Source organism: Kiloniella antarctica, assembly GCF_042682825.1.
Taxonomy (GTDB): Bacteria; Pseudomonadota; Alphaproteobacteria; order Kiloniellales; family Kiloniellaceae; genus Kiloniella; species Kiloniella antarctica.
In genome coordinates this window covers 57,672-173,014 of the sequence record NZ_JBHUII010000004.1, presented here as the reverse complement: position 1 = coordinate 173,014, position 115,343 = coordinate 57,672, and the positions used below count along the sequence as shown (strand labels likewise).

The following is a 115,343-nucleotide window of genomic DNA, read 5'->3' as shown; positions in this document are numbered from 1 at the left end:
GAAGTTAATGAGCTCAATAAACTTCAAGAGAAAACAAGTACAACTATATCGCTTGAATCGTTAAGTGGGGATAATTCTAGCAGTAATAAGAGCAAAGAAATAATTGTCGTGCAGGAACCTGAAGAAATTTTCTCTAGTGATGAAAATATGCAAAATCGGATATCAGATGACACTCAACAGATGAGGCAGTTAATAAAAACTAACGATGTTGAAGCAGAAGGCTTTGATGACGATATTGACAAAAACACGAACCCTCCAAGTTTTTTGAATAACTATGCACACAATGCTTTGTTACATGCTTAAATTCGTTAATCTGTTCGCGATAGCTAACGATTAAATCTGATTTAAAGTTTAAAAAATACGACCTTATAAATAAAAGACCATCAAAGGCCCATGCAAAATTGCAGGGCCTATTTTTATGTCCTGAGCTTTGCTGCTCGATTTTTCAAGGTAACCTCAAAATGCCAAATATTCCTGATAGTCGTGCGCCAGCCAGCGCAGGTTTTTCTTTGCCTGATGAAAAGATAGATGCGGTTTCGGACGGACTAAATTCTCTGTCAAAAACGCTAGGGAAGAAAAGTGTTCAGAAGAAAATAAAGAAACTTTTCTTAGGTGAACCAGAAGACGTTATTGACAGTGATGAAATCAATGAAAGCCATTTATTGGAAGCGCTTGAAGAGAAAAGACAGCGGCGTGTGTGGAGGAGGATGGAACGGAAAAGTCAGGCTGACCGCCAGAAAAATAGTTCCTCTGGTTTATTAAATGGTCGTGCAGGAAATACTATACTGCAGGCAAAAACATATCGATCACGCAGGGATTAAATTCTGTCGAAGTTATTGCTTTTTGAAATATTGATTTATTGAAAACTACAGAACAACAAAATGCTCAAGCATGATTGCGGGGGCTTTTTTTGTTGCTCGTTCCCTTGAGGAAATAAAATGCCAAATATTCCTGACAGCCGCGCGCCATCAAGCGCAGGCTTTTCGCTGCCTGAGGAAAACATTAATTCTGTTGCCAATGGATTAGGTGCTTTGTCTGATACGTTATCCGATGAAGATGTCCAGAAGAAGCTCGAAGGTCTTGGCGGTGAGCTGAAATCTGGCCTCGATGATACATCGAAATATCTACAAGAAAAATTGCGTGATGTGGATGTTTATGAGGAATTGTCAGAGTTTACTTCGGGTATTTATCAAGCCGTTCGTGATCAATTGGGTTTTGCAGGAAAATCGCCAGATAAGATAAGTCAGGAAGTTAGTACTGCCTATGCGGAAAAGAAGAGCGAAATCTTGGCACGGCAAGAGTTTGATAATCCGGAAACGGCAACAATGTTCAATAGGAAGCTTGATGAGAAAATTGGGTATGACCAAGAAGCCTTGGGGGCTTTTCAAAAGCAGGCATTAGCTGAAAAAATTCACGCGACCGTTGATCGCCATATTGAAAAATACAATTCGGGTGTTGAGGCTGATCCCAGTACACTGACAGATGCAATCGTTGTTATTGATAGCTCGATTAACGACCTCGCACCCGGTATAGGTCGAGATGCAGCCGTTGAAAAAAGCGCGCAAGCACGGAAAAGTCTTTTGTCTTTTGCATTGCAAGGACATGCCAAACAAGGAAATTACGGTGCACTACAAACCTTGTTGGACGGTATAGATCCTGCAACCGGTGCCCGGATCAATATAGATCGTTATGTAGATGGTGTGGATAAAGCCTACTTTCAGGATCTTACGACCAAGGGGTTGCGACAAGAAGGTGCGGTTAGATTTCTTGACGATATGGCGGCGGCTGGTTTGTCTGCCGAAGAACAGTTTCAGGAAATGTCTCTTCATCCTGATTCTGATCTGGCAAATGAAGCGCTATCTTTGTTCAAGAGCCAAGAACGAGCTAGAGCGCGTGCGCAAAGAGAAGCCATACGTGAAAGCCGCTATGCGGCTTGGGGTAATATTCTCGAAACTGGTGAAAATGCAGAGGTTACAGATATTCCACTGGATGCGGATGAGAATCTCCGCCGTGAAATTGAGACACATATAGAGCGAGGGCCTGCACGGGACGATTTTACCCGCAGAAAGGGAACTCAGGCTCTTTATGAAATCAAGTCGTTACGTGTTTCCGATCCTGAAGCATTTCAGAGGTTGGATCTGTCCCACTATTTTAAAGATCTAAGCCGAAAGCAAATTGGCCAGGTCATGGCCATGCAACAAGCCGAGCCAGATCCATACGAAACCGCTCATTTCAAGTTACGCGACAGGTTGGCTTTGCGTACGTGGAAAGAAATTACTGGTCGTAACGGACGCGATGAGCTTGAAACTGCCAACTTTGCAGACTTTCGAACGCGACTTGATGAGCGCATTGAAGAGTATGAACAGCTTAATAAAAAGCAGGCTGGTCCTTTTGAAGTCGAAGAGATTGTCAATACGATGCGCGATGGTGGTGAAGTCGTTGATCTCGAAAATGAGGGCTTCGTAACTCAACCAAATACTCCGTTTGGAGTTCCTGTACCTCCCGCATTTAGTGGCGATGATTACGGGATTGGGTCTGGTTCACTTATTCCTGTTACAGGAGTTAAAAATTATAGCAGTAACCTTGATGATGAAATTTCGGAAAGTAATGATTCTGTTATCGAGGAGAAAAACCGTGAAGACGAATTTAAAAGATTAGTTGAAAAAGAGTTAGACCTTCCAGAGGGGAGTACTGTTTCGTTTGTTGCAGATGAACAAACATCTATGGACGAAGAAGAAACAGGCAAGCCGAGCTATAAAGTTGTGGTGACTGATAAAGATGGAAATATTGTTGAAGGCCCTGTCAGTAAAAAACGCCTTCCGGGCGAACCAAATGAGCAGAGTTATCTGAGGTATGATCCTGATGTTGGATTTGTTGAGGATTCATTCAAATCAACCAGGATCGTTAGTGGTAGTCCGGGCCAAGGATTTGTCGATGCATCTGGAAGAGTGACAAGATCTGTAACGAATATTCCCGGGGTAGGGCTAGTTAACACCGAGAATTATGTTTCCGTACTTCCCACTGATGAGAGGCATGCTCAGTCAATGGTTGCAAATCTTGAGATGTGGATGACTGCTCCAGATCTTCTTAAAAAAGGCAATCCTTCTTTGGGTACGAATAAGTATTACGAAGATGATATTACCAGAATAGAAGAAATGCGGTCTAGGCCTCCCAGCGCCGAGGAAAAGATAAATTATTCGATTATCAAAGACGTTATTTCTAGCGGATATGACGTAAATTCTGAAGGTAATTACGCACAAACCTTTTTGGCTGTTTATGAAGCAGTTGAACAGCAAGTAAACAAAAGAAAGCAACATAGCACTCGGTTCAATGGTCCTAGACCTTTAGAACATTACGAAGTTGCAACAGTACTGGGTAAACTCATTGCGAAGGGAACAATCAGTCCTCCAGATTTATCTCAGCAAGACTTTCCCGGGCTTGTTGATATTGTCAACGCAGGGGCCGCGGGAGGACTTAACACTATAGGCTCTTCTATTAGCGGACTAGGTGATATCATAGAAGCAATTGATGAGTTGTCTCCCGGAGCAATAGAGGCCTCTTTATTTCCTGCTTTGTGGCCCAGTGTACTTCTACGTCGTTCAGGCCAAATTTCTGAAACACAATTTCAGGAGATAGTGCCTGAAGTATTCTCGACCTTTTTAGAAGAAAACCGTCTTGGGTGGATGCTTGATCCTTCAAAAGCTATAAGTAACGGGTTCCATACTGTTGGAGATGGAGTTGTTGACATCTCAGAAAAACTTAAACCAGATCAACAACATTGGATAACTGATTTTGCCTATGATACTGGCGAAGTATTAACCAAAATTGGAATTTCAGCGATTAATCCTGTTATGGCTGGTGTCATGGCAGCAGGAGATGGGGCTCACAAGCAAAAGATTCGAGCAGAAAATAGTCAAGCTAACGCAAAAGAAAAATCTCTAGCTGTTCTTGGTGGAGCTGTTATCGGTGTTACAATTGAAAAAGTAGACAAGCTCGTCAAAATTTTGCCAGAACCTGCCAAGAAGTGGTTTGCCAATCGTGTTATTGGAAGTGTCTTCGCGATCTCTAAGAAAACGGGAATACCTGTCGATAAAATTCTAAAAAATCAGGGAACTCAACTTTTAAAAGATGCAGTGGAAGGAGGAGTGAATGCGTTGATTGCTCGTCTCGCCTATGATCCTGATGCTGACATTTGGGACGGTATAACTGGTAATATTACTCCAAAGACATTGATTTCAAGCTTACTGTCTCCAGCTTTACAGGAAAAATGATGAGAGCATGATGAATTGTAGCTCTTCTTCTCACCATCTATAATCGTTCTTGGATAAACAGGTCTCAACCTCTGCTTTTTAGCGGAGGTTTTTTTATTGGGAAAATCTGATATGACAATTTCTGCGACACCGCGGAGAGCCTCCTATAGCGGAGATGGCTCTACGGCGGTTTTTGCCGTGCCTTTCAAATTTTTGGCCGACAGTCACCTGAAAGTTGTGGTTACGTCTCTGGCTGGAATTGAGAACGTTGTTGTTCCCTCTGCCGTCAGTGGGGCCGGGACAGCCAATGGAGGGGCAATTACCTTTTCAACGGCCCCGTTGGTTGGGGAAATCATCACCATTTTGGGGGCAACGCCGCTGGAGCAGCAGACGGACCTTGCCATATCGGATGGAATGCCTGCGGATGTTATTGAAACCGCTGTTGATCTTCTGACCATTCAGAACCAGGAACAAGCCGATCAAATTGGTTTGGCGATCAAGCTTCCTGTCTCCTATAGCGGGGATGAATTACAATTCCCGGCCCCGGTGCCGAACGAGGTTCCCTATTACGACGCTGATGGCAAGCTGGTGACATCATCCGTTGGTTTTAGCACGCTGTTAAATACCGTGCAGGGGCTTATTACGCTCGCGGCAGATACGGGGCAGGCGCACACCCATCCCTTTTCCGGTTTGACCGGGACAGAGAAGGTTTTGCTATCGGATATATCGAAGGCTCTGAGTGCCGGCTTTACGACGGAAGTAAATTCGTACGGAAATACCACCGATAACCCGATTATTGATCTGACGAAGACCTTTCTGACATCCATGACTAATAATGGTGCAGGGGTGATTACCGCGGATAAAGTCAACAATAACTCGGTTGATATCTGGATGACCAATGGCCCGACCGCTGGGGTGCTTGATATCTCAAGCTTTGATTATATCAAAGGTACATTCGGTGTAGGCGATGGCGTGATCACGATCATGCATATGTCGACCGTAAACGGCGTCGCTCGTGTCGCCCTGGAGGTGCTGGAATGAGAGCACTTTATAGCGGTGATGGCGGCGGTTGGAAGAACGACCTTACCAATTCCCTCGCCTTGTCTGCTGGTAAAAAACTAACCATCACGCCTTCTGTCACGGGTAATCGTCGTCAGTTTACGATTATGTGTAATGTGCGTCGGGTCAGGCTTGGTGCCGCCCAGTACATCCTCAACGCCAGCAACCAAAGTCAGTGGTATTTCGACAGCAGCGACAGGCTTGTTTACAACGGCACAGCGTCAGGCGGTAATTTTGTCTCTACTAAGAAGTTCCGTGATTCTGAGTGGTTTTTTATAGGGATTGCTTTTGATAGTGTGTCCAGAACCATAAAGATGGTTCACAACGATCAGGAGATTGATCAATGGGATGGGAACGCAGTTCCGAATGAAAATTGGCTTTCGCACCTTAATTGGGCGGGACAATCGATTTCAATCGGGGCTTACAACGGTGGAGTCGGCACACTTGAGGCCAACATCTCTGACTTTGTAATTCTCGATGGTGAAGTTCTAACACCACAAGAGATGATTGACTACCGCACCCAAAATGTTCCACATGGTAATAACGTCATCACGACGACCAAGAAGTTCACGACTGAGGGAACGCAAGAGCGGTTTATTGGATTACATCGTAACGATCCCGCGAGTAGTTCCGTAATTAAAGACGAAGGACCGCATGTTGAACGTGCGGCTGCCTCTTGGGATAGTATTCATTCTGACATTCTGCCAAAGACGGGTAAATTTCTCGTCGAGTTGATTACAACTGATGCTGAGGATGCTCAGGCAGGTGTTGCCCCTGCCTCTAATCATTCCCAAGGGGTCGGTCAATACATCGGGTTACCATGGGCTGGTTCAGCGGGAATATACTTCGCCAGGTTATCGGGAATGATTTCTTATATTGGTGGGGTGACTCAAAATCCTACAGTTGGTGCGCCTACAACACCGAAAGTCGGCGGCGTGTCTTCTTATTATATCGATATGGACGCCAAAAAACTCTACTTCGCTTACGATGGGGTGTTTATCACGGGGCAAGATCCTGTTGCCGGTACTGGTGGTTATGGCTTCTCAGGCGAAGAAGACTTCAGGTTCTATATCTCTCTTTACAATATGCAGGGAGTTCTGATTAATTTTGGACAGACTGACTACACTCATTCTGTTCCAGGTTACGGTCCCCTCAAAGAACCCGCTAAGTCGGACCTTAAGCGTTGTAAGCTTAACCCTGGCGATAACTCTCCCGCATTAAAGGATGGACAATTAACGTCGACTAATACGGCTAATAATTGGGGTGTTGCCTATAGTAATTTCGTTATTAAAGACAAAGCATATGCGGAGCTACGGTTAAACAACAGTTTAATGAATACTGATTTAGGCGTGGTCCTAGATAGTGAAAAGCTTTCTAGTATAGCCACAATTGGTTCATCGAATAAGCTTGCGTATGCAAATGGCTCGACCACGATGCAAACCCTCACTAATGGTACACAAGTTGCTACGGGACCAACTATATCTGCAACGTCTGTATTCGGTGTTGCTGTCGATACTACGACAAACGAAATCTGGCTAAGTGTTGATGGTACATGGGTTGGAAGTGATCCAAGTGGGGCAGCATGGAATGTATTACCTGCAGGTGATGTTAGATTTTTCTCTGCGGCTTATGGTAATTCTATTGGGGGGAAATGGAACTTTGGCGATAGTCCTTGGAAGTATACGGCCCCGATAGGATTTGTTGGTCCTGCAAGCCTCGATTTTGATACCCTTAAAACATCAGGTGATTTGAATGATGTTGAGTACGGTCCCAACGGTTGCCAATTGATCTTTGAGGATAGCTCAAACCTTGGTTTAGTTACGGCTGGCAATAAGGTCCATTGGTCTCTCACAGGGATTACCTCTGACGATCAATTAGTAGATACGCCAAGTGATCCTTATCCGGTTTGGAACCCTTTAGATATTGATCAAACAAGTAGCATCCCTACTTTTTCGGATGGTGGGCGTTTAGCTACCCTTGGTAGCTATGGTACTATTTTTTGGACTTACGCACGTTCGTCAATGTATCAAAATTCTGGTCAAATTTATGTTGAAATGGATGTTATCACTAACGGTGGCACAACCTATATTGGTGTTCATGAAAATAATAAACCTGAAACAAGTAACGGTTTTGGAACTCCTATCGGGGCTTATTTGTGGCATGATGTAGGTGATTACTGGATCGGTGGGGCTTTAGCCTCTGGCAAGCCCACGTTCAATCTTGAAAATTTAAAAATAGCTATTAATTTTGATGTTGGTAAAGGCTGGTTTGGTGTCGTTGGGGGTGCTTGGAATGAGGGAGACCCTGCCCTTGAGACCGCGCCGTCGTTTACGTTTACCCCAAATACACCTCTGGCATTTATGTGCGGACGTAGCTCGTTTTCGGGGGAGTCGTCTATCAAATTATTGAGAAATTCAGGGGAATGGATTGATACACCTCCTACAGGCTTTAAAGAACTCAAGTCCTCTAACAGGCCAACTCCTAAATATCATGGTCGAGATAAGTTTGATATCAATCTCTCGATAGGTACAAGCTCTGCTCGTGATATTCCAACGGCTTTTGAAAAGACAGGCCTCTTTTGGGGGAAGGCGCGTTCCAGTGCTTATAGCCACCGCCTTGAGGATCGTCTGAGGGGGGCGGGGAAAGGCTTATTCTCAGATACGACCAGCACTGAGGGAGTGCGAATGGATAGTATCGTAAGTTTTGGTGATGACGTCATTTCTCTGGGTGCGGATGCTGGGTCCGGTTACAATGAGAACGGCGTAAATTACGGCTATTGGATGTTTGGCAACGATGGTACAGAAACAACCAATAACGATGGAACTGTTCCTTCTCAAGTAATAGTAGATAGCTCTGGTTATATGTCCATAGCACGAGCGACAACACTTGCAGCCGGTGATACATTTGGCATCGGTCTTCAAGATCATGAGTTAACAATTCTCAAGGACTTAGGCCAAGCTGGCTCGTCATGGCCTGTATGGTGTCAATACATGAGCGACAGGAGTGGAAGCACTCAACGGTATATGGCCCTAGATGCGTCCACGGGGCAATCAGCTTTGGGAGATACTTTCAGAAGTATGGCAAGTGGTCTCGTAACTTCCGGGTCTGGTAGTTGGACCATTGGGGATGTTATCACGTACAATTTCAAGTCGGTGCCAGGGCTTTGCCATGTCTTCGGGTATGAAGGTAATGCTGACGTAAACAACGGACCTTTTATTCCGTTAAATTTCAAAGCTCGTTGGCTGCTTATAAAAGGGCTCAACGGATCTTCTTGGTATATTGTCGATACCGAACGTAGTCCAATGAATGAGAGGAATGGCTATTTGAATGCAGATACATCTGCGACAGAGAGCATACTCACTTATGGAATAGATATTACGTCTCAAGGTATTAAAATTAGACAGCCAACAGGATGGGGTTTGAACAATTCAGGTGTGGCGTACATCGGGTTGGCTATCGCTGACGTCGCAGGAGGTGGGAACCTTCCTGCTGTATTAGGGAATTAACTCATGAAATATGTAATTGAGAAAAATGGTTCAGTTGTCTCTCCTATTAGTGTTTGGATACCGGGTCTGGCTAAGAGATGTGGGCTTTCTGGGAGTGTTTTGGCACCTAAAAACTTACCATATAGTTTGAGTAATGGCGGGAATCTTCGGGCAGTTCGATTGGAGCGAGTGCCTCAGACTAAATTTCAAACGGTAGCCGAAAACCCAGGTAGCGTTATCGGTGATGAGTGGGTGATTACGCAGACGGTTACAGATAAACCAGCAGAACAGGCTCGGCAAATACAGATCATGGACATTAAAGCAGAAGCCACTAGACGGATAGAGGAGATAACGCCTTTGTGGAAACAGGTTGCGGGCGGTGAAAGAGCTATTGAACTGATTGAGATAAAACTCGAACGCCCCTGGTCTTTGGAAGAAAAAATAGAAGCTGATTACCTTAAAGCCAAACGGGATAAAATCTCAAAAATTCGAGTGAAATCCAACGAACTTGAAATGCTATCAAACGCTGAGTTATTGGCGCTTAACGTGTCTGAAGATGCGAACTGGATTTGACAATGATCGACTACATTAAGGGGGACAGCATGGATAAGGTTATTGGTGTGACTGCCGTATCCACACCTCTTTGGCTTCATCATTTCAACATGGGAGTTGCTGTTATCCTTGGGATTGGTGGTATTGCGCTGCTTGCTCTTAGAATCGCCAAGGCTAGACAGGAGTATCTGAAATCGAAAGAGGAAAGGGTTACAAATGAAACCGCTTAATTGGTCACTGTATCCCAATTTCTCCGCTTCGGAATTTGAATGCCGTTGTGGTTGTGGCCTCGTTGACATGGCGCCTGAGTTTATGGAAAAATTACAAACTCTTCGCAATAAGGTTGGCCCCCTTAAGATCACAAGCGGGTACCGCTGTGAAAATCATCCTGTTGAACGTAAGAAGTCCCGTTCCGGGGCGCACTCTTTAGGTTTGGCCGCTGATATTGTTCCGCACAAAGTCCAGCGTTACGAATTACTCACCAGCATTAGCGACATGCGATTTAAAGGTATTGGGGTTGCTAAGAGTTTTATTCATATAGACGAGGGGCACCCTTATGCGTATCGCCCTGCGTCATGGAGTTATTAAACATGAGAAGATATCTAACGGCAGTCGCTCTTGGAGCGGCTTTTTTTACGTCTGCTTGCACCACGCCAGAAGGAAATAGGCTCTCGAGCGAACAACAACTACAACTGACCTGTGATGGAATCTCCTCCACAATCAAAGTGCTGGCTGAATATCGTGCAACAGGCGATTTATCCACAAGATCTATTAAGCTGGTTGATGAACTCCGCCCCTCAACGGCCGCGCTCTGTGAAGGCTCTGTAACTGATTTTCAGAGCGCATTAGCAATCCTTTCTAACACCGCATTTACTTTGTTGACTATACGAAAAGGAGCTGAAACATGAACGTATCTGCACTTGCAACATTAAACGCTTTGTACGAAGTCGGCATGTTTGCCTTTAGCGCGTACCATGCTGTTCAGAACGGCGATAAAACCTCTGAAGAGATTCGTGCTGAATGGGATATTGTCACAGGTAAGATGACTGACGCATGGTCAACTTGGGATGCAGCGGGTAAATCCAATGATTAATGGGTACGAGTTCACACCCAAATACAATATTAGTCAGATTCGAGCATCGCGTCCAAAAGACGGGGTGCTGGTCTGGATCTCGCCAGAAGATCCGGCCAATCCTTTTACTGCGGCCTGTCGCCATGAGGTTAAAGGTCCTCGAAATATGAGGGTCGATGTCCCCGCAGGCTTTAACTATGACGGCGCGTCTGTCCCACGCCTTCTTTGGTGGTTTATTCCACGCGCTGATGCGCGGTTCTTTAGGGCGGCAACTTTACATGATCTTTTATACGCTCAACAAGATGGTTCACGCGCTGTCGCCGATGCTATCTTGAGGGTCGTGGCGAAACAAGACAGCATGCCCTGGTTAAAACGTTGGGCGGCTTATATCGCTGTACGGTTTGGAGGGAAGGGATCTTGGAATTTATGAACTGGCCTTATCGAGAATGCTTTACCATCCAGTCTTCAGCTAAATGAATGGCTTTTTCTATCTGAGAATATGTCATAAAAGGTGTGATTTTTTTGATCATATTGTTGGGATTCGGCCATAAATATATAGTATCTACAGGATAATCTGGTTCGTAATATACGGCAACATACAGCCATTTGTGGCTATTCATGATATCGATTGTTGGGACTTTTTCTTCAAAGAAAATCAAACTGATAAACATGTGAGAAGCAACAATCATTTCAAAATTCAGTTCAGAAGATTTTTCTGCCTGTATTGCCGATCTTTCAAACCATTTAACCGCTTCAGAGTAGTTTTCTCCTAAAGAGTATTCTGAGCGACCCAGATAGAATGAGCTAATCATATTTCCTTGATTGGCTCATTTTTCGAACCCAAATTTCCCATCGAAATATGCAATACCAAGAGTAAGTTGGGCCTCTTGGTCACCCTGTTGAGCCGATTTCTTTAAAAGGTTGAGTGCTGTTTTTAAATCTCCGTTTTAGTAAGAAGTTTCAAATGTCACCTTTGCGGCCTGTGCTGGAAAATACAATAATAACAGTAATATGATGATTAATTTTGTATTTAACTTGAACACCTTAAGTTTTCATCGCCAGTAAAGCTGTTGAGCTAAATTCTCGTCTATAGAGGACCAATACCACAACGAGTGATGCAAAGAGCATCGCTAAAGGATGAAAAAGCCAGGCAAGTGCAGCAGAACCAAAGAAAAAGGCGCGAAGACCGCGATTGAAGTGGTGGCCAGCGCGACAACTCAGTTTTGACGCGCATTTTGCATGGAGTTCCAATTCTGATTTATCAGATTCTTTAACAGGTGCAGATCCAACCATGATATTGCAATAGTTGGTCAGGCGAAAAGCCCAGGCAAACTTAAAAAATGCATAGACAAAAATGAGTGCGAGCACGAGCACCTTAAACTCCCAAAGGGCGGGGCTGCTATCTATCGCATAAGGCAGATGCTTAATCGATTGGGATACAGTTGTCCCATTACTCAACAGAGCGACGATACCACCCAGTATAAGCATGGCAGTGGAAGCAAAAAAGGCAATTCCGGTCATAAGGTTACCAAGGATTGTGGTATCGATCATACGCATATCGCGCGATACCATTTCTTGCATCCAACGTTCTCTGTATTGGTTCATTTTGTGGGTCAGACTCTGATTTGCCCAAGGACTATGGTCGGCAAAAGCCGTATAAAGAACCCATGCTGAAATAAATACACCAAAACTAATAAAATCAACAATTGTAAGTGTCTGAAAATTCATTGAGTGAAAAAATCCGTGTTATTTATCTACAAATGCCAAAGAAATCGGGTTCATTGGCATTTGTGTTCATAGGAGAGGATAATCTTGCTCTGTTAGCAAAAGCATAGTTACACGCATTTTTATTCAAAACTCAAATGATATCCTAATTTTTTTGATATCTGTGGTGGCTTTCTTTCTCCCATACAAGAGAAAAGCCATTAGTAAATGTGGGCCCTGATGATTATGGGATACTAATGGCTTTCACTTGTCGATCTTTTGGGTGTTAGAATTGTCAAATGTCCACTTGATCAAAATACTTGATGGTGGGGGGGAGGGTTAAGAAGGCTGCTAACTGCTCCATGATTCCGTTATTACTGATGAATTCCATGTACCTTTGATGATGTTCAGGAGAAGACCAGTCTTCGTCGATAAGCATTTCATTGTTCGCTTTATCAATAAATATATTTACTCTCTTATTTCCGTCGAAAGCCCTTACGTTAGGCAGGTTTTCTGCTAGGAAAGGTAAGAGATCTACAATGCTGGATTGTTTTAATGGGCAGTTCAGCGTTACTCTGACAGTCATTGATCATTCCCTTTAAGTGTTTGAATGATCTGACTGTATGCCTAACTTTTGAATGCGGCTACCATTGGAATTCCAGCAATGCCGTTTTCCAGTTATATTTTTATATCTTATTACAGTTTGTGTTTTTGAATTCTTTTGGCGTAAGGCCAAAGCGTTCCTTGAATGTTTTTATAAAGTGAGAAATGTTTTCGTAACCAACTTCCAATGCGACCTCTGTTACAGATAAATCCTTTTCCATTAATAATTTTTGAGCACAGATTAATCGTTTATCCCGGAGCCATTTTTGTGGTGGCATATTATAGCTCTCTCGAAAGTCACGGTTAAAGCTGGATAAGCTGCGGTCTGATAGCTTCGCGAGATCGGTGACCGTAAGCCGAAGTGTTTCTGGATTGCTAATCAAACGTTTGATGTTTCGCTTTGGTGACGCAGGCTTAATATTCAACAATAGATTATCCAAATTCGAAACTGGGTTTGTTAGTGCAAGAATGTTTAAAAATTCCAATAATTTCAATTTTAAGAGCTGTGTAGAGAAGAGATTGATTTCTTTCAAATTTGTAATGCTATCAAAATATCCAGCTAGAACGCTACTACCTTTAAATTGATGTAGATCCTGATGGGAGGGTGAAGTGTTCGCGTGTTTTCTCTTTCCGTTATGGGGCTGGGAACTTAGGAATTCTCGAATAAGGTCGTCATCAAAAAATAACAGATATGCCTGCAAATTTTGATAGCTTTTGACGTAATCAGAATGGAGGTTCGTCCCACGCGGAAGAAATGTGACTGTGCCCTCTGACATTTCTATAGATGTATTATCCAAAGAGGTAATTCTTTCACGGCCATTTTTTATATAGACGAAACACGGATTATTACAAAAAAACTCAACATCAACCAAGTCCTGAGCGAGATCTTTATAGAATATGGCAGAGGCTCCATTTTCCACCAGGCATGTAGCATCTTTCATTTCTTTAAGTGCCTGAGGCAATATCAAAATATTGGATTTACAGTATTCCATAGTACTTTTTGAGACGGCCATTTAACGATAAATTTCTAAATATGAACTTTGAGGGATTAAGTATGTCTTTTAATGTAACAAACTTCACGTCGTTATTGTACTTTTCTAGAATCGAGAACATACAAAATTATTCTTAAAAAGCTGAATTTCGATTTTGATTACCTTGAAAAATATTCCTAAAACCCGCCAGTTCTGGTGCTGATTCTAATAAAGTGAATTTAAATGATCTTTTTCACTTTACAGCGTAGGCGTAAAACCTTAGAAATTCGCTTGTTCACGGAATGTGGAGAGTTGGCCGAGTGGCTGAAGGCGCTCCCCTGCTAAGGGAGTATACGTTAATCGCGTATCGAGGGTTCGAATCCCTCACTCTCCGCCATTTTTATAAACGTGTATCGCCGTAAAATATCTCTTTCAGAGCTATTCGCTTTGGCATTTTGTATTATCAATTGAAAAATTGATTGCGCGGCGGTTACTGGCGTTTGTACCTTTATGATAGTGATTTCAGTAAGTCAGCCTAATGATCAACGAAGCAGACATTCAATTCTGGAATGCGAATTTCTGTATTATGATTTTAGGAGATATATTATTTCTTTCGCAAATTTGGTATTTTAAGCCCTGCTGCAGATGAGGTAATCAATATGCCAAGCCTTTTTAAACGTGTTTCTTCTTTCTTGGCGTTCATTACCCACCAGATTGAATCTCGTTTATAGGACGGGGTTAAATTAGTTAAGAATAGCCAGGCTGGTTGATTAGCCTTGATTTTCTCTTCATATTTTCTAGTTAGTTGCACATTTCTTTGTTCCGCGGAGTAGCCCTCTGCATCGGTTCTGTTGTTAAAGGCGTACATTCCTGCTGGTTTCATCTTGCCAGATTGTATAAGTGACTTAACCTTCTTTACGTTCACGGCACTCCAAACGCTTGTTATTTTTCGTGGGGTAAAGCGGATCTTGTAGCTTTGTTCATCAATGGTTTTCCGTATGCCGTCAATCCACCCAAAGCAAAGAGCGATATCTACTGATCCAGACCATGTAAGGCTTGCACGCTTTGTGCTCTTTCTGAAATAACCCACCCAAAGCTCGCTAGCTTCATGATGTTCTTCTAACCAATTGCTAAACTCTTCTTGGTTGGTGAAAAAGAATATATTTTTCAATCTTTAGTCTCTTCCAGACGTTGAACCTTACGTTGCTCTCCCTCTCCCTCGGGTCTTGTTGGAGAGGGAGAGGTTAATCTTAAAGCGCTTATATGAACCTAGGAGGTAGCCTGATGCTCCAACCATTTTAAAATCGTTTGATTAGTTTCTTCCGGTTTTTCTTGTTGGATCCAGTGACCGCAGTCCAGGCTGACCTCTTCCGCATTAGGTACGAATTCTTTCAAATTTTCGGATTTCGCGACTGTATCCCGATCGCCATAGATCATGAGTGCGGGCTGCTGGATGATTGGGTGCACATTCGCCAGTAAATGCCAATTTCGATCAAGGTTCCTGTACCAGTTGATGCTGCTCGTGAATCCTGATGCTTCGAAGGCCGAGACGAAAACAGCCAGATCACTGTCGCTCATGATAGGCTCCCCAAGAGGGGCTTTGGCTTTGGCGAGATTGATCATCATCATACCAGGTTCAGGCTCAACGGGGGGCTGGTTCTTACGGTACATGTTGCGAAGGAACTGGAATGTATTATCGTTCAATACGGCATCTGCGACGCCTGGTTGTCGATTGAAGTGGACAAAATAGAAGTCGTCGCCAAAGAATTGTTCCATCAACTCAATCCAGGGTTTTTCCCAACGCTTCTGGTAGGGCACGCTCAGATTTATTACTCTATTAACACGACTTGGATACAATAAGGTCAGTCCCCAAACGACCATTGCCCCCCAATCATGACCGACAAAGGTAGCCTCTTTGTATCCGTAATGATCGAGAAGTCCGATGAGGTCACCTGATAGGTGTTCAACGTCATAGCTTGTTACCTCTATTGGACGGGATGAGTTGCCATAACCCCGCTGATTTGGGGCGATGACATGATAGCCCGCTGTAACAAGAGCGGGTATCTGGTGGCGCCAGGAAAAGGCATGCTCTGGCCAGCCGTGACAGAGTACAATAGGTTTTCCTATATTTTCTTGGCCTGCTTCAAAGACTTCGAGTTCTACACCGTTGACTGAAATAAAGATAGGCTTGGGGAAATCGGTTGGATTAGACATTGTTTTTCCTTTTTGTGATCCCGGGTTAATTTGGTGACGCGGACAGCCATTGACTAAAACGTAATGGTGACAAATACTGGCACTATTAAATGGGAAGTCTTACAAATGAATATACGTCTCCGACATGACGCCATCGTGCGCAGCCTTCGTCGAAACGGTACTTCGACAATCTCTGATTTGGCGGAGGAGGTTGGCACATCCAGACGTACCGTGTTGCGTGACATTAGTGCCTTGCGTGATGAGGGCTTTGTTATTCATTCTGAACCTGGTCGTGGAGGAGGTTTACAACTTGATCCACAATCAGTTCAAACCACACCCCGGCTCTCGGTTGCCGAAGTCTTTGCGCTTCTTATCAGCGTTGCATCAATGCGTGCCGCCGGGAGTTTGCCCTTTTCGGGCCTCGCAGATTCTGGACTTGCCAAAATTGAAAAAGCCTTACCGTCAGACAAGGTCCGAGATTTACGCCGCTTCCTGGATTGCTTGTATGTCGGGCGACTTTCCCCGCAAGTTGACATATCAGACATGGGAACTATGGCCCCCACGCTACTGCCCGCATTCGAGACAGCTTTTCTGCAACGGTTATATCTGCGTTTCCAGTACCGTGACGCAAAAGGGGCCGTGACCTGTAGAAATGTTGAGCCGCAAGCAATGCTGATCTTGCCGCCACTATGGTATTTGGTGGCCTGGGATCCTGCACGTAAAGATTTCCGTCATTTTCGAATGGACCGAATTAGCAGACCGAGCTGCGTCCAAGGCGCAACATTTCGGCGACGACATGTACCATTCGAGGACGACGTTTCCCCAATTCGCGATTTACCTTGCTGAGCTTTGTAACATTACAGAAAACCTGAAATTTGAGCTATGCATCGAAAGATGGCGGATCGCTTAGATTGCGCTTATCAATATTACTGCTGCGCAAAGCATTATCCCGCAACTGGGGATACGATTAAACCCACCTGACATGAATTTTTAAAGGAATGTGAGTGGCGATTTAACAACAGTGACCCTGCTTTCCAATTAAAGCAGTTAAAACAATTTGTTAAGCAAAAAATGGGCTAGTTAACTGGTACAACCCCATAATATATTTATGCCTTAAAAGAGCGTTCCCAAAACATAGAAATCAAACACGCTATTTGGTGTGTCTTTCGGAATAAACATGGGGAAGAAGGCGACAAAAAACAGGATTGGCTTGGGATTTGTTAACGTCAAAAATAGTCCTTTGATAAAGCCTTGCTGGATATCCTTTTTCTGAACGGCCTTTTCATAGACAGTTGTTTCGGCCCGCCACATTTTCCAACCAACATAGGCAAGGTAGGTCGCATCCATAAATTTGATAAATATGAGAGCGGCAGGATACCCTTTTAAAATCGTGGCGACCCCCAATCCGGCGACGATTATGAGGATGATGTCTCCGGCCATAATACCAAGAGCGGACCATAACCCTGTTTTTATGTTTCGGCTTGCCTGCCCTGCGACATAGAATGAAGCAGGGCCTGGCGAAAAGATGACAAGGGAAGAGGCCAAGATAAAGGTTATGGAGTTTTCCAAATTTAAAATCACTTATGCCTCCACCACTAAATCATCAAGAAGCTCCTGTACTAGGCGGGGAAGACTTTCGAGTATGGGGGAGAATTTAAAGCCAAGGTCTTTGGCTCGTCCCGTATCCATGACGTGAGGAGATAAGTAATCATAAGGTGTGCGCTGGGATTGGGCATTTGATGATAGGTGCGTTTTTATAGGCTTTTGACATATCTCCTGTACGGATTTCAGTATGTCGTCTAAGGCCAGGGCTGGCTCACAAGCTGCGTTAATTGGACCGATAAAGTTTTGCTCACCGAGCCATATTAAAAAGGCCACGATGTCTCTAACTGTAATAAAGGAACTGGGTTGAGGTGCTGGTGAAGTTGGTATGGATGTTCCTTCAATTGCGGCCAATACATACGACTGGAGCCGCTTCGTGAAATCTTCCCGTCCTGCAATCACATGCCCTATACGAACCGTTACTGCGGGGAGAATGGAAGTATTATATAGATGGGCTTCAGCCTGTCTTTTGCCGTCGGCGTAACGGCTTTGCATGTAACTGGCTTCGTGCCAGGGAAAGGTTTGTTCGACATCAACTGCTGAGAGATTAAAATCGTTTTCCTTATAGGGATTTGATTGTAGCCCCATCAGGTGGTTGTATGTCTCAATTGTTGAAGACATGATGTAGCGGCCAACATTGCCATCAAAGACGTCGTTCGCGATGTCAATATCGAGGAGGTTGTAACACATCTGATCATAAATCAGATCAAAGTAGTCTGTATTGGCAAAGGCTTTGATCATTGCCTCTCGATCTCGTCTGTTGACCTTTATTCTTTGGACGCGATCACCAAAGGTGTCTGGTGTTTGCCCCCGTGTTGCGATGGTTACTTTGTGCCCGCGACCAAGCAATTGATTGACAAGGTGGCGGCCAAAAAAACGTGTTCCGCCAATGACTAATATATTTTTCATCAAATAAACTCCTAAAAATTACGTTATTCAATAATTATGGAGTATTTATAAAAGAACAAATCTGTTATTTTTATTCAATGAACAAATATATCTTAGCCTTATGATGCAATTTCCCCGCCTTCATAACCTGTCAGCTCTTCGTGATTTTGAATGTGCTGCCCGTTGGTCGAGCTTTAAGCTGGCGGGCCAAGAACTCAATAAAACAGCAGCCGCGGTAAGCCAGCAAATAAAACAGCTCGAGCGCCAGTTGGGCTTTGAACTCTTTACCCGTTTCCCCCGGCATATTGCCCTGACAGGCAAGGGGGAAGAGTTTTCTAATCATGTGCAAAATCAGCTGACTAAGTTAGATCGGGAAATTACCCGACTAAGAGAACTTGGCGATGAGAATATATTGCGCATCACGGCGACACATTCTTTTAGTCTAAAATGGCTCGCACCACGGATCGGCGGCTTTACAAAGGAGAACTCCGATATTGATGTCAGGCTTTATGCATCTGACAAGATTGAAAACCTTGAATCTGAGGATTATGACCTCGCTATCCGGTATAGAGAAAAACCGCAGAACCCTGATGAACAAATAGACTGGTTGATGGATGAGAAATTGATCGCAGTTCACAGCCCTTCCTTGTCTAAGGTGGTAAACCATGCGTTAAGGTCCGATGAAATTATGGATTTTCAGCTTCTTCACGAGGGCAGCCCAAGGCATTGGTTATCGTGGATCCGGGAACACGATCTTTCATTTCCCAATCCCAAGTTTAACAGCAGTTACAGTCATTCTGGTATTTTGGTGCAAGCTGCTGTCGCGGGGCAGGGAATAGCTCTTGTCCCAAGTTGCATTGCCAAATCAGATTTGAGTTCAAATCAATTACTACAAGTACCTGGGCCTTCGATTTACCATGGTTATGGTTATTGCATTCTCCATTCTTCGGAGCGTAAAGATCTTGCCCGTGTTCAGGCTTTTTCTTCTTGGCTAAAAGAGCAGTTCGAAAGGGATTTGTCTTGATTAAGAGGGTGGAAAATTCTGTGTTCAGGCTGTCTAATTAAGGTGTGGAATAAATGTGATTGACAATAACTGAACGGTTGTTCAGTATCTGAATTGATATTCAATTTCTATTCCTGAATTTAAGGAAGACTGACCATGACCGTTCATTTTGATACGCTGCTGGGTACACTGCGAACAGCCGATAAATATTTAGAAGTTCAATGGAAGGATGGGACAGGTGTTTCTCGATATCCGTATCTATGGCTTCGGGATCATTGCCACGCAGCGCACAGCATGAACCTGGAAACCAATCAACGTCAGGTCGATACTTTTTCCATACCGACTGATTTGAAAGCAAAAGCGGCGATACTTGCTGAAGATGGTCAGACAGTTTCTGTTCGTTGGGAAAATGAAGAACGAGACAGTATTTATCCTATCTCCTTTTTGAAGGAAATGGCGGCCACCGGATTGCCAAAGTCTGACGATAAAAAGAGCCTCTGGACAGAGGATGAGATCACGGATTGCCTTCCAAAGGTATCTTATGAAGAAGTCATGGCAGGAGACGAAGGTCTCAAAACGTGGGTGGAATTGATCCATAACTATGGCTTTGGTCTGGTTGAAGGCACACCCGCAACACCAGAAGCAACAGAGGCTCTTGCCCGTCGTATTACTTATATTCGTGAAACAATATTTGGCGGATTTTGGGACTTTACCGCAAACCAGGCGTTTGCTGACTCTGCTTATAGTACGGTAGAGATCGGCCCTCATACGGATGGGACCTACAGCGTTGATTCACCTGGATATCAGATGTTCCATTGCCTTGAGTTCGATGGCACTGGTGGCGAAAGCGTTTTTGTTGATGGATTTAGAGTAGCCGAGGAAATTCGCGCTTTGGATCCAAAGGCCTTTGAAACTCTGACATCTGTGCATGTTCCCGCACAATACTTAGGTGATGGGGTCCACTTGCGTGCAGAACACCCGATCATCGGCTTGGATCGCGATGGGGAACTTAAGCAAATTGCCTATAATAATTATGACAGGGCGCCATTCCGGCTGGAGGATGAGCTTCAGGAGGATTTTTACCGTGGACTTAACCTGTTTAACGCATTGATCAATGATCGTCGTTTTCAGCTGCGCTTTGGATTGCGGCCGGGAAGGGTGGTCTTGTTCGATAATTGGCGGGTTATGCATGCCCGCGATGCCTATCAAGGACATCGCCGTCTATGTGGTGCTTACTTAAATAAAGAAGATTTCTTGAGCAAGTTACGGGTTTTGCGTAAATAACATGCCCCAAATAACGGCCATTTAGGATGAAGTGGCCGTTATCGTAACTGTTATTTTATGAGGTTTCTTTAGTAGATAGACCTGATTGTATCAAGTTAACCAAGTCGATTATGCCAAAAACGGGGATATTTAAAGAGGTGCGAAGCGCTTTTGCATAAGGCTGTAAATTTGTGCATTCAAGTACGATGGCGCCAATATCAGGATGAGCGTGCTGTAGTTCTTTAGAGAGAGCCCGAAGATCTTTTTCTATTGCTATAGGGTCTAACGGACGGGTGGGTAACGTGGGTGGTTTGAGGATACTTTCTGAAAAAGCTTTGGAGGTTTCCATTCCTTTTATGTGAAGCGGTATTTTATCGTCTATTCCTGCCCCGTTAAGGTGTTCTTGTGAGAGCGAGCCAGCATCAGCTGTTATTATTCCAATGGATTTTGATGGCCCAATTATATTGGAGACCATTGGTATGAGTAATAGACTGGATGTTGCTACTGGAATGGAAACGGCAGCAGCAAGTTCTTCTTGTATGACAGCCAAAAACCCACAGCTGGTAACGATGGCACGGACGCCCTCCCGCTCTAATTCTTGAGCAGCTTTAATAAAGAGGGGGAGCAAGGCACGTGCCTTTGATCCTTTTGTCACGATTTGATCGGTTGTCGCTGATTTTACGACTTTATACTTTACGGGATAATTAAAAGAGTGTGCATTGCCTATGTCACCCGGAATTCGTTGGAATGATGTATCAAGGACAAGTATGCCAATATCCTGTCCGTAGGTAGGATGGCTTCCGGGTAAGTGCATTATTATTTATTCTTTCTTTCCTGAGTTGTCTTAAGCTGCCCCTAAGCACTAACTGCGTGTAAATAGGGGGGCACATTTCTTTTTTGAACGTGGCTGGTCCTATCGAATTTGTTGGCCAAAATCACGTTAGATTCTGTTCTTATAACATGTGGCAGTATAGATATTTCTTCGAGCAAAGCATCTAGATCTTCAAGTAAGGGAGCCTCAACCGTGCAAAAGAGATTAAATTCACCTGTCAACGCACTACAGCTTTTAATCTCAGGAAAGTTTTGTAGATGCTGGATGACTATCCGCGAGTGATTTCTTTCAAGTTCGATATAGAGCAGGGCTTGTACAGTTTGTTCATTTGGATCTGCTTTTATAACCGCGGTATAGCCTTGGATAATTCCTTCGCGCTCTAATCGACTTATACGCTCATGTACTGTAGAGCGGGCAACCTTGAGGCTTTTGGCAATCACACTGGTTGATAATCGTGCATTTTCTTGCAGACTAAAGATGATCCCACGATCCAAATCATCCCTGTTATGTGATGTTAACATGTTCAATCTCCCTTGTTCGTGCTCCCCTTTTTATGGGGTGTTTCTTTTATTTATAGAGAAAATGACACGCTGGTTTCTACGCTTCTATCAAATATTTGATTGAAAACCATCAAATAGCTGATTAAATTCCATCAAGTATATTGTTAAGTATTGTGAGAATATTACTGATGCATCGTCGATCGAAAGCTACATTATCCGAAGTTGCTTCTCTTTCAGGGGTAAGTTCAGCCACAGTCGATCGTGTTTTGAATGGTCGAGGCGGCGTACGAGAAGAACTTGAGACCAAGGTGTTAGAAGCAGCACGGAAATTAAGAGTTAATAGAAACTTGGATCAAATTCCTAGGCAATTACTTCGATTTTCGATTTTGATGAACAGGCCGGATCGCGATGTTTATGCCCGTATTCAAAAGGCAATTCTCGATCATCAATCATTGCATGATACAAAAGGTTTTACCTGTAGCTTTCATTACTTCTCATCTCAGGAGCCACAGGATATCGCTTCACGGATAGCATCAATACAACGTGGATTTGATGGTGTTATCCTTTTGGCATATGACCACCCCATAATAAGTGATGCGTTGGACCCCATATGCAAGGAAGTTCCTGTTATTACTCTGATCTCGGACCTTCCTAATTCAGGTCGAAGTCATTACGCGGGCAGCGGAAATTTACAAGCAGGGAAACTCGCCGGTGATCTTCTTGGTCGTTTTATTCATCAATCACAAGGTAAGACTTTAATTCTTACGCGGTTGCAACGTTACACAGCTCATCTTGATCGTGAAATAGGCCTTAGACAGGTTATATCAGAGCGGTATCCCTATCTCGAGGCGAGCCACGTTTTAGAGTGTAATAAAGGAGACAGTTCTGATTATAAAAAAGTATGTGATTATATTGAAAAGCACGGCCCTTTTGCCGGGCTCTATAATATTTCATCCTGGAATATTCATCTTGTTCAAGAGTTAAAGGAACGAGGGTTATTGGATGATACGGTGATAGTTGCTCATGGCGTTAATAGGAGAACAAGGCCGTTGTTACGCGATGGTATTATTGATGCAGTTATCGAATACAGTCCTGAAGATTATGCCCGTCATGCTGTTGATGCGCTGTTGAACCACTTCGGTCGATGTGAAGGGTTTGATCCCAACTATCGCCATCGGCTCGAAGTCTTTACCAGAGAATATCTGCCTCCGCACTTGAGCGCCGATTAGATCTCTTTAAAAGCTGAGTTATCGTGTTTGGCTTAAGGTCTCGGGGAGCCAAGTTGCAAGCTCTGGAATAAGAAATAGAACGACGATAAAGGCACACATGACAAAGAACATGGGCATCGAAGCGCGTGCAATATAGCCAATATCTTTCCCCGTCATACCTTGTAAGACAAAAAGATTAAATCCAACGGGGGGAGTAATCTGTGCCATTTCTACGACAATCATCAAATATACCCCAAACCAAAGCATATCTATGCCTGCTGCGCGTACCATGGGCTCAATCACGGCCATGGTTAAAACGATCGACGAGATGCCATCGAGGAACATTCCAAGGAATATATAGAAGATAGTCAGAATGATAATGAGAGAGAAGGGAGAAAGCTCCCAATGAACGATGGTTGTCGCAAGGGCTTTGGGAATACCAGTGAATCCCATTGCTAGAGATAGAAACCCTGATCCCATTAGAATGAACATTATCATGGCTGAAGTACGAACAGCGCCGAGAACAGAATCAATAAAGCTGTCTTTGTCCAAAGTCTTTTGTAATAAAGAAAGAATGATTGAGCCTAAGACCCCAAGGGCGGCGGCCTCTGTTGCAGTGGCAATGCCGGAATAGATAGAACCAATAACCCCTGAAATTAAGATCAGTACAGGTAACAAATCGCGTAGAGCGGTGATTTTTTCCCTAAAAGCCATTGTCGGATTTTTGTATGAAATGTCTTTGTTTAACAGGCCCCAAACTGCAATATAGGTCATAAAGCAGAGTGCAAGTACAAGGCCGGGGATCATACTGGCCATGAAAAGTTTGGCTATGGACTCATTGACGGTAACGCCATATATGATCATTGAAATTGATGGCGGGATCAAAAGACCAAGTGTTCCAGCACCAGAAAGAGTTCCAATGATGAGTTTTTCTGGGTAGTTCCGTTTTTTTAATTCAGGAATAGACATTTTGCCGACTGTGGCAACGGTTGCAGCAGATGATCCTGAAATGGCTGCAAAGATGGCCGAGGCTCCAACGTTCACATGAAGAAGCCCACCTGGTAACTTGCCCATAAAGGGCGTAAGCCCTCTAAATAAAGTTTCAGAAAGTTTGGTCCGATAAAGGATCTCTCCCATCCAGATAAACAGAGGAAGGGCTGTTAGCGTCCAGGATGATTGCGATCCCCAAATGGTGATGGCCATGGCATCGCCAACGGGCGTTGAGGTGAATATAAGCATACCGACAATGGCAGTGGCGAGTAGAGAGGCCCCAATCCAAACACCTGAGCCGAGAAAAAAGAACAAAACACCTAGAAAGACGACAATGGAGACTGCTTCACTCATATTTCGTTTTGAACCTCTAGGTCTAATTTTTCTGAATTTATTTTTTCAGGAGAAAAAATGCTCTCAGTAAAGGTATGAATGACTGAGAGCGCAAAGACGGCTGAGCCCAGTGCGACGGGAACTTGCGGTATCCATAAAAGTATGGCGTCAGCGCCTTCACTTCTTTCTCCGTATTCCCATGAGTCCACAGCTAAGCGTGTTGTGTAATAGGTGAGGTAACAGGTAATGAAGCTCATGAAACCAAGCGTTGCACGCTCAATTGCCAGACGTAATGATCCATGTGTATTTTGAATAAGTAGAAGAATACGAATATGACCGTTGGATCTAAATGTATAAGCGAGAGCAAAAAAGGTGCTCGTTGCCATTGCATAGCCAGCAAAATCAGTAGCACCCCCTGCAAAAAGCCCAAGCATGCGTGCAAGGATGCTATAGAGAATTAATCCACAAAGAAGTAAAAGAAACCCGCCAGAAAGCCATGCACCCACCAAGTAAGTCTTGTCGAGCGTTTGTGATAATTTCTTCAAAGGCTACTCCTGAATTTCTCTCGTATACTTTGGGATAGAGACCTGCAAGCTGGTTGAGTTTACAGGTCTCTCAAATGTTCTTACTCGTTTTTATTACTGAGCTTTGTAACTAGAAAGAATTTCGTTTCCACTGTCACCAATTTTAGCTAACCACTCATCGCGCAGTTTCGCTCCGACTTTTTCGAAAGCAGCACGCATTTCTGGTGACATTGGTTTTACGGACATTCCGTTCTTTTTAAATTCTTCAAGATACCAGTCAGCTAATCTTTCTGCTTCACTCCAGCCTTTGTCTTCGGCAGTAGCAGCAGCAGTGCGGATTACATCTTGAACTTTTTTATCTAATCTATTCCAGGCTTTTTTGTTTACGATAACCATATTCCGTGGCAACCAGGCGCGAACATCATAAAAGAAGCCAACATGTTCCCAAAGCTTACGGTCATATCCTGTTGATCCTGAAGAAATCATGGATTGTGCGACACCAGTTGCAAAAGCTTGAGATAGTTCTGCGGCTTCAATCTTGGTTGGCACCATACCGAGCATATCGGCAACTTTAGATGTTGTCGCATTATAGGCTCTAAATTTAAGCCCTTTTACATCATCAGGTGTATTGGCTTCTTTGATAGAATAAAAACCTTGTGGTGGCCAAGGTGCAGAGTAAAGAAAAACCAGGCCAGCTTCGTCGAGTTTTTTAATTAAAGCAGGTTTGGAGGCTTCGTATAGTTTATGAGCATCACCAAATGATGTTGCTAAAAAGGGAACGGAATCAATTTCATACAGTGGATCGTCGTTGCTTAGTGCTGATATCAGGCGCTCACCGATCGGTGTTAAACCACGACGAACGGCACCAAAAATTTCAGAGCCTCCAAATAAAGATCCGCCAGGATGTGTAACGATCTCTAAATCGCCAGAAGTCTTCGTTGTAACTTCTGCAGCAAATTCAGTGGCAATTTTTGAGTGATAATTTGTGGCAGAATAGGCCAGAGCCATATCCCATTTTTCTGCCGCGATTACAATCTGTGCAGATAGCAGAAGACTTGCTGATAAAGTCGCGACCCCAATAGTTTTACGAAGTATATTCATGTTGTTACTCCCTGTTTTGATATTACGTTTTTATTTGTACTTGGTCGTTTTGAATGGTTGATAGGTATAGAGGGCTTTTCTCTTGGTATTGTTTTGTTGCATGGATTTTTGAAATATCATGTGATGAACCTTTCTGCTCGAAAAGGTTCTGCATTTATTGGGGAGGCTTCCTCTGAAATCAGAGATCCCAAAATAGATGCGGTTCCAGGTCCTGTACTAAACCCAATATGTTGATGTCCGATTGCAAGCCAAAGACCATTGTGCCGTGGTGCCTGCCCAATTATTGGTCTGCAATCTGGTAAAGTTGGGCGACTGCCGAGCCATGGTTCAGAGTCCATCGGCTTGTTTAATGGGAAAGCATCTCTTGCTCCGGCTTCTGCTGCAGCTAATTGGCTATAATTAGGGGAGGAATTTTGTTGGGCGAGTTCTACTCCGGTGGTTAGTCTAACCCCATTAGACATCGGTGCGAGAACATACCCGCCATCAATGTCATATACAGGGCGATTTAATTTCCGTTCTTTGTCGTGGCTAAAATTCATGTGATAGCCACGCTCAAAGACAAGAGGAACTCGATATCCAAATTTCTTGAGAAATGTTTTTGCCCAAGGCCCAAGGGCAACAACGACTTGGTCAACAATAATTGTATTTTTGCTATGGGTTGTTTTATCTAGGGTTAATTTGTAACCATCCCCAGATTTTTCGAGGTTTTGTATTTTTGCCTTTGTCAGAATTCCTCCATGCGATGTAAAATATGCTGCATAGGCTTTGACGAGATCACCAGGATTTTGAAAACTCATGGTGTCTTGTATCCAAAGGCCTTTCGCAAAAATTGGGGCAAGATCCGGTTCTAAGTTACTGATTTGATCGCTGTTTAGCTCTTTGGTCGCGACGTTAAACTTGTCAAACGTGTTTCTTATGAGCTTGGATTTATCAAAAGTAGCTTTTTGCCGATATAAGTGGAGCCACCCTTTACGATTTAATTTGTCCGCAATACCTAATATTGAAGCCATCTCTTCGTGTTTACGTGTTGATAACTGAATGAGATCATCAAGGGCTTGGGTCGTATAGTTAAAGTCTTTCAGATTTGCACGTTTTAGAAAACCTGCTGTCCAATTCATATTTGCCGCGACAAAAGTGGGATCATATCGAAATGAAGTTGATTTGTTTCCCATTAACTTTGGAAGTGATTTCCAAAGACCAGGATGGTTAAAAGGAATAATCGAACTACGTGCGATAACACCAGCATTCCCATAAGAGGTTTCTTCTCCGGGGGCATTTTTATCGATTAAGGTCACATCGTACCCACGTCGCTGTAACTCAACGGCGCAACAAACCCCAATAATACCAGCCCCGAGTACCGCAATCTTCCCTGACATCAATTCCTGTCTCCCATGGTTAAACATAGACGAAGAATGAAGCCGAGATAAACGACCAGAGTGTCGGGTAACTTAGGAAAATCCAGCAAATTGCCGGATGGATATGATTTCATCACTCATTTGATGATTTAAGAGGGGAATCAGTTGAGACAAATATTCTAAAGACGGCCCATTGCATAAAATTCGTCATTTGGACGCATTGAGGTGACGTTGGCCATGCGATTACTCAGTCCGAAAAAGGCCGTAATTGCGGCAATGTCCCAAATATCTTCGTCTGTAAAACCGTGATTTCTTAAGGTCTCGAAATCTTCATCAGATGTCGATTGAGCGTTGTTGGATACTTTCAGTGCGAAATCTAGCATCGCTTTTTGTTTATCTGTAATATCTGCTTTTCGGTAATTCACTGCCACTTGATCCGCAATCAGGGAGTTTTTAGCGCGGATCCTTAATACGGCCCCGTGCGCAATCACACAATAGAGACAGCCATTATCATTAGATGTTGTAACAATGATCATCTCAATCTCTGCCTGACTCAGATTACTTTCTTTTGTCATCAAAGCATCATGATACGCAAAAAAGGCCCTGAATTCAGCTGGGCGATGAGCCAATGTCAAGAAGACGTTGGGGATGAATCCGGCTTTTTCTTGTACGGTAAGAATTTGTTGCCTGATATCATCAGGGAGATCTTTAAGCTCTGGAACGGGATAACGGCTGATGGGAAAAGAAGACATTTTGGCAACCTTGGATTTTTTAAATACAGGTGAGTAGTGATTTTTAAAAGCTATTAAGTCAGAGTATTCAAAAGTAATCAACGCGACGACTGTACTTTATTCGTTGGACTTGATAGACAGATTTTATGCTTTTGGTTTTCCTTTAAGCCGTTTTATGTCTTGTTTTATGGCTTTTGAAATACGCTTTTTCTTCTGCCAAGTGGGGGGGAGAGCATCCGGCGTTTCAGAGAGCTTATTGCTGTCTTGGTAAAGTTTTTCCCACCGTTGATATCTTGACTGATCGAGGCTTTGGTCTGAGAGCGCAGCTTTGAGAGCACAACCAGGTTCACTCTTGTGGGTACAGTCTTGAAAGTGACATTTCTCTGTGAGTTCGGTTATTTCAGGAAAGAGGCGATTGATACCTTCTGCGGCATTGTACAGGTGTAGCACCCGTATGCCTGGAGTATCGACCAGCCATCCGCCGGCGTTTGTTTGATGAAGAGATCGCGCCGTCGTTGTATGTCGGCCTTGCGCGTCGCTTTCGCGTATTCCTCCTGTTGCAGTATCCAGTTCGCATAAGGTATTTAGCAACGTAGATTTCCCAACTCCGGATGAGCCAACCATAGCAACGCTTTGCCCCGGTTGGCACCACCTTTCCAGTCGCTTAATCTGAATAAGGTCGTGTGCATCAACGGCCTCAACAATTAAATCTGGAGATAGTTCTTTTACCTGTTTGACCCAAGAAGAGGGGCTTTCCACCTTATCTGCTTTGGTTAAAATAACCACTGGTGTAATTCCTGATTCACATGCCATTGCAAGAAATTGATCGATCCACCCGACCTTAAAATCAGCATTACAGGAACTCACTATGAAAAGGGTATCTATATTTGCGGCAATAAGTTGAGGTTGATTGCCTGTACGTGGACTTTGTCGCTGGAGAACACTTTTCCGGTTCAAGGACTTTAGGATATTACCGGTTATTAAATCAGTGAGGACCCAATCACCAACCGCAAATCCAGCCGTACTTTGGTCTTTAAGTGGGACGAGTACATGACTATCAGTTTGCCCGCGTGCGTGAAGCCTGATGCGATGTACATTGGTTATTCGCAAAGCGGCCAGTGTCAACGCTTGTTGTTGTTCTATTTCATCTGCATTGAGTTGAGATTGAAAAAAATCTGACCATCCCAGGTCTTCAAGATTGAGTGTATGCGCGGGGGTTGGTTTATGAATTGTCTATCACCTTAAAGTTTGTGTCATAAAATTTGTACCAGAATACTTAACCAGAATTACTCCATAAGCAGTACTTCATCCAAAGTGTGCTCAAATTGACCAACTGAAATAGAGCCGATAATACACTCGTAATTACTTAATATGATTTTTGACTGCTATAAAAGACATCAGGTGATTTATGGCAATGGAAAAAGGTATACCTTTTTGAAGGCAACAAGGAGAAAATCGTTTTTTAAAGAGGTGTAATTGATGAAAGGCGCAAGCGGATCGTCCTTTCTGCAAGTGAGAAAAGAACACATTACTTGACGGTTTATTCAAAAAATAAATAGAGTGGCTATATTCAATCATATTTAAAAATAAAAAATAACAGGGAAATGATCATGTTACGCACACTAAAGCTGACTGCTTTTACTGTCCTCGTGGGAGGAACGTTAGCAGGTTGTATTTCTACCCCCCAAAACGATCTTTTGAATGCGACGCTCTGGACCCAAAAGTCGGTTGAGTTTAAAGCCAACAGCATGGCCATGTATGAGTTGGCCAAAATTAAACTTGATGAATCTCTGGTCGATAAAAACTGGACCGGCGCGCCTGACGAGCAGGGCGAAAATTACAGTGGAAAGCCACCAGCAGTTATGCTGGATGTTGATGAAACGGTTCTTGATAACTCCGCATATGAAGCTTGGCTTGTGGCGAATAATGAAAGTTATAGCTCAAAAACGTGGGTACCATTTGTGCGTTCTGAAACATCCACACCTGTCGCTGGTTCTCTTGATTTTATCAAGTATGCAGAATCAAAAGGCGTGAAGGTGTTTTATGTTTCCAATCGCAAAGGACCACAAGAAGAAGCGACCAGAAATAATTTAAAAACTTTGGGCTATCCGATTGATACATCTGAGGATACGGTCCTTCTTCGTAAAGAAAAAGAAGCATGGAACTCTTCAAAAAAATCTCCTCGTCGCGCTCACATTACCGAAAACTACCGTTTGGTCATGGTTGTTGGCGATAACTTCAGCGATTTCGTTGATGATTACAAAGGAAGCATTGATGAGCGGAAGGCTGTGCTCGATAAATACGATGACATGTGGGGCAGTAAGTGGATCATGATTTCTAATCCTATGTATGGATCTTGGGAGTCAGCGGCTTTTGGTCATAACTGGGGCTTGACGTCTGCAGAACGTCGCAAGCTTAAGCATCAGTCTTTGGATGTTTGGGTGCCTACTGAAGAATAATTGAAGTTTAAATGTCTGACTTATCAGATTAAAATTATATAAGGGGGGGCTTTTATGGCCTCCCTTTTTTGTGTAAAAAGATTTGAATTAACCCCAGAAAGATAGCGATCTGTTTGGCAAATTAAATTTGGAATTCCATAATTTAGATATATTTTGTTAATAGTGATTGAACCAGAGAGGGTAAGCCCTTAGATATGATGCTGGTTAAAAAAACTAGGAATTCACTTTTTATGCTGTTTACGTTGATTCTCTCTATTTTTCGCCGTTTCTCAAACATCTTCGAGCCGGCACCTGTTCTTGAGCCTATTCGTATTAAACAGAGAGATCGTAAATTTTTAGGCAAGAACAGGGATCATCGGTGAAATCTTTCGACATTCTGAAACAGGCTAAAAGATATTGGTCTTCAGAGCACGAAAGTCTCAAGTGGTGGCATCTCCTTTTTACCCTTAAACGCGCAGAACATTCGCTTGCGCGAAGGGCTACTGGTTTATCGAAACTTATCCCCTTATTGTTACTCGGCGCAGTTATTAGCCTGATTGCCGGGTTGACGATCCCCATCCTCAAAGTTGAGAAATTTTTTCTTTTTGAAGACCTGATATCAATCGTTGGTGCGATTGAGCAGTTGGCACGAAGTGGCGAATATCTTCTCTCCTTTGTTATTCTCTTGTTTTCAGTGGTTTTCCCAACCATGAAAATTATGGTGGCGGATTATGTTTGGCGGGCAAGAAGTGTCGAACACAAATCCGTGCAAAGGGCCGTAAAATTGATTGATTTGCTGGGGAAATGGAGCATGCTTGATGTCTTTATTGTCGGCATGATTGTCATCTCTGCCAAGTCTTCAGGGATGGCAAACGCAACATCTCAGCCCGGCATGTATTATTTTGGTGCTTCTGTGATTTGTTCCATGTTTGGGGTTGTTCTTTTAAAGCGTGCCATAGAGAAATCTTAGATAGAGAAATCTTAGATAGAGAAATCTCAAATATAAAATCTGAGACATATATTGCTTTGCTTTTCTTAAACTTGATTGGAGATTAAGCATCTCGAACAAGTTAGTGGTCTCTTTCAAGTTCGTCGTCGGGACTCTCCAAAGATTTTTTAGCTTTCCTTTTCCACAAGCGACCATCAATCGCGGACAGGCCCAAAGCGATAATAATCATGCCTACAATATGTGATGTCTCAAGGTTTTCCCCTAAGAAAACAGAGCCAAGTAGAATGGCAGAAATTGGAACAAGCAAGGTCACAAGTAATAGGTTTGTAGCGCCCGCTTTTTCAAGAATTTTGAAATATAGTATATAGGCTATAGCTGTGGAGAAAATGGCGAGGGCAGCAAGGGATAGCCAAGTTTGGTGCATGATATCAGATATGGAGGGAGTACCCTCAACAATGTATGTAAGTGGGATTAGAATGATTGTTGCACCACTTACTTGGCCTGCGGCGGTGACAATGGGGTTTATATTCATTGTTTTAAATTTACGGCCATAAACGCCAGCAAAGGCATAGGCAATAGCCGCGGCTAATATGGCAATCTGTGCCAGCGTGTCACTGCTCACAGTAGGGGCCCCGAACATCAAGACCACACCTAAAAATCCAAGAATAACACCGAAAATTTTTAAAGGTGTTGCTCTTTCATCGGGTAAAAAAAGTGTGGCAACAATGACCCCAAAAAATGGAGTTGTCGCATTGAGGATCGATGCCAATCCTGAGGCGATAAAGGTTTGTCCCCACACGATCAGGGTAAAGGGGATAACATTGTTGAGAACACCCATAAAAAGGAAGGCTTTCCATGCTATGCCTATCGGGGGAAGAGGGATGCGCATAACCCCTATGACAACCCAAAGGGTAATGGCAGCGAGTCCAACACGAAAAGTAACAATAGTCAGGGGCTCCAATTCGGACACAGCGATACCAACAAAGAAAAATGAACCGCCCCAAAGAATGGATAAAACGACGAGCATCAACCATTCGCGGGTGCCCATTGAGCTGTTGATTGATGGGGTCATGATAGATAAACGTCCACTATAAATTTCTAATACCCTGATAACAGGAGGATAGTAGGGGGTGAAGTTTCTTCAGGCTATCCGTTTCTTGCTTTTTAAAGGATCGCTTTGTTTTTGATGAAATGAGTTACCACAGATGAACTTATGGATTGTCAGGTGTGTTAACGAAGATCGCATAAATTGTAATCTATACTGTTTTGAAGGGGTATTATCCTTCTCCACTCATAAAATTTATTCCTAGGGCTGGGCTTTGTTCTATGAAACGCCGAAATCTTGTCGTTACACTAAATGTTACTGAAAAATCTGAGGCCATTGAGGTCGCAGAATTATTGATGGAAGCAGGAATTTCAAGAATAGAAATTCCGTTGAATTCTCCCAATCCCTATAAAATCATTTCTGCGATTACTCAAACGTTGGGCGGGAAAGCTATTATTGGTGCTGGAATGGCGTTAAAACGTCTTGAAGTGGATGGTGTGAAGGTTTTAGGGGGAAAATTTATTTCCTCCCCGAACTGTAATCCTCAGATAATATCGCTCACTAAAGAACTGGGATTATTGTCCTGGCCCGGTGTTGTGACGCCAAGTGAGTGCTTTTCAGCCTTGGCCGCTGGCGCAGATGGTCTTAATGTTACTCCTGCCTCTATGGCAGGCATTAATGGGTTTAAGGCATTACATACACTTCTCCCGGTTGATACGCCGCTTTATGCTGTTGGCGGGGTGAAATTAACGGAGTTAAAAAAATATGTTCAGGCCGGATGTTCTGGTTTTGGTTTAGGGGCAGAAGTTTATGTGCCGGGATGGCGACTAGCCAAAGTGGCGGATAAAGCCGCTGCCGCAGTAGATGCGCACGACTTGGCTTTTCCTGGATTTTGATTTGAAAAAAATTGCTATTTTTATTACTGTTTTAACTTGGCTGAGTACTATTTTTATGAGCGCAACCACGTTTGCGCAGACGCGGTTTATTATCTATTACAATAGCGAAGCCACACCATTATCCGAAGCTGTCGAAAGTGAATACAGCCACGTGATTGTTTCCTTTCTAGGGGCGCGGATTAATGCCTCTGGCCAGATTGCTTTAATATTACCCAGAAATATGGAAGAACAATGGAGTTCTGTGCCTCTTTTACAGGCGAAAGGTAAGAAGGTCCTGATTTCCTTTGGTGGAGGTTTGGCCAAAACAAAAGACTATCAGGTTCTCGTTGGTCGGGAAGGTGAATTAGCCGGGCTGATTTCTGAATTTGTCCGTACGCGAAAGCTGGACGGGGTTGATATTGATTTTGAAGCCAGCCCTATGTTGCATATAGAAAGACCAGCTGATGTTGCTGATGGCAAAGCTTTTCTTGTCACCTTGACCAAGGCCTTGCGTAAACAGTTACCTGTTGGAAAGTATAGTTTAAGCCATGCGCCACAATCGCCATATCTGAATACAGATTGGCATGGGGGGCCTTATTTGGATGTTTTAAAAGAGGCGGGAGATGAGATTGATTGGATTACTGTGCAGTACTACAACAATCCAGGCCAAGACGGACCAATTAAAGACAAGGTGGTGGGAAAAGTTACTGATCCTTACAAAACATCCTATAGAGGGTTGGTTGCAATGGGAAATGTTTTGGCCTGGCCGCCTGAAAAGCTTGTTATCGGAAAACCGGTGTACAAGGCAGACGCTTTTAGTGGTCATGTAGCCCCGGAAATTATGATCCAAGATATTATCAGGCCATTGGTGGACCAATATGGTGATCAGTTTGGGGGCATTGCGGGATGGCAATACTCAATCCACACTGAGGACCATCGGCAATGGAATGATAATTTGGGTAAGGCGCTTTATCAAATTAAGTAGTTCTGGAGGTGGAGAAACAATAATCCGCTTTTTAAGTTTTCCCGTTCCAAATTTTTACCTTATGACCGACCTCAACGATGGCATTAATTGCGGGGATCAACTCTCTGCCCAATTCCGTTAGGTTATATTCAACCGAAGGCGGGGAAGTTGGCAGAACTTTGCGATGAATTATCCGCTTTGCTTCCAGTTCCTTGAGGCGGGTGGTAAGCATTTTTGCAGAGATACCTGTTAAATCATGTTTTAGTTCGCTAAAACGCCTTGGCCCGCCAGAGAGAAACCAGATTAAATTTGTGGTCCAGGCGCCACCTAGTATTGCCATGCATTCACTCAGAGGGCAGTTGTAAGGGACGTCACCGCTTTGGTTTTTTCTGACTTTTAGGGCCATAACAATGGTTTTCCTGTTTCTTTATAAATATCATATAAACTATTAATTACTGTATATCAATGGGTTACCAAATAGAAACTCAGTTACTACATAGTAACTTTATAATTAAGTAACATATATAAACATGGTTTACAAAAGTAACTTAGAATCTTACCTCTGTTATCATCAACAACGAAACTAAAGAGGTCTTTTCTCATGTCTAATTCTGTAAAGCTTTATTACAAAGCCGGCGCCTGTTCCCTTGCTTCTCACATTGTCCTTCGAGAGTTGGGTATGAACTTTGAAATCGAACCGGTTGATACAGATACACAAATAACCGCGAGCGGTGAAGATTTCTCCAAAATTAACCCGGATGGTTATGTTCCCGCTTTGAAATTAGCGAGTGGCGAGATTTTGACTGAGGGGGCCGCTATTCTTCAGTACCTTGCAGATCAAAAACCTGAATTAAGTTTGGCTCCGGCTGGTGGATCCATCGAACGGGCACGCTTGCAAGAGCATCTCAATTTTATTTCATCTGAGCTCCACAAAGCCTTCACTCCTTTCTTTAAAGGACAGGCCGAAGGTGATGCCCGTCCGGCAGTAGACGAAAATGTAGCCAAGAAATTAGCTCACTTTGAAAAAATTCTGTCTGATGGTCGCGATTATCTTTTGGGAGATACCTTTAGTGTGGCAGATGCGTATCTCTTTGTCGTGACAAACTGGTCCAATTTTGTTGGTGTGAGCCTGGAGAAAGTTCCAAATCTCGCGGCATTTGTTAGTCGTGTTGCTGCGCGTGAAAAAACACAAGCGGCCCTTGGTGCCGAAGGTTTGCTCAACGCTTAACGTTCATGGCACCTGTCGTATCCCTTTATATGATACAATAACTTAAAGGTTTGTAACGGGTGCCAACTTTAAACAGTAATTTCTGTTTTTTCATCGTCTTACGCTCTCTTAAAAAGGAACCACAAAATGTCATCAATCTATCAAGCCGTTGAAAAAGTAATTGCTTTGTATTTTGACGGACTTTATCACAGTGATGTCAGCCTGCTTGAGAAAGTGTTTCACCCCAAAGCACATTATGTATGCGCAACTGAAGATCCTCTGATGTACTTAACGATGGAGGAATACTTTCCGATTGTTGCACGCAGGCAATCCCCAGCCAGCCGCAAAGAAAAACGTCAGGACAAAATTGTATCGATCTCTTTTGCTGGTACAACGACTGCTTTTGTTACTTTGAATTGTGCGATTGGCGAAAAGTTCTTCACGGACTTTCTTTCTCTAATCTTTGTAGATGGACGCTGGCAGATAATATCTAAAGTATTTCACTTCGATATTAAGGACCCTGTCGTATAATCGGATGGAATTCGACCAGCCTAAGAATAAAGAACAGGCATGTGTATGAAATGAATATCTAAGTCTGACCTATGGAACAAAAAGCGCAGGCTATGAAAAGAGTACAAGCTCTAAGCACCTTTTCTAATGCAAGTACTTAATTCGCAACAAATTTTGGTTCGTTTGATAACACAGGAGATATCAATGACTGCAAGTCACAGAGCATCGTATCCCAGTCTTTTTGTGTCACATGGCGCGCCAACTCTCGCCTTGGAAGATTGCGCTGTTACTCAGTATTTAAATCGTCTGGGGGCTGATCTGGGGCCACCAAAAGGGATTTTGATGGTATCAGCACACTTTAATCAAAGTCAGCCCATAATCGCATCCAGCGAAATACTTGGTACGATCCATGATTTTAGTGGGTTTCCGGCTGACCTTTATGATGTCCAATATCCGGCAAAAGGAGAGCCTGAACTTGCTTTGAAGGTAAGAGATCTCTTGGTCGAAGCTGGCTTTTCTCCAACTTTGGATGATAAGCGGGGAATGGATCATGGGTGTTGGGTGCCGCTTGTCCATATGTATCCCAAAGCTGATGTGCCTATTGTACAGCTTTCTATTTCCATGGAGCAAAGCCCCCAGTGGCATTTTGAGTTAGGGCAAGCATTATCTGGTCTCAGAGAAGAGGGGGTACTTATTATTGGTTCAGGTAGCGCCTCTCATAATTTACATGAAATTATGATGGGGGGGCGCGATGAAGACGAACCAATCGTGCCCTGGGTGCGCGATTTTACGGAGTGGGTGACTGAAAAAATTGAAACGGGCGATTACCGCGCTGTGCTATCTGCAATTTCGGATGCGCCAGAGGGAAAAAGAAATCACCCAACTATGGATCATATCCATCCCCTGTTTTTTGCACTGGGGGCTGGAAGTTTTGGTCAAGTTGATGCCACGCGTGGCAAACGCCTTCATGCGAGTACGACCTATGGTGTTTTGGCTATGGATATCTACGCTTTTGGTAGCAGTGAGCAAATATCTTCTGACGTGTAAATTTTTCAAATTTTAAATGACGGAAAAAAAGTGGGAGTGAGATAAGAAGGTATCTTATCGTTTCTCCCTCCCTCCCTCAGGCTGGGGAGGCTGGATATTCTGTCATGTGGACTTGCGCCATACAGCCGGAGTATGTGAGTGCTGATTGTTTTTAGGAAAATGTTCTTTGGGCCAGAAAGACTTATTTGAATGATTGAATTTATATTACGTATAACATTAATAATTATATGTAATCATTTGTAATATAATAAAAAAATACAAAACGGTTAGATAGTCTCTTTTTGCATGATTTGAGTTAGGGTATCTTGTAGAGAAGAGTTGATTGTTGATATTTCCTGTAACACATCTTTGAGTGCCTTGTAGCACTGGGAATCAATTGCGGTATCCACCATATCATCCATTATTGAAATTGCCTTTTCCATCGGCATGGCAGCACGATAAGGGCGATCGGCTGTAAGGGCATCGAAGATGTCTGCAACCGTTACGATCCTGATGTCCATATCTATCTCGTTGTCGGTAAGGCCATAAGGATACCCCTTTCCATCCAAGCGTTCATGATGTCCGCCAGCAATAGGAGAAATATCTGAAAAAGCAGAAATATTTTTAAGTATATTTACTGAATAAACCGGGTGCATCTTAATCATTGCAAATTCTTCATCAGTTAACTTTCCGGGCTTATCAAGAATACTGTTGCTGATACCAAGTTTACCAATGTCGTGAAGGAGTGCTGCGCGTTTGAGCCAACGCCTCTTGGATTCAGATAATCCCATTTTTTGTGCAATCAAATCACTGTATCCCATAACCCTCTCGCTATGCCCATTGGTAAAGGGGCTTTTGGCATCGATGACCTTTGCAAAGGCAGCAGCAATATTGTCAAGATAATCTTCATCCACTGTTACATCATGTTTGGGTAAGACAAGATTGTGGATTGAGTTTTGTAAATCCTCATTGTTAAGTTCTTCCCAAAATTCAGGCCGCAGAGCAACACGTTCAAATGCGGACACCATTTCAGGTTCAAACCAGCTGCCTGATCTTGATCTTACTTCCCCAAGGGCTGCGTCCTGGCCTTCAGAGGTCAGGAAAACGTCAATGACTTGAGATAGTAAGGCGATACGGGCAAAAACCGGGATATTGTTGCCAGATACTGCTGAGGGTAATCCTTTCCCGTCCCAACGTTCATCAAGGTTTAAAATGCCGTCGGCGACTTTTTCAGAAAACCGCATTTTAAGAGCGATCTCGGCTCCGCGGTGGCAACGTGTCTCGATAAGTTCACGAGCAATCTCCCCGCCATCTTGGAGTATCTTTATAATCGCTTGAAAACGCTCACTTAGGCTCGCTTGCAATCCTGTGTGAGAGAGTACAAATCGTAAAGCCTGTGGCAGGCTGCCATTAATACGTTTAAAGTCATGCTTAAACTTTTGATCATCGGTAAGGTATAGTTGGCAAATACGTGCGGCATTACTGCTACACCCCAGATCTTTCAATAAAATCATGTAATAAAGTTCTGAGAGATCTTCTTCACTCATTCCAATTTCCTGACCGATATGAATACCAATCCAGCAACTTCGAACACAGTGACCAATTGGTTGCCCCTCAGTCATATCCAAGGCGGTACTTATTGCGCTGACAAGTTCAGATAAATGAACGGTTTCAGTGTTCAGGAAATTTGGTTTGAGTGAGCCCATATTTTGATGATCCATCTTCTAGTATCAGGGTATCAATCAAACACAGAGAAATTAAGGTTGTGTTTAAATTCTTTCACATAGGTAAAAACGAGCCGTTGTTAAAATGGCGACTATAAAGCTGTTGAGAAGCTTCTCAACAGCTTTATAGTAATGAAAACATGATAGTAATGAAAACATATAATGTGGTATGTTAATATATATTCATAGTATGTTGATATCTATATTGTTTTTGTCAAATTAGCCAGAAAGTGTTTTTCGCAATTTTTGTAAAGGATTGGTATTTGTGAAGGGGTTTCTCTTGAGGTATGGAATGTTTAATTGTTTTAAATAAGCCCTGACCTGTGTGCTCATTGCGACAATTCCTTCGTTGATAAACAGTTCGTGATTTTTCTCAATTTTGGCGAGGTCATATTTGTAATTGACCATGATGCCGACTGCTTGAGAAATACCTTTGTCAGAAACGTCGCCCATCCAATTGATTTGGTTTAGCTCTGCTCCATTTTTGAGGTGAAAGCGGGCGACTGGATCAAGAGCGCGGCCTTTGGGATCTTTTTCGAGGAAGTAAGCAGCATTGAGTCTGAGAAGTGGACCGCGGAGAAGATCCGTTTTTTCAAAATTCTCGAACCATTTTTCTTGGTCGATGAGATTGAATATTGCGCTCTTTATGGCTTTTTGTTTTGTTGCCTTTTGTAAGGACTTCAATTCATCGCGGGTAACTGCTTCTTCGAACACGGCATCATCAAGGCTCTCCAACCAACGCTTAAAGCCCGGAACGGGAGAAAGCGTCGAAAAGCTTTTTATCTGTGGCAGTTCTCTGCTCAGATGCGGAACAACCTTCTTGATCAAGTGTTCACCAAAACTAATCCCTCGCAAGCCGGTTTGCGTATTGGTGATGGAATAGAATATGGCGGTATCGGCATTTTGGGGATCACCAAGAGGCGCTGCTACATCCAGTATATGTTGCACGTTATCAGCTAGACCTTTGACAAGGGCAACTTCAACAAAAGCCAAGGGCTCATTGGGCATACGGGGGTGGAAAAGGGCGTAACAACGTCTATCGGAATCTAGTCGATTTTTGAGATCTTGCCAAGATGTGATCTGGTGGACCGCTTCGTAAGTTATCAGTTTTTCTAAAAGTGCCGCAGGCGTGCGCCATGTCATTTCGACAAAGTCAAGGAACCCGATATCAAACCATGAGCTTAAGAGTTGCTGTAAGTCGCTATCAAGAGCTTGTAGGTAGGGATCTTTGCCTTTAAAAGTCAGTAAGTCGGTTCGCATGTCGACTAGGAATTTTACGCCATTGGGGAGGGCGTTGAACTGGGTGAGGAGCTTAAGCCGCTCTGGCGCTGAAGATTGCCGTAAGTTGTTTGCCGCGATAGTGCGTTGGGCATCTGTCGTTGCAGAGAGATAGTTTTCTGCAGATTGGCGCAATTTGTTTTCGTCTGGTGCGAAGTCAGCAGCCAGACAGGTCAGGAAACCTTCACGTCCTTGCTTGTCGAGTTCCAGATAAATACGTCCAAGGTCCGCAGTACGCATTCTTTGTGATACTTCTCCGCCGGGACCGTTGATGCACCCTTCCATGAGCTGCTTTAGCGTAGTGAGAGAAGGATCTGAAGGCGTTAATATTCCCAAGCCAAGAGTACGGGCTGCACTTTGTGCAATATCCCGCCAGGTTCCTGATATTTGAGATAAAGATGGTCCGGTTGGCAGGGATGTTTCAGCCATTGAGAGCGCTCCTAAAGAAATAGGATGAAATTACTGTTTAATTCGGATGATCGACGCACATAGAACGTTGTTACTTATGTGAGGTTTGATGTTTTATTATCCGTTATCTTTTAAAGAGATGGTCGTACTGTTTTCTCAAAATGTTCTTTTGAACTTTGCCCATTGTATTTCTTGGCAGTTCCTCAATGAAGATTACGGCTTTAGGTTGTTTGAAGCGGGCGAGTTGCTCGGTTAGGCCGGATTTAATATCATCTTCGTGGAGAACTTTGCTGCCATCTTGAATAATGATGGCGACAACGGCCTCACCAAAATCAGGGTGGTGAGTGCCAATCACGGCGGACTCTTTAACACCTTCAATATCATCAATGATGAGTTCAATTTCCTTGGGGTAAATATTGTAACCGCCACTGATGATCAGATCTTTTGCACGGCCGACAATGGCAATCCGGTTATCTTCGGAAATGGTCGCAATATCTCCGGTTATGAAGAAACCATCATCAGTAAATTCTTCAGCTGTTTTCTCAGGCATATTCCAGTAGCCTTTGAAAACATTAGGACCTTTTATTTCAAGAACACCTGCGGCGCCCTTTTTTGTCCCTCGTGATAGTCGGGCATTAACACCTGGTAGCGGGTAGCCGACAGTGCCAGCAATACGGTCGCCATGTAGAGGGTTTGAGGTGATCATACCTGCTTCGGTCATACCATATCGTTCTAGAATTGGCATGCCTGTTCGCTCAACAAATTGGGTAAAGGTGTCTTCGAGCAGGGGTGCGGACCCGGAAATAAAAACCCGCATATTCTTACAGATCTCAGAACCAAAGTTTTCTTGATCTAGTAGGCGGGTATAAAATGTTGGTACCCCCATCATCACGGTGCTTTTGGGTAAGAGATCCAGGGCGACCTGAATATCGAATTTTGGTAAAAACCACATGGCGGAACCGTTCATCAACACACAGTGGATTGCGACAAAGAGGCCGTGGACGTGGAATATGGGTAGGGCGTGTAAAAGAACGTCGCCCTTTTCCCAGCCCCAGTATTCATGAAGTACCTGGGCATTACTTGCCAGATTATCATGCGTGAGCATTGCGCCTTTGGATCGCCCTGTGGTCCCAGAAGTATAGAGAAAAGCTGCTATGGCATCACCAGGGACATCTGCAATCACATCGACAGGTGATGCGGCGTCGTAAGATTCTATAAGAGTTCCCGATGCGTCTGTGCTCAGGGTAAGGAGGTGGGTGACAAAATTTTTGACCGCAATGGGGGTTAATTTGTCCAAGTTTTCTGGGCTGCAAACCGCAATATGTGGTTTGGCATCTCCAAGGAAATAGTCCAATTCATCTGCTGTATAGGCGGTGTTGAGGGGGAGGTAGATTGCGCCGACACGTAAACAGGCCAAATATAATACGACAGCCTCAACAGTTTTTTCGACTTGTACTGCAACTCGATCCCCTGGTTTTGTACCTAGGGATATCAGTGCACCAGCCATTTTTGATGTCTGGTTTTCCAGTTGACCGTAGCTTAAATTCTTCCCATCAGGAGACATGATAAAGGGTTGGGACAAGTCTGTGGGAAACCGGGATTGAAAAAGAGCGTAAACGTTTTTAGACATAACCAAGTCCAACTCATAGAGTGAAGGTGAAAATCTGGGGTTCAGCCGGGAAGGCTTTGGGTTTTTTGGATCAGAAGACTGTCATGCGGTCTGGTCTATAAGATCCATAGGTAAGCTGGCGAGAAAATCATTGAATGATCCTCTTTGTACCGTGACGTGGGCGCTTAGGAGCTGTTCTGCCAAGGCTTTGTTACCGCTTGTGATCGCTTCGGTTATTTCGCTGTGTTCGTTAAAAGAGCTGGTCAGGCGATTACTCTGACGTAATTGCAGACGACGATAGGGGGTGAGGCGATTGCGAAGGTTTTTCGTTTGTTCACTGAGGAATTCGTTGTGGCTACCTTTGTAAATGGCTTCATGAAAGGCAACGTTGGCGCGGTAATAACCATCATAATCGCGCTCTTTTACCATAACTTCTGAGGCTTTATGTAACTCTTTCAGGGTTGCACGTTCATCATCTGACATACGGTCCGCAGCCAGTCGTCCACATGCGCCTTCTAATTCTGCCATAACTTCGAACATATCCACCAGTTCTCGCAGGCTCATTTTTTTGACAAAAGCTCCGCGACGCGGGCGGATTTCAACCAGCTGCATCATGCTGAGTTGTTGTAGTGCTTCACGTACAGGCGTTCTGGAAACACCGAACCGTTCGGTCAGTGCTACTTCATCCAGACGGGTACCTGGTGTAAGTTCGCCAAGCAGAATTTCATGTTCAAGCTGTCTTCTCAAATCCCTTGAGGACATGTTTGGTGATGGCATCTTTGGCAAACTCTTGGCTCCCACCTTTTGTTCTTAAACTGGGTAACTAAATACTTTTTACGGACTTCTTTTTACGGACTGCTTTTAAAAAGTTTTATCTCTTAAATCATTCGAGATTGAAATCTATAATACATATTGTAATGTATATTTAAAGGTAATTCTTGTATACAAAAATGATTGACTTGTATTTACGTGTACGCTTATTGTGTTTTTATATAAGAAAGAGATCCTATACAAAAATAAAAGGCCAAGCTTTCAAAAATGAGAGCAATCGGGCCTAAACAGGGAGACTATTATGAAATTTTCTAAAAAAGCTCTAGGGCTTATGCTCGGTGGTATGGTCATGACAGGCGGACTGTTGGCTGAAACCGCAATGGCGACAAGTTTAAAGGCGTCCCATCAGTGGCCTGGTGGTAAAGGTGACGTGCGCGATGAAATGGTTCAAATCATTGCCCGTGAAGTCAACGCTGCTAATGTTGGTCTTGATATCAAGGTCTATCCTGGTAAAGCACTCTTTAAGCCCAAAGAACAATGGGGTGCTATGGTGAAGGGGCAGTTGGATATCTCAGCATTCCCTCTTGCTTATGCTGCAGGACGTCACCCTGAATTTAACGCGACAAATATGCCGGGTCTCGTAAAAAATCACGATCACGCCAAACGATTGAATACTTCCCCGTTTATGGATGACATTAAAAAGATCATCAATGATGCGGGTGTTGTTGTCTTGGCTGATGCCTGGCTCGCCGGTGGTTTTGCATCCAAGAAACAATGTATTCTTGGTCCAGACACGATGAAGGGTCAAGTTACCCGTGCAGCAGGTAAGTCGTTTGAACAAATGCTGGTTGGGGCAGGTGCTTCTATTGCTTCTATGCCAAGTTCAGAAATTTATTCTGCGATGCAAACCGGGGTTCTTGATGCCGCGAACACATCTTCAGGTAGCTTCGTTTCTTATCGTATCTACGAACAAGTTACATGCCTGACGGCTCCTGGCGATAATGCACTTTGGTTTATGTATGAACCACTGTTGATGTCGAAAAAGAGTTGGGACAAGCTGAACGCTGAACAGCAAGCTGCTTTGATGGCTGCAGGCAAAAAATCGGAAGACTTCTTTCTTGATGCCGCTAAAGGCTTGGATAACAAGCTTGTCGAAGCTTACGAAGGTGCTGGCGTAGAAGTTGTTACTATGAGCAACGATCAGGCTGCTGCTTGGTTGGCGATTGCCAAAGAGACTTCTTATAAGGCTTTTGCTGAAAAGGTCGATGGCGGTGATGCCTTGATTAATAAAGCTCTTGCTGTCGAATAACTAAAATAGACCACGCCCTGCAGGGTGCCTTTTTAATAGGTAGTTTGCAGGGCGTATTTTTAAGGTTTATTTGTTCATTTCAGCTCTTTTCTGGTTAGAACAACATGAATTTTTTCATTGATATCGTACGCCAGTTATCGCGTGCTTGTGGCGTGTTTGCTTCCTTACTTATCGCCTCTGCGATCGTGGTAGTTTGTCAAATGGTGGTTTTACGCTATTTCCTTCAGGAATCAACGGTTTGGCAGACTGATTACGTCACCTATGCTCTTGTTGCTGCAACCCTGATCGGAAGTCCCTATGTATTGCTGATCAAGGGACATGTGAACGTTGATCTTCTTCCTCATTATTTGAACCTGTCTGCCCGAAAGTTGTTGGCTTTTATCGCCAGTCTTTGTGGACTGTTGTTTACAGTGATACTTGCCTGGAAGGGATATGAGATGTTTGCAGAAGCTCTGCACGGTGGTTGGGTAACAGATACGATTTGGGAACTGCCGCTTTGGATCCCCTATCTGTCGCTTCCTCTTGGTGTAGGGTTATTGTCGTTGCAATACGTGGCAGATATTCTGGCGTTACTCAATGGCCGTGATATGCCGTTTGCCATGGACTCTCACAGTGCGTTTGAAGGAGAATAACCATGGATCCACTATTGATAGGCCTTTTGGTCGCTCTTGCTACTATTCTTGTTCTCTCATCGGGCATTCCCGTTGCTTTTGGTCTAGGACTGGTGGCGATTGGGTTTTTGTTTGCCTTCGAAGGGCTTGATTCCCTTGATGTCGTGGCTGAGACTTTCTTTGCCGGGTTGGCTGAATTTGCATTGGTTTCTATTCCGATGTTTATCGTGATGGGTGCTGCGGTCGCTTCTTCGCCTGCGGGTAAAGATCTCTACGCTGCACTTGATCGTTGGTTAAATCGTGTTCCTGGTGGCCTCATTATCTCAAATATTGGGGCCTGCTCAATATTTGCAGCGCTTAGTGGTTCATCCCCTGCGACCTGTGCTGCCATTGGTAAAATGGGTATCCCGGAAATGCGCAAGCGCGGTTACCCGGATGGGCTGGCAACAGGATCTATTGCAGCAGGAGGCACACTGGGTATTTTAATTCCGCCTTCGATCACCATGATCGTTTACGGAATTGCGACAGAAACATCTATTGGCCGTCTTTTCCTTGCTGGATTGTTGCCGGGATTGCTTCTGACGACACTCTTCATGTGCTGGTCTCTTTATACAGCTTGGCAAAATGGGTACAGCTTTAAAGATCAAGCGAACAAATACAGTTGGCGGGAAAAGTTCGAAGTCCTGCCTCGTATTTTTCCTTTCCTGCTGATCATTGTTGGTGTGCTTTATGTGCTCTACGGTGGCGTTGCAACACCATCAGAAGCCGCAGGTGTCGGGGCCATGTTCTGCCTTGTTCTTGTGGTGGTTATCTATGGCATGTGGCAGCCGCGCAAAATCTGGAACATACTTTCTGATTCTATGAAAGAAAGTGTGATGATCTTGATGATCATCGGTGCGTCAGCGCTATTCAGCTATACTTTGTCATCATTGTTTATTACTCAATCGGTGGCGGAATACATAGCAGCGCTGGACATTGGTAAATGGCAACTCTTGATCATCATCAATCTCTTTCTTCTGGTCGCGGGTTTCTTCCTTCCACCTGTGGCCGTGATCTTGATGACAGCACCGATCCTGTTACCGATTATCATACAAGCAGGTTTTGATCCTTATTGGTTTGCGGTTATATTTACAATCAATATGGAAATTGGGTTGATTACCCCACCGGTTGGTCTCAACCTTTATGTGATTAATGGCATTGTGCCTGATGTTTCACTTCCCACGATCCTCAAAGGCGCACTCCCCTTTATGCTTTGTATGGTATTGGCCATCGCAATTCTTTGTGTCTTCCCAGAGATTGCCACATGGCTGCCCAATTACATGATGGGGACAGGGTAAAATTTCCATCGGGTTTAATTCGCCTGTTGTACTAAAAAGCCGGTTGATCAAGAAATTGATCTACCGGTTTTTCTTTTGTGGTGTGGTTACAAACCAGTTGCCATGAATTCTATCTTCTATATTACACTATTAAATAAAATTGATTTTCGTTAAGCTTTAAAAGGCAACTTTCCTATGATTTCGATGGAACTCGTATCATTATATGATTAACTCTTCAGTTGATTTCCAAGGTGTCCTCGAAGAAATTGAGGATGAAGTACGTCCTTTTTTTGGGCAGGGGAAAAACGCCGATTATATTCCGGCTTTGTCAGATGTTCCCGGTCATAAGTTCGCTATGGCAGTGCAGACCGTAGACGGTGAGACGTTTATGATTGGTGATGCCGAAGAAAATTTCTCTATTCAGTCGATTTCGAAACTCTTTACTCTTATGCAAGTTTTGGGGTTGGAAGACGTCGATATCTGGAGCCGTGTTGGGCGGGAACCTTCGGGCACGGCCTTTAACTCTCTGGTTCAGCTGGAATATGAAAAGGGTATTCCCCGCAATCCCTTTATCAACGCGGGGGCTATTGTTGTTACAGACATCCTTGCCAGTAGATCAGCTGATCCTTCGCGACGGATCGATGATTATTATCGAATGCTCTCGGGAAACCCTGCAAATAAGGTAGATGAAGTTGTTGCCCTGTCGGAGCAGGAACATGGCTATCGTAATGCGGCTCTGGCGAACCTGATGCGCAGCTTTGATAATATTGAAACGCCGATCCCCGATTTACTAGACGTGTATTTTCGCCAATGTGCACTGACCACTTCTTGTGTTGATCTTGCCAAGGCAGCTTTACCATTGGTTTGTGGGGGATACTCTCCAATTGCGCAAAGTCAGGTATTATCTGGTCGGGATACCAAGCGGATCAATGCCTTGCTTTTGACGTGTGGTTTGTATGACGCGGTTGGGTCATTTGCATACAAAGTTGGGCTGCCTGCAAAGAGTGGCGTTGGGGGAGGGATCGTGGCGGTCCTGCCCAAGCACTTCTCTATCGCAGTTTGGTCGCCAGAATTAGATGCATCCGGGAATTCTTTGGTTGGAAGCAAGGCGCTTGAACTCTTTACAACCAAAACTGATCTCTCAATTTTCTAGAATGTAACATTAGTAAACCTAAACTTTGGTTGACTTTAACGGTAATAACTATAAAGATGTAAATACTATACATGTTATGTTTGGAGAAACATTATGACATTATTGCACTGGCTCGAAGTCGGGTTCCTCTATCCTGGTGATATTATCGTCAAGAAGCTTGGGGTGACGATTGAAGAAGACGGCGGGATTTTGCGTTCATTTATCAATATGTGCGTCTGGGGCATTATCACAGGAACTACGGCCTTCTACGTGTTTATTTAACCCTTTTTCGAGAGTAAAATTAAATTCGTGGGACGATCTTGAATAGTGCTATCCCGCAATGCGGCGCATCAGACTTTCTATCGGGCCGCGTTTGAAAAATTTGTTATAAACCCAGATATAAAATACGGCGCAGAGAGAAAAGATGGTCGCAGCCAGGACGGCGGTGTCTGTTGTTTGCCCGCCAAACATATCCAGTGCTTCCAAGGTTCCCATACCCAAAAGGATATGAGCAACATAAAGGGTTAGGGTTTGACGCCCGGTCTGATTAGAAAGTACCAGCACGGTGGTATTTTTTAACCATTTGCTCACCCAAAGGCTGATGGCCAGTACGATACAGGCTGTGCTCATTCCTGCGATCAAATAAAACGGCATGGGCGGAATGGGTTCTGTCGTTAGGATATCGCGCAGGTCTTGCTCTGCACCGTTGAGGTAGTTGAGAATTAAGTTTGAAAGACCCTCTGTGGCAAGTAATGTCATCAATCCAAACATGAACAGATTGCGTTGGATAGAGGTCTTTTCCAATGAAAATTTGCTGAGGAAAATACCAAAAAGGAAGAAGCCAAGCCAAGGGATAACGGGATGCCAGCCGTTAAAGAATAGATTTAGTATAAAGCCTTCAAGGGTCCAGAAATTTTGATAGCTGTAGGCTTTCCAATCCCAGTTGAGATCATAATCCAATGTTAACAGCATGATAATAAAACCGAGCATCAACGCAAATATGGAAATGATCAAACCTGTTGAACTCATCCGTAAGAACAGAACACCAAAAAAGAAGTAAAGCGCATAATAGTGCAGGATATCAGCGTCAAAAATAAGTGAGTTTAAAAGCCCAAGTACCAATAAGAAGAGAGCACGTTTTGTGGTCAGGATAAAAAGTTGATCCCCCAATTTGGTCTGATTTTCTTGATAAGATAATGCGCTAAGCCCGAGTGAATTTCTAGATACTGGTTTGGAGGAAAGCCCAAGCCCAAGCCCTGCCAATACCACAAAAGTTGCTGCCGCCCGCCCTTCCAGTGCTCCCACGAGCGTCGTTGCCCAGGTCGAACCTTGACCTTCTGCCCCCATGGCAACGGTGAAATTCACTAGTACCATGCCAACAAAAGCCAAAAATCGGGCAAAATCAAGCCCTTCAATACGAGGGGAAGCAGTCATATGTTTTCCTGTTTTTAAAAGTACTGCTATGGGCCTGCCTTATTTCAGACAGTAATGCCAAGCAACTGATCAAAGCATATACACAATATAACCTGACAGATCTCTGACAAAGGCAACTCAATGTGAACGAGGGCTGGATTGGTTATTCGTTTTTTATAGAGACTATGATCATTCTAGCCTTGTTTAGCTCATATGATCATAGTCTCTATGGCATCGCGTTAATTTACGAGTGATTACTTAAAACACATTTTGGTTTTTTTAACTCACCCCGAAACCATGATGTCCAACTACGGCGCGGGTTTAATATGAAAGGTATAGAAAATGGCAAGCCTGTTTCTATTAGTAAAGCTTCCAATGGCCTTCCATTCTCAGTGTCATAATCTCCGCTTTCAATTTGTTTTCCTTCAAAAAGTAATTTGGAAATCTCGGAACTGTAAATAACTATCTTTAGGTGGTTGTTCTTGTGTATGGATATGTCTGTTTCTTCAAAATCGCCTGCAATGATAGGCACAGGACTTATGGAACATACTTCACCTTGCTTATTTCGAGAGAAATAAGTGCCTTTCCCAACAAAACCCCGCATATAAATCAAGTTACCTTCCTTGAGATTATCAATTAAAATAACCCCATGTGCTTTAGGTGGAATTGTATAGTGTTCAATATCTTGATCTGCGGAAGCCTGGTTGCTTTGCAAGAAAACAAAAAGAACAGCCACAATGCTTAAGCTTTTAGAAAATTTGATCATTTCGCTATTCCCTCGCTAACTTGTAAATCATAAATATTGGCTTCTTTACTCCCGGATTGAGCAAGCATTATCAAAAGAACGAGAACACCAATACCAGGTAGAAACAGTAATAAAGTCCACCAACCTGATCGGCCAGTATCATGTAATCTGCGAATTGTGATTGCGAGTGTCGGGAGCAGATTGACGCAGGAGTAAATGACGTCGAAAGCCCAGTGAATTTTGAATATAAATTCACAAAATAATAATATCCCACCGACGCACAGGTTTATTAAAAAAAACATCCAGAATGCTTTTCGTGATGCTCTCCCATCGAACGTCAAACAAAGTTTCCAAGCCAGCCAATACCAAGTCATTTAAAGTTTCCTATGAACATTATTACAAAACCGGCATACAGAACCGGGGCGTATTCACTTGTTCTCGAAACTAAGACCAGTTCGCCATGGAAGCGCCCTAAAACATGTTTGAGTACGTCCTAAAACCTGTTTTGGAACTTACATGACTTCACTACTTGTGAAGTTGAAGTTATAATTGCTTTCCATAAGTTGATTTTAAAAAAGACAAGATTCACTTCTTGATGGAGCTTTAATGATAGCCATTCCACTTCCGTTCATTCTATCAATGCTATTGATGATATTAGCTGTAATGCTATTGATGCAGCGTGGAAAATCGGCCGTTCCTGCTTTTCTTTGTATTGGGCTTTGTGCCTTGACGACAACTGTTGTGGGGCTTCGTTGGACATACGATCTTACTTCTTTACGCATGCTCCAACCTGTATTGGCTTCAATAATACCTTATTCGGCTTGGTATTGTTTTGCGCGTGCTCATGGTCAAACAAAGTTTTCATATATCCACTTGATTGGCCCCGCTCTAATTTTGGCGGTTACCATTGAGCAAGAGTTTTATTTCATTTCGATAGATGTGGTCTTAACGTTACTATATTTGGGATATGCGATCGCTTTGTTGCATGCTTCTTATATGCGTGACGGGCTTATGGAAGACATACGTTTGACTGACTGGGAATTGGCCGGAAAAGCCGAACGTACGGCGGGTTATATGTTGCTTTTATCGGCTTCTATTGATGTTGCTATGTCTTTAGATACTTCTTTTTTCAATGGCGAACATACGATTGTTATTTTAACTGTCGGTCATATTGTTCTTATACCCGTTCTGGCATTGGCAGTGTTGGTAACGAGCACGAGCATACGTTCATCTGGACAAGACTCTTCCCAGATCAGCAAAGATCAAAGTCATTCGTTAAACGGATTAATGTGTCATTCGGCGAGCGCAAGCGTGCTTACAAAAGATGAGGCTGATGTCATCGTTAATAAGTTAACAAATTTGATGGAAAGCAAAGAAGTATTTCTTGATCCAGATCTGACACTTAGTCGAATATCCAGAAAACTAAGCATACCAGCACGGCAAATCTCAATTGCAATAAATATGGTTTTTGATCGTAATATCTCTAAAGTTATAAATGAATTTAGAATTGAAAGAGCTAAGGAGCTTTTGTGTAATACTGGAGACAATATTACCACAATATTTCTTAACTCTGGCTTCCAAACCAAATCCAATTTCAATAGGGAATTCACAAGAATTACGGGGCAAACCCCTAGTATGTATAGGCAAGTAAATGGTTCAAAAAATAACTCTAAGTAAGGTTGGATGAAGTGCCAAACCCTTCAATGTGGGGGTAATCATGTGCTTTCCTGCCTTTAAAGGTATTGCTATGGACCAGTCTTAATATTCAAGAAAAGAACCAAAGCATGTACACACTATAGCCTGACAAATCTCTGATAAAGGCAGCTCAATATGAACAAGCTGCCTTTATCATTTTAGGCGGATAAAAATGCTCGTTTTAACTTTGTTTGGTTAGGGCGATCATTGCTTGCATTGCATCTTTGAGGGATTGTAGATCGGCCCCTGTTGGGACGGCTTGTTTTGTACAGTTATTGAGTGCAACAACGTGATCCATGAACAGGCGGTTTTGCGGGTACTTTTCACTGTATGACTTGACCAAGGTTGATTTGTAAACATCTACTTGTTCTTGCAGGGCATCCGCTTTGCCTTGATCTCCGTTGCTAAATTTTATGAGGCCGGGCGTGATAATTTCTTTTTGAATAAAAGCATTATAATTGCTCAAGCCTTGCCGAACGGTGGCAATTTCCGACGAACCATAGGACGCCGGAGCGTTTTCCAGTTTCGTATCAACAAAATCAAGCAAAGCCTGACACCCTTGCATGTTGTTGATTGAAGGCTCGGCAACAGTTGGTTGAGTAAGAACCATGAGACTAGCAAAGGCGAGGGTAACTTTATATTTCATTGTCTGAGTTTCCGTTTAATAAATAAGGAGTTTGGGTTTTGAACATGACTGAGGGTTTTCGCCAGATTATCGAGTTCGATCCGGTAAACTTTAAGTGTTATTGTTGTGGCCGAAGTGAGAGTGGTTTTAAATCAAAAGAGTAGGGTCAGGGTCTGTAACCGTTTCTATGATCGTGCCGCCTCCTGAATGGGTTATAACGAGATAATCATCCGGGGATACTGCTGTGGATGTTGTTGGGTCCGGGGTAACAGGTGAAATGCTAAATCCAAGTATATCGCTTAAGGGGATGATAGAGGTTTTGGCATCTGCAGAATGGTAATCTTGGCCGTCGCGATCGTCTGTTGTTGAGTGAACGAGGTTCGAATTCAGAAGGTCAGAGTGATCAAGAATACCTTGTGTATTCAATAGCTCAATAATGGAGCCCCATTTTTGGCTATAATTTCCGTCGCCTTGGTCACCATTTTCTTTAGAGGGCACATCTTCTGCCAATAAAAAGCGATTAGAAATGGCCTCATCAACGGCATAGTCAAGTTGATACTCGGCTTCGTCATCCAGTAGATCCAGATGTGAAGAATTGTCATCTCTCTCTTGGACATTGAAGCGACTGGAAGCCTCTTCATTTCTAGTAGTGTCGTCGCGAGAGGTCTCTTCAGCAAGCAGTTGATTAATAAAAGTAAGCTCTTGCGGATCTTGTACGGATGGCAAACTCTCAAACATGCCATCAACACCGAGAATGACAAAAGAAGCCATGAGTTGATAGTCATAACTGTTTGTATCGGTGGATTTTTGACGGCTTTTATGAAGAAAACGGTAGAGGTCAGAGCGCCGAAGGAGCGTTTTTCGTTTCGAGCTTGTCTCTAAACTTGCTGAACTTAAATTGTCGCCGTATTTCTTTTGATTGCTTTGTGTATCTGTACCAGAACGGACATTGTCTAAATCAGTTATTTCTTCCGCAGAACTGTAGAATACCGGCGGAATGAACATGAAGATAAACTCTTCGCCAAGTTGTAATTTTTCTTTCAATCGCTTTCTTGCACGGGACAGCCTGCTCATCACAGTCCCGATTGGAACCGAAAGGCTTCGTGCGGCTTCTTCGTAGCTATGACCAAAAGAGACAATCTGTTCCAAAACTTCCTGATCTTTTTGCGGTAAGTTTTGGAGAACAGAATGAACCCGATTAAGAAGAGATCGGTGTTCAATTTCTTTCGCAACACAAACGTTGCTCTGGATGTTGTCTCTTTCTAACTCAGATTGTGATAACAACTCATTTTGTCTACGTTTTATTTGGTTGATCCAGATGTTTTTCATAATCGGGAACAGCCATTGCTCTATCTGATATTCATCGTTGAACAGGTGTCTTTTAGAATGCGCACGGCCATAGGTTTCCTGAAACAGATCAGAAGCTTGATCTTCGTCCTTTGTTAAATAGCGGGCATAGCGTTTTAACTTTGGCATAGAAGATTCTAGTTTACGTTCAAAATTCAATTACCTGGGCCTTGTTCAAAAAGTTTGCTCGTAGTTTGATCGTATTTACCGCAAGAATTAAGAGGGCAAGCACAAAGGAAAACACGAGTGTTAAATAACATCTTCTGATAGTAAAATTTCTTTTGCACCATAACGGCCTAAGCGAGAGTATCAAGAGCATTTTGATTAAGCATGTTGGTCAAAATATCGGTATCGGACGTTCCCATACCGCCGCTAAGATGTGATAGAGACAGGTTTTCCAAAATGATTGTATGGTCCGTTACGCCATCCTGATCGACGTCAATATCTATATTTACCCCGTTTGGACCCTGACTGAAGTCCAGATATTGATCGAGATTTGATACGGTTTGCGCTGTACTCAATAAGTCGCCAAGATCAATAACGTCATCAAATTTAAAGTCTTTGATGGTATCTGTTTCAGCTGGGCCATTTGTGGCGATATCTGCCTGACGGAACACAAAACGGTCATTTCCATCTACACCATACATGCTATCATTGCCGCGCCCACCAGTGATGATGTCATCCCCTCCGACGCCAGAGCCGCTACTCATTGCATAGAAGCCACTGTCACCGTAAATGATATCATCACCATCACCACCATCAATGATATCATTTCCACCTTTGGCAAAATTAAATCCGAAACCTTGAATATAACCATTTTGAGAAGCGGCATCACCATAAATCGTGTCGTTACCACTGCCGCCATAGATTGTGTCATTCCCCCCGGAATATGTTCCTGTGTCATATGTTGATAATGTACTGCTATCCCCAACGATTAGATCATCTCCGTTCCCTCCATAAAGAATGTCATCTCCACCGTTCGAGTTACCAAGAACACTACTATCTCCATAGATGCGATCATTACCATCATCGCCGTAAATGATATCCTCGCCACAGATTGAATCGTTGATTGTTCCGGCATCCCCAAATATTAAATCGTCTCCTGTGCCGCCGCTTATCTGGTCGTTGCCTGCTGTTGAATTGCTTAGATAACTTGCGTCGCCATAGAGAGTGTCATTGCCGGCATCTCCGTTTATTATATCGTTTCCTGTAACAACGTTCGAGACATACGCATCATCCCCAAATATTGTGTCGTCAGTTGTTCCGCCAGTTATATGGTCATCGCCAAAACTCGTAGAGGTTTGATGTGTAATGGTAATGTTAGAGGATAAACCTACACTGCTTGCCTGAATTGTATAGGAACCGGGAACCCAGGAATTATCGGCAGAAAATACGATTGAAGTAAACGGAGATATAACTTCCCATTCTGTCCCGTTACTACCGGGGATCATTGTTCCTTGATTTAGGATCGTACCAGCGGGAAAACCCTGTAATAAGATCGTATCCGTTGGTGCGAGGTTTTGCGCGAAACTAATTTCATAAACATTGTTTGCACCATCGCCCATGATAATACCGGTATCGACAAGTACATCATCACCATCACCACCACGTAGAGTAATGGGTTGGTTGCCGTAAGTCCCCTGATCGCGAATTGAAAAGGGGCGTAGATTAAGAATCAAATTTAAAAATGGTACAGGAAGAGCATCAAAGCCATTTAATTGGTCGCTGCTGTTACCTGTTCTTGACCGTTCGCTTGCAATCAGTCCAAATTCAAGCTCAGTGGGGTCGATGACACCCTGTTTGCTCAAAAGATCAATAGCAGAACCCAAATCATCATTGTAGTTACTGCCTCCACCCCCAACGAGTGTTACGGCTTCCCCCGCAGCCGTCTCGATGGGGGCAGGGTTCAAGATGTCGTTGATTTCGTCTCTTTCTGCCGCCGAAAGGGATTGAAGAAAGCTATCAAAAGAATTTTCATCGTTCAGGGTGCTGGCAAACTGCAATCGTTGAAGCGCGTTATCTGATATCTCGGCTACCTGAGTGAGATCAGTATTGATATCGTCATTAACAAGATTATCTGGGTGAGCTGTATTTTCTGCGTTCTCAACCGTCGAGTTTTTTACAATATGCGTTGCCATGGTTTTATCCTGTAAATTCTTTGTCGAGTGACCAACAAAATTGAAACTTACTAGGACTACAGTCAGGAATTTTTTTTATTCCATTTTTTTTGAATTTATTTTTAAATTAGAAAATTAGCCAAGACTTCGTTGTTTGTAATGTCTTGAAATTTGATGCCATTTTGTTGGAATTTTTCCATCAGGGTATCAAAGTTATTCGGATTTTTAGTCTCAATACCGATCAGGATGGAACCAAAGTTACGGGCGGATTTTTTCAAGTACTCAAAACGCGAGATATCGTCTTCATCGCCGAGCAGGAAGAGGAAATCTTTCAGAGCGCCGGGACGCTGGGGCATGCGGAGGACGAAGTATTTTTTGAGACCTGCGTATTTTAAGGCGCGTTCTTTGACTTCGGGGAGGCGTTCAAAATCGAAGTTACCTCCTGAAGTTACACAAACAACGTTTTTACCCCTGATTGTTTCTGGATCAAGAGACTGCAGAATATCGATGGTAAGGGCGCCTGCAGGCTCCAGAACCACGCCTTCAATGTTAAGCATCGTGATTATGGTGGCGCAGAGACGGTCTTCGGGTGCGAGCAGAACTTTGTCGGATGGGAAGTTTTTTAGGGCTTCAAAATTATGTTCCCCAATAAGGGCCACGGCAGCACCATCAACGAAGTTATCAACACTTTCCAGCTTAACCCGGCGGCCTTCTATCAGACTTTCTTTCAGGCTTGGGGCGCCTTCGGGTTCGACAAACCAGAAATCAGTATCTGGAGATGTTTCTTTGAGGTATTGGGTGACGCCTGCCGCCAATCCGCCACCACCTGCGGGCATAATCAAAGTATCTAGGGACTTTCCCTCGAGCTGTTCGAGTATTTCCAATCCAATGGTCGCTTGGCCTTCAATGATATCTGGATGATCAAAGGGTGGCACCATAAAGGCATTTTCTTCGGCAACAAATCTATGGGCGGCTTCGTAAGCTTCGTCAAAGATATCACCGACAAGTTTGATGTCTATGTATTGTCCGCCAAAGGCGCGGGTTTTATGAATTTTTTGCTGCGGCGTTGTTGTTGGCATAAAGACAGTGCCGCGCTTTTTGAAGTGGTTGCAGGTATAGGCAAACCCTTGGGCGTGGTTTCCGGCAGAGGCACAGACAAATTGATCAGCATGGAGATCTTTATTGGCGAGAGCTTTACTGAAAAAATTAAAAGCGCCGCGGATTTTGTAACTGCGAACCGGGGTTAGGTCTTCACGTTTGAGATAGACGTTACAATCATATTTTGAGGATAAAAACAGATTATGTTGCAGTGGTGTCTCAGGAAAAATCGTTGAAATTTCTTCCTGTGCTTTTTTTACTGAATTCTCAAATGTACCCATGACGCCAACCTTTTAGAAATAATGCTAAATGCTATATCTCTTTCGGGTAATAAAGTATAGCGGATTTGAGAATTGATCTCATGCTGTACGGTATTCTCTTAATTTAAAGGCTCTCTGTTTAGTTTTTAATTTTTGAGAAAATCCACAAACTCTTTATTCCCGCCTAAATTGAGTTCGGCCTGAACGGGTGCGGTTTTACTGATGACCTTACCACGGCGGATAACGAACAATCGGGCCGGACGCAGGCGGATGGCTTCGATGGGGTCCTGGGCTTGCAAGATAACCAGATCTGCGAAGTTGCCTTTCGCAATACCGTAATCTGGTAGGTGCATAACTTTGGCTGAATTCTCAGTCACGGCTTTAAACATGGCTCTGGTTTCTGAAACGCCGGTCATTTGTCCGACGTGGGTTGCCATGTGCGCGACTTCGAGCATGTCATGACTACCAAAGCTGTACCAAGGGTCCATGACGCAATCGTGCCCGAGAGCTACGTTGATGCCCATGGCCATCATTTCCTTGATCCGTGTCATGCCGCGACGTTTGGGATAGGTGTCGTGACGCCCTTGCAGAGTAATGTTGATCAAAGGATTTGGAATAGCGGTAATTTGTGCTTCTTTAATCAGGGGGAGGAGCTTGCTGACGTAGTAATTGTCCATGGAATGCATGGATGTCAGGTGAGATCCGGCAACACGGCCCTGTAGACCTAAACGCACGGTTTCACTGGCGAGGGTTTCGATATGGCGTGACATAGGATCATCGGTTTCGTCACAATGCATATCAACCATTAGTCCACGATCAGCTGCAATCTCGCATAAAGCTTTTACTGATGCAGCACCGTCTTCCATTGTGCGTTCGAAATGAGGAATACCCCCAACCACATCAACACCCATATCCAAAGCACGGTTAAGATTTTCGGCTGCCTTTGAATAGCGGATATATCCGTCTTGTGGGAAGGCGACGAGCTGAATGTCTATCCAAGGCGCGAGTTCTTTTTTAGCTTCGAGGAGAGCACCAACAGCCAACAGGCGGTCGTCGCTGGTATCTACATGACTTCGAATGGCAAGTGTCCCGCGTGCAATAGACCAACGGGCGAGGGCATGTACGCGTTTTTTGATAGCTTCGTGGGTCAGGTGTGGTTTTAGCTCTCCCCACAACTGAATGCCTTCAAGTAATGTCCCGCTTTCATTTAATCTTGGCTGCCCGAGGCTCAGCGTTGAATCCAGGTGAAAATGGGGATCAATAAAAGGCGCAGTTACAAGGTATCCCGCAGCATCGATAATCTCGGTTTTTCCTTGCTCTATACCCTCCGTGATCTGAGGCGCTATGTCGACAATACGATCATCCTGAATTGCAATGTCGACAGTCTTCTTCTCATCAGAAGTATTACTCTCTGGGAGAACGGCGTTTTTAATAACAAGATCTAGCATGGGTCTTCCGATTTATCGCGGTCGGTTATAAATGATTTCGAAACTTAGGTTCGTTCACCCCGGCGAAAGGGGGTAAGCAGAGCCTTGGGATAACTGGCTTTACGGGCCATAATTACCATAGCAACGATACTTAGGATATAGGGCATCATCAGGAAAAACTGATAAGGGATAACGGCACCAGCGGTTTGTTGCACCCGCACTTGCAAAGCATCCAATCCCGCAAAGAGCAATGCGCCAATGAGAGCTTTACCAGGCCGCCAAGATGCAAAGATCACCAGCGCAACACAGATCCAGCCGCGCCCGTTGATCATACCAAAGAAAAAGGCATCAAAGGCCGACATGGTGATAAAAGCACCGCCCACGGACATGAACGCACTGCCAACCATCACGGCTCCGGTGCGAACACTTAAAACGTTAATGCCTTGAGCTTCTACAGCCATCGGGTTTTCTCCCGCCATTCGAACGGCAAGGCCAACGGGTGTTTTGTAAAGCACATACCAAATCACAGGAACCAAAAGGAGGGCCAAATAGGTCAACGGTGTTTGCGTAAAGAGAGCTTCCCCGATGATGGGAATGTCAGAGAGGAATGGCACGGGATAAGGGTGGAACGGATCAATCTTTGGCGGCGTGGTCGCATCAGGTAGGAGCATGCGATAGATGTAATAGCTTAAGGAAGAGGCAAAGAGAGTGATGCCGATGCCTGTGACATGTTGGGATAGTCCGAGATAAACCGTAAAGCCACTGTGCAGTAACCCAAACATGGCGCCAATGGCGGCCGCAAACATGACGCCTGTCCATAAGTCGCCGCCCATATAGACCCACATCCAGCCAGACATGGCACCCATGGTCATGATGCCTTCAATCCCAAGATTAAGGACACCAGCGCGTTCACATATTAATTCACCAAGAGTGCCAAAGATCAGGGGGCTGACAATTCGAAATGTCGCAGCCCAAAATCCTGCAGAGATAAGTATATCAAAAATATCCATCATAATCTTATCTCCAACGCAGGCGGTATTTGGTCAACATGACACTGACCAGAATGGAAAGGACGGAAAGGCCAACCAGAACATCAGCTATGTAAGTTGGAATGTTAATGGCTCTGCTCATGGAATCAGCGCCGACATAGATCATGGAAATAAAAATCGCGGATAGAATCACAGCCAGCGGGTTAAGTTGCGCCAGCATGGCAACGGCGATCCCTGTATATCCAAACCCCGGCGAAATATCGAGGGTTAGATAGCCTTTGAGGCCTGTGACTTCGCTTACTCCTGCAAGACCCGCGAGACCACCACTGATAACAGCGGTTCTAATTACGGTTGTATTGACGTTGATCCCGGAAAATTTCGCCGCAGAGGTATTAAGCCCGACAGCGCGGATTTCGTATCCCCAAACGGTAAATCGCATCATGGCCCAACAGAGCACAGAGCCGATAATGGCAAAGATAAATCCAAAATGAAGGCGACTTTTGTCAACGATACTTGGGAATAAACCTTCGTCAATAATTGGTTCAGCTTGAGGCCATCCCATTGACATTGGGTCTTTTAAGGGGCCTTCTAGGAAGTAACCAACAAAGAGCAAGATCACAAAGTTCAACAACAAGGTTGTGACGACTTCGTCAACTTTGAGATGGGTCTTGAGCATGACAGGGATCGCCAGCGCAGCACCGCCTGCAAGCGCACCAACGAGCATCAAAAAGGGAATCATGAGGAGAGGGGGAAGCGTAATCAACCCTGTACCAAAGAAAGTTGCAGCAAGAGCACCACAATAAAGCTGTCCTTCGGCACCGATGTTATAGAACCGTGCACGAAAAGCGATTGTTGCGGCGAGACCTGTGAAAATTAACGGAATAGAACGCGTTAAAGTTTCTGTGAGGGCAAAGCTGGATCCGATAGCACCTTTGACCAGAAGCAGATATGCCTCACTCACCGATGCGCCAACCCAAAGGATCAAGATTGATCCCAAGCCAAGAGAAACGATAACCGCGGCAAAGGGGGCAAGGGCTATACGCCATGGCGCGACGTATTCGCGTGGTTCAATTTGCATGGCTTGGCTCCTCAGCCTTTGGATTTGCGTTCAAATTATCCTGCTCCAATTCTTGATCTGGTTCTTGGCCGGCCATCATTAACCCAACCTGGCTGGTACTGACAGATTTTGCCTCATAGGGCTGGGTTAATTTACCGTGATACATAACGCAGATGCGATCGCATAGAGAAAACAGCTCGTCCAGATCTTCGGAAATAAGAAGGATACCTGCGCCTCTTTTTCGGGCGGCAAGGAGTTGTTCATGTACATAGGCAATAGCGCCTTCGTCGAGCCCCCGCACAGGCTGGTTCGCGAGAATGAAAGCGGGGTTTGGTGCTAAGGCTCTGGCAAGGATGAGTTTTTGCATGTTGCCGCCAGAAAGCAGTTTGGTTTCGGCATCTGGTCCTTCGCATCGAATGTCAAACTTTTCAATCAGAGCATTAGTGCGCTCAAGACAAGCTCTGCGATCTATGATTATACCTGCTTTGGAAACAGGCACATTTCGAAGGTCTTCACTGATTAGGTTTTCCCAGAGCGTCATCTCACCGACAACACCGGAACTGTGACGGTCTTCGGGTATACGTCCCACACCACGTTTGACGATGTTAGAAGGGGAGGCTTGCGTCACGGGAACGTCTAAAAGCTCAAAGGTGCCGTCGCTGGGGATGGTGAGGCCAGACAACAGATCAGCCAAGGTGGCCTGACCGTTTCCAGCAACGCCCGCAATACCAATGATTTCATGTTGGTGGATGGTGAGATTGACTTTATCCAGTTTGGGGACAGTGCTTGCATCGCGTCCAGTATCTTTGAGAGTAACGTTATTCAAACGCACGACTGCTTTACCACAGTCCATTGCTTCAAGGCTCGGGCGTTCAACTTTACGTCCGACCATCATTTCTGCAAGCATGGCCCGGTCGGCGTCTTTTGTCGCAACCGATCCGACGATTTTCCCACGGCGTAAGACATCAACCCGCGTACTGATTTGCAAAATTTCATGAAGCTTGTGAGATATAAAGATAATGGCAAAACCCTGCTTGGTTAAACGTTGTAGAGTTTTAAACAAGCTGTCAGCTTCTTGAGGGGTGAGGACGGCGGTTGGTTCATCAAGAATTAGTACCCGTGCGTCTCTATAGAGGGCTTTTAGTATTTCTACTCTTTGTCTTTCACCAACGGATAGATCGGCAACACGAGCATCGGGGTTGACTTTCAGACCATAGTCTTCTGACATTTGTGCCAGCTTGGCTTTAGCAGCGGATTGCTTCTGTGACAAGGACCACAGGCTTTCGGTACCAAGCATAATGTTTTCAAGAACGGTCAGGTTTTCTGCCAGCGTAAAGTGCTGGTGAACCATACCAATACCCGCCTTGATTGCGGCATCGGTTTGACCAGACGGCAGGTGCTGCCCGTCCACTTCGATGTGACCTTTGTCCGCAGTGTAATGTCCATAGAGAATATTCATCAGGGTGGTTTTACCGGCCCCGTTCTCACCCAGCAGGGCAATGACTTCACCCTTTTCCAGAGACAAGGAAATATCATCGTTGGCAATCAGTGAGCCGAAAGTTTTCGTAATGTTATGAAAGGCAAGCAAAGCCATATAACGTTCCCCAGTAAAGGCAGTAACGAAACGTTTTAAAAACGCTGCAGATTTGTTCTTTGGACAAACCTTTATGCGACCTCATCGATTGGCATCACTGATTACAGGGTAAAAGCCCCGTCCTCGTGAAAGACCAAAAAGAACCCCCGACCTCTGGAAAGTAAAGAGGTCAGGGGTAGGAAGGCGGCTAGTAAGTCGACTTTGGTTCGTTGTCGTCGATTTCAACAACGAACTTGCCTGAGAGGATATCTGACTTTATTTGGTCGACTTTAGCTTTTGCGTCGGCAGGAATTTGACCATCGAACTCATAATAAGGGGCAAGTGAAGCACCGCCTTTTTGCATCATGGTCCATTCTTTGTAGTCTGCGGCAGCAAAGGACCCGGCTTTTACCTGGTCAATGGCGTGGCCAATAGCTGATTCCATATGCCAAAGGGCAGAAGTAACAACGACATCTTTGCCGTTTTCTTCTTTGTTCATGTCGTTGACGTTACCAAAGGCGAGGATGCCTTTGTCGCGTGCGGCATCGACAACACCTGCGCGTTCAGCATATAGGACATCAACCCCGGTTTCGATCTGGGCAAAGGCAGCTTCTTTGGCTTTGGGAGGATCATACCATGAGCCAATGAAGTTCACTTTGAACTGGGCATCAGGATTGACGGAAAGAGCGCCGGCCATAAAGGCGTTGAACAGGCGGTTTACTTCGCCAATTGGATAGCCACCGACCATGCCAATTTTACCGGTTTTACTCATGCTTCCGGCAAGAATACCCATGAGGTAACAAGGTTCGTGGATGTAGTTATCAAAGACGGAAAAATTATCGCCATGTGGTTTGAAAGGGTCCCCCATTAAAAAGGCGATATTTTTGTAATCGTCAGCAACTTTACGGGCTTCGCGACTGATACCAAAGGCTTCACCAACGATGAGATCCGCTTTGCCTTCTGCGTATTCCCGTAGGACACGGACATAATCTGTGTTGGCGACTTTTTCAGAAAAGACGTATTCGATTTCGCCAGCTTCTTTTGCAGCGACCAGTGCTTCGTGGAGACGTGCATCCCATTTTTGTTGGATCGGTTGGGTGTAGATACCTGCAACTTTTATGGTCTTGGCAAAGGCGGATGTTGAGCCAAGTGCCACGCTTGTTAGCCCTGCTGCGGCAAGCGCGAGTACGGTTCTTCTGGATAAACGAGTCATTGTTTCCCTCCCTGGGTAGATGTAAAACAGCCCTGAAAGCGCCCAAATACAAGATCGGTATTTCACCGTTAGTCGTTGTTTTTAAATGCTTTCAGGAATAGATATTCCTGTTGGTACGACTTGTACAGAGCTCTTTACTAAAACAGCTCGGACACATTGGTGTGCCTCTATTTTTACTGCCCTTGAATGCTAATTTTTTTTGATCAGTTGGTCAAATAAAACAGGACTATTTGTGAAAATAATTTTAACCATAAAGGATGAAATCAAGACTAATTCCAGTCCATATTTGACTTAAGCCTTTCAATAAACTCGGTTTATATGGGGAGTTACCCCAAAATTGCATGGAAGCTGTGCAGGGGAAAAAAGCGGGAATACTTGACCTTAGCGCTCAAGTAGTTAAAAGAGGCAACAGATTTGGGCTTAACTTAAAGAGTGCTTTGAGAGCCGGGTGTTAAAGTCCTAAATATCGTCAGCGAGAACAAGGTAAGGCCTGAGTTATGCTCGAAGCCCAAAAAGCGACCCAAATAGAAGCCTGTAAAAATTCAGCTAAGTTACCAGTAAAGGCCCCCTCAAAGGCTGATACTGGGGATAAGCTGGAAGCCAAGAACCTTTTTTCCTATCGCAAGTACTGGGCGCAACGCTTTGGTATTGCACCTTTCTTACCGATGTCTCGGGAAGAAATGGACCTTTTGGGATGGGACAGCTGTGATGTGATTTTGGTCACCGGGGACGCGTATGTGGATCACCCGAGTTTTGGTATGGCCATTATCGGTCGCCTCCTGGAGGCTCAAGGTTTCCGTGTAGGCATTATTGCTCAGCCAGAGTGGAGCAACCCAGAAGCGTTTATGGCGCTGGGTAAGCCTAATCTCTATTTTGGGATTACGGGCGGTAACATGGACTCAATGGTGAACCGTTACACTGCTGATAAACGTGTTCGCCACAATGATAGTTACACGCCAAATGATGAGGGCGGTAAACGCCCGGACCGTTCGGTTATTGTTTATTCCCAACGCTGCCGGGAAGCTTACAAAGATACACCGATTGTTGTCGGTGGAATTGAAGCCTCTCTTCGTCGTACAGCACATTATGATTACTGGTCAGATAAGGTTCGTCGTTCTGTCTTGATCGACAGTAAAGCGGATATTCTGCTTTATGGAAATGCGGAACGCGCGGTGGTCGAACTGACACACCGGATCGCAGCGGGCGAGCATCCAAAAGAAATTCAAGATATCCGTGGAACTGTTTATGCCCGCAAGTTTACCCCCGAAGGGTGGACTGTTGCTGACATGACGGCGATTGATGATGAGAACGATCTCCATCATATTCCTGACCGTGCCGAAGCCCGTAAGAAATTGCGTGAAGCTGATAAAGACAAAATTGCTGTACGTCTGCCATCCTATGAAGAAGTCATCGCGGACAAGGCTCTTTATGCGCAGGCATCGCGCGTTGTGCATCTCGAAAGTAATGCTGGGAACGCGCGGGCGATGGTTCAAGGCCACGGTGATCGCGACATCTGGATTAATCCACCGCCGATCCCCTTGACGACCCCGGAAATGGATGGCGTTTTTGATCTGAATTACCAGCGCGCACCCCATCCGGTTTATGGCGATGCCAAACTTGCTGCCTGGGATATGATCCGATTTTCCGTGAATATTATGCGCGGGTGTTTTGGCGGGTGCTCTTTCTGTTCGATCACAGAACACGAAGGCCGCGTAATCCAGAGCCGTTCAGAAGAATCAATTCTTAAAGAAATAGAAGACATCCGTGACAAGGTTGATGGCTTTACAGGGCAGATTACCGATATGGGCGGCCCGACAGCCAACATGTATCGTATGGCCTGTAAGGACGATAATATCCAAAAGGTGTGTCGTCGTTTATCCTGTGTGTATCCTGATGTTTGTAAAAATCTGGATACGAGCCATGAAAGCCTGATCCAGCTTTATCGTAAAGCCCGTAATATTGAGGGTGTAAAGAAAATATCTGTCCAGTCCGGCTTGCGCTATGACATTGCGGTTAAAAGCCCAACTTACATCAAAGAGCTGGTAACCCATCACGTTGGTGGCTATTTGAAAATTGCGCCAGAACACACCGAAGAGCGCGCGCTTTCAAAGATGATGAAACCGGGCATCGGCACGTATGAACGTTTTAAGTCCATGTTTGATGCCGCAGCGAAAAAGGCAGGGAAAGAATTATATCTGATCCCTTATTTCATCGCGGCGCATCCGGGATGTGAAGACGAAGATATGATGAACCTGGCTGTTTGGCTGAAACAAAATGGTTTCCGTGCGGATCAGGTCCAGAATTTCATTCCATCTCCTATGGCCTTGTCTACAGCCATGTATCATAGCGAGCGCAATCCCCTGCGCCCGATCCGTCGCCACAGTGGTGAGATCGTCAAGACTGCCAAAGGTGTGAAGCAACGCCGTTTGCACAAAGCCTTCTTACGGTATCATGATCCTGAAAATTGGCCTGTTTTACGCGAGGCACTGCGCGAACTCGGCCGTGCAGATCTTATTGGCCCAGGTAAAAAGCATCTGGTGCCGTCTTATCAGCCTATTGGTACCGGGGACAATAAACCTGGCGCCAAAGGCTACGCAAAGAAGAAGGATCAAAAGAGCTTCTTTACCACTCATGCCGGACAAGGTCGCCGTCGCGCGGATGAGGCGGCCTCAAGTCGTCCGGTTGATGGACCAGCTGCTGCCCGGAAATCACCAGATGGTCCTTCTGGAAATGCTCGTAGTAATAACAAGCCAGCCGGAGCTCGAAAATCTTCACGGGGGAAACCGTCAGGGCAGAGACGGCGTATTCGGACTTGATGGTTAATGGGAGTTAGGTATGGAGAGGGTAATTGTATACGGCGCTGAGTTCAGTGTTTATGTACAAGCTGTTCTCCTTACGCTTATCCAAAAAGATATCGCGTATGAGCTTGTAAACGTTAATCCTTTTCAGATTGGCGGACCGGAAAAAGATCATCTTGCACGTAACCCTTTCGGTTACATTCCAGCTTTTGATGATGGAAAGGTTCGTCTTTATGAAGCAGAGGCTATTGCGCGCTATATTGATGAAGCCTATTTGGGTCCAGAGCTAATGCCTTTGCAGCCGGAGGGCCGAGCTTATGCTAATCAAATATTGAGCATTCTTAATTCATATGCATATCCCAACTGGGTTCGAACTCTTTATATTGAAACAATTACTAAGCCCAAGAGGGGGGAAACTCCAAATCATGCTGCGATAGAAAAGGCATTACCTATCGCGCGCATCACACTCTCGGAAATTTCGCGGTTAAAGCAAATAGGAGGCGGGGGCTTTCTTACAGGTGCGACTGTGACACTTCCAGATTTATTTTGCGCGCCAATGTATGCGACGCTTTGTGATACACTTGAAGGTGCGGAGTTAGTAAAAAAGCAACCTGCACTGCAAGAATGGTGGCGACATATGGAGCAGCTTGAAAAAATTCAAGAGATTATTATTTAATTAAAGGTAATTTTTTCAACGCTTTGTATAAAATTTTTATCTTTATTCATTGTTTCTACCTGGGTATATGTTTGGCTTCAACCAAATAGACAATTTCGGAATAAACGCCTTTAATCTCAAGGTAGTGAGCGTCTCCGCTGTTACGGTTTTTTTCGACTTGGTGCCAAAATTCGTGATAGTGGTCTCTGATTTCAGTTTGAAAGACGCCAATGATTTTATAACTAAAACCTTTTTCGTGGGCGTAATTTGCCGCTTGGTTGATAGAAGAAAGGCTGGTCTGGAGAAAGAAAACCCGTCCTTCTTGTTTTAGATCCGTTTGGCAAAAATCAAACAAGTCCTTAATCATGTCGATACCGTAAATCCCGCCTGAAAAAAACTCTTTGCCTTCGGATTTTGGTGTTGGCAAGGACGCGGGGTTTGACAGGATAATAGTGTATTTTTCTTTGGGGTTGTTCTTTTCAATCAAGTAGGTTTCGAAATGAGGGCAGTTATTTAAAGCGATATTTTTTTGAGAGAGTTCAATCGCCGCCGGATCAATATCAAAGCCCGTGACCTGTTTGGCACCACGTTTGGCTGCATAAATTCCCAAGACGCCAGTGCCACAGCCAAAATCACAAATCGTCTCGTGTGTGAAATCAACATTTTCCAGATATAAAAGAAGAAATTCAGAGTAGCGCGTAACGCGTATTTTATCGTTTTCCAAAATACACAGCTCTTGTAAGCCAGCACTGAATTTTTTCATATAAATTGGTTTCCTGAATTGTTGTTATCCAAAAGTATATTCTGAAATATATCACATATTTTCACCTTAAGTGTTAACTGCTCTTTAAAAAGCATGGATCTTTGGGGGATTGCAATTCAAAGAGAGGTTTGTTGCTTTCTTGTTAGTAAAGTTGTTCTTTCAGGGTTTCCTGAACGGCCTGATCAAATGAGTCCGTTTCGTCTGTATCTTTAAGAGCTGCTTTGGCTTTTTCAGCAACATAACTGTCATATTTTTTGATCAACTTGCTCATGTTGTCTTCCAGCTCTGATCTGGCGGCGAGTTTTTGATCAATGTAAGCTTGCTTTTGTTTCTGGGTTAACCCCTGTAGATCATCGGGTAGCTCTTTTTCTTCAACCTTGTCCAAAGAGATGACCCCGTTTCTGATGTCCGCGATCAGATCGCCACCACCTGTGATGACTTCCTTTGACGTTGTGCGTTTCGAGTAAAATTTTGAATTTTCAACCTGTACGGCTTCGGGCGCTTCTGATTTTGTCGACATTTTTTCACGCACAGTGGATTGTTCGTCATCAGATCCGTAAGGGATGACGGTTTCATCAATACGCTTTTGCAAGATAATGATGTCGCCATCAAACGGTGTTTCAATAACGGTAATTCTGCCGCCATCTTGAGGGATCGGAATATATTTTCCGTGACCGCGTTGGGCGATCTCTTTCCAAATTTTTCTGGTTTCTCGATCACCACCCGCTTGTACTGTATTGACGATAATATCATGCTTGTTGGCGTATTTAATGATTTCCGGATATTGAGGCGTATTTTCGTAATCCATATGAGGCGGGGCATCCCCAACTAAAAAGACGATCCGTTGTATGTCGTCACCCATACTCCAGTCTAAATCTTTCATAGAAGCATTTAGCGCTTCGTTAACGGCCTCAGGAGTGTCACCACCGCCGTCGGCTTTAAATCGGATTAGGTTGCCATAGAGGCCCTGAATATCAGTGCTCATATCAAAGGTTTTAAGCACGTAGTCATCACCAATATCCCGATATCCGATTAAGGCCATATTGATTTCAGCGCTGGGATGGATATCAACAATGGTATTGGCAATCGACCAGATCTTACGCTTGGCGCCATCTAAGAGATCAACCATGGAGCCTGTCGTATCGAGGACAAAGGCCACCTCTATACGCTCTTTACCTAGTTGATTATCCGCAAACACATTAGAACTGTAGGTGAAAATGCTTGCTGTGGTGATTATGCCTGTGAGGGCTGTCCTAACTGATTTTTTCATCAGGTTATCCTAATCTCTTTTGTGAAAATAGGATTTTAGGATGGGGAGGTAATATGGTGTGAAAGGGAGGGGAAAAAGGCAATAAAAGGTAACTTTGAGGTGAAAATAAGATCGGGAGCTTATTTCCCGATCTTATTTTTAAACCTTATTCCATTGAGTATAGAGCTTAAGTTGCGGGTCCCAAACAGAATGCGTCTTCTACATGGTTATTCGCTTCTGAAATTTCGTTTATGGTTGCGTGATAGTCAGCAAAGAATCCAAACCGTACAGAAGGATGCCCTGTTGGCGTCCAGGATGCAGGTGCTATGGGGTGGGACATTAAAAATTGTTGACCAGGGGCAAGGGGCGGCACGTTCAAGCTTTGTTGTGCGGGATACGTATCATTCCATGGCAATCCGAGAGGAACATCAAATCCAACACTTACGACACTTGCTGGGGCTAAGGCTGTACCGTTGTTTCTTATGATCCAGCGAATTGACTGGTTACCACCATTCCAACTTCCGCAATAGCCATTATTTGGCATGCCGCTTGATCCGGCAGAAGCAGGCAAAACAACGAGATCAGGTGTGCCTGTACCTCCAGGGAGTCCAAAAACAGGACCATTGTTCGGCTTTTTAATCGTCCTTGCTCGGGCGGGGGTCTGTTTTTTTTGAACAATAGCTTTGGGAGCATTGGGTCTTGTTGGCACAATAACTTTATACTGTGCTTTTTTGACTGTTGTTGGTTTACTTTTCATTGCATGAGTTGGATATCGGCCGCAATCGGTTTGACCATTGCTAAGTGACACACACTCTGCCAAAGCGGGTGTTGCAGTCAGAGCTACAAATCCTGCGGTGAATAGGCTTGCAGTTATTACGCAAATGCTGTTTGTTTTAAACATGTTATCCATTGTCTCAATCTCCAAATTTTGTTGCGGGACGGAAATTCTCAACAGTTGGTTTTTTGTTTTCGTATGTTTAATTTCCGCGGGTTATCTAATCTGTCGTGATAGAGTGAGATAAGGTTCAATATTTTATATAAAGTTAGGGTGTTCTTGGTCTTTGCAGAAGCTATTTATCTACTTTAAGACTAAGAGCAATACTAATTTATCAACGTGTTATTTGTGGAAGTCAGATGAGAATTTGTGGAATTGAGCTCAAGGCGAATGAAGCAATTCTGGTTATCTTGGAAGGTGAAACTTTCAAACACATAGAGATTCCCACTCGAAAAATTTTATTAGGGAATAGTGATAAGTCTGAGGACGTTTCCAAGTTCAAAACATCAATAGAAGATTTTTTTACAGAAAACAAAATCACAAAAACTGTGATTAAAAAACGTGCCAAAAAAGGTAAATTTGCAGGCGGTCCTGATACCTTTAAAATGGAGGCTTTGATCCAGATTGTTGTTAACTTAGAGGTGACACTTGTTTCTCCCCAGGCTCTTGCCGCCATGGAAAAGAAACATACTGTCGAAATACCAGTAACTCTCAATAAATACCAGCATGTCGCATATTTATGCGGAATTTATGGAATCAAAAGTTTGAGTTAAATTTACTTACAGCTGTGAAGTTTCCAATTAAGGCTTCTGCAGAGGTAGTGTAAAACTAAAGGCCGAGCCTTTACCAAGCTGGCTTTTTACTACTAATTGCCCACCTTGTTTTTCCAAAAGCTCTTTACAAAGGTGAAGACCAAGGCCTGTACCTACTTCACCAGAGGTGCCCGGCGTGGAGGTTTTTTCATCAAGATTAAACAGATGGAAGACTTTTTCCTGTGAAATCCCAACCCCGCTGTCGATCACAGATATTTCTGCCCAAGTATCCTTTCTTTTTACATCTATTAAGATGTTGCCGCCATTCGGGGTGAACTTAATAGCGTTATTTACGAGGTTTCGAATAACGGTGTCGACAATATGAAAATCGGAATAAACGTCAATTTGTTCAAGGTTGTTCAAGGCCAAGGTGAGTGATTTGTCTTTTACGGTAGGTGCGAACAGGGCGATGTTATCTTCAATAACTTCCTTTAGGTTAATCATTTTGGGGGCGAGTTTTAAATTCCCCATTTGAACGCGGGACCATTCGAGCAAGTTCTCCAAAAGTCGAAATACTCTGGTCGCAGAGGTATGTACGTCTTGACTGTACTCTTCAATTTTTTTGCGATCAAAGTTTTTGGAGTTATTTGCCAGCATACTGGAAAAGCCGAGCAGGCTATTAAAGGGTCCTTTCAGATCATGTGCGATAATTGAAAAGAATTTATTCTTTTGTTTGTTTATTTCCAAAAGTTTGTCGCGTTGTGAGGTTATTTTTTGTTCTGCTTGATCAATGGCATCAACCATTTCATCGAAAGCCTTTGCCAGTTGACCAAGTTCATCATCAGATTTGTACCCGGTGCGCACCAAACGGTCTCCCGATTGCCGGGTTCTGACTACGTCATGCAGTAAAGTGACGGGCTTGAGAATTGTCCGTTGCAAAGCCAGCAGGACAACAAACAAAATTAATAAACTAAAAAGAATGGTTGAAGCCATAGCGTAAAGGATACTGCTCAGGCCGTTACGCGATATTTCCCGGGGCAACTGAGCATCAAGTAATAATAAGGGAGCACCATCAATACCGGGCAGGTAAGTCGAGATCTCTAGGTGGTTGGCATCTATTTCCGAAATCACATAAGGAGAGGGTTGCACTTGGTTCTTCTGCTCTTGAGTTAAGGGCGTAATGTTGAGGTCGAGACGTGTCTGTTCACGTAAGTTCTGAATGATGCCTTCCGTCATTATGCGTCCAAAGATTAGAAATCCACGTGTTGGCCCTTGATTATCAGAAGAGAGAATGGACCGCGCACTGATTAAAACGGGTTTACCTTCTATGAGGATGAGGCCTGTTAGGGGTTTTTTGGAACCTTCTTCTTTATCTCCGTAGCTAGGAATACGGGGCAAAATGCGTTCTTTTGAAGCTATTAGATAAGGCTCTATTTCGAGTTCTTCACCACTTTCCAGGTCAAGAACCTTGCCCCATACCAGTTTGTGGTTGAGATCATAGAAAAAAATAAAATTTACAACCAGATTGTATTGGGACTCATCGACGAGGTTTGATGCGGCAAATTCTGGATTATGATCGGTTACAAATCGCGCTGCATCATCCCAATTAGCCCAGTCGCTGTTCATGGTCTTCAAGTTGTTGAGGCGTACCTTTAAGGCTTCAACCACACGATCAATATTCGTTTTAGCCTGTTCTTGTTCTAGGTCGATAAAACTTGGATAGACGATGAATTTTTGCGCGCCATATTGGAGAACCCCAAACGCTACAAACAAAGATAGTAAAATCAACATAACCTTTGTTTTGAGTTGCATTACAGGAGGCTCCCTTTCCTTGATCCTGATTATTGTTTTCATTTTATGTGCTGTCGTGTTTATAGCTTTGCGCTGTAAGATACCAAAGATGTGTAAGCGTAAGGTTTATAAATCAAGATTAAATCCTGAGCTATTATTTCATAACAATTTAGTTAAATCGTTAATCTGTAAAAGAATTCGGAAGATAATTATCTACTCTTTTAAGCTTTATCTTTCGATACGGAAAACTTGTTTCTATGTTAATTATGAATTGTGATAATACAATTTATAGGAAAATATTATATTTGCGCACAACTTTTAAGGAATATGTGGACTCTGAATTTATATTATGTAAATTTCGTAAGAAATTTAGTTTATATTACTAGGGGTTTAATGTGGCCACGTTTGATTTAGCAACTAAAATTATTCAAGAAGACCATAGGGTCTGGGCTCTTCACGCTGGTAGAGGGAAAAGACAGTATGAGTTCTTTTCTGATCACAGTCAGGTGTTTCTTGAATTGCCTGGCATCTCATTAACAGAAGATACATTCGAGAGTGTGCATTCAATTAGACAACATTTAAGAATGTCTATGGAAGTTTACAGATTTTCTTCTGGATCAGTTGATATACCTCCGAATAGGAGAGCTGAATCTTATAGCGGTGAGCCTGCTGAGGCTAATGTGGTCGGTGAAAAAGGACTAAATGCAGCGGTTGGAAATGTTTGTAGTCTTTATAGAGATGCGCAAATTGGAGATTTAGTTATTGTGCCGGGACGTGGTCAATATAACCCTGTATTGATCGGCGAAATAGAGTCTAATTTCTCAGAAGAAGATGGAATAACTGTACCTCATTTTAATAATGAGATTATTCCTACCAGAAGAGTTCGCTGGATAAACAAGAATATTGAAAAACGTTCTTTTAGTAGCCCGCTAGCTAAACGCTTAGAGAACAGGCATGCGATAATAAACATACGAGATGGTCGCCAAAATAATGTAATAAATAAGTTATCTTTAGAGGTTTATAGAAAGGTTTATGATAATTTTATTTGGGGTGGAGAATCAAAAGCCACATTTTTCGGTAATGAATATCAATCGAAAAATCCTGATGGAATTATTGATACTGCTAACGTAATCAAATTTCTATTTGCTGCGTATATTGCTTCATCTCGCGGAGAAATTAATCAGTTCTCTACAATGGAATCTTCTCAGGCAATAAATAGATATTACGATACTGAACTAATTAACGATTTTTCATTTAATTTTAACTCCCCGGGTAAAATCCAAATTTCGGCGTTACGCTTAGCAGCAATTTTTGTTGCGATGGGAATTGCGGTTGCCTTACACGATGTATCTTTTAGTGAGGCTATTAGTGATCTTAACTTTTTGAATAATAACGGTGTTACCATACAGTTAGATCCTGAGTTAGGTATTGAACAATGCCAAGGCTATTATCAAGGCCTTATGGAGGCTCTAGGCGAGGAAAGATATAATAGTATCAAAGAAGAATGTCAGAAGGCAAATTTAGAAATGGGCTTAAGTACTGCAATTGGAAGAATAAATTAACTTATTTAAAGTGGATGTTTTAGTATGTTCGGATGGGTAGGGGAAAAAATGGCTTGGCTATTTGATAAAGATATGCCCGTTTGGTTATCACTCTTATTGGTTATTGTCGGTGCTGGAGGAACTTACCTTGTAATTCCTCATATTAATTTTCTTTTGGAACAAGAGAAAATTCGTACCGCTTACATAATCGATAATTTGAAAAATACGAATAATGAGACAAGCTTACTTTATAATAATATCCGGAAATTTAAAAATGGAATAGAAGGGAAAGAAAATATTGATTTAATATATTCTAATCTCGAAGATCAAATTACAAACCTTCAGTGGAGAGCTATTGAATATGATGTAATTTTTGGTGATCAAAATACACATGGTATTGTCACAAAATATAAAAATGACTTAACGGCATTATCAAGAGAGTTATCTAAAAAAAGAGAGATTGATTTCTCTCGTATGTATTGTTTGACGAAAAATTTTGTGTATTCCTCACATAGAGTACTGAGACTTGTCGCTGAAAGAGCTGACTTGACTATTGGTGCTCAACCAACCTTTATTATTCCTGATAGTATTAATTGCCTCGAGGTTGATAGCACAAGCCGTTGAACTTTAAATGATTTAGAAGTTTTTATATGAGATTAAAGACCACAGAATATCAGCTGTGGTCTTTATATAGGGCTGGAAATGGCTATTTTTAGCCCTTATACACACACTTCCCCGCAACATACGTGGCTGAGACGGCCCGGTCGTCGCCGAGGATCATGAGGGAGAAGAGCACGTCTTCGAGGGTTTCTGAGACTTCCTGTCGGCTTGCCAGTACTGGCGTGCTTTTGGGGTCGAGCACTACGATGTCGGCGAATTTTCCGGGGTCCAGGCTGCCTATTTCTTTGTCGAGTTTGAGCTGTTTGGCGTTCCCGAGTGTGGCGAGATAGAAGGCGTCGTAGGCTGTGATCTTGCGGCCCTTGAGCATGGCAACTTTGTAGGCTTCGCCGAGGGTTTGCAACATGGAATAACTGGTGCCGCCGCCAACATCTGTGGCAACACCGACGCCAACGGGACGTTCGGCCTTACCAAGGTGGTCAATATCGAACAGGCCGGAACCAAGGAAATTGTTTGAAGTCGGGCAGTGCACCACGGTTGAGCCACTTTCAGACAAACGGGCACATTCCCGGTCTGACAAGTGGATACCATGCGCGAAGAAAGAGTTCTCACCTAGCAGATTAAAGTGATCGTAAACGTCGGTGTAATCTTTGGACCAGGGGAACTGCTTTTGCACCGTTGCTATTTCGCCCGCACTTTCGGATAGGTGGGTTTGCATCAAGCAATTGGGGTTATCCTTGTAGAGATCGCCTGTGAGCTGAAGCTGTGCATCGGTTGAAGTCACAGCAAAGCGTGGTGTGATGGCATATTTCAAGCGTCCTTTACCATGCCATTTCTTAATGAGTTCTTGTGTATCTCGTGCGCCAGTTTCAGGCGTATCCAAAACGTTATCAGGCGCAAACCTGTCCATCATGGTTTTACCTGTAATCATCGCCATGCCACGTTTCTCTGCGGCGGCAAAAAGGGTGTCGGCACAAACTTTATGGACGGAGCAAAAGGCGAGTGAAGAGGTCGTCCCATTGGCAAACAAACGGTCGAGGAAGAACTCGGCGGCTTTGGCTGCGTATTCTGCCGAGCAATAGCGGGCTTCTTCGGGGAAGGTAAAGCGGTTCAACCAGTCGAGTAGATCTTTACCTGGGGCGGCCAGAATACGGTTTTGCGGAAAATGAATATGAGGATCGATAAAGCCCGGTAAGATCAGCTTGTCTTCATAATCATCACAGGGAAGCTCTTTAAATTCAGTAGGAAGATTTGCAAAAGCGCCCTGCCAGAGAATGTGACCTGACGTACTGATTACGATGGCACCTTTTGCCTCATAGGAAACAGAGTTCTCTTGCCCTGAAACTCTCGGGTTCGCCTTGAAATTTACAGTGGCGCCGCGCAGAATTTTATCTGCTTGCTGATCGATATTCGTCATGACTTAGGCCTTATTTTAACACGCTGGATTGTTCGGCGTGCCAGAAGTTCCGGCACACGCGGTTACATACTGTTGGTACAATACTCATTTAATGGTGTTGTCAGTCGGGGGATCAAAAATATCCCGCACCGTACTGATGTTTATTTTTTTGTTTTAGATTGGGCACCAACCTCAATTTTCATCGAGGCTGGTGTAATTCCCAAACGTCTCATAGAAACCTTTATCTTTGATAAAGCGCTTCTATATTTCCTAAGTGCTCTTAGTTAGGTAACTGATCGTCGATACCTTTGACATACCAGTTCATGCCCAGCATTTCACCAATAGCAACTGTTTCGCCTTCTTTGGCTGCAACAGAACCGTCTTGTTTGGTGATCGGACCCTGGAAGGGATGGAATTCACCAGAAACGATTTTAGCAGTAGTTGCTTCAGCTTCAGCTTTTATATCATCAGGCATGTTCGTGTAAGGTGCCATGCCAACCATGTGGTCTTTGATGCCGCCCCAGGTATCACCGGATTTCCAAGTGCCATCTATTACCGCTTGAGTACGGGCAATGTAATAGCTGGACCAGTCGTCAACGATAGAGGTGAGCTGAGTTTTTGGTGCAAAAGCAATCATGTCAGAAGCCTGACCAAAGGCATAGACGCCATTTTCACCAGCAATTTGTAGTGGTGCTGTTGAGTCTGTGTGCTGTGAGATAATGTCAGCACCTTGACCGATCAAAACTTTGGCAGCATCTGCTTCTTTACCTGGGTCAAACCAGGAGTTCACCCAAACAACTTTTAGTTTGAAATCCGGGTTTACAGACTGGGCGCCAAGCATGAAAGCATTGATGCCACGCACAACTTCTGGAATTGGGAAAGAACCGATATAACCTGCTACGCCTGTTTTAGACATTTTGGCGGCAATTTGGCCAATGATGTAACGGCCTTCGTAAAAACGTGAAGAATAAGTCGCAACGTTATCGGCCTGTTTATAGCCAGTAGCATGCTCAAATTTAACATCAGGGAAACGTGACGCAACTTTAAGCGTTGGTTCCATATAACCGAAAGACGTCGTGAAAATTAGTTTTGCGCCTTTACGAGCAAGACGTTCAATAGCACGTTCAGCATCCGGGCCTTCTGCAACCTTTTCAACAAAGGTGGTTTCAACCTGATCGCCAAATTTGTCTTCGACAGCCAGACGTCCTTGATCATGCTGGTATGTCCAACCGTGATCTCCAACGGGGCCAACATAGATAAATCCAACTTTCAATTTATCTGCAGCAGATGCCGATCCAATTGCGTTAGGGACAATCGCGAGTGACAAAGCTACGGCTGCGGCAAATCCCAACCATTTTTTCATTTGGGTCTTCCTTCCTTATTAGTGAATTCCCTGTTGAGCGAATTCTTTACGGCCAGTTTAATCTTTGGGACGTCTGCGCTGGCCGGATTATGCGATGACGTTATACTTATAAGTCTTGTATTGTTATCTCAATATATATCAAACGTATATCATTTTATCGATCAGGAACAAAGGTTTGACCAATACAAGCCGGAGTATTTACACGCGTAAGGGTCTTGTTTCCTGATATAATGACCAAGGCAATAATTGTTACGAGATAAGGCAGTGAAGATAGGAATTGTGAGGGTATACCAAACCCTTGAGCCTGTACATAGAGCCCCATAATCCAAACGGCGCCAAACAGATAGGCTCCGATAGCCAGACGTTTGGGCAGCCATGTTGAAAACACAACGAGAGCCAAAGCAATCCATCCACGACCCGCGGTCATGTTTTCAATCCACTGTGGTGTATAAGCAAGCGAAAGGTAAGCTCCAGCCAAACCAGAACAGGCACCACCAAAAAGAATACAGGCATAACGAACGGCAATGACATTATAGCCCAATGCATGTGCCGAGTTATGGTTGTCTCCAACGGAGCGGATAATCAAGCCAACGCGGGTTTTAAAGAGCACGTATGTGGTGGCAAAGATCAAGGCAATGGATATGTAAACCAGAATATCCTGCCCAAAAAGAATGGGACCAATAAACGGTATTGTGCTCAGAAACGGAATTGATATTTGTTCCAATTTAGCACCGGGAAGTCCGACGAAAGATTCCCCGATTAATCCAGATAAACCAAGGCCGAGAAGGGTGAGTGCCAAACCGGTTGCAACTTGATTGGTTGCCAGCGTTTGCGTCATAACGGCAAACATAAAGGCCATGACAACGCCACCTGCTATACCTGCCAAAATACCGATATAAGGTGATCCTGTCGTATAAGCCGCACCAAATCCGCAAACAGCACCCATGACCATCATGCCTTCAACGCCAAGGTTTAATACGCCGGATCGTTCGGTTACCAACTCGCCAATTGCTGCCAACAATAATGGGGTTGAGGCCGTGATGATCGTAAGAATGATTGCTTCTGTTCCACCCATTTTTCTTACTCCGCCGCTGCGTGTTGATGAGGTTTTATCTTCGTGCCTAAAAACTTGATTCGATAAAGTATCAGGGTGTCACAGGCGAGGATGAAAAAGAGTAGTATGCCTTGGAAAACCTGTGCGGTTTTATCCGAAACGCCAAGGTCTATCTGTGCAGCTTCGCCGCCAATGTAGGTTATCGCAAGCATTACGCCGGCGAAAAGAACGCCAATCGGGTTCAAACGCCCGAGGAACGCCACGATAATGGCCGTAAAACCATACCCTGGAGAAATCGCCGTTTGTAATTGGCCGCTTGGACCTGCGACTTCGCCAATGCCTGCGAGGCCAGCAAGACCACCGGAAAGTAAAAGAGTGAACCAGACGATTTTCTTACGAGAGAAACCTGCAAAACGACCTGCGCGTGGTGCGTTACCGATAACAAGTATTTCAAAACCTTTGAGGGTTTTGCTCATAAGGATTGTCAAAATTACAACGGCGATGACGGCAAGAATAATTCCGATATGGACGCGACCTTCGCCGAGTGTTGGCATCAGTTGCCAACCTTCAAAAGAAATCGACTGTGGAAAGTTAAAGCCTTTTGGGTCTCGCCAAGGGCCACGAACAACCCAATCAAGAATGAGTTGGGCAATATAAACCAGCATCAGGGAGGTTAGGATTTCATTGGCGTTAAATCGGTTTTTGAGAAAGGCGGGAATTGCGGCAAATGCTGCTCCACCTAATGCACCCATAATCAACATAACAACAAGTGTCAGCGGGGATTGCCATGACGAGAAAACGATGGGAACAAAGGACCCGACGAGTGCGCCCATGGTTAGTTGGCCTTCTGCACCAATGTTCCAAACATTCGCCATGTAACAAATTGATAATCCTACACCAATCAAAATAAGCGGAGCGGCTTTGACCAATACTTCTTCAATAGACCAGAGAGATGTGAGAGGCTCTACGAAATAAACAAAAAGTGCGGAAAAGGGGTTAAGGCCCTGAACAGCAAAAATGACGGCGCCTGTTACAACCGTTAAAGCAATCGCCAAAATTGGAGACATAAGCGTCATGAGTTCCGAATGTTCGGAACGCTTTTCGAGTACGAGTTTCATGCGCTTACCTTTTTATCTTGAGAGGCCGGTTTCTTTTCGTGTTCACCCGCCATCAGCAAACCGATTTTTTCAAGAGAAAGCTCACCAGAGGCGTAGGCGTCTGAGAGTTGCCCTCGGGAAATAACGGCGATGCGATCTGCAATTTCAAAAATTTCATCAAGATCTTGAGAAATAACCAAGACTGCCGACCCGCTGAGGGCAAGATCAATCATGGCTTGGCGGATTAAAGCTGCTGCGCCGGCATCAACTCCCCAGGTTGGCTGGTTGATCACGAGAACTTTGGGCTTGCGGTCGAGTTCACGGCCAACGACAAATTTCTGTAAGTTACCCCCGGAAAGGGATCTGGCTTCCGGGTCAGGCTTGCCTTTGCGTACATCGTAGTCTCGGGTAATTCTCTCGTTGATGGCAACGGCACTTTCACGATCAAGAAAACCAGACTTTGATAAACCATCATCGTCAGAATGTCGTGTGAGGACAATATTTTCAGAAAGAGACAATCCAGGAACAGCACCGTGACCCAGACGTTCTTCGGGCACAAAGCCAGCGCCATTTTTACGGCGCGTTGTTATATTATCTAAACCACTATCGCGCCCATCAATACGGATGGTCGCGGCGGAATTTGTGGTACGTTCTCCTGAGATGGCGTCAAACAGTTCGGATTGTCCATTTCCAGCAACACCTGCGATTGCCACAACCTCTCCGGCTTTTACGTTGAGGTTGATATCCACCAAAGAAACACCAAATGGGCCATCGGCATCCTGGCAGAGGTTCTTGAGGTTCAAAAGAGTATCGCCAGGATTATAAGCGCGGTTGGCATTAATCGCGTGTACGTCTGCACCAACCATCAAGCGGGCGAGACTGGCTGCGGTTTCCTGTTGGGGGTCGACGTGGCCGACGACCTTCCCCATACGGAGAATTGTCGCGTCGTGGCAAAGTCTTTTTACTTCATCCAAGCGATGAGAAATATAGAGAACAGCGCAGCCTTCACTGGCGAGACGTTCCAGTGTTAGAAAGAGTTGATCTGCTTCTTGAGGGGTCAGGATTGCCGTTGGTTCATCCATAATCAACAAGCGAGGTTCCTGTAAGAGGCAACGGACGATTTCGATACGTTGACGTTCCCCAACAGAAAGATCAGCAACAAGTGCCGTTGGTTCCAGAGGTAAACCGTATTCTTGGGATACTTTCGATATTTTTTCTGAGAGATCCTTGATGTCGGTGTCTTTTGGGAGAGCAAGAGCAATGTTCTCTGCGACGTTCAAAGCTTCAAAAAGCGAGAAGTGCTGGAACACCATGCCAACGCCAAGATTTCGAGCGGCGGCGGGATTGGCGATGTGTACCTTTGTTCCCAGCCAGAAAAGTTCACCCTCAGTTGGTTGAATTGATCCATAGATAATTTTAACCAGAGTGGATTTTCCTGCCCCGTTTTCCCCGAGGAGTGCGTGGATTTCTCCCGGTGCAATCTTCAGGGCGACGTCATTGTTTGCGGCAAGGTCACCATACATTTTGGTGATGCCACGCGCCTCAAGCAGATATTCTGCCGAGGTTGTTGTGCCATCTTTCATGGATATGTTTTTCCCCAACGTTAGGCCCTCCGATAGCCTTATTGTTCCCTGTTCAGTAAGTTTTTAACTCTCTGGTTTTTAACTTACTAGTATTTATTCACTTTTCTCGATTATCTCGCGTTATTTCTTAAACTCTTTGCCAAATTCTTGATCAAACTCATTTGTTAAAATAGATGCAGTTTGGCTCGTTTTCGTCAGTTTTCTCGGGCTATCTTCAGTTGCGGGTACTGCTGTTTTAAAGCCAGCTCTTCGTCTTTCACTAAAAGCTCTGCTATGACCGACGCTGCAATAGCGGCAGGATGTTTTGAATTGATCCCCTCAATCCCAATGGGGCATACCAGTTTGTCGATTGTATTTTTTTCAAGACCTGCGTCTCTTAATCGATTGCGGAACCGGGCTTTTTTAGTCGTTGAACCAATAACCCCAACATAGCCGAAACGATCCTCGGAAAGTGCGGCGTTTACCAGGTCGAGATCGAGGGAATGACTGTGGGTCAAAATAACGACAAAAGCTTCATCGGGTGCGGAATTTAATGTGCTGACCGGTGAGGGCGTAAAGACCTTGGCCACGTTTCCAGGAACCATCGAGGGCAGCGCATTTTCGCGAGAATCAATCCACGTCAAATCAAAGTCCAGACTTGCCATGCTCAACATCATCGCCCGACCAACGTGTCCGGCACCAAAGAGATAAACACTACGTTTTTTCTGACCGTAACTTTCGTATAAATTACCGTCTGATGAGAGGCATAGATGGGTTAGATCTGTTGATGTTTCCGGATTTATTTCTCGATGAATTTTGTTTTCTGCAACATGTCCAATAGTGGAAAAGGGGCCCAGATTTTCCTGCTCTGCCAGGAGTTTAATCTCAGGAAGTTGAGATTTTTCAAATACCTCGATCAATAACTTTACAACACCACCACAACATTGGCCTAGCTCTGGCCCGAGGGCGTACTTTTTCCAACTCAGTTGAGCGTGGCTGTTACGCATCAGTTTTTGAGCATCGGCGAGAACGCGCCATTCAAGCGTGCCGCCGCCAATGGTGCCGTGGAAACCGCCGTCGGGGCGAATGACCATACGTGTACCAGCTTCGCGCGGGGCAGAACCCAACACCTCAACCATAGTCACCAAGGCGCAACAGCTGTTTTCTTGCAGATGTTTAGCAATGAGGGACCAGGTTTTCATAATATTTATCCTGCCTGCATTTGTTTGACGGAACGCAGGATATTTTCCGGGGTCGCCGGGGTATCAATTTGTGGCATGGTTCCGGGTTTTAGACTTGCAATAGCGTTGGTAATCGCTGAGGTCACAGCCGTGGCCAGCATAACAGGGGGTTCGCCAACGGCCTTGGACCTGTAAATGGTTTCTTCCCGGTTTCCTGTGGAGTTCCAGAGATTTACACGGAAGTCTTCAGGTATATCCGAAGCTGTTGGGATTTTATAAGTCGAGGGGGCGTGTGTTCTGAGGCGACCTTGATCATCATAGACGAGTTCTTCAGTGGTCAACCAACCCATACCTTGAACAAAACCGCCTTCGATTTGGCCAATATCAATCGCAGGGTTGAGCGACTTTCCAACGTCATGAAGGATATCAATGCGATCAACGGTCATCTCCCCGGTCAGAGTATCGATGGTAACCTCGGCACAACAGGCTCCGTAAGCAAAATACAAGAAAGGACGACCGTCTTTGGTTTCGCGGTCCCAGGTAATGTTGGGCGTGGCATAATAACCTGTTGAAGATAATGATACGCGGTTCAAAAATGCCTGTTGGGTTAATTCTGAGAAAGGGATTGCCTGATCGCCGATATGAACTTTGTTATTGGCAAAAGAAACAGCCTTCTTGTCGACTTGGTACAAAGTAGCCGCAAGTTCTATGAGGCGGTCTTTGATCGTTCCTGCTGCATATTTCGCCGCCATGCCGTTCATGTCAGAACCCGAAGACGCAGCCGTTGGGGCGGTGTTTGGAACCTTGTCTGTTTTTGTCGCCGTGATTTTGACATGGTCGAGATCAATACCGAACTCTTCGGCGACGACTTGTGCTACTTTGGTGTAAAGACCTTGCCCCATTTCTGTCCCGCCATGGTTTACCTGAACGGAACCATCGGTATAGACATGAACCAGCGCACCAGCTTGGTTGAGATGTTTGAGAGTAAAGGAAATACCAAATTTAATGGGGTTGAGCGCCAAGCCTTTTTTGAGAAAAGGGCTGGTTCTATTGAATACGGTTAAGGCCTCACGGCGTTTACGATAATCACTTGTCTCTTCAAGTTCACCAACCAATTCGTCAAGAATATTATCTTCTACCTTCATTCCAAAAGGTGTAATGTCACGGCCGTCTTCCCCGTAGAAATTCACTTTGCGAACATCCAGTGGGTCCATACCGAGTTTGATGGCAATGCTATCCATCATGCGCTCGGAAAAAACCATTCCTTGAGGGCCGCCAAAACCACGGAAGGCTGTGTTGGAAACGGTATTGGTTTTAACACGCCGCGAGAATATCCGTGCTTCAGGATAAAAGTAAGAATTATCCGCGTGGAACATGGTGCGATCATTGACCCCAAGGGATAGATCCGCAGAGCAACCGCAACGGGATTGAAATTCGACATCAACGGCAAGTAGTTTGCCCTGATCATCAAAGCCAGCCTGCCAGTCACAGCGTTGGTCATGGCGTTTTCCGGTCATGATCATATCGTCATCGCGGTCGAGACGCATTTTGGCTGGGCGTCTGGTTACATGCGCGGCCAATGCTGCCAGAGCGGACCATTGCGCAGCTTGAGATTCTTTGCCACCAAAAGCGCCACCCATTCGGCGGCACTCGCAGACAACCGATGCATCACTCACACCAAGCATCTTTGCTACTGTATGCTGAATTTCTGTAGGATGCTGGGTTGAGGAATGAACCAGCATTTCACCTTCATCTCCGGGGATCGCCATAGAGACCTGACCTTCGAGATAGAAATGTTCCTGCCCACCAATACGGAAGCTGTCGGAGAGAGAGTGTGTGGCTTTGTCTATGGTATCTTTTGGAGTGCCGCGAAGGAACTCATATGGGGGGAGGACAGATGCATCTTGTTCAATGCCGTCTTCAACCGTAACCATGGGTTTGGTTTCTTCAATCTCAATCTTGGCAAGCCTTGCTGCTTTGCGGGCCTCGAGATGACTTTCCGCCGCAACCGCAAATATGACCTGACCGTGAAAAAGGATATACCCATCCGCCAGGATCATGTCATCACCCATGGCCGGACTACAGTCATTGATGCCGGGAATGTCTTCTGCTGTTAGTACGGCGACTACACCGGGTGCTGATTTTACCGCTGTCAGGTCAATGGATTTGATTTTACCGCTGGTTGCCTGTGCGTAACCTGGCGCGAGATGTAATGTTCCTTTGGGTTCGCGTATATCGTCAATATAGAGCGCATTACCTTTTATATGACGTTCAGCGCTATCGTGTTTACTGGACTTACCAACGGTGCGCGTCACCAATTGAATATCAGGCGATTTATGCAACATGATTACATTGCCTCCCTAATACCGATAACACGGGTGCTGGTTGTTGGGGTACCTGCTGTTTCATGAAGTGCCTTGATTACAAGGCCTTTTGCAGCATCCATACGGTATTGAGCAGAGGCGCGCATGTCTGACATTGGTTTAAAGTCTTGCTCAAGTGTCTGGCTTGCCTGTTGCCACCCTTCTGGGTTGTTCAAATTGAGACCAACCAGTGCTTTCTCGGTCTTTGTTGCGCGTTTCGGCGTTGCTGCCATGCCACCAAAGGCAATGCGAGCTTCTTTGATAACACCATTTTCATGGGTTAGTCTGAAGGCTGCGAGAAGTGCAGAAATATCCTGATCAAATCGTTTTGAAATTTTATAACTGCGCAAGGTTTGGTTGGAGGCAAGTTTTGGGACGCGAACGTGACGTACAAACTCGCCTGCTGTTCTATCTTGTTTGCCATAATCGACAAAGAAATCTTCGATATTGATTTCCCGAGTTTTATCCCCTTTTTGCAAGGCCAATTTTGCGTCGAGGGCGATCATAAGAGGAGGGCTGTCTCCAATGGGAGAACCATTAGCGATATTGCCACCAATTGTGCCTGAAGCGCGAACTTGGGTGGAGCCAATACGTCTGATAATCTCTGCGATGTCTGGATCAATAGAGGACAAACTGTCCGAAGCCTGAGCATAAGTAGCACTTGCGCCAATGATGATTTCGTTGCTCGTATTCTGGATGAGGTCCAGCTCTTTGGCGCGACCAAGGTGGATGATTTTGGGAAGATCCCGAAGCTGCTTTGTTATCCAAAGACCAACGTCTGTAGCACCTGCAACGATCACGGCATCGGGATGTGTTTCGTATAACGCAGCAAGTGAGCTAATCGATGCTGGCGCCGCAAAGAAGCGTTCCTCGTCGCCAACAAATAGATCTTTACCATCATCAAGTTTTTTAAGAAGAGCCGTCGTTGTTGCAGCACTTTCAGCAAACCTATCCTCAGCATTGCCTGTACAGCTTTCAAGGGCAGCGTCAATAATGGGACGGTAACCAGTACAACGACACAAATTACCCGCAAGTTGATTATTAATCGAATTTCTGTCGGCTACTTTTTCTGTGTGATAAAGTGTGAAGAGAGACATCACGATACCGGGCGTACAAAACCCGCATTGAGAACCGTGGTGTTTGAGCATGGCATCTTGAACCGGGTGCATGCCATTCTGGCCTTTTGATAAATCATCAACGGTGATGATTTCTTTTCCATCCAACATACCAAGGAGTTGAATACAACTGTTGACCGCTTGGTATTTCAACTGACCGTCTTTGATACTGCCGACAGCGACTGTACAGGCACCACAATCACCTTCACCACAGCCCTCTTTCGTGCCACAGGATCCTTCGCGTAGGCGAAGGTAATCAAGCAAGGTTTCATTAGGGGCAACATTGGTGAGTTCAACAGCCTTACCGTCTCGCACAAATTTTATGCTTTTACGCATTTTTAGTTAGCTCCCGCGGTAAGTTGAATAGCCAAACGGCGATAAGAGTAAGGGGACGTGATAATGCGCGGATATATCAGCAATGCCAAAACGAATGGGAATGATATCAAGAAACAAAGGATCGGGAAGATCGTGTGCTTGTTTTTTAAGGTACTCCCCAGCCATAAACCGTAACTCATACTTGCCGATCGCAAAATCATCTTCATCAAGTATAGGGCCGTCAACCCGACCATCGTCGTTAGTTGTAACTGATTTTATAAACGTACAACTGTCCCCGTCGAACTGCCAGAGCTCAATAGTTAAACCCTTGGCAGGCACACCGCTTGCTGTATCCAAAACATGTGTTGTTAATCGCCCCATACGAGCGTAACTCCCAAACGTGGGTAAACGCCAGTACCTCTTATTAATCTTTGCTTTATCAAGAGAGCACTATCGGCGTGAACCGTTATTATTATTATTTGATTTTTTTTAGTATGGCAGGAACTTTATGATCTAAAAAGAACAATGTTTAGATATCTGAGATCTAATAAAGGCATCAGTTGATCGGATGTGTTTTTAGATATTCCACGACATGACTTTCAAACATTTGTGTCGCAGGGGAAGGGGTGCGGGCGGATTGCCTGATAAGCATTAATCTGTCCATGGGAAGGCTTTTGTCTGTTAGGGGGAGGAATGTCAAAGCTCCCGATTTGAGATGATGTTCAATGCCAACACGGGTTTGAAAGGCGACGCAGCGCCCTTCCTGAGCCATCGCAGCCATAACTCTGAGTGAGTTGGCTTCAAGGATTGGTTTACTGGTGGGTGATGAAGTATTAATGGAGCTATCGTTGGAAAAGCCGTCTATCGCGGTATCGAGAGCCAACCTCAAACTGAGTCCTCTTGCTGGGTAGGCGTAAGGGTGTTGAAAGCATTCTTTGAGATCAACGTTTTTCTTTTTTGCCAATGGGTGTGTCGAGGAAACGATAGCACCGACTTCAATACTTTCTTCAAACCCGATATCAAGTCCGTCCAGAGTAGTTGGGTTATAAGTAAAACCAAGGTCTGCTTCTCTAGAATGGACCATTTCAGTAACTGAATCCGCGACGGTTACAGTCAGTAAAATTTCTATGGAAGGGTATTTTTCTGAAAAATCAGCGAGAATTTTTGGGAGTAAGTTTACTGAGACGGATTCAGCTGTTGCTATTCTCACTCGACCACGCTGCAAGCCTTTGAGTTCGTCTATGACACCTAGAGCATCTTCGTAATCTTGAAGAGATACTTTGGTTTGAGTCAAAAGCACTTGCCCTGATTCTGTAAGTAACATTGTCCGACCTGTGCGCTCAAACAATTGCATTCCTAAGGCTTCTTCCAGCATGAGTATTTGTCGGTTTACTGCCGATGACGCTATGTTGAGTTCTCGGGCAGCCGCACGAATAGAGCCCGCTTCAGCGGTGGCAGCAAAGTAGCGAAAAGCCGTAGAGACAAAGGCATCATCTATGCGCATTATTGTTTACCCGGTTTTAGAAAGTCGATTAGTTATGATTGAGCTATTTTCTTCTTAGGCTATAAGAAAAAGAAATCTTTTCAAACCTTATGTCTGGCTTTGAGGGTTTAATGAATAACTTATAAATTGCCGTATAGGTGTGATATTCGTTATGATATCTCATCATATTTATGTTTTAAGTAAGTGATTTAGAGGGGGGGTTATGGGTACATTTTCGATTTTTCATTGGTTAATTGTATTAGTGGTACTTTTCATAATATTTGGCTTACCTTTGCTAGCAGTAATTTTTGAGAAAAGTGAAAAACGAATCACAAGACTAGTATTTCTTTATTGGATCATCGCATATTTTGGAGGCGCTTTTTTTATAGAGACCCTTGGGGATCTCACAGGATTTACTGAAATAGCCGATCCTGCCATTGGCATATTCATACTTGCTATGTCTTATCCCTTTTACCAGAGAGTTGTTCGACGGGCGAGAGACGCTGAGATGAGTAAAAAGATAGCTTATATTTCTGTCATTCCTATTGTTTATTTTATTTGTTTTCTGATACTTATCATAAAGCCAAGTAAGGAACCGCCTAACGAAGATGTCTTTGCCTGACTTTTGTAAAGGGTAGTTCATTGAAGGTTGAGCGCGCTCATACTTTATATTCACCAGCATTACGGTATTTTGTTGCCGTTGCCGAACACGGATCTATCCGTGAGGCTGCGCGGCAGCTGAATATTGCGTCATCAGCAGTTAACAGACAGATACTTGGGCTTGAGGAAGAGTTTGGCATTCAAGTTTTTGAACGCGTTGGTAGAGGCTTACGAATTTCTCAAGCCGGGGAGTTATTGCTCAAACACGCTAAACACGTGCTGGCTGATTTCGAAGCGGTTACCGAGCAGATAGATGATCTGCGTGGCCTGCGCCAAGGTGTTGTGAGGATTGCATCTGTTGAATCTGTAGCCGATGCGGTTTTGCCGGGTCTAAGCCAAAGCTTTCTCGAACTATATCCGGGTGTTACGCTTGAAGTAACGATTACCAGTTCCGAAAAAGTTAGCAGGATGATTTCGTCTGCGGAAGCGCATATTGGCTTTACGTTCAATCCGCCCGATCATGAAACCCTGAGAGAAATTGTGAAGTGGGAGCTAAAAGTCGGAGCTGTGGTTGCGCCGAACCATCCTCTCGCCAAGCGCAAGAGTTGCTCTTTTTCTGATTGTTTGAAATATCCCCTTGCATTGCCCGCTGGAAATTTATCACTGGCAAAAATTATTGCTGTTCCTTTAGAACGACTTAAAAGTAAACCCAAATCCTTTATTAAAGCGAACTCCCTACGGTTTATGCGCAACATTGCTAGAAATGGTGAACACGTAACCTTTCAAACCATTCTTGGGATTGAGGCGGAAAGAAAATCGGGTCTTCTTGCACATATAGAACTCACAGATACGGACATTCCCCCTGATCGTCTGGTGGTTTTGACCAATGCGACGCGGCAACTGTCTTTGGCGCCGTCTATCTTTGCAGAGCACGCTGAAACGGCTCTTAAAGAATACGTATCAAATAATTGATCTCAAAAAGGCATCACAATGATCTAGAAAGACTTCTTTTGTGATCAGATTGACTGCGACATACTGCCTCACACAAAAAAAATAATAAAAACAATAATCGTATTGATTCAGGGTGAGTAGTATGGGGTGTTTAACAACACATGTGCTTGATACAGCTTCAGGTACTGCGGCGGCGGGATTGCGTATTGAACTGTTCCGCGTTGGAGAGATGGCCCCGATTAGGGATGTAATTACAAATGAAGATGGACGCGTTGATGGTCCAATTCTCGAAAAAGATAGTTTTTTAAAAGGAAACTATGAGCTTCATTTTCATGCTGGTGACTATCTAAGAGGTTTAGGGCAGGAACTTCCTGAACCTGCCTTTTTGGATGTTATCGTGATCCGCTTTGGTATTGCCGAAACGGATCAGCATTATCACGTTCCCTTGTTGCTATCGCCTTATGGTTATTCGACGTATCGGGGGAGCTAATGATGAAACAATCAATCCCCCTACATGGTTGTGCACATGGCACAGCACTCAGCAAAGCCGGGACAAACAATAATATCCGGTCTGTATAAAACAACAGGGGGAACCTGAAATGAGTAAAGTATCCCAAGCAACGGGCAACGGGGGGGCTATGGTCGACGCAGAAACCCTGAAAGATCCCAATTACTGCCCACCTTTAAAAGAAGCCATTCCGCTAGGCATACAACACGTACTTGCCATGTTTGCAGGTAATGTGACTGTTCCAATTATTATTGCGGGTGTTGCAGGCCTTTCTGGTGGAGATAAGATCTTCCTTATCCAGACCGCCATGTTTGTGGCTGGGATTGCTACCCTTATCCAGACTATCGGCTTTGGGCCAGTTGGCGCGCGTCTTCCTATCGTTCAGGGGACAAGTTTTGCCTTTATTCCGATCATGATCCCAATCGTGAAAACAGCTGGATTAGGGGCTCTCTTTGCCTCTGCTGCTATTGGGGGGGTATTCCATTTTTTCCTTGGAACTTTTATCGGCAAATTCCGGGGCATACTACCGCCATTGGTCACAGGAATTGTGGTGTTGTCCATTGGTTTGGCCTTAATCCCCATTGGCATTAAATATGCTGCTGGTGGAGCAGGGCCAGTTCCTGACTTTGGTGCCTGGCATCATCTTGGTTTGGCTTTCTTGGTTATTGTCGTCATCCTTATTGTAAAATTCATGACCAAGGGTTTCCTTTCGGCCTCTGCTATTCTTGTTGGCCTTGTCGTTGGTTATCTCGTTGCTATACCAATGGGTATGGTTGATTTTGGCCGTGTTGCTTCCGCGGGTTGGTTCGCTCTGCCATCGCTTCTTCAATATGGCTTTGAGATCAATACCGCAGCAGTTGCGGGCATGCTGCTTATGTCAGTGGTTAGTGCGATTGAAACTGTTGGTGATATCTCTGGTATTACAACAGGTGGTGCAGGGCGTGAGGCAACGGATAAAGAAATTGCAGGTGGTACAATGGCCGATGGTCTGGGGACTGCGGTTGGTGCTTTTTTCGGGGCAATGCCAAATACATCTTATAGCCAAAATGTAGGCCTTGTTGCTTTGACAGGCGTTATGAGCCGCCATGTGGTAACCTGTGGTGCTGTATTCCTTATCATTGCTGGTCTGTTCCCGAAACTTGGGGCTGTTATTTCTGTGATGCCAAACGCGGTTCTTGGCGGTGCTTCTATTATCATGTTTGGTATGATTGCGGGCGCGGGGCTCAAGCTCTTATCCATGACAGCATTGTCTCGCCGTGACATGGTTATCATTGCTGTATCTTTGGGGGTTGGTTTGGGTATACAAGCTGTTCCTGAATCAGTTAAGGCTTTCCCGGAAATGGCGCAACTCCTTCTCAAATCAGGTTTGGCGCCTGCTGCTTTCTTGGCAGTTGTGTTGAACCTGATAATACCAAAAGAAGCTCCTGAAAAAACTTAAGTTACTGGACTTAAAGAACGATATGAAAACTCTACTAATCAAAAATGCACGGGTTCTTGTCACAATGGACGAGAACCGGAGAGAGCTTAAAGAAGGCGCTCTTTATGCTGTGGATGGTGTCATCAAGGCGGTGGGATCAATAAACGATCTGCCGCAAGATGCTGATACCGTTTTGGATTTGAGGGATCATATCGTTCTTCCTGGCTTGGTGAATACTCATCACCATCTCTATCAGTCGCTTACGCGCACCTTTGCGCAAGATGAACCACTTTTTCCCTGGCTCAAGTCGCTTTACCCGGTTTGGTCGCACCTGACGCCGGAGGCAATTAAAGTCTCAGCTCAGGTGGGGATCGCCGAACTTCTGTTATCCGGCTGCACCACTACCAGTGATCACCTTTATTTGTTCCCCAATGGCAGCCGTTTGGATGATTCCATCGAAGGTGCCATGGAAATGGGTATTCGGTTCCACGCCACCCGCGGATCGATGTCCTTTGGCGAGAGCGATGGCGGTTTACCGCCCGATAGCCTCGTTGAAAAAGAAGACGACATTTTAAAAGACAGCCAACGGCTGATTGAAACCTATCACGATGCTTCCGAGGGCTCGCGCCTTCGCATCGCCTTGGCCCCGTGTTCTCCATTCTCCGTATCCCGTGATTTGATGCGGGAGTCTGCAATCCTTGCCCGTTCCATGGGCGTTGGCCTGCATACCCATTTGGCAGAAAACGTCGAAGACGTTCTTTACAGTCAGGAAAAGTTTGGTCTGACCCCCGGCCAATATGCCGAAGAACTTGGTTGGGTTGGGGATGATGTCTGGCATGCCCACTGCGTGCAGCTAAACCCGGACGAGATTTCCCTCTTTGCCCGCACCGGAACGGGGGTTGCACACTGTCCTTGTTCCAACATGCGCTTGGGGTCAGGCATTGCGCCCGTTCGGGAAATGTATGACGCGGGGGTAAAGGTCGGTCTCGGTGTTGATGGGTCAGCGTCCAACGACAGTGGACATCTGTTGGCAGAAGCGCGTCAGGCCATGTTGCTACAGCGCGTTAAACTTGGCGCGCGCGGTATGAAGATCCGTGAAGCAATTGAAATTGCGACCGTTGGCGGAGCAAAGGTTCTCAACAGATCTGACATTGGTATCTTGGCACCGGGCTATCAGGCTGACTTTGCTGCTTTTAAGCTCGATCCCTTACATCATTCAGGTGCTGAACTCGACCCTGTTGCCGGGTTAATGCTCTGCACCCCGGCCAATGCAAACTATACCGTTGTCGGTGGTGAGCTATTGGTAAGTGAGGGAAAAATTACCCGTTTGGACATGCAACCGTTGTTACAGCGGCACAGGAATATCGCAATTGACCTCGCCAACAAAGCGGTTTGATTGCTCAGACATTCGGAAAATATTTCGGGTGTAATTGAAATTACGGGTGTCATAACGCCCGACCAAAATCGCGAAAAATAAACCGCGAAATACGATCAGGAAGGATGAATTTTATGGAATCATTTGCCGTAGATTGGCTGAATTTGCTTATCCGTTGGGCACACATGATTGCGGGTGTTGGTTGGATTGGGACGTCCTTTTATTTCATCGGCCTCGACCTTTCCCTGCGCAAACGTGAAGGTCTGGACAAAGACGTTTATGGATCTTCGTGGCAGGTGCATGGCGGTGGGTTTTACAATGTTGAGAAATATCTGGTAGCCCCAAAAAAACTTCCTGATGACCTGGTCTGGTTTAAATGGGAAGCCTATCTCACTTGGGTGACGGGGTTTGCCTTGCTTGTGGTGCAATATTACTACAACGCGAATTCTTATTTGATCGACCCGGGCGTAATGGCGCTGGAGCCGTGGCAGGCAATCTCGATCTCTGTCGCCAGCCTCGTTGGCGGTTGGTTGATCTATGACGGGATTTGTCGCTCTCCTATTGGTAAAAATACCGGACTGCTGGCGATTTGTCTTTTCATCCTGATTTTGGGCGCGAGTTATATCTTTACCCACGTTTTCTCTGGTCGTGGAGCCTTGATACATGTCGGTGCTTTTGTCGGTACGATCATGGCGGTTAATGTCTTCGGGATTATTATTCCAAATCAGAAAAAGGTGGCTGCTGCACTGATGCGCGGAGAGGAACCCGATGCGCGTTATGGTCAGATTGGCAAGCAACGCTCAGTCCATAACAACTATCTGACTATCCCTGTGTTGTTGATGATGGTGAGCAATCACTATCCGATGTTAACCAATCACCCTCATAGCTGGATTTTGGTTGCTCTGATCCTGGTTATTGGTGCTTCTGTACGCCACCTCCTCAACAGGCACGAGGCGGGCGATGTGTTCAAACAATATGCCTGGACGCTTCCGCTCGCGGCTGTTGGTTTGATAGCAGCCATGATTATGACGGCGCCTGTTGCCCGCGATTATGGCGATGGTAAAGTTTCTGACACGGCTGTGTTAGGCTTGATGCAAAAGCACTGTACGAGTTGTCATGCGGCGTCACCGACAAGCGACATGGTTGATGAAGCACCACAGGGACTTGAGTTTGAAACCATTGCAGATATCAAACGCTATATGGACCGAATCAAGGCCCAGTCTGTTGACACTGATGCTATGCCACTTGGCAATGAAACGGGCATGACCGATGCGGAACGTACCACGCTTGGTGCCTGGATCGCGCAACAGTAAAGTCGAATGGTTTAAGGTACTTATTGATGACACAAAACTATTCACTCGACGCGGTAAACACCATGGACACCGCAACTTTTGCAGATGTTTTTGGTGATATCGCAGAGCATTCTCCCTGGGTGGCGGAAGGGGCGGGTCTTGTCCGTCCTTTCCCAAGCCGGGAGGTCATGATTGACGTTTTTGCGCACGTTATGCAAACGGCGGAACATGAGGCACAGCTGGCCTTAATCCGCGCCCATCCGGATTTAGCCGGGAAAGCAGCGTTATCTGGGGAGCTAACGGAAGATTCCAAAAGCGAACAAGCGGGTGTTGGCTTGGACCAACTCAGTGCTGAAGAGTTTGCCCGCTTTACGGATTTGAATAACCGTTATCTCACACGCTTTGGCTTTCCCTTTATTTTTGCGGTAAAGGGAGCCACCAAGTTTATGATCCTTGATGCTTTTGAAAAACGCCTGAATAATGATCGCGAGGTTGAGTTTCAGACTGCACTGGCACAAATTGCCAAGATTATCCGTTTCCGCTTGGAGGACCGCGTTCAATGACGAGAGACAAAAGTTATCCGCGTGATCTCATCGGATATGGGGAAAATGCACCCAAAGTTACTTGGCCCAATAAAGCCCGGGTCGCGGTACAGTTTGTCCTCAATTATGAAGAGGGCGGTGAGAACTGTACTCTCCACGGTGATCCGGCCTCAGAGACTTTTTTGTCCGAGATCATCGGTGCAGCGGCCTTTGAAAACGCCCGGCATATGTCCATGGAATCAATCTATGAATATGGCGCGCGTGCAGGGGTGTGGCGTATTCTTAAACTGTTTAAAGAGCGCGAGATCCCCATAACACTGTTTGCTGTTGCCATGGCCATGGAGCGTAATCCTGCGGTGATTGAAGCGGCCATGAAAGATGGTCATGAGATCTGTAGCCATGGATATCGCTGGATCAACTACCACGGTATGTCGCGCGCGCAAGAGCGGGAACACATGGAACTGGCCATTGAAATCCAAAAAGAGATCACAGGCACGCGCCCTCTGGGTTGGTACACCGGTCGAACCTCGGAAAATACCCGTCAGCTCGTAGCGAACGAGGGTGGTTTTGTGTATGATGCGGATGATTATTCCGATGATCTGCCGTTCTGGTCAAACCAGGTCGATAAGCCGCATCTGGTGGTGCCTTATACGCTGGATACCAACGACATGCGTTTTGCATCGGCGCAAGGCTTTAATACCGGGGATCACTTTTTTACCTATCTCAAGGATGCCTTTGATACGCTCTATGAAGAGGGTGCGGAGGCCCCCAAAATGATGTCTGTGGGCCTGCATTGCCGTCTGATTGGTCGTCCAGGGCGTTTTGCGGGGTTAAAGAAGTTTGTCGATTATATCCAGTCTCATGACAACGTCTGGTGCGCGCGCCGGATTGATATTGCCAACCACTGGATCAAAACTCATCCCTATCAAGGGGCGTAGCTGACTGTTTTTACTAGGCTGTTTGTATTTTGAAAAGTGATCTCGTGATGTCGTCTGAAATTGTTACTCTTCGCCCTGAACCACTGACCGCTAAGGCCTTCGCCGCTTTTGGTCAGGTCATTGAGGCCGATCATGAAAAGAGCTATCTGATCAATGAGGGCACGACCCGTCGTTTTCATGATCTGGCTCAGGCCGATGTGACGGACGAGGGGGGAGAGGCCATCCTCTCTATCTTCCGGGGCACGCCGAGACCCCTGCCGATTGCGATATCAATGCTGGAACGCCACCCTCTTGGCAGTCAGGCTTTTGTGCCGATGCAGCCTGCGCCCTGGTTAATAGTTGTCTCAGACGCCGAAAATCCAACCCCGGCTTCTTGTCGCGCCTTCCTTGCAACGGGCAGCCAAGGTGTACAGTACGCAAAAAATGTCTGGCACCACCCCTTACTTGTGCTTGAGCCAACACAGGACTTTCTGATTGTTGATCGCCAGAGTGCCAAAGGCAAAGCGGGGGATAATCTGGAAGAACGATGGTTTGATGGAAAAGGCGCAATTTTACAAATTCCCTAAACCCTCTTATGGTTGTAAAGTAATGGTACGGGTGACAGGTAAGCCCCAATAAAATAACAATAAAGCTGGAAAGTACAATAATGACTGATCGCATTAAGATCGGCACCCTGCGGATAGAAAAAATTCTGCATGACTTCGTCACCAACGAAGCGTTGCCAAACACCGGAATAACCGCCCAAACCTTTTGGAACGGCCTTGAAACCCTGCTTGAAGAACTCGCCTCTGAAAATAGAGTTTTGCTTGCCAAAAGAGGACAGTTGCAAGAACAACTGAACCATTGGCACAAAGCACATCCGGGTCCGATTCAAGATCACGCTGCCTACCGATCCTTCCTTGAAGAGATCGGTTATGTGGTTCCAGAGGGTGAAGATTTCACCATTGAAACGGCCAACGTAGATAGCGAAATCAGCTCTGTCGCGGGACCTCAGCTTGTGGTTCCTGTGATGAATGCGCGCTACGCCCTGAACGCTGCCAATGCGCGTTGGGGCAGTTTGTATGACGCGCTCTATGGCACCGATGCCATATCTGATCGTGGCGGGGCAAAAAAACAATCCGGCTTTAACCCTCTGCGCGGTGAAAAAGTAATTGCTTGGGCGAAATCCTTTCTGGATAAAGCTGCGCCCTTAAAAAATGGCTCCCATGGCGATGCTGTTTGTTATCAAATCAACGAGGACAAGCTCGAAGTCACACTTGATAACGGCGCACGCGCGACCCTCAAGCCGGAAGCTGAATTTTTGGGCTATCGCGGGGATTTTCAAGGCGCTTATGCGATCCTGATCCGTCACAACAATTTACATCTTGAAATCCAGATCGACCGTAAACACGCCATCGGCAAAGTCGATCAGGCTGGCGTTGCCGATGTTGTCATTGAATCAGCGCTTTCGACCATTATGGACTGCGAAGATTCCGTCGCGGCAGTGGACGCCGAAGAAAAAGTTGACGTCTATCGGAATTGGCTCGGCTTGATGAGGGGGGATCTGCAAACCGACCTCAAAAAAGGCGGCAAAACCATTACCCGCCGCCTAAAGGCAGATCGGACCTATCAAAAGTCATCCGGGGAAGAATTCACCCTGCAAGGCCGCAGTCTGATGTTGGTGCGCAACGTTGGCCATCTCATGACCAACCCGGCGATACTGGTGGGTGAAGACGCGCTCGAAATTCCCGAAGGCCTGATGGATGCCATGGTCACCGCCATGATTGCGATCCATGATCTCAAGAAAACATCCGGTCCCCGCAACTCTCGGACGGGGTCGGTCTATATCGTAAAACCGAAAATGCACGGACCGGAAGAGGTCGCCTTTGCAGATAAAATTTTCACCCGCGTAGAAGACTTGCTGGGGTTGGCACGCCATACCCTGAAAATAGGCATCATGGATGAAGAACGCCGGACCACCCTCAACCTCAAAGAGGCTATCCGCGCCGCCAAACATCGCGTGTTCTTTATCAACACAGGCTTCCTTGATCGCACCGGAGACGAAATCCACTCCGCTATGGAAGCTGGACCGATGGTTCGCAAAGGCGATATGAAAAAGGCGGCCTGGATCAAAGCCTACGAAGACTGGAATGTGGATATCGGTCTGGCATGTGGTCTCAGTGGTCGCGCCCAGATTGGCAAAGGCATGTGGGCGATGCCCGATCTTATGGCTGATATGCTGGATCAAAAGATTGGACACCCTCAAGCAGGCGCAAACACAGCCTGGGTGCCGTCACCAACCGCCGCAACCCTGCATGCCACCCACTATCACCAGACCAATGTCTTTGATCGCCAGCGCGACCTCGCCAGCCGGGAACGTGCCTCGTTCAACGATCTGATTTCAGTTCCCGTTGCCAAAGACACCAACTGGTCCCCGGATGAAGTGCAACATGAACTCGACAACAACGCCCAAGGCATTCTGGGTTACGTCGTCCGCTGGGTTGATCAAGGGGTTGGCTGCTCAAAAGTACCAGACATCAACAACGTCGGCCTCATGGAAGACCGTGCCACCTTACGCATCTCCTCCCAACACATCGCCAACTGGCTCCACCACGGCATCTGCACCGAAGTTCAAGTGCTGGAAACCATGAAACGTATGGCAGCCGTCGTTGACGGGCAAAATACAGATGATTCGGCCTATAAGCCAATGGCCGATGATTTTGACACCTCGATCGCATTTCAAGCCGCCTGTGATCTCGTGCTCAAAGGGGCTGTTCAGCCCTCGGGTTACACTGAGCCTATCCTGCATGCGAAGCGGTTGGAATTGAAGGCTACAACTTAATTATAGCTGCTTAACTTTTTATATGTATAAGTGTTTGTAGATTAGGGATGTTAAATGTACGAATCTATCACTGTTAATGCTTTTCTTTATGGCTTACCAACTATGTTCATTATACTTTTAGTTAGAGCACAGATATATAAATTAAAGCTAAAAAAATACTCCCGAATGAGAATAAGTTGTCTTTTGTGCCGTTAGGTGCGCCATTTGAGTATGACGATAATAAGGAAATATGCCGATTGAAGAGAAAGTTTAAGCTTGAAGTCATTTTTTCAATTTTAGTATGGTTTTTCCTAATTTTTATGGGTTTTATAAGGGCTTAAACGGCTTCTCCTCATAACTCCTGACCTGAGCCCTTTAAAGTCCTCAGGTCATTAGGGATTAAAAATAAAATGATATTTGGTTTAGTGAAATTTATAACATGTTATATAGTAATTTCATATCTCTTCTTATCAGTATCTAATGCAGATGGTGTTGATAAAACGGATTTACTTTCTACACAGGCCTGTATTTCTCAATATAGTAATTATGAATACACAGAAATATTTGAATGTACGGATGTTATTCTTGTTAAATGCCAAGAAAATATGAATACTACTCAGTGTACGTATCGCAATCGGGCATCATGGCTGGAAGTAATTGATGGTTCTGTGCAGGATCTTTGTATCTTGGGAAAAAATACAAATCTGTGTTCTCAATTAAGTGATAATTCTGGTTCATGGGAGCGTACAACTAAAGAATTTTGTCTTATTTTAGCGGGTACATATCCATTGGGCGCATTGAGGAATGTTGAATATGCAAGTTGTTTGCGTAATCAAACAATTGTGCGAGCACTAAATGTAGATAACATTCTCCAAATTATGAAATCTAGATAGGTCTTAAATATCAGCTAGTTGGTGCGGAAGGTTAATCCTTCAAGAAGACATGTTTTTCACTATAGACAACTTTACTAACTTCATAAGTAATAACATTTAAAAGTACTTGCTTTTCGACTTCATCGTAGTCACTCAAGAAGCTAGAAACTTTATTTTTATAAGGTGGGAAGCTTGGGGAATTGAGTGCTCCGTCGGCAATTAATTTTTCTGTAATGATTTGATAGTCATAAATTTCTTTTACAAGAGCTGAATCTTTTAGCACCATCGACAATATATCAAAAAGCATACTTTTTGTTAAAACGATATCTCTTTCTTCTTCTTCACCGAGTTTATCTCGAACGGACACTCGAATTTGATAAATGATGTCATTATCTGTCATTTAATATTCCAGTTTTACCCATCATTTTTAGTCACACATACTTCCGAACAGTTCGATCACTTACCCTTGTAAAGAGCTCATAAGCTGAGGTTCCTGCCATGGCGGCGGCGTTTTCGACGAGGCTGTTGGGGCCGAATATCTCTACCATGTCGCCTTTGTTATAAGCATCGGATGGAACGTCGGTGAGGTCGATGGTGATCATGTCCATGGAGACACGACCGAGCATTGGGGTACTAAAACCGTTGAGGGATACCTTGTGGCCTTCTTTGGTTTCATGTCTGAAGAACGCCCGCATCACACCGTCTGCATAGCCACAGAGAATAACCCCGATTTCTGTATCTGTGCCTAGTTCAGTTGCGCCATATCCCACGGCGCTTCCGGCTTTGAGATGTTTGATCTGTGCTAGAGGTGCTCTGAAAGTGGCGACGGTTTTCAGGCGCGAGTGGTTATTCTCATAATAATGCGGGTCGTGACCATAGAGGCCGATGCCCGGTCGCACGAGGTCAAAGTGATACTCTGTGCCGAGTAAAATACCGCCCGTATTGGCAAGGCTTGCGGGCGCATCCGGGAATTCAGCGCGAATAGTTTTAAACGCTTCGAGTTGCTCCGGGTTGTGTCGGGATTGTTGCTCATCCCCGCTTGATAGGTGGCTCATCACCAGCTTGATATCGAGCTGACCACGTTTTTCCTTATCTGACAGCAAGGTTTCCATGTTGCGCGCAGAAAGCCCGAGGCGATTGATCCCGGTCTCAAAGTGCAAGGCTGCGGGGGCAGGAGAGCTGTGGGCTGCAATCCAGAGTTCAATGCCTTCAATATCATAAAGGCAGGGGACAAGATTGTGCGCTTTTAATAGGTCGCAATCCAGAACCAGATAGGGCGAAAGGACAAATATTTTTGCTTGGGGCAGAAAGAATCTGAGCTCAACACCTTCACTCGCCAACGCGACAAAGAAGGTTTTACAGCCTTCTTCCCACAATGCCTGCGCGACGCGGTTTTTACCCATGCCATAAGCATTGGCTTTTACCACACCTGAACACTCACACGAATTTAGGGCACCAGAAGTCAGAGCTTTTAGGATCTTGTAGTTATCAACGACCGCACCAAGGTCGACGATAAGCTCGGGGCTGGTGCCTTTGAGGTGAGTGTTGCTGGATCGTGTGTTTGTCATCTAAGGCCCTGTTCTGGGTCGTTTTTGGTTTATCTGGAAACAATAGGCTGCCTTTCGGGACCCCCAGATTGGGACAAGGCAGCCTATCACATCATGTTATCGCATGTTTAGAAGTTTGCGGCTTAACTCTAGAGTTTAACTCTCAAGGGCCTGTTCAATGTAGAGTTGGCGCAAGCGTTTGGCCAGAGGGCCGGGTTTGCCATCACCAATGGCTTTGCCATCAAGCGAAATCACTGGTGTAACAAACGTTGTGGCCGAAGTTACGAAAGCTTCCGCGGCATCGGCGGCTTCGTCCAGCGTAAAGGCGCGTTCTTCGACTTCCATGTCTGCTTCGTTGGCAAGTTCCAACACCGCGCGGCGGGTGATGCCGTGCAGGATTTCGTTGCCAAGATTGCGGGTCACGATGGTGCCTGCTTTGGTAATGATATAAGCGTTGTTAGAGCTGCCTTCTGTGACGTAACCATCTTCATAGAGCCAGGCATCATCCACACCCGCAACCACAGCGGCTTGTTTGGCAAGCACGGGCGCCAACAGGCCAACGGTTTTAATGTCGCGGCGACCCCAACGGATGTCTTCGACGGAAATAACTGATATACCCTTTTCCGCAGCCGGGCTGTTGAGCAGGTTCTTTTCCTGTGTGAACATCACAAGTGTTGGTGTGGTGTTTTTTGGGAAGGCAAAGTCCCGATCCGCAGCGCCACGGGTGATTTGCAGATAAAGACCACCTTCGTTGAGGCCGTTGCGTTTGATCAACTCGTTTTGGATCTCAACGATTTCAGACGGGCTTGCAGGGCTTTCCATCTGAAGTTCGTTTAATGAACGTTTCAAACGGACAAGATGTGCTTCGTTGTCAATCAGGCGACCTTCGAGGACGGTCGAGACTTCATAGACACCATCGGCGAAAAGAAAGCCGCGATCAAACACGGATACCTTGGCGTCTTCTTCTGGAAGATACGACCCGTTTACATAAACTATTCTGCTCATTCTTTTAAATTCCTTTTGACCCTATAGGGTCTTAACCCCATAACGCCTTTTCGGGAGGGGAAATTTCGACACCCGTGAAAATCAGACCGGGTTGGCAATCTTCTGACAACAATAACGGCGCGTCGAGATCAACCAGCTGGCTACCTTGAGCAACCACCATGGCGGGAGCCATGGCAAGGGATGATCCAAGCATGCAGCCCGTCATGATTTCAAAGCCAAGGGCTTCGGCTTCTTTTTTCATAGCAAGGGCTTCGGTCAAACCGCCAGTTTTGTCGAGCTTGATATTGATCATGTCATATTTGCCAACCAGTGCGGGCAGTGATTTGCGGTCATGACAGGACTCATCCGCACAGATTGTAATCGGACGATCGAGGTCTTTGAGGATATCATCATCACCAGCCGGGAAGGGCTGTTCGATCATTTCTACACCGAGCTTTTGAAGCTCAGGAATAAGAGTTTCATAGATCTCTTTACTCCATGCTTCGTTTGCATCAACAACAATACGCGCGGTTGGATGGCCCTTGCGTACCGCAGCAACGCGTTCAAGGTCGCCGGCGCCACCAAGTTTGAGCTTGAGAACAGGTTTGTCCTGATTGTCTCGAGCGTCTTGTTCCATTTTCTCTGGTGTGGCGAGAGAAAGCGTATAGACGGTTGTCGCCGAAGCCATGTCTATACCCGCAATGTCCCACGCCCGTTTGCCCGATTTTTTGGCTTCGAGATCCCAAAGAGCGGCATCAACAGCAAAGCGTCCTGCGCCCGCTGGCATGGCGTCTTGTAGCTCAGTGCGTGTCATACCTGCTTCGAGTGCAGGCATGATTTCAGTAATTTGCGCTGTGACAGATGCTATGGACTCATCATATCGTGGGTAAGGCACACATTCGCCCTGGGCGCGGATGCCGTCTTCTTCGATATAGACGTTCAGCACAACGGCCTCGGTCTTTGACCCGCGAGAGATCGTGAAAGATCCCCTGATTGGCCAAGCTGTAGACGAAATCGTGACAGATCTTTTTGTACTCATGAGAGGTTATCCACGATTGGTCCGACACCAGTGCGAACTGGGTCAACAGTTGGCAGACCGAACTCTTCTTGAGTTTTGGCAAGGTAAGCGGTTGCTTCAGCGTCACTTAATTTTGAAGTGTTAATCGCGATACCAACGAATTTAACGTTTTTATTGGTCAGTTTTGCCGCTGCGAGGTTGGCATCCATGCATTCTTGGATAGAAGGCACACCAAAATCTGGTAGGCCGCGCATGTGTGTTCGTGTTGGTTCGTGGCAAAGTATCAATGCGTCTGCTTGTGATCCGTGGATCAGACCAAGGGAAACACCTGCGAATGACGCGTGGAACAAGGAACCTTGACCTTCAATAATATCCCAGTGATCTTCTGAATTGGCAGGAGAATGCGTTTCGATAGAGCCAGAAATAAAATCAGCCGCAACCGCATCAACAGATACACCGTTGCCTGTAATGAGAATACCTGTTTGGCCTGTCGCGCGGAAATCAGCGTCGACACCACGGATACGGAGTTCTTTTTCAATTGCAAGCGTCGTGTACATTTTACCACATGAGCAGTCAGTTCCAACGGCAAGCAAACGTTTACCTGAACGTTTAGAACCTGCCGCGACAGGATACGCGCGAGAAGGATGACGTACATCGTGGATTTCACGACCCAAACGTTTAGCCGCTTCTGCCAGCTCTGGAACGTCTGCGAGTTTGTTGTGTAGGCCCGCTGCGAGGTCAAGACCTGCTTCCATGGCTTCAACAAGAGCAGCCACCCATGCCGCATCAATCACGCCACCACGATTAGCGACACCAACAACCATGCTTTTTGCACCGTTCGCGACAGCTTCGGTAGGTGTCATGTCCGTGAGGCCAAGATCTGCGTTACAGCCGTCGAGGCGTAGTTGCCCGACACAATTTTCCGGACGCCAGTCACGAATACCTTGGGCCACTTTGGCGGCAAGGGGATCGGCGGCATTGCCGAGAAAGAGGAGGTAAGGTGTTTTAATACTCATAGTGTTTACTCCCATGCTGCACGGTGGAACCAGTGCAAGTTTTTGTTCTTCAGGCCCTCGGTTTCCCTGTGGGCAGTTAGCGGAAGCTCTCTTTGATACGGGGGGCATTTAAGGCCCCTCGATCAGCCCAGATCTAAGTTCCGGGTGTTATGGCCGGGGGCTTATGGACAGAAAGAATAGACTTCTTTTTTAAACGTTCAACAGTTGGATAGTGTTGGTGCCTCAATTTTGGGGAATTATGTCAAATAATTGCTCGAAAAGGTTCCGAAAGTTTGTTATTAAAATATCTTTGTTTGGAAAAATATCCTTAAATACTAACAAATAGCAGGATTTAATCCTATGGATAAGATTGACGTGAAGATTCTTACGGCTTTACAGGAAGATTGTAGAATGCCGATTTCAACCTTGGCAGATCTGGTCGGGTTATCGACTTCTGCATGTCATCGACGGGTTAAAATACTGGAAAGTGGTGGACAAATTTCTGGATATGTAGCTCAACTCGACCCCAAGGCCCTGGGCTATACAATTGAAATTTTTATGGAAATCACCCTGACATCGCAAAGTGAAGAGGCTTTTGATAAGTTTGAAACTGCGGTTAAGGGGACACCTGAGATTTCAGAATGTCACTTTATGGCGGGGCAGGCGGATTATCTGTTACGTATCGTGGCCAAAAACGTTGCTGATTACGAGCAAATTCACCGATCAGCTCTCTCTCGGTTACCGGGTGTTGCTCATATGCAATCGAATTTTACGTTGAGAACGGTTCGACCCTGGCGGGGTTATCCTGTTAGTTAAGTCAAATTATTGAAAAAGTAGTTATTTATATTTTGCATGAATTTTTTTGATGGTGCCGTCTTCGTGCATATCAAATATTATTTCTGATATTTTACTGGCTAATGTTACGTGTTTTGATTTTCTCGACGTCGCAAAATGGATTGATACTTCTTCCTTGGGGCTGAATGGCGCTTTTTCCAATTTGTCTTTATATCCCATTGTCTTGATTTCATAAGAGGCATTGGGATCTGTACCGACATAAGTATCAATCCGACCGGAATATAACATCCGTAATAGTCGATGCTCTTTATCAACATCGACTTTGGGAATTTTTTGGTCGGTGTTGAAGGGCTCAAAATAATGTGACTTGGAAACATATCCAACCCGCATTTTGTAGAGATCTTCATAAGTGACCAACCGTGATGTTTCGCCTTTTCTAACATAGAAAACCACTGCGACGGTAGAATACGGTGTATCGGTGTAGGCCATATATTTTTCGCGTTCAGGATTGCGGGCGATACCTGCGAGTAAATCAAGTTGCCCGCTTTTCATTTCCTGCAAACAGCGTTTAAAGGGGCAAACTCGATAATCAAACTCTATGCCCAATCGTTTTGAGAGTTCCTGACTGACATCGTAATCAATACCCGCAAGCTTAGCTTGCTCAGCCAAGGCGTAAGGAGGCCAGTGGGAAATGCCATAGCGAACTTTATCAGCAGCTATCGATACAGAAGAGATGATAATAAGGCCGAAGATGGCCAGAAAGAAAGCGTCCAGAAATTGGCTTATGATATAGGTTCTATAATGGTTGTACTGCTTTGTGGGCATAATTAGCGCTCTTTCCATTGGCAGCGAGCGTATGCAGTTTAGCAAAAAAATATTAACCATCAAATAACAACACTTCATGTGTGATTTTCGCCCTTTAACCCTATATAAATTCACAATGTTGGTAATATGGTTATGAAAAAAATTTATCAAATGATAAAAAAAATTGACTATCATTCGATTTTCAACTTAGAATTATACCAAACAGGGATAGATACCACCCCGATAGAGGGCGGATCTAACGTCAATTAAGTACAGAAGTACAACGCTAAGTACGAAGTACATAGTCAGGGAGAATATGGATGACTACGAACGCCGGTAGTAGGCCGGATATCCAGTACAACCGTCTTGCAGATGAAGATTACAGCAAGAATTTTGGAGATATCCATCCGCCTTTAAACACACACGAAGCCTTTGTCGAGGCTGATAGATGTTATTTCTGTTATGACGCGCCGTGCATGGTGGCTTGTCCGACTTCCATTGATATTCCGATGTTTATTCGTCAAATTTCAGCTGATAATCCGAAAGGATCAGCTAAGACAATTTTTGAAGAGAATATTCTTGGGGGCATGTGTGCACGTGTTTGTCCTACGGAAACGTTGTGTGAACAAGCTTGTGTGCGCCAAGAAGCCGAAGGTAAGCCTGTAAAAATTGGATTATTACAGCGCTATGCAACAGACCATCTTCTTGAGGCGGGCGATAAAGTATTCGAACGTGCTGCGCTCACTGGAAAACGGATTGCGGTAGTGGGAGCGGGCCCTGCTGGCCTCTCCTGCGCACACCGTTTGGCAATGCACGGTCATGATGTCGTTATCTATGATGCGCGTGAAAAAGCGGGCGGCTTGAATGAATACGGTATTGCAGCGTACAAATCGGTTGATAACTTTGCCCAGCGTGAAGTTGAATTCCTGCTTTCTATCGGCGGGATTTCTATTGAAAATGGTAAGTGTCTTGGAGAACAAATTTCTCTCGCGGATCTCCGTCAAAATTTTGACGCAGTGTTCCTTGGTATGGGACTGGCCGGCATTAACTCTTTGCGCGTTGAAGGCGAAGATCTTGATGGTGTTGTTGATGCTGTATCCTATATCTCTGATCTACGGCAAAGCAGGGATCTTTCCAAGCTGTCTGTTGGACGTAAAGTCGCGGTTATTGGCGGCGGAATGACGGCAGTGGATGCCGCAGTACAATCCAAGTTACTTGGCGCTGAAGAGGTCACGATCCTCTATCGTCGTGGTCAAGAGCAAATGAATGCAAGTGAATACGAGCAAGAGTTGGCACAAACCAAAGGTGTTACAATTCGTCATTGGGTAAAACCAAACAAGCTCATCGGCGAAAATGGTAAAGTTGTTGCCATAGAATGCGAGTACACCGAAACCAAGGATGGTTCTTTGGTTGGTACAGGCGAAACTTTTACCCTTGCAGCTGACATGGTGTTTAAAGCCATCGGGCAGAATTTTGTCGCAGCTCCTCTTAATGGGTCTGCAGAAGCAATTCAACTTGAAAGCGGTCGAATTCAGGTAGATGAAAATCGGCGCACAAGCCTGGGGGATGTCTGGGCCGGGGGAGATTGTATCCTAGGTGGTGAAGACCTCACAGTCGCCGCAGTCGAAGACGGGAAGGTTGCTGCCGAAGCAATCAACCAAGTCTTGAGCGCTTAAAATTTAAGCACTTCTTCTCGACATCTTCTGACTTCAAGGAATTTAAAAATGGCTGATATTAGTTGCAATTTTCTCGGTATTAAATCACCAAACCCCTATTGGCTCGCATCAGCGCCGCCAACAGACAAAGAATACAACGTCGTCCGGGCTTACGAAGCGGGATGGGGCGGTGTTGTCTGGAAAACTCTGGGCGAAGGAGATCCGGTTGTAAACGTAAATGGTCCTCGTTATGGCGCAATTCATGGCCCTGATCGTCGCTTGCTTGGTCTCAATAATATCGAACTGATCACAGATCGCTCTTTAGAGACCAACCTCGAAGAAATCACACGGGTTAAAAAGAACTGGCCCGATCGTGCGCTCATCGTATCTCTCATGGTGCCGTGCGAAGAGCAAAGCTGGATCGATATTCTCAAGCGTGTTGAAGAAACCGGATGTGACGGTGTGGAGCTAAACTTTGGTTGTCCGCATGGTATGTCCGAACGTGGTATGGGTGCCGCCGTTGGCCAAGTACCGGAATACGTTGAGATGGTGACACGGTGGTGTAAGACCCATTCAGATTTGCCTGTTATCGTGAAACTGACCCCGAATATTTCAGATGTGCGCCAGTCTGCACGGGCTGCACATCGCGGCGGTGCGGATGCGGTATCTTTGATCAACACGATTAATTCTATCGTTTCTGTGGATCTTGATGCCATGGCGCCAAACCCAACCGTTGATGGTAAGGGAACGCATGGGGGATATTGTGGGCCTGCGGTTAAGCCGATTGCTCTGAGCATGGTGTCTGAAATCGCCCGCGACCCTGAAACACAAGGCCTTCCTATCTCTGGAATTGGTGGTGTTACCACCTGGAGGGATGCCGCTGAATTTATGGTCTTGGGATCAGGCTCCGTTCAGGTTTGTACAGCAGCGATGACTTACGGCTTTAAAATCATTGAAGAGCTTAATGCTGGTTTGTCCAACTGGATGGATGAAAAGGGCTATAAAACGCTCGATGATTTTGTCGGTCAAGCTGTGCCAAATGTAACCGACTGGCAATATCTCAACCTTAATTACATCGCCAAAGCAAAAATTGATCAGGATGCCTGTATCAAATGTGGTCGCTGTCATATTGCTTGCGAAGACACGTCACATCAGGCAATTACCGCAATCGTTGATGGCGCTCGTAAATTTGAGGTGATTGATGAAGAGTGCGTTGGCTGTAACCTCTGTGTCAGTGTTTGTCCGATTGAAAATTGCATCACCATGGAACAAATGACAGAAGGCACAGATCCGCGGACTGGCACGCCAATTGATCCAAATTATGCAAATTGGACCACCCACCCGAATAACCCCAGCTCCGTAAAGGCGGCTGAGTAAATTTAGATGGACATTTAGGACTGACCCGCTAGTCTTTCCCGAAATAATCAATGTTTCAAGGAAGATAGCGTGTCAGTCAGTTCAAACGCTGAAACTCATAAACAAAGCTCTACGGGCCAAGAGGAAAATAAAGCACATGGCGCAATGCTGCTTTTCATCTTCTTTGTCAGTACGTCCTTTCCTGTCGGATCAGCCATTACGCATGCGCTCGATCCCACCGCGCTAACCTTCCTTCGTTTTCTTATCGCCTCTGGTGCCTTTGGTGTTTTGCTTGTGATCAAAAAGCAATGGGCATGGCCGCGACCTTTGTTGTGCTTCAAATATTTTTGGCTTGCGGCACTTCTTGTCGTCTTTTTTATCACTATGTTCGAAGGCTTGCGATTGGGAAGTTCAGTTAGTCTTGGTGCCGTCTTTACTTTGATCCCTTTGATGACGGCAGTGATTGCATTTTTCCTGATTGGGCAACGCACAACTCTACGGCTTTGGATTGGGCTCTTAATAGCAGCGCTTGGTGCTGTCTGGGTGGTTTTCGATGGTGATGTTGATAAAATACTAAGCTTCTCTTTGGGGCGGGGAGAATTGATCTTTCTTGTTGGCTGTTTTACCTACAGCGCTTATTCACCTTTTGTCCGTAAATACCATCAGGGCGAAAACCTTTTGGTTTTGACATTCTGGACCTTGGTTGCAGGCGCTATTATTCTGGGGATTTATGGTTGGAATGATATCGCCACCAGTCCATGGCTGAATGTAGAGCCTTATGTTTATGGGGCAATCGTCTATTTGGCGATTTGCAACACGGCAATTTCTTTTTTACTACTTAAATTCGCCAGCTTTAAACTCCCCGCGGCCAAGGTTATGGCCTACACTTTCCTGACGCCAGCAATCGTCCTTGGCATTGAAAGTGTGATATCGGGACAGTTGCCGGAACTAACCATTTTAGCGGGTGCCGGAACAACCGCACTTGCAATGGTGTTCTTACAAAGAAGTTTGGGAAAGCCTAAGGCATAAGCTGGCGGGTGTAAATCAGTGCCTCGGTTTTAGACCTTCGAAGAAGATTGTGCTGATGGTCTTGCCAGCTTTTTCGTAGTAGTCGGGTTGATCGACCTCATCGCCAAGAATCGCACGCATCTGGATTTTGAAATCTGCGTAGTGCTGGGTTGAGGCCCATATCATGAAGATCAGGTGGTAGGGATCAACATCTGTTAGTTTTCCGTCATCAATCCACTTTTGAATTACGCCGGCTTTTTCATCGACGAGGTTTTTGAGTGAACCTTGGAGGACATGCTCTATCATTGGTGCGCCGTGGAGGATTTCGTTGGCAAAAAGTCTGGAAGCCGTAGGATCATTCTCTGACATTTGTAATTTGAGGCTGGCGTACTTACCAATTTCCTCAATGGGGTTACCATCTGGGTTTAGTTCGGTGAGAGGCGTGAGCCAAGTTTCCAGTGTTCGTTCTAGAACAGAGATGTATATGTCTTCTTTACGGCGGAAATAATAGAGCAGGTTCGGTTTAGACATTTCTGCTTTTTGGGCAATCTGGTCTATTGTTGTGCCTCTAAAGCCAAAAGTGGCGAATATATCCAAGGCAGCTTCAAAGATTTTAGCTTCATTAAGGGCCTGGATGCGTGTCCGCTTTTTTGTCTGACCAGCTCTTGGGTTCATAGCTCTAATTTCTTTTCTTTATTTTGTTGTCGCTTAAATTCTTGTTATTTACGGGCTCCGATACCCGTAAGAATAATCTCTATAGCATTGTCTTTTGCGGTTTGATACTGCGCATCACTTAATGGCGTGCCGCCATTGAGCGTTTCTATCTGGTGATTGAAATCTGCGTAGTGTTGGGTTGTGGACCAGATCATATAAAGCAGATATTGGGGGTCGACAGGGTTGATTTTACCCTGATCTATCCACCTTTGGATGATGGCAACCCGTGATTCTGTCCAGTCTTTGAGGGTGGTTTCCAGATAGTCCTGAATAACTGGGGCTCGGCGAATAATCTCGTTGGCCCAAACCTTGGAACCCATGGGGTTTTCCCGTGAAATATCCATTTTCTTTTCGATATATCGGGTTAGGGCATCAATGGGATCGTCGCAGTCGTCGAAAGAGTCCGCAGCTTGGAGCCAGATGTTGAATATATTATCGACGACCTGTCGATAGAGCGCCTGTTTGGTTGGAAAATAATAGTGTAGATTTGCCTTGGGAATGTTTGCTTGTTCGGCAATCATGCTTGTTGTCGCGCCACGAAATCCATATTCCGCAAAAACACTTTCGGCAGCCTTAAGAATTATCGTTTCATTTTCCTGCCTTATTTTTGCTTTGGCAGTTGTTTTTATTGCTCTTTCCGGCTTAGTCATTCATGCTTCCTGCCGTGGTTCCATCTGCAGTTATATCGGTGGTTTTATCTACGGTTTTATCTGTGTTTTTGTTTGGCGCTTTTGTAGTTGACCAGATGGTCAGGATTTAGTAGCGTTAATTTGACCAAATGGTCAGGAATTAGGGAAAAATACCCTAAAATATTGACCATAAAGTAAATAAAACAATAAGGCAGGTTAACTAACTGCCAATATAAAAACAAGGCCGGGGAATTACACGCCGGATGAACAGGGAGTTTTGGTACATGCATAAAGTAGGTGGTAGCAACTGAGTAAATTAACTTTATCAAGGTATGAAACTCGGACTTTGTATTAATTGATAAAACTTAAGTAATTAACAGATGAAATCTGTCGTTACGTCTGCTTCCTGATTTATGCTACTGTAACAGATATTGTTATTGTGCTGAACAGTACCTTTTTCATTCCTCATTGTAGCTCACGGCTTTATACTAAGGCTGTTTTCTTTGTGCTGCAGGCTCAAAGAATTTTTTAAAAACATCTGAAGACCTTACCCAAAGGTTTTCTGACCATTTATGGACCTTTCGCAGGTCATACATGGTAAAATAAAAGAGTGATGAATATGGAACGGATCAGTAATGCAGTTGCGGGCGAAAGACGTCTTTCTTCAAGCTCTCGTAGTTCGCAGGTGTTTAATCCTGCCACTGGCGAGCAGATTGCAGAGCTTCCTCTTTCTACGGTAGATGAAGTCAATGAAGCCGTTGCTTCAGCCAAGGCAGCTGCCAAAGAGTGGGGACAAATGCCTCCTCTTAAACGGTCACGCTATATGTTCAAATTCAAAGAGCTTTTGGATGCAAACATTAATGATATTGCCCGGGAAATCAGCCGGGAACACGGCAAGACCCATGACGATGCCTTGGGCGAAATTGCGCGTGGGATAGAAGTTGTAGAATTTGCCTGTGGTATTCCTCATCTTTTAAAAGGTGAGTTCAGCCGTAACGTTGGACCGCAAGTCGATACTTATTCTGATCGTCAAGCTTTGGGTGTAGTCGCAGGTATTACACCTTTTAACTTCCCTGCTATGGTGCCTTTGTGGATGTATCCAATTGCTATTGCTGCTGGAAACACCTTTGTTTTAAAACCATCCGAGCGTGATCCATCAGCACCAATGCTGATTTGGGATTTATTCAAAAAAGCAGGTTTCCCTGATGGCGTTTTAAATGTTGTTCATGGCGATAAAGAAGCTGTTGATACACTCCTGGACCACCCGGATGTAAAAGCAATTTCCTTTGTTGGATCAACCCCGATTGCGGAATATGTTTATTCACGCGGTACAGCCAAAGGTAAACGAGTTCAAGCACTTGGCGGTGCTAAAAATCACATGATCGTAATGCCTGATGCAGACATGAACAAAGTGGCTGATGCGCTTATGGGGGCTGGTTATGGTTCCGCTGGTGAACGCTGTATGGCAATTTCAATGGCTGTCCCTGTCGGTGAAGAAACCGCCGATCGCCTTGTCGAAACTTTAAAGCCACGGGTGGAAAGCTTGCGGATTGGTCCAAGTACCGATTCTGATGCTGATATGGGGCCTGTTATTACCAAAGCCCATCAGGAAAAAGTCATGGGCTATATCGATAGCGGTGTGGCCCAAGGGGCCGAGCTTGTTGTTGATGGTCGTAATTTCAACCTGCAAGGTTATGAAAACGGTTACTTTGTTGGCGGAACACTGTTTGACCGTGTCACATCTGATATGACCATTTACAAAGAAGAAATTTTTGGACCTGTGTTGTCTGTATTACGTGCCAAGGATTATGACGAAGCCGTCGACCTGATCAACAAACACGAATATGGTAATGGCACCGCAATCTTTACCCGTGATGGGGATGCAGCACGTTCGTTTGCCAATGATATTGAAGTTGGTATGGTCGGGGTCAATGTTCCGATCCCAGTGCCGGTTGCCTATCATTCATTTGGCGGTTGGAAACGGTCGCTGTTTGGGGATCACTCAATCTACGGCCCAGAAGGTATTCGCTTTTATACACGCCTTAAAACGGTCACGACGCGCTGGCCAGAGGGCATAAAAGACGGTGCCGTCTTTAACTTCCAGAACTTGGAATAAAATATGAAGGTCGTGATTGCCGAGCGGTGATCACGGCCTTTTCGCTATTACGATAATATTTACAATTAAAAACAAAAATAATTCGAAGAATTTTCAGGGAGTAATCTGATGAATAAACCAGCCGACAATATGCATATCAATTCTTCACGTTTGTGGGAAAGCTTGATGGAGATGGCTAAAATTGGCCCCGGTGTGCGTGGCGGGAACAATCGTCAGACTTTGACCGACGAAGATGCCGAAGGTCGACACCTCTTTAAAAACTGGTGTGAAGAAGCGGGTATGACAGTTGGCATCGATAGCATGGGTAATATGTTCGCCCGTCACGAAGGCACAGATTCCAGTCTTCTTCCTGTTATGGTGGGGTCGCATCTGGATACTCAGCCAACAGGTGGTAAATATGATGGTGTTCTTGGTGTACTTGCAGGTTTGGAAATCGTGAGAAGCCTCAATGATATGGGCATTAAAACTAAGCGCTCTATTGAGGTTGTGAACTGGACCAACGAAGAGGGTACACGTTTTGCGCCAGCCATGCTGTCATCTGGTGTTTTCGCAGGTGTCCACACTCAGGACTGGGCCTATGACAGAGAAGATGCTGAAGGTCTCAAGTTTGGTGATGAGCTTAAACGTATTGGCTTTGTTGGTGATGAACCTGTTGGCGCGCGTAAAATGCATGCCATGTTTGAACTTCATATCGAACAAGGGCCTATTCTTGAAGATGAAAACGTTGATATCGGTGTTGTCACTCACGGCCAAGGTTTGAACTGGATCCAAGTTACGCTCACGGGTAAGGAAAGCCATACGGGTTCGACGCCAATGCCTAAACGTGTAAATGCGGGCTTGGGAGCTGCACGTATTACCGAGTTGGTCAATGATATCGCACTCAGTTTTGCACCACATGCGGTGGGCGCTGTCGGTCATATGGATATCTACCCTAATTCTCGTAACATCATTCCGGGCAAAGCTGTTTTTACCATCGATTTCCGCCATCCAAATAAAGATGTGATTACGGCGATGGAGCAAATGCTTAAATTTGAGGGACGTGAAATTGCTGAAGAGCTTGGTCTAACAATTGAATTCGAGCAAGCGGGTGCATTTGATCCCGTAACCTTTGATGAAGGCTGTGTAACAGCTGTTCGTAACGCTGCGGTTCGTTTGGGCTATAGTCACCGGGATATCGTATCTGGTGCAGGGCATGATGCCTGTTGGGTCAATCGAGTTGCCCCAACGGCAATGGTAATGTGTCCTTGTGTCGATGGCCTCAGTCATAATGAAGACGAAGATATTTCACCGGAATGGGCAGCCGCAGGAACCGATGTTTTGTTCCATGCAGTCGTTGAAACCGCAGAAATAGTTAAATAAGGGAGCAAGACCCAATGAGCACAGTCATAAAAGGCGGTACTGTCGTTACTGCAGATCTTTCTTACGAAGCAGATGTTCTTGTCGAAGGCGGCATTATTACCGAAATTGGCAAAAATCTATCAGGGAACGAAACTCTGGATGCGACCGGTTGTTATATTATGCCGGGTGGAATTGATCCTCACGTTCATCTGGAAATGCCTTTTATGGGCACACACTCTGCGGACAACTTCGAAAGCGGAACCCGTGCCGGTCTAGCGGGTGGAACAACCATGGTGGTGGATTTCTGTCTGCCAGAACCGGGCCAGTCCTTAATGGAAGCACTTGCCATCTGGCAACAAAAATCAGGATCTGCCTGTTCAGATTATTCCTATCATATGGCGGTTACGTGGTGGGGCGAAAAAGTTTTCGATGAAATGGAAGAGGTTGTTGGTCGTGGTATCAATACCTTCAAACATTTCATGGCCTATAAAGGCGCGTTGATGGTGGATGACGATGAGATGTTTGCCTCATTCTCTCGCTGCTCTGAACTTGGCGCGATGCCGCTTGTACACGCTGAGAATGGCGACGTTGTAGCGACTTTGCAGCAAAAGTTATTGGCAGCTGGAAATAATGGTCCTGAAGCCCATGCTTTTTCTCGCCCTCCTGAAGTTGAAGGCGAAGCCGCTAACCGTGCTATCATGATTGCGGATATGGCAGGTGTGCCACTCTATATTGTCCATACCTCGTGTGAGCAGGCTCATGAAGCGATCCGCCGAGCGCGACAAAAAGGAATGCGTGTTTATGGTGAGCCACTGATCCAGCACCTTACCTTGGACGATAGCGAGTATGCGCACCCAGATTGGGATCACGCAGCACGACGTGTGATGTCACCGCCTTTCCGTGATAAAAAGAACCAAGATAGTCTCTGGGCTGGATTGCAGTCGGGATCTCTACAGGTTGTGGCAACCGATCACTGTGCCTTCACAGCAGAGCAGAAGCGCTTTGGTATTGGTGATTTTACAAAAATTCCAAATGGTACGGGTGGTTTGGAAGATCGTATGCCAATGCTTTGGACGCATGGCGTGAGAACGGGTCGTTTGACGATGAACGAATTTGTTGCCGTGACCTCGACCAATATTGCTAAAATTTTGAACATGTACCCGAAAAAAGGTGCAGTTATGGTTGGGGCAGATGCTGATCTTGTGGTTTGGGACCCAAACCGTTCAAAAACCATTACGGCAAAAAGCCAGCAGTCTGTCATTGAGTATAATGTTTTTGAAGGTAAAGAAGTTACAGGCTTGCCACGCTTTACACTGACCCGCGGTAAAGTCGCTGTTGAAGAAAGCACGATGAAAGACAACCCTGGACATGGTAAGTTTGTTGGTCGTGATCCTTATCCAGCGGTCAACAAAGCACTTTCCAAATGGAAAGAAATAACAGCACCGCGTAAAGTAGAACGCAAACCGGAAAATATGCCTGCTGGGGTTTAACTCCAAAGGAAAAGGTAAGGTCATTATAAGAGGGTGATGTGATGTAATTTACATCCCCCTCTCACAAGAACGATAACTGCCACTAAAGGTAGAGTTCAAAACACAGGGAGTTTAGCCATGCTGCAGTCAACGCAAGCGAATGCAACTGGCGCCGCCGGAAATACCGGAGAGGCAGAAAAGATGGGTACGCAAAAAATGAATGCAGATGCAACGGCCACGCCGCTACATCAAGAAGAGGATTCTGTTGTTGAAATCAAAGGTCTGTCGCTGACTTTTGAAACAAATGATGGCCCTGTACATGCACTTTCAGATATTGATCTTTCGATCAACCGGGGAGAGTTTGTCTCCTTTATCGGTCCTTCGGGATGTGGGAAAACCACACTGTTGCGCGCGGTTGCTGATCTAGAGCGACCGACCGGTGGCAAGCTAGAGGTAAATGGCGTCAGCGCTGAACAAGCCCGCTTGAATCGTGATTATGGTTACGTGTTCCAAGCACCAGCCTTATACCCTTGGCGCACGATAGGAGGAAACATCTCTCTTCCTCTGGAAGTGATGGGCATTCCAAAGTCTGAACGGCAGGATCTGATTGCTAAAAATCTTGAACTGGTAAATTTATCCGGGTTTGAAAAGAAGTTTCCCTGGCAGCTTTCAGGCGGGATGCAACAACGTGCATCGATTGCACGAGCCTTGTCCTTTGATCCTGAATTGCTTTTGATGGATGAGCCTTTTGGCGCGTTGGATGAAATTGTTCGTGATCACCTCAATGAACAGTTACTCA

109 protein-coding genes, 1 tRNA gene and 1 pseudogene (2 of these 111 cut by a window edge) are annotated in these 115,343 nt (G+C 45.0%); 55 read left to right on the top strand and 56 right to left on the bottom strand.

What is annotated here, in order from left to right; translation table 11 throughout:
* From ACFSKO_RS07765 to ACFSKO_RS07715, 11 genes are all read left to right on the top strand, one after another.
* Positions 1-303: the 3' end of a hypothetical protein gene (locus ACFSKO_RS07765; RefSeq protein ID WP_380250168.1), read on the top strand. The gene continues 633 nt to the left of window position 1, outside the view; only the last 303 of its 936 coding nucleotides appear in the window; its start codon lies off the left edge, out of view; it ends in the stop codon at positions 301-303.
* A gap of 158 nt (positions 304-461) precedes the next feature.
* Entirely contained in the window at positions 462-821 is a 360-nt protein-coding gene (locus ACFSKO_RS07760) for a hypothetical protein (RefSeq protein ID WP_380250166.1), read from the top strand.
* 117 nt (positions 822-938) lie between these two features.
* Positions 939-4,271 carry a hypothetical protein gene (locus ACFSKO_RS07755; RefSeq protein ID WP_380250164.1) on the top strand — a complete coding sequence of 1,111 codons (3,333 nt, stop codon included), beginning with the start codon at positions 939-941 and terminating at the stop codon, positions 4,269-4,271.
* Positions 4,272-4,382: 111 nt separating this feature from the next.
* Complete coding sequence (locus ACFSKO_RS07750; RefSeq protein ID WP_380250162.1) at positions 4,383-5,291, top strand: hypothetical protein; 909 nt, start codon at positions 4,383-4,385, stop codon at positions 5,289-5,291.
* Complete coding sequence (locus ACFSKO_RS07745; protein ID WP_380250160.1) at positions 5,288-8,815, top strand: DUF7483 domain-containing protein; 3,528 nt, start codon at positions 5,288-5,290, stop codon at positions 8,813-8,815. The genes ACFSKO_RS07750 and ACFSKO_RS07745 overlap by 4 nt, the downstream gene beginning before the upstream one ends.
* A gap of 3 nt (positions 8,816-8,818) precedes the next feature.
* Positions 8,819-9,367 carry a hypothetical protein gene (locus tag ACFSKO_RS07740; RefSeq protein WP_380250158.1) on the top strand — a complete coding sequence of 183 codons (549 nt, stop codon included), beginning with the start codon at positions 8,819-8,821 and terminating at the stop codon, positions 9,365-9,367.
* 2 nt (positions 9,368-9,369) lie between these two features.
* On the top strand, positions 9,370-9,576 hold the full coding sequence (locus ACFSKO_RS07735) for a hypothetical protein (RefSeq protein ID WP_380250156.1): 207 nt from the start codon (positions 9,370-9,372) through the stop codon (positions 9,574-9,576).
* Entirely contained in the window at positions 9,563-9,934 is a 372-nt protein-coding gene (locus ACFSKO_RS07730; protein WP_380250154.1) for a D-Ala-D-Ala carboxypeptidase family metallohydrolase, read from the top strand. The genes ACFSKO_RS07735 and ACFSKO_RS07730 overlap by 14 nt, the downstream gene beginning before the upstream one ends.
* 2 nt (positions 9,935-9,936) lie before the next feature.
* Complete coding sequence (locus tag ACFSKO_RS07725) at positions 9,937-10,254, top strand: hypothetical protein (protein WP_380250152.1); 318 nt, start codon at positions 9,937-9,939, stop codon at positions 10,252-10,254.
* Positions 10,251-10,439: a hypothetical protein gene (locus ACFSKO_RS07720; RefSeq protein WP_380250150.1), complete on the top strand. Its 189-nt coding sequence runs from the start codon at positions 10,251-10,253 to the stop codon at positions 10,437-10,439. The genes ACFSKO_RS07725 and ACFSKO_RS07720 overlap by 4 nt, the downstream gene beginning before the upstream one ends.
* On the top strand, positions 10,432-10,848 hold the full coding sequence (locus ACFSKO_RS07715; RefSeq protein ID WP_380250148.1) for a DUF1353 domain-containing protein: 417 nt from the start codon (positions 10,432-10,434) through the stop codon (positions 10,846-10,848). Before ACFSKO_RS07720 ends, ACFSKO_RS07715 begins: the two co-directional genes overlap by 8 nt.
* Positions 10,849-10,855: 7 nt before the next feature.
* Here the strand turns inward: ACFSKO_RS07715 and ACFSKO_RS07710 are convergent, their stop codons facing one another.
* From ACFSKO_RS07710 to ACFSKO_RS07695, 4 genes are all read right to left on the bottom strand, one after another.
* Positions 10,856-11,230, bottom strand: a complete 375-nt coding sequence (locus tag ACFSKO_RS07710) for a hypothetical protein (protein WP_380250146.1) — start codon at positions 11,228-11,230, stop codon at positions 10,856-10,858.
* Positions 11,231-11,462: 232 nt separating this feature from the next.
* On the bottom strand, positions 11,463-12,146 hold the full coding sequence (locus ACFSKO_RS07705) for a DUF599 domain-containing protein (RefSeq protein WP_380250144.1): 684 nt from the start codon (positions 12,144-12,146) through the stop codon (positions 11,463-11,465).
* A 271-nt stretch (positions 12,147-12,417) separates the two neighbouring features.
* Positions 12,418-12,708, bottom strand: a complete 291-nt coding sequence (locus tag ACFSKO_RS07700; protein ID WP_380250142.1) for a putative quinol monooxygenase — start codon at positions 12,706-12,708, stop codon at positions 12,418-12,420.
* Positions 12,709-12,808: 100 nt separating this feature from the next.
* Positions 12,809-13,666, bottom strand: coding sequence for a helix-turn-helix domain-containing protein (locus ACFSKO_RS07695; protein WP_380250140.1), 858 nt, complete (start codon positions 13,664-13,666; stop codon positions 12,809-12,811).
* A 336-nt stretch (positions 13,667-14,002) separates the two neighbouring features.
* Here ACFSKO_RS07695 and ACFSKO_RS07690 point away from each other — a divergent pair.
* Positions 14,003-14,093 (top strand) — tRNA-Ser (locus tag ACFSKO_RS07690).
* Positions 14,094-14,300: 207 nt separating this feature from the next.
* On the opposite strand, the gene ACFSKO_RS07685 is transcribed toward ACFSKO_RS07690, so the two are convergent.
* Both ACFSKO_RS07685 and ACFSKO_RS07680 read right to left on the bottom strand, forming a co-directional pair.
* Positions 14,301-14,867, bottom strand: coding sequence for a YdeI/OmpD-associated family protein (locus tag ACFSKO_RS07685; protein ID WP_380250139.1), 567 nt, complete (start codon positions 14,865-14,867; stop codon positions 14,301-14,303).
* Between the two features lie 98 nt (positions 14,868-14,965).
* Positions 14,966-15,910, bottom strand: coding sequence for an alpha/beta fold hydrolase (locus ACFSKO_RS07680; RefSeq protein ID WP_380250137.1), 945 nt, complete (start codon positions 15,908-15,910; stop codon positions 14,966-14,968).
* 105 nt (positions 15,911-16,015) lie between these two features.
* On the opposite strand from ACFSKO_RS07680, the gene ACFSKO_RS07675 reads away from it, so the two are divergent.
* Together ACFSKO_RS07675 and ACFSKO_RS07670 are read left to right on the top strand one after the other, a co-directional pair.
* Entirely contained in the window at positions 16,016-16,735 is a 720-nt protein-coding gene (locus ACFSKO_RS07675) for a helix-turn-helix transcriptional regulator (RefSeq protein ID WP_380250135.1), read from the top strand.
* 135 nt (positions 16,736-16,870) lie between these two features.
* Positions 16,871-16,969: pseudogene (locus ACFSKO_RS07670) on the top strand (IS1595 family transposase); the annotation flags it as partial.
* 33 nt (positions 16,970-17,002) lie between these two features.
* Here ACFSKO_RS07670 and ACFSKO_RS07665 read toward each other — a convergent pair.
* Together ACFSKO_RS07665 and ACFSKO_RS07660 are read right to left on the bottom strand one after the other, a co-directional pair.
* Positions 17,003-17,470, bottom strand: a complete 468-nt coding sequence (locus ACFSKO_RS07665) for a LysE family translocator (protein WP_380250133.1) — start codon at positions 17,468-17,470, stop codon at positions 17,003-17,005.
* Entirely contained in the window at positions 17,471-18,400 is a 930-nt protein-coding gene (locus tag ACFSKO_RS07660; RefSeq protein WP_380250131.1) for an NAD-dependent epimerase/dehydratase family protein, read from the bottom strand.
* Positions 18,401-18,500: 100 nt separating this feature from the next.
* Between ACFSKO_RS07660 and ACFSKO_RS07655 the strand changes: the two genes are divergently transcribed.
* Entirely contained in the window at positions 18,501-19,403 is a 903-nt protein-coding gene (locus tag ACFSKO_RS07655) for a LysR substrate-binding domain-containing protein (protein ID WP_380250129.1), read from the top strand.
* Between the two features lie 135 nt (positions 19,404-19,538).
* Complete coding sequence (locus ACFSKO_RS07650) at positions 19,539-20,666, top strand: trimethyllysine dioxygenase (protein WP_380250127.1); 1,128 nt, start codon at positions 19,539-19,541, stop codon at positions 20,664-20,666.
* A 55-nt stretch (positions 20,667-20,721) separates the two neighbouring features.
* On the opposite strand, the gene ACFSKO_RS07645 is transcribed toward ACFSKO_RS07650, so the two are convergent.
* Entirely contained in the window at positions 20,722-21,459 is a 738-nt protein-coding gene (locus tag ACFSKO_RS07645) for an aspartate/glutamate racemase family protein (RefSeq protein WP_380250125.1), read from the bottom strand.
* A 41-nt stretch (positions 21,460-21,500) separates the two neighbouring features.
* Positions 21,501-21,998 carry an Lrp/AsnC family transcriptional regulator gene (locus tag ACFSKO_RS07640; RefSeq protein ID WP_380250123.1) on the bottom strand — a complete coding sequence of 166 codons (498 nt, stop codon included), beginning with the start codon at positions 21,996-21,998 and terminating at the stop codon, positions 21,501-21,503.
* Between the two features lie 167 nt (positions 21,999-22,165).
* Here ACFSKO_RS07640 and ACFSKO_RS07635 point away from each other — a divergent pair, with 167 nt between their 5' ends.
* Entirely contained in the window at positions 22,166-23,206 is a 1,041-nt protein-coding gene (locus ACFSKO_RS07635; RefSeq protein ID WP_380250121.1) for a LacI family DNA-binding transcriptional regulator, read from the top strand.
* Positions 23,207-23,224: 18 nt separating this feature from the next.
* Here ACFSKO_RS07635 and ACFSKO_RS07630 read toward each other — a convergent pair whose 3' ends face one another.
* From ACFSKO_RS07630 to rsgA, 6 genes are all read right to left on the bottom strand, one after another.
* Positions 23,225-24,529, bottom strand: coding sequence for a TRAP transporter large permease (locus ACFSKO_RS07630; RefSeq protein WP_380250119.1), 1,305 nt, complete (start codon positions 24,527-24,529; stop codon positions 23,225-23,227).
* The gene (locus tag ACFSKO_RS07625) at positions 24,526-25,053 is read right to left on the bottom strand and encodes a TRAP transporter small permease (RefSeq protein WP_380250117.1); all 528 of its coding nucleotides are present in this window, start codon (positions 25,051-25,053) and stop codon (positions 24,526-24,528) included. The genes ACFSKO_RS07630 and ACFSKO_RS07625 overlap by 4 nt, the downstream gene beginning before the upstream one ends.
* A gap of 93 nt (positions 25,054-25,146) precedes the next feature.
* Positions 25,147-26,133 carry a TRAP transporter substrate-binding protein gene (locus tag ACFSKO_RS07620; RefSeq protein ID WP_380250115.1) on the bottom strand — a complete coding sequence of 329 codons (987 nt, stop codon included), beginning with the start codon at positions 26,131-26,133 and terminating at the stop codon, positions 25,147-25,149.
* A gap of 116 nt (positions 26,134-26,249) precedes the next feature.
* Positions 26,250-27,509, bottom strand: a complete 1,260-nt coding sequence (locus tag ACFSKO_RS07615) for an NAD(P)/FAD-dependent oxidoreductase (protein ID WP_380250113.1) — start codon at positions 27,507-27,509, stop codon at positions 26,250-26,252.
* A 158-nt stretch (positions 27,510-27,667) separates the two neighbouring features.
* Positions 27,668-28,240 (bottom strand): peroxidase-related enzyme, encoded by a 573-nt coding sequence (locus tag ACFSKO_RS07610; protein ID WP_380250111.1) that lies wholly within the window; start codon positions 28,238-28,240, stop codon positions 27,668-27,670.
* A 123-nt stretch (positions 28,241-28,363) separates the two neighbouring features.
* Positions 28,364-29,344 carry a ribosome small subunit-dependent GTPase A gene (gene rsgA, locus ACFSKO_RS07605; protein WP_380250109.1) on the bottom strand — a complete coding sequence of 327 codons (981 nt, stop codon included), beginning with the start codon at positions 29,342-29,344 and terminating at the stop codon, positions 28,364-28,366.
* Between the two features lie 485 nt (positions 29,345-29,829).
* Here rsgA and ACFSKO_RS07600 point away from each other — a divergent pair, with 485 nt between their 5' ends.
* Positions 29,830-30,678 (top strand): 5'-nucleotidase, lipoprotein e(P4) family, encoded by an 849-nt coding sequence (locus ACFSKO_RS07600; RefSeq protein ID WP_380250107.1) that lies wholly within the window; start codon positions 29,830-29,832, stop codon positions 30,676-30,678.
* Between the two features lie 358 nt (positions 30,679-31,036).
* Positions 31,037-31,627 carry a paraquat-inducible protein A gene (locus ACFSKO_RS07595; protein ID WP_380250105.1) on the top strand — a complete coding sequence of 197 codons (591 nt, stop codon included), beginning with the start codon at positions 31,037-31,039 and terminating at the stop codon, positions 31,625-31,627.
* Positions 31,628-31,727: 100 nt separating this feature from the next.
* On the opposite strand, the gene ACFSKO_RS07590 is transcribed toward ACFSKO_RS07595, so the two are convergent.
* On the bottom strand, positions 31,728-32,678 hold the full coding sequence (locus tag ACFSKO_RS07590; RefSeq protein WP_380250103.1) for a DMT family transporter: 951 nt from the start codon (positions 32,676-32,678) through the stop codon (positions 31,728-31,730).
* Between the two features lie 254 nt (positions 32,679-32,932).
* Between ACFSKO_RS07590 and ACFSKO_RS07585 the strand changes: the two genes are divergently transcribed.
* Both ACFSKO_RS07585 and ACFSKO_RS07580 read left to right on the top strand, forming a co-directional pair.
* Positions 32,933-33,547: a beta/alpha barrel domain-containing protein gene (locus ACFSKO_RS07585; protein ID WP_380250101.1), complete on the top strand. Its 615-nt coding sequence runs from the start codon at positions 32,933-32,935 to the stop codon at positions 33,545-33,547.
* A 55-nt stretch (positions 33,548-33,602) separates the two neighbouring features.
* A complete protein-coding gene (locus tag ACFSKO_RS07580; RefSeq protein WP_380250099.1) occupies positions 33,603-34,511 on the top strand; it encodes a glycosyl hydrolase family 18 protein in 909 nt (302 codons plus the stop codon).
* 31 nt (positions 34,512-34,542) lie between these two features.
* Here ACFSKO_RS07580 and ACFSKO_RS07575 read toward each other — a convergent pair whose 3' ends face one another.
* Positions 34,543-34,896, bottom strand: coding sequence for a winged helix-turn-helix transcriptional regulator (locus ACFSKO_RS07575; RefSeq protein WP_380250097.1), 354 nt, complete (start codon positions 34,894-34,896; stop codon positions 34,543-34,545).
* 195 nt (positions 34,897-35,091) lie between these two features.
* Between ACFSKO_RS07575 and gstA the strand changes: the two genes are divergently transcribed.
* From gstA to ACFSKO_RS07560, 3 genes are all read left to right on the top strand, one after another.
* Entirely contained in the window at positions 35,092-35,718 is a 627-nt protein-coding gene (gene gstA / locus ACFSKO_RS07570; RefSeq protein WP_380250095.1) for a glutathione transferase GstA, read from the top strand.
* A 126-nt stretch (positions 35,719-35,844) separates the two neighbouring features.
* Complete coding sequence (locus ACFSKO_RS07565) at positions 35,845-36,228, top strand: nuclear transport factor 2 family protein (protein ID WP_380250093.1); 384 nt, start codon at positions 35,845-35,847, stop codon at positions 36,226-36,228.
* Between the two features lie 183 nt (positions 36,229-36,411).
* Positions 36,412-37,254, top strand: coding sequence for a DODA-type extradiol aromatic ring-opening family dioxygenase (locus tag ACFSKO_RS07560; RefSeq protein WP_380250091.1), 843 nt, complete (start codon positions 36,412-36,414; stop codon positions 37,252-37,254).
* 266 nt (positions 37,255-37,520) lie between these two features.
* Here the strand turns inward: ACFSKO_RS07560 and ACFSKO_RS07555 are convergent, their stop codons facing one another.
* From ACFSKO_RS07555 to ACFSKO_RS07540, 4 genes are all read right to left on the bottom strand, one after another.
* Positions 37,521-38,939 carry an HD-GYP domain-containing protein gene (locus tag ACFSKO_RS07555; protein ID WP_380250089.1) on the bottom strand — a complete coding sequence of 473 codons (1,419 nt, stop codon included), beginning with the start codon at positions 38,937-38,939 and terminating at the stop codon, positions 37,521-37,523.
* A 237-nt stretch (positions 38,940-39,176) separates the two neighbouring features.
* Positions 39,177-40,664 (bottom strand): malonyl-CoA decarboxylase, encoded by a 1,488-nt coding sequence (locus ACFSKO_RS07550; protein ID WP_380250087.1) that lies wholly within the window; start codon positions 40,662-40,664, stop codon positions 39,177-39,179.
* A 103-nt stretch (positions 40,665-40,767) separates the two neighbouring features.
* A complete protein-coding gene (locus tag ACFSKO_RS07545; protein ID WP_380250085.1) occupies positions 40,768-42,273 on the bottom strand; it encodes a malonate--CoA ligase in 1,506 nt (501 codons plus the stop codon).
* 81 nt (positions 42,274-42,354) lie between these two features.
* Positions 42,355-43,029 (bottom strand): GntR family transcriptional regulator, encoded by a 675-nt coding sequence (locus ACFSKO_RS07540; RefSeq protein ID WP_380250083.1) that lies wholly within the window; start codon positions 43,027-43,029, stop codon positions 42,355-42,357.
* A gap of 295 nt (positions 43,030-43,324) precedes the next feature.
* On the opposite strand from ACFSKO_RS07540, the gene dctP reads away from it, so the two are divergent.
* From dctP to ACFSKO_RS07515, 5 genes are all read left to right on the top strand, one after another.
* Entirely contained in the window at positions 43,325-44,332 is a 1,008-nt protein-coding gene (dctP, locus tag ACFSKO_RS07535; protein WP_380250081.1) for a TRAP transporter substrate-binding protein DctP, read from the top strand.
* Positions 44,333-44,436: 104 nt separating this feature from the next.
* On the top strand, positions 44,437-44,964 hold the full coding sequence (locus ACFSKO_RS07530) for a TRAP transporter small permease (RefSeq protein ID WP_380250079.1): 528 nt from the start codon (positions 44,437-44,439) through the stop codon (positions 44,962-44,964).
* Positions 44,965-44,966: 2 nt separating this feature from the next.
* Complete coding sequence (locus tag ACFSKO_RS07525; RefSeq protein WP_380250077.1) at positions 44,967-46,280, top strand: TRAP transporter large permease; 1,314 nt, start codon at positions 44,967-44,969, stop codon at positions 46,278-46,280.
* Between the two features lie 202 nt (positions 46,281-46,482).
* Complete coding sequence (locus tag ACFSKO_RS07520) at positions 46,483-47,412, top strand: glutaminase (protein WP_380250075.1); 930 nt, start codon at positions 46,483-46,485, stop codon at positions 47,410-47,412.
* 93 nt (positions 47,413-47,505) lie between these two features.
* Positions 47,506-47,673 carry a hypothetical protein gene (locus ACFSKO_RS07515; protein WP_380250073.1) on the top strand — a complete coding sequence of 56 codons (168 nt, stop codon included), beginning with the start codon at positions 47,506-47,508 and terminating at the stop codon, positions 47,671-47,673.
* A 48-nt stretch (positions 47,674-47,721) separates the two neighbouring features.
* Here ACFSKO_RS07515 and ACFSKO_RS07510 read toward each other — a convergent pair whose 3' ends face one another.
* From ACFSKO_RS07510 to ACFSKO_RS07500, 3 genes are all read right to left on the bottom strand, one after another.
* The gene (locus ACFSKO_RS07510; RefSeq protein WP_380250071.1) at positions 47,722-48,825 is read right to left on the bottom strand and encodes a heparan-alpha-glucosaminide N-acetyltransferase domain-containing protein; all 1,104 of its coding nucleotides are present in this window, start codon (positions 48,823-48,825) and stop codon (positions 47,722-47,724) included.
* 223 nt (positions 48,826-49,048) lie between these two features.
* A complete protein-coding gene (locus ACFSKO_RS07505; protein WP_380250069.1) occupies positions 49,049-49,570 on the bottom strand; it encodes a hypothetical protein in 522 nt (173 codons plus the stop codon).
* On the bottom strand, positions 49,567-49,923 hold the full coding sequence (locus ACFSKO_RS07500; RefSeq protein WP_380250067.1) for a DUF805 domain-containing protein: 357 nt from the start codon (positions 49,921-49,923) through the stop codon (positions 49,567-49,569). The genes ACFSKO_RS07505 and ACFSKO_RS07500 overlap by 4 nt, the downstream gene beginning before the upstream one ends.
* Before the next feature lie 232 nt (positions 49,924-50,155).
* Here ACFSKO_RS07500 and ACFSKO_RS07495 point away from each other — a divergent pair, with 232 nt between their 5' ends.
* Positions 50,156-51,226, top strand: a complete 1,071-nt coding sequence (locus ACFSKO_RS07495; protein WP_380250065.1) for a helix-turn-helix domain-containing protein — start codon at positions 50,156-50,158, stop codon at positions 51,224-51,226.
* Positions 51,227-51,425: 199 nt separating this feature from the next.
* On the opposite strand, the gene ACFSKO_RS07490 is transcribed toward ACFSKO_RS07495, so the two are convergent.
* The 9 genes from ACFSKO_RS07490 to ACFSKO_RS07450 form a co-directional block, all read right to left on the bottom strand.
* The gene (locus tag ACFSKO_RS07490) at positions 51,426-51,890 is read right to left on the bottom strand and encodes a hypothetical protein (protein ID WP_380250063.1); all 465 of its coding nucleotides are present in this window, start codon (positions 51,888-51,890) and stop codon (positions 51,426-51,428) included.
* A 126-nt stretch (positions 51,891-52,016) separates the two neighbouring features.
* On the bottom strand, positions 52,017-53,345 hold the full coding sequence (locus ACFSKO_RS07485) for an RNA polymerase sigma factor (RefSeq protein ID WP_380250061.1): 1,329 nt from the start codon (positions 53,343-53,345) through the stop codon (positions 52,017-52,019).
* Between the two features lie 167 nt (positions 53,346-53,512).
* On the bottom strand, positions 53,513-55,354 hold the full coding sequence (locus ACFSKO_RS07480) for a type I secretion C-terminal target domain-containing protein (protein ID WP_380250059.1): 1,842 nt from the start codon (positions 55,352-55,354) through the stop codon (positions 53,513-53,515).
* A 101-nt stretch (positions 55,355-55,455) separates the two neighbouring features.
* A complete protein-coding gene (gene ilvA, locus ACFSKO_RS07475; protein ID WP_380250057.1) occupies positions 55,456-56,712 on the bottom strand; it encodes a threonine ammonia-lyase IlvA in 1,257 nt (418 codons plus the stop codon).
* A 125-nt stretch (positions 56,713-56,837) separates the two neighbouring features.
* Positions 56,838-58,139: an amidohydrolase family protein gene (locus tag ACFSKO_RS07470; protein ID WP_380250055.1), complete on the bottom strand. Its 1,302-nt coding sequence runs from the start codon at positions 58,137-58,139 to the stop codon at positions 56,838-56,840.
* Between the two features lie 44 nt (positions 58,140-58,183).
* On the bottom strand, positions 58,184-59,131 hold the full coding sequence (locus ACFSKO_RS07465) for an ABC transporter permease (RefSeq protein WP_380250053.1): 948 nt from the start codon (positions 59,129-59,131) through the stop codon (positions 58,184-58,186).
* Positions 59,132-59,135: 4 nt separating this feature from the next.
* Positions 59,136-60,185, bottom strand: a complete 1,050-nt coding sequence (locus ACFSKO_RS07460; protein ID WP_380250051.1) for an ABC transporter permease — start codon at positions 60,183-60,185, stop codon at positions 59,136-59,138.
* On the bottom strand, positions 60,175-61,758 hold the full coding sequence (locus ACFSKO_RS07455; protein WP_380250049.1) for an ABC transporter ATP-binding protein: 1,584 nt from the start codon (positions 61,756-61,758) through the stop codon (positions 60,175-60,177). Before ACFSKO_RS07455 ends, ACFSKO_RS07460 begins: the two co-directional genes overlap by 11 nt.
* A 187-nt stretch (positions 61,759-61,945) precedes the next feature.
* Complete coding sequence (locus ACFSKO_RS07450) at positions 61,946-62,950, bottom strand: BMP family protein (RefSeq protein ID WP_380250047.1); 1,005 nt, start codon at positions 62,948-62,950, stop codon at positions 61,946-61,948.
* A 497-nt stretch (positions 62,951-63,447) separates the two neighbouring features.
* Between ACFSKO_RS07450 and ACFSKO_RS07445 the strand changes: the two genes are divergently transcribed.
* Both ACFSKO_RS07445 and ACFSKO_RS07440 read left to right on the top strand, forming a co-directional pair.
* Entirely contained in the window at positions 63,448-65,766 is a 2,319-nt protein-coding gene (locus tag ACFSKO_RS07445) for a YgiQ family radical SAM protein (protein WP_380250045.1), read from the top strand.
* 19 nt (positions 65,767-65,785) lie between these two features.
* Positions 65,786-66,424: a glutathione S-transferase family protein gene (locus ACFSKO_RS07440; protein ID WP_380250043.1), complete on the top strand. Its 639-nt coding sequence runs from the start codon at positions 65,786-65,788 to the stop codon at positions 66,422-66,424.
* 55 nt (positions 66,425-66,479) lie between these two features.
* Here ACFSKO_RS07440 and ACFSKO_RS07435 read toward each other — a convergent pair whose 3' ends face one another.
* From ACFSKO_RS07435 to ACFSKO_RS07425, 3 genes are all read right to left on the bottom strand, one after another.
* Positions 66,480-67,166, bottom strand: coding sequence for a 50S ribosomal protein L11 methyltransferase (locus ACFSKO_RS07435; RefSeq protein WP_380250041.1), 687 nt, complete (start codon positions 67,164-67,166; stop codon positions 66,480-66,482).
* A 142-nt stretch (positions 67,167-67,308) separates the two neighbouring features.
* A complete protein-coding gene (locus ACFSKO_RS07430) occupies positions 67,309-68,436 on the bottom strand; it encodes a vWA domain-containing protein (protein ID WP_380250039.1) in 1,128 nt (375 codons plus the stop codon).
* Between the two features lie 166 nt (positions 68,437-68,602).
* A complete protein-coding gene (locus ACFSKO_RS07425; protein WP_380250037.1) occupies positions 68,603-69,325 on the bottom strand; it encodes a CARDB domain-containing protein in 723 nt (240 codons plus the stop codon).
* Positions 69,326-69,549: 224 nt separating this feature from the next.
* Here ACFSKO_RS07425 and ACFSKO_RS07420 point away from each other — a divergent pair, with 224 nt between their 5' ends.
* Positions 69,550-69,963: a DUF3010 family protein gene (locus ACFSKO_RS07420; protein ID WP_380250035.1), complete on the top strand. Its 414-nt coding sequence runs from the start codon at positions 69,550-69,552 to the stop codon at positions 69,961-69,963.
* 27 nt (positions 69,964-69,990) lie between these two features.
* On the opposite strand, the gene ACFSKO_RS07415 is transcribed toward ACFSKO_RS07420, so the two are convergent.
* Complete coding sequence (locus tag ACFSKO_RS07415) at positions 69,991-71,754, bottom strand: sensor histidine kinase (RefSeq protein ID WP_380250033.1); 1,764 nt, start codon at positions 71,752-71,754, stop codon at positions 69,991-69,993.
* Positions 71,755-72,128: 374 nt separating this feature from the next.
* On the opposite strand from ACFSKO_RS07415, the gene ACFSKO_RS07410 reads away from it, so the two are divergent.
* Together ACFSKO_RS07410 and ACFSKO_RS07405 are read left to right on the top strand one after the other, a co-directional pair.
* On the top strand, positions 72,129-73,295 hold the full coding sequence (locus ACFSKO_RS07410; RefSeq protein WP_380250031.1) for a hypothetical protein: 1,167 nt from the start codon (positions 72,129-72,131) through the stop codon (positions 73,293-73,295).
* A 24-nt stretch (positions 73,296-73,319) separates the two neighbouring features.
* On the top strand, positions 73,320-73,898 hold the full coding sequence (locus tag ACFSKO_RS07405; RefSeq protein WP_380250029.1) for a hypothetical protein: 579 nt from the start codon (positions 73,320-73,322) through the stop codon (positions 73,896-73,898).
* A gap of 88 nt (positions 73,899-73,986) precedes the next feature.
* Here ACFSKO_RS07405 and guaD read toward each other — a convergent pair whose 3' ends face one another.
* Positions 73,987-75,309, bottom strand: a complete 1,323-nt coding sequence (gene guaD / locus ACFSKO_RS07400) for a guanine deaminase (RefSeq protein WP_380250028.1) — start codon at positions 75,307-75,309, stop codon at positions 73,987-73,989.
* Between guaD and ACFSKO_RS07395 the strand changes: the two genes are divergently transcribed.
* Positions 75,289-75,576, top strand: a complete 288-nt coding sequence (locus tag ACFSKO_RS07395) for a hypothetical protein (RefSeq protein WP_380250026.1) — start codon at positions 75,289-75,291, stop codon at positions 75,574-75,576. The two genes, guaD and ACFSKO_RS07395, sit on opposite strands and share 21 nt — an antisense overlap.
* Here the strand turns inward: ACFSKO_RS07395 and ACFSKO_RS07390 are convergent.
* The 9 genes from ACFSKO_RS07390 to ACFSKO_RS07350 all read right to left on the bottom strand — a co-directional run bounded on the left by ACFSKO_RS07390 (position 75,569) and on the right by ACFSKO_RS07350 (position 86,842).
* Complete coding sequence (locus ACFSKO_RS07390) at positions 75,569-76,651, bottom strand: BMP family ABC transporter substrate-binding protein (protein ID WP_380250024.1); 1,083 nt, start codon at positions 76,649-76,651, stop codon at positions 75,569-75,571. The two genes, ACFSKO_RS07395 and ACFSKO_RS07390, sit on opposite strands and share 8 nt — an antisense overlap.
* A gap of 154 nt (positions 76,652-76,805) precedes the next feature.
* The gene (locus ACFSKO_RS07385; protein WP_380250022.1) at positions 76,806-77,726 is read right to left on the bottom strand and encodes an ABC transporter permease; all 921 of its coding nucleotides are present in this window, start codon (positions 77,724-77,726) and stop codon (positions 76,806-76,808) included.
* 5 nt (positions 77,727-77,731) lie between these two features.
* Entirely contained in the window at positions 77,732-78,823 is a 1,092-nt protein-coding gene (locus ACFSKO_RS07380; protein WP_380250020.1) for an ABC transporter permease, read from the bottom strand.
* A complete protein-coding gene (locus tag ACFSKO_RS07375; protein ID WP_380250018.1) occupies positions 78,820-80,385 on the bottom strand; it encodes an ABC transporter ATP-binding protein in 1,566 nt (521 codons plus the stop codon). Before ACFSKO_RS07375 ends, ACFSKO_RS07380 begins: the two co-directional genes overlap by 4 nt.
* Positions 80,386-80,579: 194 nt before the next feature.
* Positions 80,580-81,566 (bottom strand): xanthine dehydrogenase accessory protein XdhC, encoded by a 987-nt coding sequence (xdhC, locus tag ACFSKO_RS07370; RefSeq protein WP_380250016.1) that lies wholly within the window; start codon positions 81,564-81,566, stop codon positions 80,580-80,582.
* A 5-nt stretch (positions 81,567-81,571) separates the two neighbouring features.
* Positions 81,572-83,890, bottom strand: coding sequence for a xanthine dehydrogenase molybdopterin binding subunit (xdhB, locus tag ACFSKO_RS07365; protein WP_380250014.1), 2,319 nt, complete (start codon positions 83,888-83,890; stop codon positions 81,572-81,574).
* 2 nt (positions 83,891-83,892) lie between these two features.
* Positions 83,893-85,359, bottom strand: a complete 1,467-nt coding sequence (xdhA, locus tag ACFSKO_RS07360) for a xanthine dehydrogenase small subunit (protein ID WP_380250012.1) — start codon at positions 85,357-85,359, stop codon at positions 83,893-83,895.
* A 6-nt stretch (positions 85,360-85,365) separates the two neighbouring features.
* Positions 85,366-85,719: a hydroxyisourate hydrolase gene (gene uraH, locus ACFSKO_RS07355; RefSeq protein ID WP_380250010.1), complete on the bottom strand. Its 354-nt coding sequence runs from the start codon at positions 85,717-85,719 to the stop codon at positions 85,366-85,368.
* Between the two features lie 175 nt (positions 85,720-85,894).
* The gene (locus ACFSKO_RS07350; RefSeq protein WP_380250008.1) at positions 85,895-86,842 is read right to left on the bottom strand and encodes a LysR family transcriptional regulator; all 948 of its coding nucleotides are present in this window, start codon (positions 86,840-86,842) and stop codon (positions 85,895-85,897) included.
* A gap of 202 nt (positions 86,843-87,044) precedes the next feature.
* Here ACFSKO_RS07350 and ACFSKO_RS07345 point away from each other — a divergent pair, with 202 nt between their 5' ends.
* The 11 genes from ACFSKO_RS07345 to ACFSKO_RS07295 all read left to right on the top strand — a co-directional run bounded on the left by ACFSKO_RS07345 (position 87,045) and on the right by ACFSKO_RS07295 (position 98,137).
* Positions 87,045-87,443 (top strand): DUF805 domain-containing protein, encoded by a 399-nt coding sequence (locus ACFSKO_RS07345; protein WP_380250006.1) that lies wholly within the window; start codon positions 87,045-87,047, stop codon positions 87,441-87,443.
* Positions 87,444-87,463: 20 nt separating this feature from the next.
* Positions 87,464-88,393, top strand: coding sequence for a LysR family transcriptional regulator (locus tag ACFSKO_RS07340; RefSeq protein ID WP_380250004.1), 930 nt, complete (start codon positions 87,464-87,466; stop codon positions 88,391-88,393).
* A gap of 121 nt (positions 88,394-88,514) precedes the next feature.
* Entirely contained in the window at positions 88,515-88,862 is a 348-nt protein-coding gene (gene uraH / locus ACFSKO_RS07335) for a hydroxyisourate hydrolase (protein ID WP_380250002.1), read from the top strand.
* 109 nt (positions 88,863-88,971) lie between these two features.
* Positions 88,972-90,318 carry a uracil-xanthine permease family protein gene (locus ACFSKO_RS07330; RefSeq protein ID WP_380250000.1) on the top strand — a complete coding sequence of 449 codons (1,347 nt, stop codon included), beginning with the start codon at positions 88,972-88,974 and terminating at the stop codon, positions 90,316-90,318.
* A 22-nt stretch (positions 90,319-90,340) separates the two neighbouring features.
* Positions 90,341-91,693: an 8-oxoguanine deaminase gene (locus ACFSKO_RS07325; RefSeq protein WP_380249998.1), complete on the top strand. Its 1,353-nt coding sequence runs from the start codon at positions 90,341-90,343 to the stop codon at positions 91,691-91,693.
* A 113-nt stretch (positions 91,694-91,806) separates the two neighbouring features.
* Positions 91,807-92,985: a urate hydroxylase PuuD gene (locus tag ACFSKO_RS07320; RefSeq protein WP_380249996.1), complete on the top strand. Its 1,179-nt coding sequence runs from the start codon at positions 91,807-91,809 to the stop codon at positions 92,983-92,985.
* Positions 92,986-93,011: 26 nt separating this feature from the next.
* Positions 93,012-93,527 carry a 2-oxo-4-hydroxy-4-carboxy-5-ureidoimidazoline decarboxylase gene (gene uraD, locus ACFSKO_RS07315; protein WP_380249994.1) on the top strand — a complete coding sequence of 172 codons (516 nt, stop codon included), beginning with the start codon at positions 93,012-93,014 and terminating at the stop codon, positions 93,525-93,527.
* Positions 93,524-94,444, top strand: coding sequence for an allantoinase PuuE (gene puuE / locus ACFSKO_RS07310; RefSeq protein WP_380249992.1), 921 nt, complete (start codon positions 93,524-93,526; stop codon positions 94,442-94,444). Before uraD ends, puuE begins: the two co-directional genes overlap by 4 nt.
* 47 nt (positions 94,445-94,491) lie before the next feature.
* A complete protein-coding gene (locus ACFSKO_RS07305; protein ID WP_380249990.1) occupies positions 94,492-95,010 on the top strand; it encodes an ureidoglycolate lyase in 519 nt (172 codons plus the stop codon).
* Between the two features lie 80 nt (positions 95,011-95,090).
* Complete coding sequence (locus ACFSKO_RS07300; RefSeq protein WP_380249988.1) at positions 95,091-97,265, top strand: malate synthase G; 2,175 nt, start codon at positions 95,091-95,093, stop codon at positions 97,263-97,265.
* A 389-nt stretch (positions 97,266-97,654) separates the two neighbouring features.
* Entirely contained in the window at positions 97,655-98,137 is a 483-nt protein-coding gene (locus ACFSKO_RS07295) for a hypothetical protein (RefSeq protein ID WP_380249986.1), read from the top strand.
* A gap of 31 nt (positions 98,138-98,168) precedes the next feature.
* Here the strand turns inward: ACFSKO_RS07295 and ACFSKO_RS07290 are convergent, their stop codons facing one another.
* From ACFSKO_RS07290 to dgcN, 5 genes are all read right to left on the bottom strand, one after another.
* Entirely contained in the window at positions 98,169-98,516 is a 348-nt protein-coding gene (locus ACFSKO_RS07290) for a metallophosphoesterase family protein (RefSeq protein ID WP_380249984.1), read from the bottom strand.
* A gap of 31 nt (positions 98,517-98,547) precedes the next feature.
* The gene (gene alr / locus ACFSKO_RS07285) at positions 98,548-99,684 is read right to left on the bottom strand and encodes an alanine racemase (protein WP_380249982.1); all 1,137 of its coding nucleotides are present in this window, start codon (positions 99,682-99,684) and stop codon (positions 98,548-98,550) included.
* Positions 99,685-99,819: 135 nt separating this feature from the next.
* On the bottom strand, positions 99,820-100,668 hold the full coding sequence (locus ACFSKO_RS07280; RefSeq protein ID WP_380249980.1) for a D-amino-acid transaminase: 849 nt from the start codon (positions 100,666-100,668) through the stop codon (positions 99,820-99,822).
* Between the two features lie 31 nt (positions 100,669-100,699).
* The gene (gene dgcA / locus ACFSKO_RS07275) at positions 100,700-101,686 is read right to left on the bottom strand and encodes an N-acetyl-D-Glu racemase DgcA (protein WP_380249978.1); all 987 of its coding nucleotides are present in this window, start codon (positions 101,684-101,686) and stop codon (positions 100,700-100,702) included.
* Positions 101,683-102,681, bottom strand: coding sequence for an N-acetyltransferase DgcN (gene dgcN / locus ACFSKO_RS07270; protein ID WP_380249976.1), 999 nt, complete (start codon positions 102,679-102,681; stop codon positions 101,683-101,685). Before dgcN ends, dgcA begins: the two co-directional genes overlap by 4 nt.
* A 339-nt stretch (positions 102,682-103,020) precedes the next feature.
* Between dgcN and ACFSKO_RS07265 the strand changes: the two genes are divergently transcribed.
* Positions 103,021-103,476: an Lrp/AsnC family transcriptional regulator gene (locus tag ACFSKO_RS07265; RefSeq protein ID WP_380249974.1), complete on the top strand. Its 456-nt coding sequence runs from the start codon at positions 103,021-103,023 to the stop codon at positions 103,474-103,476.
* Between the two features lie 21 nt (positions 103,477-103,497).
* Here the strand turns inward: ACFSKO_RS07265 and ACFSKO_RS07260 are convergent, their stop codons facing one another.
* A complete protein-coding gene (locus tag ACFSKO_RS07260; protein ID WP_380249972.1) occupies positions 103,498-104,280 on the bottom strand; it encodes a substrate-binding periplasmic protein in 783 nt (260 codons plus the stop codon).
* A gap of 299 nt (positions 104,281-104,579) precedes the next feature.
* Between ACFSKO_RS07260 and ACFSKO_RS07255 the strand changes: the two genes are divergently transcribed.
* From ACFSKO_RS07255 to ACFSKO_RS07245, 3 genes are all read left to right on the top strand, one after another.
* Positions 104,580-105,935, top strand: coding sequence for an NAD(P)-dependent oxidoreductase (locus tag ACFSKO_RS07255; protein ID WP_380249970.1), 1,356 nt, complete (start codon positions 104,580-104,582; stop codon positions 105,933-105,935).
* A gap of 48 nt (positions 105,936-105,983) precedes the next feature.
* Entirely contained in the window at positions 105,984-107,291 is a 1,308-nt protein-coding gene (gene preA / locus ACFSKO_RS07250) for an NAD-dependent dihydropyrimidine dehydrogenase subunit PreA (RefSeq protein WP_380249968.1), read from the top strand.
* 69 nt (positions 107,292-107,360) lie between these two features.
* A complete protein-coding gene (locus tag ACFSKO_RS07245; RefSeq protein ID WP_380249966.1) occupies positions 107,361-108,299 on the top strand; it encodes a DMT family transporter in 939 nt (312 codons plus the stop codon).
* A gap of 15 nt (positions 108,300-108,314) precedes the next feature.
* On the opposite strand, the gene ACFSKO_RS07240 is transcribed toward ACFSKO_RS07245, so the two are convergent.
* Entirely contained in the window at positions 108,315-108,953 is a 639-nt protein-coding gene (locus ACFSKO_RS07240) for a TetR family transcriptional regulator C-terminal domain-containing protein (RefSeq protein WP_380249964.1), read from the bottom strand.
* A gap of 44 nt (positions 108,954-108,997) precedes the next feature.
* Positions 108,998-109,642, bottom strand: coding sequence for a TetR/AcrR family transcriptional regulator (locus ACFSKO_RS07235; RefSeq protein WP_380249962.1), 645 nt, complete (start codon positions 109,640-109,642; stop codon positions 108,998-109,000).
* Between the two features lie 598 nt (positions 109,643-110,240).
* Between ACFSKO_RS07235 and ACFSKO_RS07230 the strand changes: the two genes are divergently transcribed.
* From ACFSKO_RS07230 to ACFSKO_RS07215, 4 genes are all read left to right on the top strand, one after another.
* Positions 110,241-111,737, top strand: coding sequence for a CoA-acylating methylmalonate-semialdehyde dehydrogenase (locus ACFSKO_RS07230; protein WP_380249960.1), 1,497 nt, complete (start codon positions 110,241-110,243; stop codon positions 111,735-111,737).
* A gap of 108 nt (positions 111,738-111,845) precedes the next feature.
* Positions 111,846-113,096: a Zn-dependent hydrolase gene (locus tag ACFSKO_RS07225; RefSeq protein WP_380249958.1), complete on the top strand. Its 1,251-nt coding sequence runs from the start codon at positions 111,846-111,848 to the stop codon at positions 113,094-113,096.
* 14 nt (positions 113,097-113,110) lie between these two features.
* Entirely contained in the window at positions 113,111-114,565 is a 1,455-nt protein-coding gene (gene hydA, locus ACFSKO_RS07220) for a dihydropyrimidinase (protein WP_380249956.1), read from the top strand.
* A 195-nt stretch (positions 114,566-114,760) separates the two neighbouring features.
* Positions 114,761-115,343: the 5' portion of an ABC transporter ATP-binding protein gene (locus ACFSKO_RS07215; RefSeq protein ID WP_380252241.1), read on the top strand. It continues 236 nt past the right edge of the window; 583 of the gene's 819 nt are visible here — the first part of the coding sequence; the start codon lies at positions 114,761-114,763; its stop codon lies off the right edge, out of view.

Bases quoted from the DNA above. Each gene is read 5' to 3' on its own strand.
- ACFSKO_RS07760 (WP_380250166.1), top strand. From the start codon at position 462: ATGCCAAATATTCCTGATAGTCGTGCGCCAGCCAGCGCAGGTTTTTCT.
- ACFSKO_RS07755 (WP_380250164.1), top strand. From the start codon at position 939: ATGCCAAATATTCCTGACAGCCGCGCGCCATCAAGCGCAGGCTTTTCG.
- ACFSKO_RS07750 (WP_380250162.1), top strand. From the start codon at position 4,383: ATGACAATTTCTGCGACACCGCGGAGAGCCTCCTATAGCGGAGATGGC.
- ACFSKO_RS07745 (WP_380250160.1), top strand. From the start codon at position 5,288: ATGAGAGCACTTTATAGCGGTGATGGCGGCGGTTGGAAGAACGACCTT.
- ACFSKO_RS07740 (WP_380250158.1), top strand. From the start codon at position 8,819: ATGAAATATGTAATTGAGAAAAATGGTTCAGTTGTCTCTCCTATTAGT.
- ACFSKO_RS07735 (WP_380250156.1), top strand. From the start codon at position 9,370: ATGATCGACTACATTAAGGGGGACAGCATGGATAAGGTTATTGGTGTG.
- ACFSKO_RS07730 (WP_380250154.1), top strand. From the start codon at position 9,563: ATGAAACCGCTTAATTGGTCACTGTATCCCAATTTCTCCGCTTCGGAA.
- ACFSKO_RS07725 (WP_380250152.1), top strand. From the start codon at position 9,937: ATGAGAAGATATCTAACGGCAGTCGCTCTTGGAGCGGCTTTTTTTACG.
- ACFSKO_RS07720 (WP_380250150.1), top strand. From the start codon at position 10,251: ATGAACGTATCTGCACTTGCAACATTAAACGCTTTGTACGAAGTCGGC.
- ACFSKO_RS07715 (WP_380250148.1), top strand. From the start codon at position 10,432: ATGATTAATGGGTACGAGTTCACACCCAAATACAATATTAGTCAGATT.
- ACFSKO_RS07710 (WP_380250146.1), bottom strand. From the start codon at position 11,230: ATGATTAGCTCATTCTATCTGGGTCGCTCAGAATACTCTTTAGGAGAA.
- ACFSKO_RS07705 (WP_380250144.1), bottom strand. From the start codon at position 12,146: ATGAATTTTCAGACACTTACAATTGTTGATTTTATTAGTTTTGGTGTA.
- ACFSKO_RS07700 (WP_380250142.1), bottom strand. From the start codon at position 12,708: ATGACTGTCAGAGTAACGCTGAACTGCCCATTAAAACAATCCAGCATT.
- ACFSKO_RS07695 (WP_380250140.1), bottom strand. From the start codon at position 13,666: ATGAAAGATGCTACATGCCTGGTGGAAAATGGAGCCTCTGCCATATTC.
- ACFSKO_RS07680 (WP_380250137.1), bottom strand. From the start codon at position 15,910: ATGTCTAATCCAACCGATTTCCCCAAGCCTATCTTTATTTCAGTCAAC.
- ACFSKO_RS07675 (WP_380250135.1), top strand. From the start codon at position 16,016: ATGAATATACGTCTCCGACATGACGCCATCGTGCGCAGCCTTCGTCGA.
- ACFSKO_RS07660 (WP_380250131.1), bottom strand. From the start codon at position 18,400: ATGAAAAATATATTAGTCATTGGCGGAACACGTTTTTTTGGCCGCCAC.
- ACFSKO_RS07655 (WP_380250129.1), top strand. From the start codon at position 18,501: ATGATGCAATTTCCCCGCCTTCATAACCTGTCAGCTCTTCGTGATTTT.
- ACFSKO_RS07650 (WP_380250127.1), top strand. From the start codon at position 19,539: ATGACCGTTCATTTTGATACGCTGCTGGGTACACTGCGAACAGCCGAT.
- ACFSKO_RS07645 (WP_380250125.1), bottom strand. From the start codon at position 21,459: ATGCACTTACCCGGAAGCCATCCTACCTACGGACAGGATATTGGCATA.
- ACFSKO_RS07640 (WP_380250123.1), bottom strand. From the start codon at position 21,998: ATGTTAACATCACATAACAGGGATGATTTGGATCGTGGGATCATCTTT.
- ACFSKO_RS07635 (WP_380250121.1), top strand. From the start codon at position 22,166: ATGCATCGTCGATCGAAAGCTACATTATCCGAAGTTGCTTCTCTTTCA.
- ACFSKO_RS07630 (WP_380250119.1), bottom strand. From the start codon at position 24,529: ATGAGTGAAGCAGTCTCCATTGTCGTCTTTCTAGGTGTTTTGTTCTTT.
- ACFSKO_RS07620 (WP_380250115.1), bottom strand. From the start codon at position 26,133: ATGAATATACTTCGTAAAACTATTGGGGTCGCGACTTTATCAGCAAGT.
- ACFSKO_RS07615 (WP_380250113.1), bottom strand. From the start codon at position 27,509: ATGTCAGGGAAGATTGCGGTACTCGGGGCTGGTATTATTGGGGTTTGT.
- ACFSKO_RS07610 (WP_380250111.1), bottom strand. From the start codon at position 28,240: ATGTCTTCTTTTCCCATCAGCCGTTATCCCGTTCCAGAGCTTAAAGAT.
- ACFSKO_RS07600 (WP_380250107.1), top strand. From the start codon at position 29,830: ATGTTACGCACACTAAAGCTGACTGCTTTTACTGTCCTCGTGGGAGGA.
- ACFSKO_RS07590 (WP_380250103.1), bottom strand. From the start codon at position 32,678: ATGACCCCATCAATCAACAGCTCAATGGGCACCCGCGAATGGTTGATG.
- ACFSKO_RS07585 (WP_380250101.1), top strand. From the start codon at position 32,933: ATGAAACGCCGAAATCTTGTCGTTACACTAAATGTTACTGAAAAATCT.
- ACFSKO_RS07580 (WP_380250099.1), top strand. From the start codon at position 33,603: ATGAGCGCAACCACGTTTGCGCAGACGCGGTTTATTATCTATTACAAT.
- ACFSKO_RS07575 (WP_380250097.1), bottom strand. From the start codon at position 34,896: ATGGCCCTAAAAGTCAGAAAAAACCAAAGCGGTGACGTCCCTTACAAC.
- gstA (WP_380250095.1), top strand. From the start codon at position 35,092: ATGTCTAATTCTGTAAAGCTTTATTACAAAGCCGGCGCCTGTTCCCTT.
- ACFSKO_RS07565 (WP_380250093.1), top strand. From the start codon at position 35,845: ATGTCATCAATCTATCAAGCCGTTGAAAAAGTAATTGCTTTGTATTTT.
- ACFSKO_RS07560 (WP_380250091.1), top strand. From the start codon at position 36,412: ATGACTGCAAGTCACAGAGCATCGTATCCCAGTCTTTTTGTGTCACAT.
- ACFSKO_RS07555 (WP_380250089.1), bottom strand. From the start codon at position 38,939: ATGGGCTCACTCAAACCAAATTTCCTGAACACTGAAACCGTTCATTTA.
- ACFSKO_RS07550 (WP_380250087.1), bottom strand. From the start codon at position 40,664: ATGGCTGAAACATCCCTGCCAACCGGACCATCTTTATCTCAAATATCA.
- ACFSKO_RS07545 (WP_380250085.1), bottom strand. From the start codon at position 42,273: ATGTCTAAAAACGTTTACGCTCTTTTTCAATCCCGGTTTCCCACAGAC.
- ACFSKO_RS07540 (WP_380250083.1), bottom strand. From the start codon at position 43,029: ATGCCATCACCAAACATGTCCTCAAGGGATTTGAGAAGACAGCTTGAA.
- dctP (WP_380250081.1), top strand. From the start codon at position 43,325: ATGAAATTTTCTAAAAAAGCTCTAGGGCTTATGCTCGGTGGTATGGTC.
- ACFSKO_RS07530 (WP_380250079.1), top strand. From the start codon at position 44,437: ATGAATTTTTTCATTGATATCGTACGCCAGTTATCGCGTGCTTGTGGC.
- ACFSKO_RS07525 (WP_380250077.1), top strand. From the start codon at position 44,967: ATGGATCCACTATTGATAGGCCTTTTGGTCGCTCTTGCTACTATTCTT.
- ACFSKO_RS07520 (WP_380250075.1), top strand. From the start codon at position 46,483: ATGATTAACTCTTCAGTTGATTTCCAAGGTGTCCTCGAAGAAATTGAG.
- ACFSKO_RS07515 (WP_380250073.1), top strand. From the start codon at position 47,506: ATGACATTATTGCACTGGCTCGAAGTCGGGTTCCTCTATCCTGGTGAT.
- ACFSKO_RS07510 (WP_380250071.1), bottom strand. From the start codon at position 48,825: ATGACTGCTTCCCCTCGTATTGAAGGGCTTGATTTTGCCCGATTTTTG.
- ACFSKO_RS07505 (WP_380250069.1), bottom strand. From the start codon at position 49,570: ATGATCAAATTTTCTAAAAGCTTAAGCATTGTGGCTGTTCTTTTTGTT.
- ACFSKO_RS07500 (WP_380250067.1), bottom strand. From the start codon at position 49,923: ATGACTTGGTATTGGCTGGCTTGGAAACTTTGTTTGACGTTCGATGGG.
- ACFSKO_RS07495 (WP_380250065.1), top strand. From the start codon at position 50,156: ATGATAGCCATTCCACTTCCGTTCATTCTATCAATGCTATTGATGATA.
- ACFSKO_RS07490 (WP_380250063.1), bottom strand. From the start codon at position 51,890: ATGAAATATAAAGTTACCCTCGCCTTTGCTAGTCTCATGGTTCTTACT.
- ACFSKO_RS07485 (WP_380250061.1), bottom strand. From the start codon at position 53,345: ATGCCAAAGTTAAAACGCTATGCCCGCTATTTAACAAAGGACGAAGAT.
- ACFSKO_RS07480 (WP_380250059.1), bottom strand. From the start codon at position 55,354: ATGGCAACGCATATTGTAAAAAACTCGACGGTTGAGAACGCAGAAAAT.
- ilvA (WP_380250057.1), bottom strand. From the start codon at position 56,712: ATGGGTACATTTGAGAATTCAGTAAAAAAAGCACAGGAAGAAATTTCA.
- ACFSKO_RS07470 (WP_380250055.1), bottom strand. From the start codon at position 58,139: ATGCTAGATCTTGTTATTAAAAACGCCGTTCTCCCAGAGAGTAATACT.
- ACFSKO_RS07465 (WP_380250053.1), bottom strand. From the start codon at position 59,131: ATGATGGATATTTTTGATATACTTATCTCTGCAGGATTTTGGGCTGCG.
- ACFSKO_RS07460 (WP_380250051.1), bottom strand. From the start codon at position 60,185: ATGCAAATTGAACCACGCGAATACGTCGCGCCATGGCGTATAGCCCTT.
- ACFSKO_RS07455 (WP_380250049.1), bottom strand. From the start codon at position 61,758: ATGGCTTTGCTTGCCTTTCATAACATTACGAAAACTTTCGGCTCACTG.
- ACFSKO_RS07450 (WP_380250047.1), bottom strand. From the start codon at position 62,950: ATGACTCGTTTATCCAGAAGAACCGTACTCGCGCTTGCCGCAGCAGGG.
- ACFSKO_RS07445 (WP_380250045.1), top strand. From the start codon at position 63,448: ATGCTCGAAGCCCAAAAAGCGACCCAAATAGAAGCCTGTAAAAATTCA.
- ACFSKO_RS07440 (WP_380250043.1), top strand. From the start codon at position 65,786: ATGGAGAGGGTAATTGTATACGGCGCTGAGTTCAGTGTTTATGTACAA.
- ACFSKO_RS07435 (WP_380250041.1), bottom strand. From the start codon at position 67,166: ATGAAAAAATTCAGTGCTGGCTTACAAGAGCTGTGTATTTTGGAAAAC.
- ACFSKO_RS07430 (WP_380250039.1), bottom strand. From the start codon at position 68,436: ATGAAAAAATCAGTTAGGACAGCCCTCACAGGCATAATCACCACAGCA.
- ACFSKO_RS07425 (WP_380250037.1), bottom strand. From the start codon at position 69,325: ATGGATAACATGTTTAAAACAAACAGCATTTGCGTAATAACTGCAAGC.
- ACFSKO_RS07420 (WP_380250035.1), top strand. From the start codon at position 69,550: ATGAGAATTTGTGGAATTGAGCTCAAGGCGAATGAAGCAATTCTGGTT.
- ACFSKO_RS07415 (WP_380250033.1), bottom strand. From the start codon at position 71,754: ATGCAACTCAAAACAAAGGTTATGTTGATTTTACTATCTTTGTTTGTA.
- ACFSKO_RS07405 (WP_380250029.1), top strand. From the start codon at position 73,320: ATGTTCGGATGGGTAGGGGAAAAAATGGCTTGGCTATTTGATAAAGAT.
- guaD (WP_380250028.1), bottom strand. From the start codon at position 75,309: ATGACGAATATCGATCAGCAAGCAGATAAAATTCTGCGCGGCGCCACT.
- ACFSKO_RS07390 (WP_380250024.1), bottom strand. From the start codon at position 76,651: ATGAAAAAATGGTTGGGATTTGCCGCAGCCGTAGCTTTGTCACTCGCG.
- ACFSKO_RS07385 (WP_380250022.1), bottom strand. From the start codon at position 77,726: ATGGGTGGAACAGAAGCAATCATTCTTACGATCATCACGGCCTCAACC.
- ACFSKO_RS07380 (WP_380250020.1), bottom strand. From the start codon at position 78,823: ATGAAACTCGTACTCGAAAAGCGTTCCGAACATTCGGAACTCATGACG.
- ACFSKO_RS07375 (WP_380250018.1), bottom strand. From the start codon at position 80,385: ATGAAAGATGGCACAACAACCTCGGCAGAATATCTGCTTGAGGCGCGT.
- xdhC (WP_380250016.1), bottom strand. From the start codon at position 81,566: ATGAAAACCTGGTCCCTCATTGCTAAACATCTGCAAGAAAACAGCTGT.
- xdhB (WP_380250014.1), bottom strand. From the start codon at position 83,890: ATGTTGCATAAATCGCCTGATATTCAATTGGTGACGCGCACCGTTGGT.
- xdhA (WP_380250012.1), bottom strand. From the start codon at position 85,359: ATGCGTAAAAGCATAAAATTTGTGCGAGACGGTAAGGCTGTTGAACTC.
- uraH (WP_380250010.1), bottom strand. From the start codon at position 85,719: ATGGGGCGATTAACAACACATGTTTTGGATACAGCAAGCGGTGTGCCT.
- ACFSKO_RS07350 (WP_380250008.1), bottom strand. From the start codon at position 86,842: ATGCGCATAGATGATGCCTTTGTCTCTACGGCTTTTCGCTACTTTGCT.
- ACFSKO_RS07345 (WP_380250006.1), top strand. From the start codon at position 87,045: ATGGGTACATTTTCGATTTTTCATTGGTTAATTGTATTAGTGGTACTT.
- uraH (WP_380250002.1), top strand. From the start codon at position 88,515: ATGGGGTGTTTAACAACACATGTGCTTGATACAGCTTCAGGTACTGCG.
- ACFSKO_RS07330 (WP_380250000.1), top strand. From the start codon at position 88,972: ATGAGTAAAGTATCCCAAGCAACGGGCAACGGGGGGGCTATGGTCGAC.
- ACFSKO_RS07325 (WP_380249998.1), top strand. From the start codon at position 90,341: ATGAAAACTCTACTAATCAAAAATGCACGGGTTCTTGTCACAATGGAC.
- ACFSKO_RS07320 (WP_380249996.1), top strand. From the start codon at position 91,807: ATGGAATCATTTGCCGTAGATTGGCTGAATTTGCTTATCCGTTGGGCA.
- uraD (WP_380249994.1), top strand. From the start codon at position 93,012: ATGACACAAAACTATTCACTCGACGCGGTAAACACCATGGACACCGCA.
- puuE (WP_380249992.1), top strand. From the start codon at position 93,524: ATGACGAGAGACAAAAGTTATCCGCGTGATCTCATCGGATATGGGGAA.
- ACFSKO_RS07305 (WP_380249990.1), top strand. From the start codon at position 94,492: ATGTCGTCTGAAATTGTTACTCTTCGCCCTGAACCACTGACCGCTAAG.
- ACFSKO_RS07300 (WP_380249988.1), top strand. From the start codon at position 95,091: ATGACTGATCGCATTAAGATCGGCACCCTGCGGATAGAAAAAATTCTG.
- ACFSKO_RS07295 (WP_380249986.1), top strand. From the start codon at position 97,655: ATGATATTTGGTTTAGTGAAATTTATAACATGTTATATAGTAATTTCA.
- ACFSKO_RS07290 (WP_380249984.1), bottom strand. From the start codon at position 98,516: ATGACAGATAATGACATCATTTATCAAATTCGAGTGTCCGTTCGAGAT.
- alr (WP_380249982.1), bottom strand. From the start codon at position 99,684: ATGACAAACACACGATCCAGCAACACTCACCTCAAAGGCACCAGCCCC.
- ACFSKO_RS07280 (WP_380249980.1), bottom strand. From the start codon at position 100,668: ATGAGCAGAATAGTTTATGTAAACGGGTCGTATCTTCCAGAAGAAGAC.
- dgcA (WP_380249978.1), bottom strand. From the start codon at position 101,686: ATGAGTACAAAAAGATCTGTCACGATTTCGTCTACAGCTTGGCCAATC.
- dgcN (WP_380249976.1), bottom strand. From the start codon at position 102,681: ATGAGTATTAAAACACCTTACCTCCTCTTTCTCGGCAATGCCGCCGAT.
- ACFSKO_RS07265 (WP_380249974.1), top strand. From the start codon at position 103,021: ATGGATAAGATTGACGTGAAGATTCTTACGGCTTTACAGGAAGATTGT.
- ACFSKO_RS07260 (WP_380249972.1), bottom strand. From the start codon at position 104,280: ATGCCCACAAAGCAGTACAACCATTATAGAACCTATATCATAAGCCAA.
- ACFSKO_RS07255 (WP_380249970.1), top strand. From the start codon at position 104,580: ATGACTACGAACGCCGGTAGTAGGCCGGATATCCAGTACAACCGTCTT.
- preA (WP_380249968.1), top strand. From the start codon at position 105,984: ATGGCTGATATTAGTTGCAATTTTCTCGGTATTAAATCACCAAACCCC.
- ACFSKO_RS07240 (WP_380249964.1), bottom strand. From the start codon at position 108,953: ATGAACCCAAGAGCTGGTCAGACAAAAAAGCGGACACGCATCCAGGCC.
- ACFSKO_RS07235 (WP_380249962.1), bottom strand. From the start codon at position 109,642: ATGACTAAGCCGGAAAGAGCAATAAAAACAACTGCCAAAGCAAAAATA.
- ACFSKO_RS07230 (WP_380249960.1), top strand. From the start codon at position 110,241: ATGGAACGGATCAGTAATGCAGTTGCGGGCGAAAGACGTCTTTCTTCA.
- ACFSKO_RS07225 (WP_380249958.1), top strand. From the start codon at position 111,846: ATGAATAAACCAGCCGACAATATGCATATCAATTCTTCACGTTTGTGG.
- hydA (WP_380249956.1), top strand. From the start codon at position 113,111: ATGAGCACAGTCATAAAAGGCGGTACTGTCGTTACTGCAGATCTTTCT.